Genomic DNA, 111707 nt, shown 5'->3' with positions numbered 1-111707 from the left:
CGACGATGTCGTCCGCGATGCGCAGGTGCATGGCGGGCGGGCAGGAGGTGAACCAGCGCGAGATGTGCAGCCGGTGCTCCTCGGCGAGGTCCATGGCGCGTTCCCCGTCGGCGCTCTCGCCGTCGTCGAAGGCGGCGAGCAGTTCGGCGCGCCACGCTGCGGCCTCGCGCATCAGCCGCCGCCAGTCCTCCTTGCTGTGCGCGGCGGCCCGAGCCATGGACTCCCGCTGTCCTTCCGAGCCGGCCCATTTGAGCTGGGCCTCGGTGGCGTAGCTGAGGTCGAAGGCGATCTCGCCGAAGACCTCGAAGCGTTCGGCGGGGGCGAGGGTCACTCCGGTCTGCTGGACCTCGATGGCCCGTTCGGCGACCTCGGCGAGCCGCTGGAGCCGGGTGATCTCCTCGCCGAGCCGCCGCTGCCGGGCCCGCAGGTGTGCGAGCGCGTTGGCCTGCGGGTCCTTGAGGATGTCGGCGATCTCGTCGAGGGAGAAGCCCAGTTCGCGGTAGAAGAGGATCTGCTGGAGGCGTGCCAGGTCGGCGTCGTCGTACAGCCGGTACCCGGCGTGGCTGCGGCCGCCCGGCGACAGCAGCCCCGCCCGGTCGTAGTGGTGCAGCGTGCGCACCGTCACTCCGGCGAACGCCGCCACCTGTCCCACGGAGTAGCTCATCCACCTGCCCTTTCGTCGGCTCCGTCGGCGTACAGCGTGCAGCCTGACGTAAGGGCAGGGTCAACGCCGGACGGGGCATTCCGGGGGTCAGCCGCCGACGCGGCGGGTGAGGTTCAGCAGGTACTCCTTGCGGTCGAGCGGGTTGTGGTCGGTGCGCGGGCGTTCGGGCACGGGCCCGGAGCGGACCGGCGCGTAGCGTTCGAAGGCGCTGTCGAGTTCGCCCTCGCCGCGGGTGAGGCCCGGCAGCCGCTGCTCCAGCGCGTGCACCCGGGCGGCGGGCACCTCGCCCTCCAGGACGCACACGGCGCCCCGGGTGCGGGTGGTGCGCGGGACGGCGTGCAGCGCGGCGAGCACGGGCAGCAGGGCGCCGAGGGTGTCGGCGGGAGCCTCGGCCGTGAAGCGGTGCAGGGGTTCGTGGACGAGGGTGCCCGCGCGGCGCAGTGCCGTCATGAGCACCAGCGGGGTCAGGCCGCGGAAGTCGGCCCCGGTGCTGGACATGCTCTTGTCGAAGCCCTGGTGGGCGTGGCTCTGCCGGGGCGCGTAGCCGCAGTGGGTCAGGGTGACCGTGCAGTCGGTGACCTGCCAGCCGTGGGGGCCCTGGCCGAGTGCTTCGCGCACGGCGTCCTCGATCGCCTTGAAGAAGGCGTACGGCATCGAGCCGAGCTCCACCTCGCGGCGGAGGACGATCCCGGTCCCCGCCGGGGCGGGGTCGACGCGCAGGCCGACGGTGGCGAGGAAGGGGTTGCCGTCCTTCTTGTTGTACTCGACCGCCGCTCCCGTGCCGGTGGGCCGTTCGACGCACAGCGGGGTGGTCTCGCGGAAGGCGACGTCGAGTCCGAACTCGTCGGCGAGGGTGGCCTGGACGACCTCCTTCTGGACCTCTCCGTACAGCGACACCGAGGTCTGTCCGCGCGCCTCGTCGTGGCGCAGGCCGATCAGCGGGTCCTGTTCGGCGAGCCGGGTGAGGGCGAGGTGGAGGGCGCCGCGGTCGGTGCCGGGGGCCGCGACGACGACGGACTCCAGGGTCGGGGGCGCGAAGACGTGCCCGGGGGCGGGGCGGGGCACGCCGAGCGTGTCGCCGATCCTGATACCGGCCAGGCCCCACAGGCGGGCGATGCGGCCGGCCGGTACGGCGTCGGCGCGGACGTCGGTGCCGTGGTCGAAGACGCCGAGGGCGGTGATCCGGCCCTCGGTGCGGGGCTCGCCGTAGGGGAGGCGGTCGCGGATGCGGAGGGTGCCGGAGAAGACCCGGGCGTACGCCACCTTCTCCCCCGCCTCGCCCCGGTCGACCTTGAAGACGGTGGCCGAGACGGGCGCGTCGGGGTCGCCGTCGGCGGCGGGCAGGAGGTCCCTGATGCCGCCGATGAGCGCGTCGACGCCGGCGCCGGTGATCGCGGAGCCGAAGTAGACGGGGTGGACGAGGGCCCGGCGGGTCTGGTCGGCGAGCGCGGCGCGCACCCGGGCGGGGTGCAGCCGGTCCTCGACGTAGGCGGTGAGCAGGTCGTCGTCGTGGTCGGCGAGGACCTCGGCGGCGGTCGGGGCGAGACCGGGCACGAAGCGGGCCCGGGGGGTGCCCAGGTGCCGGGTGCGGCCCATGGGGACGACGGCCGGGGTGAGGCGCCGCGCGACGGCCCGCAGGACGTCGTCCTCGCGGGCTCCCCGCCGGTCGATCTTGTTGACGAAGAGCAGGGTGGGGATGCGCAGCCGCCGCAGGGTGCGCAGCAGCACCCGGGACTGGGCCTGCACGCCTTCGACGGCGGAGACGACCAGGACGGCTCCGTCGAGCACGCCGAGGACGCGTTCCACCTCGGCGATGAAGTCGGGGTGGCCGGGTGTGTCGATGAGGTTGACGGTGACGTCGTCGACGGGGAAGGAGACGACGGCGGACTTGATGGTGATGCCGCGCTGCCGTTCCAGCGCGAGGGTGTCGGTCCGGGTGTCGCCGGAGTCGACGCTGCCGAGCCGGTCGGTCACTCCGACGGAGTGCAGCAGGCGTTCGGTCAGGCTGGTCTTGCCCGCGTCGACGTGCGCGAGGATGCCGAGGTTGAGCAGGTGCACGGGGCGTCATGTCCTTGTGAGAGGGTCGGCCGGATTCCGGGGACGGACAGGGACGCAGTGCGCATCGGTGCTCCTCGTGGGGTGACGTCGGGCCGGGAGCAGTGCAGCAGAGGCGGGCGCGGGCGGGCAACGGATTAACGCGTGCGGCGGATCCGCGCCGCACGGCTCGCCGCGCCACGGACCCGGCCATAGAGTGACGTACATCACGCTGGTCGCTGATATTCCTCGCGTACGCCCGTTCGGTCCCTGGAGGGCACATGACGCACATCTCGGTCACGGTGGACGGCACCGCGTACGAGGACGAGGTGGAGCCCCGTCTGCTGCTGGTCCACTATCTGCGCGACCGGCTCGGCCTGACCGGGACGCCGGTCGGCTGCGACACCTCCAGCTGCGGTGCCTGCACGGTCGAGCTGGACGGCACGAGCGTCAAGAGCTGCAACGTGCTCGCCGTCCAGGCGGACGGCGGTGCGGTCACCACGGTCCAGGGGCTGGCCCGCGACGGCGCGTGGACGCCGTTGCAGCGGGCCTTCCACGAGCGGCACGCCCTCCAGTGCGGCTACTGCACCCCGGGCATGCTCATGGCGGCGCGTGATCTGCTGCGGGAGAACCCGCGGCCGGACGCGGCCGAGGTGCGCCGGGCCTTGGAGGGCAACCTGTGCCGGTGCACCGGCTATCAGAACATCGTCGCCGCGGTGCTGGACGCCGCCGAGGCGGAGCGGGCCGCCGGAGCCCCGGCCGCCGCGCCCGCGCGGGAGGTGCCGGCATGACCGGGCAGACGGTGGCGGGCGCCGGGCAGACGGTGGCGGGCGCCGGGCGGACGGCGGCGGGCGAGGTCGGCCGGGCCCGGCTGCGCAAGGAGGACGCGCGGCTGCTCACCGGCCAGACCAACTGGACCGACAACATCGCCGTGACCGGACTGCTGCACCTGGCGTTCCTGCGCAGCCCCATGGCGCACGCCCGGATCACCCGCGTCGACGTCTCCGCCGCCCTGGAACGCCCCGGTGTCGTCGCCGCGTTCACCGGCCGCGACCTCGCCGACGGCCTGGGGTCGCTGCCGTGCGCCTGGCCGGTCACCGAGGACATGGTGCTGCCCGCCCATCCGCCGCTCGCGCTGGAGGAGGTGCGGCACGCCGGTGACCCGGTGGCGGTCGTGGTGGCCCGCGACCGGTACGCCGCCGCCGACGCGCTGGAGGCGGTCGAGGTCGACTACGAGCCGCTGCCGCCCGTCCTGGACCTGGAGGACGCGCTCGCCGAGGACGCCCCGCTGGTCCACTCCGACAAGGGCACCAACCGGGCCTACGACTGGCCGCTGCGCGCCGGTGAGGACTTCGCGGCGGTCAGGGAGCGCGCGGACGTGGTCCTCTCGCGCCGCTACCGGCAGCAGCGTCTCATCCCCAACGCCATGGAGCCGCGCGCGGTCGTGGTCACCCCGCTCGCGGCCACCGGCGAGTACACGGTGTACTCGGCGACCCAGATCCCGCACATCCTGCGGATCATGCTCTCCGTGGTCACCGGCGTGCCCGAGCACAAGCTGCGGGTGGTCGCCCCGGACGTGGGCGGCGGCTTCGGCTCGAAGCTCCAGGTGTACGGCGAGGAGGCGGTCGCGCTGGCCGTCGCCCGCAGGCTCGGCCGGCCGGTGAAGTGGACCGAGTCGCGCTCCGAGGGGTACCTCGCCACCCACCACGGCCGCGGCATGATCCAGGACGTCGAGATCGCCGCGACCCGCGAGGGGCGGCTGCTCGGCCTCCGGGTCCGGCTGCTCGCCGACATGGGCGCCTATCTGATGCTGGTCACACCGGGAATCCCGATCCTGGGCGCGTTCATGTACCCGGCGATCTACAAGATGGACTCCTACGCGTTCGACTGCACCGGGGTGTTCACCACCCGCACCCCGACCGACGCCTACCGGGGCGCGGGGCGCCCGGAGGCCACGTACGCCATCGAGCGGATCATGGACGAGCTGGCCGCCGCGACCGGTCTGGACCCGGTGGAGGTGCGGCGGCGCAACTGGATCCGGCACGAGGAGTTCCCGTACACCTCGATCGCGGGCCTGACCTACGACAGCGGCGACTACGAGGCGGCGACCGCGAAGGCGCTCGCCCTGTTCGGGTACGACGGGCTGCGCGCCGAGCAGCGCGAGCGCCGGGAGCGCGGGGACACCGTGCGCCTGGGGATCGGCGTGTCGACGTACACGGAGATGTGCGGGCTGGCGCCCAGCCGGGTGCTGCGCGACCTCAGGTACTCGGCGGGCGGCTGGGAGGCGGCGAGCATCCGCGTGCTGCCCACCGGCAAGGTCGAGGTGGTCACCGGGACCAGCCCGCACGGGCAGGGGCACGTGACCTGCTGGAGCCAGATCGCGGCGGACGTGCTGGGCGTGCCGTTCGAGGACGTCGAGGTGGTGCACGGCGACACGCTGGTCGCCCCGCAGGGCATGGACACCTACGGGTCGCGCTCGCTGGTGGTGGGCGGGTCGGCGGTGCACCGGGCCGCCGAGAAGGTGGTGGCCAGGGCCCGCAGGGTGGCCGCGCATCTGCTGGAGGCGAGCGAGGACGACCTGGAGTTCAGCGGCGGGGTGTTCGCGGTGAAGGGCTCACCGGAGGCCCGCAGGACCATCCAGGAGGTGGCCTTCGCGACGTTCACCTCGCACGACGTGCCCGAGGGCATGGAACCCACCCTCAACGCCGGACACGTGCTCGACCCGGAGAACTTCTCCTACCCGCACGGCACCCACCTGTGCGCCGTCGAGGTCGACACGGAGACCGGGCGGACCCGGATCCGGTCCTACGTCTGCGTCGACGACGTGGGCCGGGTGATCAACCCGATGATCGTCGAGGGGCAGGTGCACGGCGGCCTCGCCCAGGGCATCGCGCAGGCCCTGTACGAGGAGGCCGTCTACGACACCGAGGGCAACCTGCTCTCCGGCACCATGGCCGACTACCTGGTGCCGTCGGCGGCGGACCTGCCCGAATTCGTCACCGCCCGGACCGAGACCCCCGCCCCGTCCAACCCGCTCGGCGCCAAGGGCGTGGGCGAGGCCGGGACGATCGCGTCCACGCCCGCCGTGGTCAACGCGGTCGTGGACGCGCTGCGCCCGCTCGGCGTCCACGACGTGCCGATGCCCTGCACACCCGAGCGGGTCTGGGAGGCGGTCAGGGCGGCACGCGAGACCCGCACGGACGCCGAGGAGGCCCCGGCATGATTCCCCCCGCGTTCGACTACGTCAGGCCCGGCACGCTCGACGAGGCCCTGCGCGCGCTCGCCGGCGCGGGCGAGGACGCCAAGGTGCTGGCGGGCGGGCAGAGCCTGCTGCCGCTGCTCCGGCTGCGCCTCGCCTTCCCCGAACTGGTCGTCGACATCGGCCGGATCCCCGGGCTGCGCGGGGTCCGCGAGGACGGCGACACCCTCGTCATCGGCGCGCTCACCACCCACCACGACATCGTCCACGACCCGCTGGTGCGCCGGTACGCGGGGCTGCTGGCACAGGCCACCGCCGAGGTCGCCGACCCGGCCGTGCGCCACCGGGGCACCCTCGGCGGCTCGCTCGCCCATGCCGACCCGGCCGGCGACCTGCCCGCCGTCGCGCTGGCCCTGGACGCCGAACTCGTCGCCGCCGGTCCGGGCGGGCGGCGCACCGTGGCGGCCCGGGACTTCTTCGCCGACTATCTGCTGACCGCGCTGGAACCGGACGAACTGCTCGTGGAGGTGCGGGTGCCCAAACGGGCCGGCTGGGGATTCCGCTACGAGAAGTTCCAGCGGGTCGCCCAGTCCTGGGCCGTCGTCGGCGTCGCCGCCCTGGTGCGGCACGAGCGCGGACGCGTCGCCGAGGCCCGGATCGGCCTGACCAACATGGGCGCCACCCCGCTGCGGGCGACGGCCGCCGAGGAGGCCCTGGCGGGCGCGGCGGACGCCGCGGCGGTGGCACGGGCCGCGCAGGCGGCCGCCGAGGGCACCCGGCCCTCCCGTGACGCCTCCGCCTCCCCCGAGTACCGGGCGCACCTGGCCCGGGTGCTCACCCGGCGGGCCGTCCTGGCCGCCACCGGAACGGGGTGAGCGCCGATCACCGGCATCGACAGCCCCGAAGAGGCGCGCGCCCGCCTGGAGGAGACCGGCTACCTCGTCGACGACGGGCTCGCCGTCGCCTGCTTCCTGGCGCTGCGCCTGCACCGGCCCGTGTTCTGCGAGGGCGACGCGGGCGTCGGCAAGACCGCGCTGGCCGGCGCCCTCGCCGAGGTGCTCGGCGCGCCCCTCATCCGCTTGCAGTGCCACGAGGGCATCGACGCCTCCCAGGCCCTGTACGACTGGGACTTCCCCCGTCAGCTGCTGCATCTGCGGGCCGCCGAGGCGGCCGGGGTCACGGACGCGGACCGGCTGGAGCGCGAGCTGTACGACCGGCGGTTCCTGCTGGCCCGGCCGCTGCTGCGGGCGCTGCAGACCCAGCCGTCGGTGCTGCTGGTGGACGAGATCGACCGGGCCGACGACGAGTTCGAGGCGTTCCTGCTGGAGGTGCTCTCCGAGTTCCAGGTGACCGTTCCCGAGCTGGGCACGCTGCGCGCGGAGGTCCCGCCGGTGGTGGTGCTGACCTCCAACCGCACCCGCGAGGTGCACGACGCGCTCAAACGGCGCTGCCTGTACCACTGGTTCGACCATCCCGGCTTCGCCCGGGAACTGGCCATCGTGCGCCGTCGGCTGCCCGGGGTGTCGGCGCGGCTGGCGGAGCAGGTGACCGCGCTGGTGCAGGCGCTGCGCGCCGAGGACCTGCTCAAGCCGCCGGGGGTCGCGGAGACCCTGGACTGGGTGCGGGCCCTGGACGCGCTGGGCGCCGACGAGGCCGGCGCGGAGCTGGCCATGGCCACGCTGGGGTCGGTGCTGAAGTACCGGGAGGACACGGACCGGGCCCGCGGTCTGGACTTCGCGGCGATCCTGGCCGGCCGAGGGGCGGGAACCGGATGACGGGCGACGGGCCGCCGCTCGGCGGGGACGCGGTGCTGCTCGGCTTCGCGCGGGCGCTGCGCGCGGCCGGGCTCGCGGTGAGCGCGGAGCGGGTGCACGCGTTTCTGCGCGCGGCGGACGCGCTGCGCCCGGAGGTCCGCGCGGACCTGTACTGGGCGGGGCGGCTGACGCTGTGCGGTGACCGGGACGACCTGGAGCGCTACGAGCGGGTGTTCGGCGCCTGCTTCGGCCCGGGTCCGGGCGGGGAGCCGCCCCGGACGGCCCGGCCCGCTCCCCCGCCCCGGCCGCGGGTCGCCGTGCGCGAGGCGCCCGCCGGGGCGCGCGGCCGAGGCGGCGCGGACCGGCCGCCGGGTCCGCCCGTCGCCTCGCTCGCCAGCTCGGCGGAGGTGCTGCGCCATCGCGACGTGGCCGGGCTCGACCCCGCCGAGCGCGCCCAGGTGCGCAGGCTGCTGGCCGCGTTCGCGCCGCGCGGCCAGGCGCGGCGCAGCGCGCGGCGGCGCCCGGCCCGGCGCGGGGAGATCGACGCCCGCCGCACCGTACGGGAGCTGCTGCGGCGCGGCGGCGAACCCGCGCCGCCCCGGCTCCACGCGCGGACGGAGCGGCCCCGGCGGGTGGTGCTGCTCGTCGACGTCAGCGGCTCCATGGCGCCGTACGCGGACGCGCTGCTGCGGTTCGCGCACGCGGCGGTCCGCGGGCGGCGCACGGAGGTGTTCACCGTCGGCACCCGGCTGACCCGGGTGACCCGGGAGCTGTCCCACCGGGACGCCGACCTGGCGATGGCGGCGGTCTCCGAGGCGGTGCCCGACTGGCGCGGCGGCACCCGGCTCGGCGTCCTGCTGCGGGAGTTCCTGGACCGCTACGGGCAGCGCGGCACGGCCCGCGGCGCCGTGGTCGTCCTCCTGTCCGACGGGTGGGAGCGCGGCGACCCCCGCCTGCTGGCCGCCCAGATGCGCCGGCTGCACCGGCTGGCCCACCGGGTGGTCTGGGCCAACCCGCGCAAGGCGCGCCCGGGTTACGCGCCCCTGGCGGCCGGGATGGCCGCCGCCCTGCCGAGCGTGGACGCCTTCGTGGAGGGGCACAGCGTGGCCGCGCTGGAGCGGCTGGCCGCGGTGGTCCGGGGCGCGGACAGCGGCGCCGGGACGGGCACGGGTACTGGTGCCGATGCCGGTGCCGGTGCCGGTGCCGGTGGTGCGAAGGGACGAGAGCGTGCGTGACATCCTTCCGGTGCTCGGGCGCTGGTACGCGGCGGGGCAGCCGTTCGGTCTCGCCACGGTCGTGACGGTCAGCCGCAGCGCGCCGCGCGACCCCGGCGCGGCGATGGCGGTGGGGCCGGACGACGAGGTGGTGGGCAGTGTCTCCGGCGGCTGTGTGGAGGGCGCGGTCTTCGAGCTGGCCAAGGAGGTGGTGGCGGACGGCGAGGCCCGGCTCGCCGTCTTCGGGTACAGCGACGAGGACGCGTTCGCGGTCGGGCTCACCTGCGGGGGCGAGATCGGGGTGCTGGTCAGGCCCGTGGCCCCGGAGTCGGATCCGGCCTTCGGCGCGGTCGCGGCGTCGGTCGCCGCCGGTGCGCCGGTGACCCTGGCGACCGTGGCCGACGGTCCCGCGCCGCGCGGGGCGACGCTCGCCGTGTGGCCGGACTCGGTGGCGGGGACGCTGGGCACCCCCGGCCTGGACGCGGCGGTCACCGCGGACGCCCGCGGCGGACTCGCGCTCGGGGCGACGGGAACACGGCACTACGGGGCGCACGGCGAGCGGCGCGAGGACGCCGTCTCGCTGTTCCTGCACTCCTTCGCGCCGCCGCCGCGGATGCTGGTGTTCGGCGCCATCGACTACGCCGCCGCGGTGGCCCGGATCGGCGCCTTCCTCGGCTACCGGGTGACGGTGTGCGACGCGCGCCCGGTCTTCGCCACGCCCCGGCGCTTCCCGGACGCCGTGGAGGTGGTCGTGGACTGGCCGCACCGCTATCTGCGCACCACGGACACCGACGAGCGCACGGTGATCTGCGTCCTCACGCACGACCCGAAGTTCGATGTGCCGCTGCTGGAGGAGGCGCTGCGCAGGCCCGCCGCGTACATCGGCGCGATGGGCAGCCGCCGCACCCACCACGACCGGGTGGAGCGGCTGCTGGAGGCCGGTGTGACCCCGGCCGAGCTGTCCCGGCTGCGCTCCCCGGTCGGCCTGGACCTCGGTGCCCGTACGCCCGAGGAGGTGGCGGTGTCGGTCGCCGCCGAGATCGTCTCGCTGCGCTGGGGCGGCAGCGGGGCGCCCCTGACCGCGACCGCGGGCGCCATCCACGCGAACGGTCCCGCCCGCGCCCGGCCCTGAACAGGAGGACGAAGCCATGGAACTGCACCACGCGTTCACCGTGCCCGTACCCGCCGACGACGCCTGGCGGGCGCTGCTGGACATCGAGGGCGTCGCGCCGTGCCTGCCGGGCGCCGTCGTGGAGTCGTACGACGGCCGGACCGTCACCGGTTCGGTCACGGTGCGGCTGGGGCCGGTCACCGTGGCCTACAAGGGGACGGCGGTCTTCGAGGAGCAGGACGCGCGGGCCCGGCGGATGGTGCTGGTCGCGAGCGGCCGGGAGACGCGCGGGCAGGGCACGGCGCGGGCCACGGTCACCGCGGCGCTGCGGGAGCGGGAGGGGGCCACGGAGGTGGCCGTGGCCACGGATCTGACGGTGACCGGGCGGCCCGCGCAGTTCGGGCGCGGGGTGCTGGCCGAGGTGGGCGACCGGCTGGTGGGGCGGTTCGCGGACTGCCTGGCGCTCCGGCTGGCCGGGGCCGCGCCCGGAAAGGCCGCGCCCGCCGCGGCGGAGGGCACGGCGGGGAGTGCGGCGGAAAGCGTGGCGGGCGGCCGGGAGGCCGAGCCGCTGGATCTGCTGCGGGAGGCCGGTGTGCCCCTCGCCCGGCGGGCAGCGGCGGCGGCCGGGGCCGTGGTGGCGGCGGTGCTGCTCGTGGCGGGGGTACGGCGGCTGCGGTCCGCCGGGAGGCGGGCGGGCGCGTGCCAGCGTTGCCGGCGGGGCCAGCATTGCCGGTGGGGCCGGTGGGGCCGGTGGGGCCGGTGAGCGGGGAGTGAGCTTCTGGGTCCCGTCCGCTCCTTCGGCGACCGAAAAGAGCCGTAATTCCTGTGATGAGATGGTTCGGCTTCTCCGTAAGGGGTAGGCGGCAGACAGCGGATGAGGCATGCATCGCCTCCGCTGCACATGTGCGGCACACCTCTCCGGAAGGAGGTCCGTGACAGCGCATACTCACAGCCACCGGGCCGCTTCCGCGCACGGATCGGCCCGGATCTCGCCGAGAATTCGGAAACGAGAAAGGGAAGTGTGACCTCGGGGCGGCCCCTTGCCGGGCCGCCCTCTTCCGTGCGTCACTCCTTGCGTCGCGGCCCGGTGCGGCGCATGCCCCCGGGCGCCGTCAGCGGGCCGGGCGCTGCGGCAGCCGGTGGAGTTCGACCTCGGTGAGGGCGCCGCCGGTGACGGTGGCCGTCAGATAGGTGCAGTGGGGCTGGCGGCGGCGGTCGGTGGGGGAACCCGGGTTGAGCAGGCGCAGCCCGGAGGGGGCGGTGGTGTCCCAGGGGATGTGGCTGTGGCCGAAGACCAGCACGTCCAGGTCCGGGAAACGGGCGGCACAGCGGGCCTCGCGGCCCCGCGCGGCCCCGGTCTCGTGCACGACGCCGAAGCGCAGCCCGTCCAGTTCCGCGCGGGCCACCTCGGGGAGCCGGGCGCGCAGCTCGGGGCCGTCGTTGTTGCCGTACACCGCGAGGAGCCGGCGGCTGCGCGCCTGGAGCAGGTCGAGGGTCGCGGTGTCGACCCAGTCCCCCGCGTGGACGACGACGTCGGCGCGCGGCAGTTCGGCGAGCAGCGGGGCGGGCAGTTCCCGGGCGCGGCGCGGGAGGTGGGTGTCCGACATCAGGAGCAGACGCACCTCGTCAGCGTACTGCGGTCCGGGCCCGGAGACGGGCGGGCGGCAATCGACCGGCACATAGGCAGGTAAGGCTGAACAGTCTTGACTGGACAGTTCCGCCTGGCGGATCTACGGTGCTGCCATGGACCACAAGCCCACCGACGTGCCCGAGGGCGTCTCCGCCTCCGCCGCGCGGGCCGCGCGCGATCTGCGGGTGGTGTTCAGCCGGCTGCGGCGCCGGATACGGGAGGTCGCCCGGGACGAGGACCTCACCCCGTCCCAGGTGTCGGCGCTCACCCTGGTCGGCAAGCACGGCGCCGCCACCGCCAGTGCCCTCGCCTCCGCCGAGGGCGTGCGGCCGCAGTCGATGGCCGCCACACTCGCCGTCCTGGAGCAGCGCGGGCTCATCCGGCGCAGCCCCGACCCCGACGACGGCCGGCGCCAGCTGGTGACGCTGACGGACGGCGGGCACGAGCGCATCGAGGGCGACCGGCAGACCCGTGCGGAGTGGCTGACCCGGGCCCTGCACGAGCGGTACACCGAGGACGAGCGGCAGACCATCATCGAGGCGTTCACCCTGCTCGAACGACTGAGCCGGCCGTGAGGTCCCGGCTCGCCCGGCGGCCGGGCGGCGAGGGCGCCGCCGTGCGCCCGGCGCCGGACGCCTTCGACCGCAGGCTGATCGCGCCGATGGTCCTGGGCTCGGTGCTGAACCCGATCAACTCGTCGATGATCGCGGTGGCCCTGGTCCCGATCGGCGCCGCGTTCGGGGCTCCCCCGGCACAGACCGTCTGGCTGGTCTCGGCGCTGTATCTGGCGACCGCCGTCGGACAGCCCGTCATCGGCCGGCTGATGGACATGTCCGGTCCCCGGCGGCTCTATCTCACGGGGACGGCCCTGGTCGGGCTCGCGGGTCTGCTGGGGGCGCTCGCCCCCTCGCTGGGCGTGCTCATCGGGGCGCGGGTGCTGCTCGGGTTCGGGACCTCCGCCGCGTACCCGGCGGCCATGCAGCTCACCCGGCGCGAGGCCGAGCGGACGGGACGGGACAGTCCGGCGGGCGTCCTCACCGCGCTCGCCGTCGCCAACCAGACGGTGGCCGTGGTCGGTCCCGCGCTCGGCGGGCTGCTGATCGGGGTGGGCGGCTGGCGCGCCGTGTTCACGGTGAACGTGCCGCTCTCCGCCGCCTGCCTGGTCCTGGGCGCGCTGCGGCTGCCCCGGGAGCCGCGGCGGGACACCGGGCACGGGCTGCGCGACGTCGACGTGCCCGGGATGGTGCTGTTCGCCGGGACGCTGGTGTCGCTGATGCTGTTCCTGATGGCGCCGCGCGCCGACCGCTGGTACCTGCCGGTGCTCGCCGCCGCGGTGGGCGCCGCCTTCGCGATGCGCGAACTGCGGACCGCGCAGCCCTTCGTGGACCTGCGGGTGCTCGGCGGCAACGGGCCGCTCATCGGCACCTACGTGCGCCAGCTGCTCGGCGCCCTCACCTCCTACGCCTTCATGTACGGCTACACGCAGTGGCTGGAGGAGGGACGCGGGCTCAGCGCGTCCACGGCCGGGCTGACGCTGCTGCCCCTGTCGGGTGCCGCGCTCGTCGTCTCCACGCTGACCGGGCGCCGCGAGGCCGTGCGGGCGAAGCTGGTGGCGGGCGGCGTCTTCCAGGTCGCCGCCTGTGCCGTGCTGCTGCTGATCGGCTCCACGAGCCCGCTGCCGCTGCTGCTCGCCGCCGGACTCGTGATGGGCGTGCCCCAGGGGCTGATCACCCTCGCCAACCAGAACGCGCTGTACCGGCAGGCCGATCCCGCGCGGATCGCCTCGGCCGCCGGGCTGCTGCGCACCTTCATGTACCTCGGCGCGCTGGGTGCCTCGGCGGCCACCGCCGGGTACTTCCCGCACCGCGCCGATACGGGCGGCCTGCACGGCCTGGCCCTGTTCATGGCCGCCGGGTCGGTGCTGCTCCTGGTGAGCAGCCTGACCGACCGGTCACTCGTCCGTCTCACCCCCCGCAAGCCCGGAAAGGCCTGACCCCTCATGGCACTCACTGCCCTCGACCCCCGTACCGCCCTCGTGGTGATCGACCTCCAGGCGGGCATCGCCGCCGCGCCGGTCGTGCCCCACTCCGGTGCCGAGGTCGTCGCCCGCTCCGTGCGGCTCGCCGAGGCGTTCCGCGCCCGTGACCTGCCCGTCGTCCTGGTCCGGGTGTCCTTCGCCGACGACCACGGCGACGTGGTGCCCGGCCGTACCGAGGCGACGCGCGGGGGCGTCGGCGCCCGGCCCGACGGCTGGGACGTGATCGTGCCCGAACTGGCCGGGCACGCGGGCGACATCACCGTCACCAAGCACAACTGGGGCGCCTTCCACGGCACCGACCTCGATGTGCAGCTGCGCCGCCGCGGGGTGACGCAGATCGTGCTGACCGGCATCGCCACCAGCATCGGAGTGGAGTCCACCGCGCGCGCCGCCCACGAGCACGGCTACCACGTCACGCTGGCCACGGACGCGATGGCCGACATGGACGCCGAGGCCCACGAGGGCAGCGTGCGGCGGATCTTCCCGCGCCTCGGCGAGACGGGCACCACCGACGAGGTCCTCGAACTGCTGGCCAAGACCCACGGCTGAACGCGCCCGGAGGGTGGGCCCGGCGCGGTACACAGCGCCGGGCCCACCCTCACGGACCGTCTCGGACCCTCTCGGTCCTCCTGTCTCAGTCCTCGCCGCGGACGATGTTGCCCTCCGCGTCCCCGGCGCGCTCCCGCGCCCGGCCGCGGTCCTCGACGGCGACCGCCGGCAGGCAGGTGCGTACGGTGTCGCGCCTGAGCCGACGGGATCTGGCCCAGCCCGTCTCGGCGGGCTGGACGGCCGGTTTCTCGGTCATGTGCGCGGCCACGGTTTCTCGACTTCCTTCCGCATGAGCGTGAGGTGTGCGGCAACGGCGCCCCGGGCGGTTCCCGGGCCCGCTCGTCCCAGGCCGTCCGGGTCCCCGGACGCGCCGCGGGCAAACCCGCGGACCGGCAGGTCAGGTGCCGCCCGGACCGCCGCTGCCGAAGGAGCCGCCGGTTCCGCCGTTCCAGCGCGGGCGGGACTGGTCCTCGCTGCGGCGGCTGCCGGGCGAGCCGAGTTCGTGCGGGGTGAGCCGGCGGCCGGTCTCCTCGGCGCGCGGCACCTCGTCGGGTTCACGCCGCTGCCGGGTCTCGTGCACCGGCCCGGAGTCCGGCAGCGTGGGATGCTCGCCGCCCCTGGGCGTGCGCGGCTCGCGCTGCTTGACCTTGATGCCGAACCGGACGGCCCAGATGAGGGCGCCGACGATGACGAGGGCGCCGACGACGATCACGACGGTCCCGAAGACGGAACCGGCGCTCGCGGCTGCTTGCAGGCGGAAGGTGTCCATGGCGTGCGGGTACCCGCACGCGGCCTGCGGATTCGCGCCGTCGGCGCGGTTTCAGGCGCCGTCCGTCCCGGGTGCTCCGCCGTCGGCCGGGCCCGAGCGGGCCGCCCGCTCCACCTCGGTCTCGATCTCGGGGCGGGGTCTTCCCGCCTCGCTCGCGTACTCGCTCAGCGCGGTCTGGAGATCGCGGGCGAGGTCGCGCCAGGCGCGCAGGGCCGTCTCGTAGGTCCCGCTCTGCGTTCCGGTCCACCGCTCCTGCGCGGGCGGCCCGTAGGTCTCCCGGAGCTGTTCGACCCGGGTGTGCGCCTCGTCGGCGGCGCGCTGTTTCGCCACAAGCTCTTCGAAGGTGTGTGACACAGCCCAGGACCCTAAGCACGGCGGGCCGGTCCGCGGCTCAGACCTGCCGTACCGGGGGCGCGGCGCACCCATGTGGCGGGTCGGTGGCGCGGCAGGAGAACCGGGCGGGTCCGTCAGCGGGCCGGGGACAGTTCGCTCCGGACCTGTTCGCCGCCGCTGACCGGCAGCGCTCCCCAGGCCGTCGACACCGCCTCGAACAGCAGGATGCCGCGGCCGCCCGTGGCCTCCCAGCCGATGTCCGCCGGCTTGGCCGGGGTGCGCGGCGAACCGTCGGCGACGGCGATGCGCAGCCGGTCGTGGACCAGGGTGAGGTCCAGGCGGACCCGGCCCTCGGCGTGCACCAGCGCGTTGGTGACCAGTCCGGAGACGACGAGGAGGGCGGCGTCGGCCTCCTCGCCCGCACCCCAGGAGCGCAGCGTGCGCCGGGTGAGGCGGCGGGCGTGCCGGGCCGCCTCGGGCACCCGCCACACCGTCCGGCTCTCCCGCAGCGGGCGTACGGCCAGGCCGTCGTAGCGGATCACCAGCAGGGCGATGTCGTCGGCGCGGCGGGCGCCGGTGAGGAGCGTGTCGGCGACCGGGGTGCCCCGGGCCGACGGGACCTCGGGCCCGGCACCGTTCGAACTGTTCTTTACGAACGGGTCTTGACGCGTGCGTTCCGCACGGTGGTCTCGTGACAGACGTGACTGTCGGCGGGCCCCGCCCGGCTGGAAGGCTCGGTGCCGACCAGGGAGGGGACGGACATGGACCAGCGCTACGAGGTGTACGCGCTCGCCGATCCGCACTTCTACGACACGCCCGACCGGCTGTCCGAGGAGGGGCGGGTCGCCGCGCCGCTGTACGAGACGGCCCGGCGCGCGGTGCCGCAGGGGTGGGACGCGACCCGCGTCGGCGACTGGCTGACGCTGACCCCGCTCGGCGACGACGGCCGTGCCGCGCCCGGCCCGGCGCAGGGCTGGAAGATCCACGCCTCGGCCACCCGCGACAACGCCGAGCGGATCGCGGCGATCGTCTGGGACTACTGCGTGCCGCGCCGGATCCCCTTCAAGTTCGTGCCGGGCCCGCATCTGCTGCATCTGCGGAACACCAAGTACGCGGCCCGTGACACCAGCGGCAAGTTCGTCACCGTCTATCCGGACGGCGAGGAGCGGCTGCACCAGGTGCTCACCGAGCTGGGCGCCCTCCTGGAGGGCTTCGAGGGGCCGTACATCCTGACCGATCTGCGCTGGGGCGAGGGACCGCTGTACGTCCGCTACGGTGCCTTCGCGCGGGCCTTCGTCGTCGACGAGCGCGGCTCGCTGGTCCCGGCCGTGCGCGACGGCGAGGGGCGGCTGGTCCCGGACCGGCGCAGCCCGTCGTTCCAGGTGCCGGAGTGGGTGACGCTGCCGTCGTTCCTCCAGCCGCACCTGGCGGCGCGCAACACCACGACGGTCGGCGAACTGCCGTACCGCATCGAGAAGGCGCTGCACTTCTCCAACGGCGGCGGGGTCTACGCGGGCACCGACTCCCGCGACGGCCGGCGGGTGGTGCTGAAGGAGGGCCGGCCGCACGCCGGGCTCGCCGCCGACGGCGCCGACGCCGTGACCCGTCTTGAGCGGGAGAGAGCCGCCCTGGAACAGGTCGCCGGGACCGGGGTCGTGCCGGAGGTGCGGGACTGGTTCACGCTCGGCGACCACCGCTTCCTGGTCATGGACTTCGTCGAGGGCCGGACCCTCAACTCCTACTTCGGCGACCGGCATCCGCTGCTGACACCGGACCCCGACCCCGAGGCCGTCGCCGCGTACACGGCGTGGGCGCTGCGGGTGCACCGGGCGGTGGAGCGGGCCGTGGCGGCGGTGCACGGGCGCGGGATCGTCTTCAACGACCTGCATGTGTTCAACATCGTCGTGGGGCCCGACGACGAGTCGGTGTCCCTGCTGGACTTCGAGGCCGCCGCCCCGGCCGAGGAGAACGGCCGCCAGGTCGTGGCCCACCCGGGCTTCTTCGCCCCGCCGGACCGCACCGGACCCGAGGTGGACCGCTACGCGCTGGCGTGTCTGCGGCTCGCCCTGTTCCTGCCGGTGACCACGCTGTTCGTGATCGACCGGGGCAAGGCGGCGCACCTCGCCGAGGTGATCGCCGAACAGTTCCCGGACGTGCCGCGGGAGTTCCTCGACGAGGCCGTCGCGGAGATCACCCGGGACGTCCGTCCGGCGGAGGGTCCCGCGGGCACCGCCGCGCCGGTGTCCGGCGCCACCGCCTATCCCGACCCGGCCGACTGGCCGGCCGCCCGCGACTCGATGGCCAAGGCGCTGCTCGCCTCGGCGACCCCGGAGCGCGAGGACCGGCTCTACCCCGGCGACATCGCGCAGTTCTCCGACGGCGGCGGGCTCGGTCTGGCGCACGGCGCCGCCGGTGTCCTGTACGCGCTGGCCGAGTCGGGCGCCGGGCGCCACGAGGAGGGCGAGCGCTGGCTGCTGGAGCGGACCGCGTCCGCGCCGCCGGGCACCCCGTTCGGCCTGTACGACGGGCTCGCGGGCGTCGCCCATGTCCTGGACCGGCTCGGCCACCGGCAGCGCGCCCTCGACCTGGCCGAGAGGATCCTCGCCGAACGCTGGCAGAAGCTCTCCTCCGACCTGCGCGGCGGGCTCGCCGGGCTCGGCCTGGTCCTCGGCTCCCTGGCCCGCACCACGGGCGAGGCGGAGCTGGGCGAGCGGGCCGCCGAGGCGGCCCATCTGCTCGCCGCCCTGCTCGCCGAGCCGCTGCCCGGCACGCCCCGGCGCCGCGCCGGGCTGCTGCGGGGCGCCAGCGGGCCCGCGCTGTTCCTGCTGCGGCAGTACGAGTGGACCGGCGAGCGCGCCCTGCTGGACGCCGCCGCCACCGCGCTCCGCCGCGACCTGGAGCAGTGCGTCGTCCAGCCCAGCGGCGGCGGCCTGGAGGTCGACGAGGGCTGGCGCACCCTGCCGTACCTCGGCGACGGCAGCGCGGGCATCGGCATGGTCCTGGACGAGTATCTGGCGCACGCGCCCGACGAGGAGTTCTCCCGGGCCCGCGACGCCGTGCTCACCGCCGCCACCTCCCGCTTCTACGCCCAGCCCGGCCTGTTCCAGGGCCGCGCCGGGATGATCCTGCACCTCAGCCGCAGCACGGCGCCCGGGGCGACCCCGCAGCGGCTGGCCGAGCAGGTCGGCGCGCTCGGCTGGTACGCGATGGCCTACCAGGGCCAACTGGCCTTCCCCGGCCACCAGATGATGCGGCTGTCCATGGACCTCGCCACCGGCACGGCCGGGTGCCTGCTCGCGCTCGCGGCGGCCCTCGACGCCGGGACCGGGGCCGGACTGCCCTTCCTGCCGCCGCCCGCGCGGCCCTCACAGACGCGGCTCCGCGACTGACGGAGTCGTGATTCAACCCCCGTCCCCGATGGGGTATCGACCGGGACCCCGGCACCGCCGGGGCCGACGAAAGGACACGACATGGCCCTGCTCGACCTGCAGACGATGGAGTCCGACGAGAACCACGGCGGTGGCGGCGGCGCCAGCACCGCGAGCCTGCTCTCCTGTGTGAGCGCGGTCAGCGTCCTGCTCTGCCTCTGACGCACACCGTACGACCCATGGCTCCGGGCGGCCCGCTCCCCTCACGGGGGCGGGCCCTCCGGGGCCCGTCGCGCGCGAGGAGGCCAGGAGGATGCCGCGGATGCCAGGCAGCAGCCGTACGACGACGCCCGCCCCGGCGGCGGGCCCCGCTGACCGCGCCGCAGGCCCGTCGGCGGTGACCGCTCCCGCGGTGCTGCGCGGCGCCGTGCGGCACGGCGCGGTGCGCTGCGGCGCCCTGGTCCTGGTGAGCACGGCGGCGACCGGCGCCGGGCTGCTGCTGCCCGCGGTGCTGGGCCGCACCCTCGATCTGCTGCTGACCCGTGCCCCCGCCGGGCGCTGGGTCGGATACTCCATCGGCCTGCTGGCGCTGCTCACCGCCCTGGACATGGCCGAGACCGTGCTCGACGGCACCACCTCCGCCCGCGCCACCGCGTGGCTGCGGCTGCGGCTGACCCGGCACGTCCTGGCGCTCGGCCCCCGGGCCGGCGCCCGTTTCGGTTCCGGGGAACTCACCGCCCGGCTGGTGGGCAGCGCCGCCCAGGCCGGTACCGCGCCCGCCTCGCTGGCCGCGACGGTCGCGGCGGTGGCCGGACCGGTCGGCGCCGTCGTCGCCCTCGGTCTGCTCGACGTGTGGCTGGCGGTCGCGTTCCTGGCCGGGGCGCCGCTGCTCGCGCTGCTGCTGCGGGCCTTCGCCCGGGACGCGTCGGCGTGCGTGGCCCGCTACCAGGAGATCCAGGGGCGGCTGGCGGCGGCGCTGGCCGAGGCCGTCGGCGGCGCCCGCACCATCCGGGCGGCCGGCACCGCCGACCGGGAGACGGCACGGATCCTGCGCCCGCTGCCCGAGCTGTCCCGGGCCGGGCACGCCATGTGGCACGCGCAGGGCCGGGCCGCCGCGCGGGCGGTCGCCGTGGCCCCGCTGCTGCACCTGGCCGTGGTCGCCGTGGCCGGCTGGCTGCTCGCCCGGCACCGGCTGTCCGTGGGCGACGTGCTGGCCGCCTCGCGGTACGCGGTCCTGGCCGGCGGCATCGGGGTGCTGGTCGGACAGCTCTCGGCGCTGGTACGGGCGCGGGCGGCGGCCGGGCGCCTGGCCGAGGTGCTGGCCGAGCCCGCCCCGGCCCACGGACACCGCCCGCTGCCCGACGGGCCCGGACGCCTGGAGCTGCGCGGGGTCACCGCGCGGCGCGGCAACCGCGCCGTCCTGGACGGCGTGGACCTCACGGTGCCCGGCGGCACGACCCTCGCCGTGGTCGGCCGGTCCGGCTCCGGCAAGTCCCTGCTCGCCGCGGTCGCCGGACGCCTGTGTGACCCGGACGCCGGGGACGTGCTGCTGGACGGGGTGCCGCTGCGCGAACTGAGCCATGCGGAGCTGCGCGGCGCCATCGGGCACGCCTTCGAACGGCCGGTGCTGATCGGGACCACCGTCGAGGACGCGATCGGGCTCGGTCCCGTCGCGCCCGCCCCCGGCCTGATCCGGCGGGCGGCCCGCACCGCCTGCGCGGACGACTTCGTGCGCCGTCTGCCCGAGGGGTACGCGACGCGGCTCGCCGACGCGCCCCGTTCGGGCGGCGAGTCGCAGCGCCTCGGGCTCGCCCGCGCCTTCGCGCACGGGGGCCGGCTGCTCGTCCTCGACGACGCCCTGTCCAGCCTCGACACCGTCACCGAGCACCGCATCGCCCACGCCCTCACCCGGGGCGGCACCTCCACCACCCGCCTCGTCGTCGCCCACCGCGCCGCGACGGCGGCCCGCGCGGACGCCGTCGCCTGGCTGGACGACGGCCGCGTACGCGCCGTGGGCCCGCACGCGGAGCTGTGGCGGCACGCGGGCTACCGGCGGGTCTTCGGCGGGGACGGCGCCCCGGACGGGGTCCTCGGGGTGGCCGAAAAGGAACGGTCCGTAACGGAGGGCGGGAGTCCGGCCGGGGAACCGGGGAGTCCGGCCGACGGCGCCGTCGAAGCGGCCGGGGGGCACCGGTCGTGAGCGGCAAGCGCTTCCACGGGGCCGCGTTCCGGCGCGGCGCGCCGGACGGCGCGGACACCGGCACCGCCGACACGCCGTACGAGCGCCGGGGCGGCCCGGCGGACACGCCCGGCGTGCCGGTACGCGCCGACGCGCCCGCCGAGGCCGCAGGCCCGCCGTCGCACGCCCCCGGCGCGACGTCCGGCGGCGCGGCATCCGGCGGCGCGGCAACCGGCGGCGCGGCAACCGGCGGCGCGGCAACCGGCGGCGCGCGCGGCGGCCTCCGGGGACGGGTCCGGTGGGGGCTCGGGCTGCTGCGCGGGCGGTGGGGAACGCTGGCCCGGCTGGGCGCGTGGTCGGTGCTGGAGACGGGGCAGACGTTCCTGCTCGGTTTCGCGCTGGCGCGCGCCCTGGACTCGGGGTTCCTCGCCGGCCGGGCCGGGACCGGGCTCGGCTGGCTGGCGGTGGCCGGGGCCGGGGTCGTCCTCGGCGCGTACGGCACCGGGCGGGTCTACCGGTCGGTCGCCGCGCTGGTGGAGCCGCTGCGGGACCACCTGGTGGAGCGGGTCGTCGCCCGCGGGGTGCGCGAGGCGGACGACGGGGCGCTGTCCGGGCTGACCCAGCAGGTGGAGATCGCGCGGGACACCTTCGCCGGTCTTGTGCTGGTCTCCCGGTCGTTCGTGGTCGCCGCCGCCGGTGCGCTCATCGGCCTGTGCTCGCTGGCGCCGCTGCTCGCGCTGGTGGTCGCCCCGCCGCTGGTGGCCGCGATCGTCCTGTTCGCGGCGACCCTGCGCCCGCTCGCCCGGCGCCAGGAGGCGTACCTCAAGGCGGACGAGGCCCTGGCGGAGCGGCTGGGCGGGGTGTGCCCGGGGCTGCGCGACGTGACGGCCTTCGGCGCCGAGGCGCCGGTCGCGGCGGCGCTCGCGGAACGCGTCGACGCCGAGCGGCGGGCGGCGGGCGCGCTCGCCCGGTGGGGGGTCGTGCGGGTGGCGGCGCTCGCGGTGGGCGGCCATCTGCCGCTCGTGCTGCTCCTGGTCACCGCCCCCTGGCTGCTGTCCCACGACGTCTCGCCGGGCGCACTGGTGGGCGCCCTCGCCTATGTCACCCAGTCCTTGCTGCCCGCCCTCCAGAACCTCATCCACGGCCTGGGCGCGGGCGGCGCCCGGCTGACGGTGGTGCTGCGCCGCCTCGCTCCGGCCGACGGCAACCCGTACGGCCCGGACCGGGCGGAACACGCCCCGGCGCACGCCCCCGTCACCGTCCCTCCCGCCGGGGCGCGGCCCGCGCCCGCCCTCGCCCTGACCGGGGTGACCTTCGCCTACGGCCCGCACAGCGAGCCCGTGGTCCGCGACCTCGACCTCGTCGTCCCGCGGGGCGGTCATCTGGCGGTCGTCGGGCCCAGCGGTATCGGCAAGTCGACACTCACCTCGCTGGTGGCCGGACTGCTGGCACCGGCCGCCGGGGAGATCAGGGTGTGCGGGCGGCCGGTCGGGCGGCCCGGCGCGGCGGAGCACCGGGTGCTGATCCCGCAGGAGGCCTACGTGCACAGCGGCACCCTCGCGGAGAACCTCTGCCAGCTGCGCCCCGACCCGGTGCCGGAGGAGGAACTGCTGGCCGCGGCGGAAGCGGTGGGCCTCGCTCCGCTCCTGCGCCGCCTCGGCGGGCCCGGCGCCCGGGTCGACCCGGCGGCGCTGTCGGCCGGGGAGCGCCAGCTGATCGCGCTGACCCGGGCGTATCTGTCGGCCGCCCCGCTCGCCCTGCTCGACGAGGCGACCTGCCACCTGGACCCGGACGCCGAGGCCCGCGCGGAGCGGGCCTTCGCCGTCCGGGCGGGCGGCACTCTGGTGGTGGTGGCCCACCGACTCAGCTCGGCGCGCCGCGCGGACCGCGTCCTGGTGATGGACGGCCGGGACACGGCGTACGGGACGCACGAGGAGTTGCTGCGCGGCTCCCGGCTCTACCGCGAGCTCACCGGCGGCTGGGCCGTGTCCGGTTCACAGCCAGCCCTCCCCCTGGGAGATGCGGATGGCGTCGATCCGGTTGCGCGCCCCGGTCTTGCGGGTGATGGCCGCCATGTAGTTGCGCACGGTCCCGTGGGACAGGTGCAGGCTGCCGGCGATCTCGGCGACGGACGCGCCCTCGGCGGCCAGTGACAGCACGCTCAGCTCACGCTGGGTCAGCGGCATCTCGGCGGCCTTGAGGAAGCCCAGGCCCAGCGACTCGTCGACGAAACGTTCCCCCGCGGCGACCCGCCGGATGCCTCTCACCAGCCGTTCCGGGGAGCCCTTCTTGTCGACGTAGCCGAGCGCGCCCGCCTCGATGGCCTGGCGCAGCAGTCCGGGGCGGTCCGCCGTGGTCAGCACCAGTAAGCGGGGCGGGCGGTGGCCCGGCTCGCGCGGACAGAGCTCGCCCAGCGGCACGGGTTCGCGGGCCCTGGTGTGGTCGAGGTCGGCGGCGCACACGTCCGGCCGCACCGACCGCACCAGTCCTGGCGCGCCGCGCCACGGCGTGTCGTACACCCCCAGGCCGGGCTCCCGGCGCAGCCACTCCGCCATGACCGATCGCACCAGACACGCGTCGTGCACCAGAAGTATCCGTATCACTGCCGCCCCCTCGGTTCGCTTTGCGCGGGTTCTGTGATGGTGGTGTGCGCGTGCCCCATTGTTGGGCGGACGGACAGGGCGGAGGTACGGAGAATCGGCCAACGGGAGGCGCGGGGGCGCACGCACGGCGGTCGTCCGCCGCCACGCGCCCGAGCGGGGGTGCATGGACAGCTCCCCATTGGGTACGCACGCCCGCCCCATCGCCCGGCCGGGGCCCACGACGGGGCCCCGCCGACAGCCGCCCGCCCGCCCTCCCCGTACGGCGGCGCCCCCCGTCCCGCGCCCTGCCGACGGGGCCGCCCGCTCCCACCCGTCCGCGCCCCGCGCCGTGCCGCGCTGACGGCGCCGCCCCGTCCCCCGGCGACGAGCCCCGCCGGGTCCGCGGCCGTCCCGGTGCCGGCCCGGCCGGCCGTTCCGTTCCGCTCGCCGTGCGGGCCGGGCCGTCAGGAGAGAGTCTGGGGGCCGGGGCCATGGCGCGGCCCGCGAGGAGGTGGTCGCCGTGTCGGACGGGTGGACGTCCGGACAGCGCCCGGCCGCCACCGGGCCGCTCGGCCGTCCGCTGCTGTCCCTCGCGCTCGCCGCCCTGCTGGACGAGGTGCACGCGCACTCGGGTGCCGTGTATCTGCTGGCGCCCGACCAGCCGGTGCTGGAGATGGCCGTCATGGCGGGCATGCCCCGGGCCTTCGCCGCGCCCTGGGAGCGGGTCGGGCTGAGCGCGCCGATCCCGGTGGCCCAGGCGGTGCGCGAGCGGCGGCTGATCTGGGTGGGCGGCGAGGAGGAGATGGCCCGCCGCTATCCGCGGATCGCCGTGGTCCTGCCCTACCCCTTCGCGCTGGCCGCGATGCCGCTGGCCGCGGGCGCCACCGCGTACGGGGCCGTCTTCGTGACCTGGCCGGACGCGCATCCGCCGGTGCTGTCCGACTGGGAGCGCGACCATCTGACGGCGGCCTGCGACCGGCTGGCGCTGCGGCTGCAACGGGCGGCGGCGGAACACCGGCCGGTCCTGCCGGAACCCGATCTGCTGGCCGCGCCGCCGACCGGGGGCGTGGCCGGCACGATCGGTTCGGCGGAGGCGGTCCGCATGGCGGCCCGGCTGCCGTACGGGCTGGTCTCGCTCGATCTGCACGGCCGGCTCTCCTTCGCCAACACGGCCGCCGCCGACCTGCTCGGCCTGCCCGCGGGCGAACTGCTGGGCACCCGGCTGTGGGCGTCGGTGCCGTGGCTGAACGACCCCATGTACGAGGACCGCTACCGGGCCGCCCTGCTCAGTCAGCATGTGACGTCGTTCGTGGCGCTGCGCCCGCCGGGCGACTGGCTGTCGTTCCGGATGTATCCGAGCACCACCGGGCTGACCGTGCGGATCAGCCGGGCCCGGCCGGTCGCGGAACCGGGGCGCGGCACGCCCCGGCCCGGCGCGGACGTGCCCGCGGCCGGTCTGGTGACCATCTCGCGGGTGCTGGGCCTGGCCGGGGCGCTGACCGAGGCGGTCGGCGTGGCGGACGTGGTCCGGCTGGTCGCGGACGAGGTCGTGCCGGCCGTGGGCAGCCGGGCGCTGATGATCCTCGGCTCCCAGGCGGGGCGGCTGCATGTGCTCGGGCACCGCGGCTACGACAACCTCCGCGCCGTCGAGGACTTCCACGGCACCCCGCTCACCGCGCCGACCCCGAGCGCCCGGGTGCTGTCCACCGGCGCTCCGGCCTTCTTCGAGTCCCGGCAGCAGCTCGAACGGCTGTACCCGGTACGCCAGGCGGTCCGCGACGGCTTCGCCGCCTGGGCGTACCTGCCGCTGATCGCGTCCGGCCGCCCGGTGGGCACCTGTGTGCTCGCCTACGCCGAACCGCACCCCTTCCCCGCGGACGAGCGGGCCGTCCTGACGAGCCTGGGCAGCCTGATCGCGCAGGCGCTGGAACGGGCCCGGCTGTACGACGCCAAGCACCGGCTGGCGCACGGACTCCAGCAGGCGCTGCTGCCCCACACGCTGCCGCGCCTGCCCGGCTTCGACGCCGCCGCCCGCTATCTGCCGGCCACCCAGGGGATGGAGATCGGCGGCGACTTCTACGACCTGGTGCCCACCCGGCCGGGGGCCGCGGCCGTGATCGGGGACGTGCAGGGGCACAACGTGACCGCCGCCGGGCTGATGGGCCAGTTGCGCACGGCGGTGCGGGCGTACACGACGGTCGGCCAGGACCCGCGGGACGTCATGGCGAGCACCAACCGGCTGCTGATCGACCTCGGCGTCGAACTGTTCGCCAGCTGCCTGTATCTGCGGCTCGACCCGGAGGAAGGCTGTGCCGTGATGTCCCGGGCCGGGCATCCGCCACCGCTGCTGCGCAGGCCGGACGGGCGGGTGCGGGTGCTGGACCTGGCCGGGGGGCCGCTGCTGGGGATCGACCCGGCGGCGGCGTATCCGGCGACGCGGGTGGAGCTTCCGCCCGGTTCGGTGCTCGTCCTCTACACCGACGGCCTGGTCGAATCGCCCGGCACCGACATCGAGGACGCGCTCGCCGAGCTGGGCCGGCGGCTCGGCGAGGCGGGTGACGCGCCGCTGGGCGACCTGGCCGATCTGCTGCTGCGGCACAGCGCGGCGGCGCGGGAGCGGGTCGACGACGTGGCGGTGCTCCTGCTGCGGGCCCGCCCGGACGACTGAGCCACAGCGAAACGTTGCCGTTTCGCTCGCACTCGTCTAGGCTCGATGTGTACGAAACAGTTTCGTTTGCGTTTCCTTTGTCCGGTCGGCGCTGCGACGCCCCGCCCGACCTCACCGGAAATGGGTTCCCGACATGCCCGACAAGACCCTGACCGACGGCGCCCCGACGACCGCCGCCGACACCGCGCCCGGCGCCTCGCCCCGGCGGTGGTGGATCCTCGCGGTCGTCGCCGTCGCCCAGCTGATGGTGGTGCTGGACGCCACCGTCGTGAACATCGCCCTGCCCTCCGCCCAGCGTGACCTCGGCTTCTCCGACGGGAACCGGCAGTGGATCGTGACGGCGTACGCGCTCGCCTTCGCCTCGCTGCTGCTGCTCGGCGGGCGCATAGCCGACCTGTTCGGCCGCAGGACCGCCTTCCTCGTGGGCGTCGTCGGCTTCGCCGCGGCCTCCGCGCTGGGCGGCGCCGCGAGCGGCTTCGGCATGCTGGTCACCGCGCGCGCCCTCCAGGGCGCCTTCGGCGCGCTGCTCGCCCCCGCCGCCCTCTCCCTGCTCAACACCACCTTCACCGACCTGCGTGAACGCGCCCGCGCCTTCAGCGTCTACGGCGCCATCGCCGGGGCCGGCGGCGCGGTCGGCCTGCTCCTGGGCGGTCTGCTCACCGACGCCCTGGACTGGCGCTGGACGCTGTACGTCAACGTGGTGATCGCGGTCGTGGCCTTCGCGGGCGGCTGGATCCTGCTCGGCCACCACCGCGACGCCGCCGGCTCCAGGCTCGACGTACCGGGCACCGTCCTGGTCGCCTCCGGTCTGTTCAGCCTCGTCTACGGCTTCTCCAACGCCGAGACCCACGCCTGGGGCTCCCCGCTGACCTGGGGTTTCCTGCTGGCGGGCGGGGTGCTGCTGGCGGCGTTCGCCTGGTGGCAGACCCGGGCGGCGCATCCGCTGATGCCGCTGCGCATCCTGCTCGACCGCGACCGCGCCGCCTCGTTCCTCACCGTGCTGATCACCGGCGCCGGCATGTTCGGCGTGTTCCTCTTCCTCACCTACTACCTCCAGCTGAACCTGGGCTTCAGCCCCACCAGGACCGGTGCGGCGTTCCTGCCGATGGTCGGCGCGCTGATGGTGACCGCGCAGCTCGGCACCACCGTGCTGGTGCCCCGCCTCGGCCCGAAGACGGTGCTGCCGCTCGGCTTCGCCGTCGCCACCGCGGGCATGGCCTGGCTGACCGGCATCGGCACCGGTTCGCACTACGTGAGCGCGGTGCTGCCGCAGCTCGTGGTGATCGGTGTCGGCCTCGGGCTGCTGGTCATGCCGCCCGCCATGCAGCTCGCCACCGGCAACGTGGCCGCCGAGGACGCCGGTGTCGCCTCGGCGACGGTCAACGCCATGCAGCAGGTGGGCGGTTCGATCGGTACGGCGCTGCTGAACACGCTGGCCGCGAGTGCCGCCACCGACTATCTCTCCGGCCGCGACGCGACCAGCCCGGCCGTCCGGGCCCAGGCCACGATCGAGAGCTACACCACCGCCTTCTGGTGGTCGGCCGGCCTCTTCGCCGCCGGCGCGGTGATCGCTTTCCTGCTCTTCCGCCCCGGCGTGCCGCGCCGGGACTCGCACGCTGAACCGGTCGTGCACATGTGATCCGCCGCGGTCGCACCCGTACGCGACCGCGAACCGGGGCCGCCGTCCACGAGACGGCGGCCCTTGCGCTCCACCGGGAGGCAACCCGGACGAAACCGGCCGTTCTCCCTGTGTTCGTCCGCCGTTCACGCCGATGGCAGGCGTAGCCGATCAGCGCGCTGGGTAGCCACGGGCCCATGCGAATCAGCGTGATGGACGTGGGGTCGAACACTGTCCGGCTGGTGGTCGCGGACGCCGTGGGCGGAGCACCGTTGCCGGTGCACACCGCCAAGTGGCGGCTGCGGCTCTCCGAGCAGGTGCGGCCCGGGGAGGACATCCCGCAGGAGGCGGTGGAACGCCTGGTGAGGGCGGTCGCGGAGGCAGGGCGCACGGCGGCCCGGTGGGGCGCACCCGGCCCGCCCGCCTTCGCGACCGCCGTGGTGCGCGCCGCGCCCAACCGGCTCCAGGTGCTGCGCGCCGTCCGGTCCCGCACCGGCGTCGCGCTGTGCACCCTGCCCGGGGAGGTCGAGGCCGAGCTGACGTTTCTCGGCGCCCGACGCTGGATGGGCTGGCGGTGCGGGCCGCTGGCCCTGCTCGACATCGGCGGGGGCGGCTTCGAGGTGGCCTTCGGACGCGGCCGGCTGCCCGACTTCGCGGCCTCGCTGCCGCTGGGCGCGGGGCGGCTGACCCATGAGTTCCTGGCGGACGCGGACCCGCCGTCGCCGGAGCGGCTCAAGGAGCTGCGGCGCCATGTGCGGCACCAGCTGAGGGACGTGGCCGCCCGGATCCGCTGGGAGGGGCCGCGCACCGCCGTGGGGACCTCGCGCACCTTCCAGCAGCTGGGCCGGCTGTGCGGGGCCGCGCCCGGACGGCACGGTCCGTTCGTGGAACGGCGGCTGGAGCGGGCGGCGCTGAGCCGCGCGGTCGGCCGGCTGGCCGCCCTGCCCGCCGCCGAACGCTCCGCGCTGCCCGGCATCTCGGCGCCGCGCGCCGCGCAGAGCCTGGCCGGCGCCGTGGTGGGGCACACGGCGATGAAGCTGATGGGCCTGAAGTCGCTCACCCTCTGCCCCTGGGCCATCCGGGAGGGGGTGCTGCTGCGCCAGATCGAGGAGGGCGCGGCCGGGGCGTCCTGGTGGGAGCGGGTGTCCCGGCTCGGCGAGGAGCCCGCCGCGCCCCTGGACCCCGTACCTCTGCGGCTGACCGCGGCGGCCGTCTCCCGGACACCGGCGACCACCAGGGGCTGACGTCACCGGACGGCCCGTGGAGGGGTGCGAAGCCGAGGAGGACGAGGGGACGTGCCGGAAAGAGACGAGGGAGAGGCGGGAAGTCCGGGGAAGACGGAGCGGGACGGAAGAGAAACCGAAGAGAGCGAGAGCGGAAGGAGCGGCGGTCATGCCGGACAAGGACGGCGGACAGCGGCCGGAGACGGCGCTCGGCGAGGTGCTGCGCGAGTTCGAGAAGGCCGAGACGGATGTGGGTGAGCGCCGCGACCGGCGCCACCGGGGCGAGGCCGGGGAGGCGGTCACCCCCAGCACCCGGGCGCAGGAGGAGGCCGCGGACGACGACGGCGCCGGGGACGACGCCGGGACGGACTGAGCCGCGGCGGCCCGGGGACCGGCCGGGCCGGGGGTGGCGGGGCGGTTGCCGGGTACCCGTGCGCCATGGACGACGATCACCGAGGACCCGAGCTGCCGCCCGCCCGCGGACCGCTGAGCGCGGGCGTGCGGGAGTACCTGCGCGGCACCGGCCCGCTCTCCCCCGCGCCGAGGACGCCGCCACCACGGCGCCGTACGGCGACGATCTGCACCTGGCCCTCTACCTCTGCTACGAGCTGCACTACCGCTCGTTCGCCGGTGTCGCCGCCGAGCGTGAGTGGGACCCGGCCCTCCTCACCGTGCGGGCCGCGCTGGAACGGCGCTTCCTCACCGCGCTGCGCACCGACGCGACCTGCCACGCCGGTGTCGACGACGCGCTCGACGACCTCCTGGTCGAGCCGGTGCACGGCACCGGCGTCTCCCACTATCTGCGGGACAAGGGCGAGCTGTGGCAGTTGCGCGAGTACGCCGCCCTGCGCTCCCTGTACCACCTGAAGGAGGCCGACCCGCACGCCTGGGTGCTGCCCCGGCTGTGGGGCCGGGCCAAGGCGGCGATGGCGGCGGTGGAGTTCGACGAGTACGGGGGCGGCCGGGCCGAACGCGTGCACGCCCGGCTCTTCGCCGACCTGATGCGGGACCTGGACCTCGACACGTCGTACGGCAGCTATCTGGACGCGGGCACGGCGGAGGTGCTGGCCACCGTGAACCTGATGTCGCTGTTCGGGCTGCACCGCGCGCTGCGCGGTGCGCTGGTGGGGCATTTCGCCGCGGTCGAGATCACCTCCTCGCCCGGCTCCCGGCGGCTCGCCGAGGCGCTGCGGCGCACCGGCGCCGGACCCGCCGCCGTCTTCTTCTACGACGAGCACGTCGAGGCGGACGCGGTGCACGAGCAGGTGGTGCGCCACGAGGTGATCGCCGGGCTGCTGGCGGAGGAACCGCACCTGGCGGCCGATGTCGCCTTCGGCATCGACGCCACCGGCCATCTGGAGGACCGGCTCGGCGACCGGCTCCTCACCGACTGGCGCGCGGGCCGCTCGGCGCTGCGCGTCCCGATCGAGGCGGCCGCACCGGTCCTCGCGGGCGGACGGCACTGAACGCGGGAGACGGGGTACTCGCGGGGCGTGAACAGATTCGTGTTTCCGGGCGTGTACGCCCCGCAGGAGGACACCGCGCTGCTGGCCGAGGCCCTGTCCGACGAGGTACTCGAGCCGGGGGCGCGGGTCCTGGACGTGGGCACGGGCAGCGGTGAGCTGGCGCTGGCGGCCGCCCGGCGCGGCGCACGGGTGAGCGCGGTCGACGTGTCGCGCCGGGCGGTGTGGACCACCCGGCTCAACGCCCGGCTGAACGGGCTGCCGGTGCGCGCCCACCGCGGCAACCTGTTCGGGCCGGTGCGCGGGCGGTCCTTCGACCTCGTCCTCGCCAATCCGCCCTACGTCCCCGCTCCTCCAGCGCGGCACGCCCCGCGCGGCAGGTCACGCGCCTGGGACGGCGGACACGACGGGCGGCTCGTCCTGGACCGGATCTGCCGGGACGGCCCCGGGCTGCTGCGCCCCGCGGGCGTGCTGCTGCTGGTCCACTCGGCGCTGAGCGATCCGGACCGCACCCTGGACCTGCTGCGGGCGGGCGGCTGCAAGGCGGCCGTGGTGCGCAGGCGCTGGATCGGTTTCGGTCCGGTGCTGCGGACGCGGCAGGAGTGGCTGCGGGCCAGCGGGCTGCTGGACGCGGCCGAGGAACGGGAAGAGCTGGTGGTCATCCGTGCCGAACGACCCCTGTGACAGCGCCGGGCCCGCGCCGCGGCCCGAGGCTCCGCCGTGCCGGGTGACCGTGCGGCGGCAGGGCCCGGTCCTGCTGGACGGCCCCGTGGAGGTGGAACTGGAGGACGGGACCACGGTCTCCTCCGACCGGTTCCGGGTGGCGCTGTGCACCTGTCGGCGCAGCCGCCGCTATCCGTGGTGCGACACGAGTCACCGCAGGCGCGCCCCGGGCCCGTCCGGCGGGCCGGTCGGAGGCCGTGACCGTACCGTGCCGGACGTGCCCGGGTGACACGCCGCGATGCCAGGAGCCGGCGGGAGGCCCCACTCCGCCCGCCGGCCCCTGGGGCGGGATCGCCGCCGGTCCCCGCGCCAGGGCCCGCACTCCCCAGTCACGGGACCCTCACTGCTGCGCGGGGACCGCGCGATCCCGGTCTCAGAAGGCGAAGACGCTCGTCAGGGCGGCGTTCTTCGCGCACGCGTTGGCATAGGTGTGCCGGAAGGAGACCCGCAGGCCCTGCCAGACGCCGTCGGCGGTGACCGTCACGGGGGCGTACTCCCGGGTGCACAGCACATCGGCGTCCGCGCGGGCGGCCAGCACCGCCAGGTCGCCGCCGGTGGCGCGCAGTTCGGCGCACGCCTCGGCCGGTGCCGGGTGTGTGCCGGAGGCGGTGGGGGCGCAGCTAAGGGTGACGGCGCGTTCCGGGGCCGCGGTGGCGGCGCTGTCGCCGTGGCCCACGGTGAGCACCAGGGCCGAGGGGGCGTAGAGCGAGGCGGGGGCGCCGGACGGAGCGGCCAGGGCGGCTCCGCCGAGAGGTCCGCAGACGGCGGTGGCCGTCAGAGCGAGGGTGGCTGCCCAGCGCGCGGTGTTCCGCATTGTGTGCTTCCTTCCGCAAGGTGTCGTCGGGTGGCGGGTCCGGCACGGTCGGCACCGGCCCGGCGAGCGGGAGTCTGCCGAGTCCGCGGCGGAAACTCACATCGGACCCACTGCTTTCGGTAACCTTGCGTGTTGAATCAGTGGCGTGAAGTCACGGAATCTTCACGTGCCGGGCCCTCATCCATGGGCCCGACGATCACGGAATCCGGCCGGATGGCCTGAACTGCGCGCTCGGCAATCGGCCTGAAACATTCCGGTTGGTCCGGACCGGTTCCGCCTCCGGTTCACCTCCCGGCCATCCGCGCGCCCCGCCTCCGTACCCCGCCGTCCGGCGCGTGCGCCCCGGTGTGCGGCACCGGACCATGGACGCCCCCGCCCCTGCCCGCCAGTATGGGCGGCGGCCGGCAGGCGGCGGACGACGAGAGGCGGCATACGGATGGCGGGGCACCGGGCGGACTTCCAGTACGAGATCTATCTGCGCGGCATGACGGGCGAGGTGCCCCGGCTGCCCACCGACATGAGCCGCCTGGAGGAACTGACCGAGCGGCGGCTCGGCCCGGGTCCGGTCGCTTATGTGGCGGGCAGCGCGGGCAACGGCAGTACCGCGCGGGCCAACCGGGCGGCCCTGGACCGGCGGCGGATCGTACCGCGCATGCTGCGCGACGTGCACGAGCGTGACCTGTCGGCCGAGGTGCTGGGGCGCACCCTGTCCGCGCCGCTGGCCCTGGCACCGGTCGGGGTGCTGTCGATCATGCATCCGGAGGCGGAGACGGCGGCGGCGCTGGCCGCCGCCGCGCAGGGTGTGCCGTTCGTGCTGTCGTCGGCCTCCAGTACCCCCATGGAGCAGGTGGCGGAGGCGATGGGGGACGCCGAGCGCTGGTTCCAGCTGTACTGGGCCAAGGACCGCGAGGTGACCCGGAGCTTCCTGGAGCGGGCCCGCGCGTGCGGCTTCGGCGTCCTCGTCGTCACCCTGGACACCCCGCTGCTGGCCTGGCGCCCCCGCGACCTCGACCAGGCGTATCTGCCGTTCCTGCGCGGGGTGGGCACCGCGAACTACTTCACCGACCCGGCCTTCCTGTCCGGCCTCGCCAAGCCGGTGCACGAGGACCTGGACGCGGCGGTGCTGCGCTTCGTCGACCTGTTCGCGGACCCCGGCAAGACCTGGCCGGACCTGGCGTTCCTGCGGGAGCACTGGGACGGTCCGATCGTCCTGAAGGGCGTCCTGCACCCGGACGACGCCCGAGCGGCCGCCGACGCCGGGATGGACGGGGTGGTGGTGTCCAACCACGGCGGACGCCAGGTGGCCGGTGCGATCGCCGCCGCCGACGCGCTGCCCGGGGTGGCGGCGGCGGTCGGCGACCGGCTCTCCGTGCTGTTCGACAGCGGCGTACGCACCGGCGACGACGTCTTCAAGGCGCTCGCGCTCGGCGCGCGGGCGGTGCTGCTGGGCAGGCCCTACGTCTACGGGCTCGGTCTGGACGGCCGGGCGGGCGTGGAGCATGTGATCCGCTGCGTGCTGGCGGAGTTCGACCTCACCCTCGCCCTGTCGGGCCACGCCGTGCCGGCCACCGTGAGCGCCGCCGACCTGGTGGAGGACGCCCGGTGAGCGGCGGGCGGGCGCGGGGCGCCGCTCAGATCTCCCAGGAGCGCAGCCGGTCGGCGGCGCCGTAGACGTCGGTCTTGCCGGACATCAGGTCGCGGGCGAGGTCGACGAGGGCGCCGTAGGGCGGGTCGATGCCGACGCCGCTGACGTACATGTAGGCGACGGCGGTGGCGCAGGCGAAGCGGGCGTTGGCCGAGGGCAGGGGCTTGAGCAGGGCGAGGGTGTGCAGCAGGGCCGCGGCGCGCCAGGCCGGGTCGGAGTCGACGCCCAGGCGGGGCGGGTCCACGCGGTGCCGGGCGACGGCGGCCACCAGGGCGGAGAAGTCGTTGACCGTGGGCTGGTCCGGGAGTACTTCCTCGTGGCGCTGGAGCAGCCAGGGCACGTCGATGTGCAGGACGGGGGTCATCGCTCAGGCGGCCCGTCCCTCGTCCCTGCCGGTCGGCTCGTCCTCGGGGAAGGCGGCGGCGAACTCGTCGGCGTGCCCCGCGAAGAACCGGCGGAACGCCTCGGCGCCCTCCTGGAGGGCGCGGTGCCGGGCTATGTCGGCCGCCGCCGCCTCGCGCACGAGCGCCTTCATCGACGTACCGCGTTCCTTGGCGATCTGCCGCAGGTCCTCTAGCTCGCGGTCGCTGAACTCCACATTGAGCGCTGGCATGGGCCATACGGTACCGCTCGGGTACTGACGCGTAAATAGCCCCTGGTCAGAGAGGTCTGCGGCGGTACCGCGGGCCGGGCGGCGGCGGCCGGCGCCGGACCTGTGCGCCGCCCGCGCCGCTCCGGCGGGGGGCGGCCGACCGCGCCGGGCCGGTACGCACTACGCTGGAACGCGAGTGACACACCTGATGACTGTGAGTGTGCGCGATGGAGTGGCGAGGATGAGTCCGGTCTATCCGTTCGACGATGCCGCCACGGCGCGGGCCGTCGTCGACGAGCGCGGCATCCTCGTCGAATGGAACGAGGGCGCGCGCCGCCTGCTGGGCTGGGCGCCCGACGACGTACTGGCCGCGCCCGCCGCGGACCTGCTGGCCGGCGACGCTCCGGCCGCCCCGCCGGACGGCGGCCGCTGGTCGGGCGTACTCACTCTGCGTCACCGCGACGGGCACACCGTCTCCGTCTGGGTGCTGGCGCACCGGCGGCGCCCCCAGGAGGGCGGCGGCTGGCTCGCCGTCACCCCGCTGGAGGACGCGGCGCCCGGGGACCCGGACGACGATCCGCTGTCGGCGGCCGGGCTCGTCCAGTCGCCGTGCGCCGTCGCGCTCTACGACGACCGGCTGCGGCTGCGGGCCGTCAACGACGCCATGGCGGCGGTGCTCGGCGTCTCCGGGGACCGGCTGCGGGGCCTGCGCCACTCCGAGATCGGTGCCGGACCGCAGAGCGCCGACATCGAGCGGCGCATGCTCCAGGTGCTGGACACCGGCCGCCCCCACGACGTGCGCGCCTACGTGCCGGTCGGCGGCGACGGGCGGACGAGCGCGTGGATGGCCCGGCTGTCCCCGATCACCGACGCCACGGGCCGGGTGCGCGGGGTGTGCGTCGCCGCCCACGACTTCACCGAGCAGTACCGTGCCCGCGAACGGCTGCAACTGGTGAACGAGGCCAGCGTGCGCATCGGCACCACCCTCGACGTCACCCGCACCGCGCAGGAGCTGGCCGACGTCTGTGTGCCCGCCCTCGCCGACTTCGTCAGCGTCGACCTGGTGGATCCGCCCCAGCACGGCGGCGAGCTGCCCATCGGCACCCTGAGCGTGCCCGCCGAGCTGCGGCGCGTCGCCCACCGGTCGGTGACGCCCGGCGACCCCGAGGCGGTGACGCCGCCCGGCGGGACCGAGGTGTACCCGGCGGCGTCGCCGCAGGGCGCCTCCCTGCTGTCGGGCCACGCCATCGTGGTCTCCGAGAACTCGGGCGACCTGGCGAAGTGGCTGGCCTGGAACCCGGCGCGCAGCCTGCGGGTGGGGCGGCTCGGCGTCCACTCCACGATGTCGGTGCCGATCAAGGCGCGCGGGATGACGCTCGGGGTCGCCGTCTTCACCCGGTTCGCGCAGCCCGCCCGCTTCCTGCCCGACGACGTGCTGCTGGCCGAGGAGGTCACGGCCCGCGCCGCCGTCTGCATCGACAACGCCCGCCGCTACTCGCGCGAGCGCGAGACCGCCCTCGCGCTCCAGCGCAGCCTGCTGCCGCGCACCCTGGCGCGCACCGCCGCCGTCACGGCGGCCTCCCGCTACCTCCCGGCCGCCCGCGCGGGCGTGGGAGGCGACTGGTTCGACGTGATCCCGCTGTCCGGGATGCGGGTCGCCCTGGTCGTCGGGGACGTCATCGGGCACGGGGTGGGCGCCTCGGCCACCATGGGCCGGCTGCGCACGGCGGTGCGCACCCTCGCGGACATCGACCTCGCGCCCGACGAACTGCTCACCCACCTCGACGACGTGGTGGCACGGATGTCCGCCGAGGCCGGCGACGAGGCGGACGGCCGCCCCGGCGAGGTCGGCGCGACCTGCCTGTACGCGGTGTACGACCCGGTGTCGCGGCGCTGCACGCTGGCCCGTGCGGGACATCCCGCGCCGGTGCTGGTCCCGCCGGACGGCCCGCCCCGCCGGATCGACCTGCCGCCCGGCCCGCCGCTCGGCCTGGGCGGACTGCCGTTCGAGTCGGCCGAGCTGGACCTCGACGAGGGCAGTGTGCTGGCGTTCTACACCGACGGGCTGGTCGACAGCCGCGAGCGGAACGTGGAGGCGGGCCAGCTGTTGCTGCGCGAGACGCTGGCCGAAGGGGGCGAGTCCCTGGAGGAGTCCTGCGACCGCGTCCTGCACGCGCTGCTCCCTGCGGGCAGCCCGGCCGACGACGTGGCGCTGCTGCTGGCCCGCACCCGCGGTCTGCCGCCCTCCCAGGTGGCCACCTGGGACATCCCGGCGGACCCGTCGCTGGTCGCGCCGGTCCGCAAGCAGGTCGTCGACCAGCTCGGCACCTGGGGCCTCGACCTGGTGGCGTTCACCGCCGAACTGGTGGTGAGCGAGCTGGTCACCAACGCCATCCGGTACGGCACCCCGCCGATCAGGCTGCGTCTGATCCACGACGACACCCATCTGATCTGCGAGGTCTCCGACACCAGCAACACCGCCCCGCATCTGCGCCGGGCCAAGACCTGGGACGAGGGCGGCCGCGGGCTGCTGCTGGTCGCCCAGCTCACCCAGCGCTGGGGCAGCCGCCACACCACCGAGGGCAAGACCATCTGGGCGGAGCTGAGCCTGCTCGGCGAGGAGTGACGCCCCGGGCCCGCCCGGTGTCAGGACGCGTCGGTCAGCCAGGGTCTGACCTGGCGGCGTGCCTCGTGCAGCCGCGACTTCAGGGTGCCCAGCGGGATCCCCGCCCGCTCGGCGGCCTCCGCGTACTCCAGCTGGCAGATGTCCCGGTAGACCAGCGGCGCCACCAGGTGCGGATGCTCCCGCTCCAGCCGCTCCAGCGCCTCCAGGAGGTCCACCCGGGAGCCCGCGATGACGCTGGTGGTGCGCGGGTCGACGTGCTGGGCCGGTTCCAGGGCGGCGGGCTGCTCGGCGGCGCGCCGCTTGAGTTCGCGGTACTTCTGCCGGCAGCAGTTGGCGACCACCGTGTACAGCCAGGTGCCGAAGCGGCTGCGGCCCTCGAACGTGGTGATACGCCGGGCGACCTGGAGCAGGACGTCCTGCGCCGCCTCCTCCGCGTCCTCGCGGCAGGGCAGGAAGCGCGCGCAGCGCCGCAGCACCTCGGGGCGGATCTCCTGGAGCAGCTCCTCCAGCGCGGCCGGGTCGCCCGCGGCGGCGCGCCGGGCGTGTTCTTCGGTCGGCGCCGCATCCGGCACGACGGGCCTCCTCGGAGTCGATCTCGCAGCAGGCATGATAGTGCCATGCACTCCGTCGGACGGATCGGCCGCTACCGGCTCGAACGGCGCCTGGGAACCGGCGCCTTCGGCACGGTGTGGCTGGCCCACGACGACGAGCTGGACGCGCCGGTCGCCGTCAAGGTCCTCGCCGAGAACTGGGCGCACCGCCTGGATGTGCGCGAGCGGTTCCTGTCCGAGGCACGGCTGCTGCGCAAGGCGGGCTCGCCGCGGGTGGTGCAGGTCCACGACATCGGGGAGCTGCCCGACGGCAGGCCGTATTTCGTCATGGAGTACGCCGACGCCGGCACGCTCGACGACCTGCTCGGCGCGGGGCCGCTGCCCGTGCCCGAGGCGCTGCGGCTGACCGCGCTGGCGGCGCGGGGCGCGCACGCGCTGCACGAGGCGGGCATCGTGCACCGGGACGTCAAGCCGAGCAATGTGCTGCTGCGCACGGCCCGCGACGGCTCCCGGCGGGTGCTGATCGCCGATCTGGGGCTGGCCAAGACGCTGGCCGAGGCGTCGGGCCTGACCCTGGCCGCGGGCTCCGCCGGCTACCGGCCGCCCGAGCAGGCCGAGCCGGGCGCGGGCATCGACGCGCGGGCCGACGTCTACAGCCTGGGCGCGGTCGGCTACCGCCTGCTGACGGGCACCGTACCGGCCGCCCCGGGCCGCGTCGTGCCGCCCGAGCACCTGCGCCCCGGCCTGGATCCCGCCGTCTCCCGGACCCTCCTCCGCGCCCTCGCCCCGGACCGCGAGCAACGCTGGCCCACCGCCGAGGCACTGGCCCGGGAACTGGAGCGGACGGCGGAGGCGGACGACGCCGCCGAGGAGCCGCGACACGCCCGGCCGGGCACGGGCACGGGCGGGCCGACGGGTGCGGCGGAGCCACGGGCCGCGGCGGGCGCGGCGGGCCCGGCGGGACCGCCTGCCCCGGGCGGGCCGGGCCCCGCTGCGGCGGAGGACGCGCCGGGCACCGGCGACGCGGGAGAAGCGCCGGGCACCGCGACGGCGCCCAGGGCGTCGGGTCCGGCGGGTACGGGCGGTGCGCCGCGCACGGCCCGTACCAGTTCGACGCCCGGTACGGGCGACGCGGGCGCGGCGGCCCCGGCAGGAGCACCGGCCGTGGGCGCGGCGGGTCCGGCGCGCACGGAGAACGCGCCGGGCTCCCGGGGCGCGGCAGCGGCACCGGACGCGGCGCGGGCGCCGGGGATCGCGGGCGCGACGAGCGGTACGGCGAGCGCGGGCGACGCGGACGCCGTAAGTGACGCGGCCGGTGCCGACCGCGCTGGGGGTCCGGCCGGTACGGGCAGCGCGGGCGGCACGGGCGACGCGGGCCGCCCGGTCCGGCGGCGGCGCAGGGCGGTGGCGCTGACGGCGGCCATGGTGCTGGCGGCGGTCGCCGGGGCGGGCGTGGCGCTGGCGCTGACGTTGCGGGGCGACGGGCCCTCCGAGGTGCGGGTGGCGGACGCGACCGGGCGGGTGGAGGTGCGGGTGCCGACGAGCTGGGGGCGGCAGCTGCGGGACTCCGGCTGGGACCCGGCGTCGCTCGGGCTGCCCGCCGGGCACGAGCCGGGGCTCGCGGTCGCCGGTGACCTGGTGGACTGGCCGGACCTGGACACCGAGGTGAGCGGCGTGTTCGTCGGGCTGAGCGAGCGGGGCGACGTGAGTGCCCGGGTGGCGGCCGCGGACCATCCCGGCTGCCGCTACGAGGGCGGCCGGGCCTACTCCGACGGGCGGTGGCGGGGCCGGGTGCGCACCTGGGGCGGCTGCCCCGGCGCGGGCGCCCTCACCGAGGCCGCGCTGGTTCCGGCCGGTGGCGCCGGACGGCCGCAGGTGTATGTGCAGATCCGCGGGCGCGAGGGCGACGGCACGACGGACCGCATACTTCGCTCGCTGCGGGTCACCTGATCCCGTACGGGTGAACGCCGTGCGGGCCGGCGGCGGGAAGAACCCTCCGGGAGGAATCCGCGGGAACCGCGAACTTTCCGGCCGGTCCGCGCATCGGACCCTCATGTCGGCGCACGAGGCGCCGGACGCACGCCCCGAGCGCGTGCGACGAATTCCAGGAGTGTGGAACATGGCGCACACGACCCCTTCCCGTCGCCGGGCCCTGTTCGCGGGTTCGGTGGCCGTCCTCGGCCTGCTGACCGCCTGCGGCAACGCCGACGGCTCCTCGGCCGGACCGCAGAAGGTGCCGGGCCCCGCCGCACCCGCGACCGGCGGCACCACGACCGGCACCGCGCCCACCACGAGCGCCCCGCCGCCCGGTGACACCACTGCCGCGCCCGGCCAGGGCACCACGCGGCCCGCCGCCCCCGCGACCAGCGGCACCACCGCGGCCGGCCGCAGCAGCAGCGGCGGCGGCGGGACGGACACGGCGGCGCGCAGCACCCGCTGCCACACCTCCGAGCTGAGGGCGACGGTGGGCCGCAACGACCCGGGCGCCGGGCAGGAGAACTTCCCGGTGGTCCTCACCAACAGCTCCGGCCGCACCTGCACGGTGCACGGCTTCCCGGGCGCCGCCTTCGTGGACTCCTCCGGGCGGCAGCTCGGCCCGGACCCCAAGCGCAACGGCGGCTCCGCCACGACGGTGACGCTGCGGCCGGGCCAGAGCGCCTGGGCGGGCCTGACGTTCTCCAACCCGGAGGTGAGCGGCGCGAAGACCGCGACGCCCGCTTCGCTGATCGTCACCCCGCCCGACGAGCGCGACCACCTCACCGTGCGGTGGACGGCGGGCCGGGTCCCGGTGGGCGGCAACTCCTCCTCGGTGTTCCTGACCGTGCTCAGCCCCGGCACCGCGCCCTGACACGACCGGCGGCTCGCACGCCCGCGCGGCACGGCCACGGCTGTTTGCTTTGATGTGCGAGCACCGTTGATCGCGTCCGGAGGACCGAGTCCTGAACACCCCGCTGGCGGAGACCCTGTCCGTCGTCCTGCTCGTCGCCGTCCTGGCCTGCGCCGTCGTACGGCCCTTCGGCTGGCCCGAGGCGGCCGTGGCGGTCCCCGCCGCCGGGGTGGCCGTCGCCACCGGGGCGATCCCGCTCGACCACGCCCGCGCCGAGGTCGAGCGGCTGGGGCCGGTCGTCGGGTTCCTGGCCGCGGTGCTGGTCCTCGCCCACTTCTGCGACGTCGAGGGCCTGTTCCGGGCCTGCGGGGCGTGGATGGCCCGCCGGGCGGGCGGCCGCCCGGTGCGGCTGCTGACGGCGGTGTTCGCGCTGGCCTCGGCGATCACGGCCGTACTCAGCCTGGACGCCACGATCGTGCTGCTGACCCCGGTCGTCTTCGCCACCGCCGCGCGCACGGGGATGCGGCCCAAGCCGCATGTCTACGCCTGCACACACCTGTCCAACACGGCGTCGCTGCTGCTGCCGGTGTCCAATCTGACGAATCTGCTGGCGTTCGCGGCGAGCGGGCTGAGCTTCACCCGGTTCGCCGCGCTGATGGCGCTGCCCTGGCTGGCGGCCATCGGCGCCGAGTACGTCGTCTTCCGCCGGTTCTTCGCCCGTGACCTGGCGGCGTCGGCGCCCGCCCCGGACCCGGGCGACGCGCCCGCTTTCCCGGTGTTCGCGCTGGTCACGGTGGCCTGCACGCTGGCAGGTTTCGTGGTGACGTCCGCGTTCGGCGTCGCCCCGGCGTGGGCGGCGCTGGCGGGCGCGCTGGTGCTGGCCGGGCGCGCGCTGGCGCGGCGCGAGGCGACCGCGGTGAGCGTGGTGCGGGCCGCCGCCCCGGCGTTCCTGGCGTTCGTGCTGGCCCTCGGCGTCGTGGTCCGCGCGGTGGTCGACAACGGGCTCGCCGACGCGCTGGGGCACCTGCTGCCCGGCGGCACGGGGCTGCTCGCGCTGCTCGGCACCGCCGCGCTCGCCGCCGTCCTGGCGAACCTGATCAACAACCTCCCGGCGGTGCTGGTCCTGCTGCCGCTGACCGCCCCGGCCGGTCCCGGCGCCGTCCTCGCCGTGCTGCTCGGCGTCAACATCGGCCCCAACCTGACGTACGCCGGTTCGCTGGCGACCCTGCTGTGGCGGCGGATCGTGCACCAGCACGACCACGGGGTGGATCTGAAGGAGTTCACCCGGCTCGGGGCGCTGGCCGTGCCCGCGGCGCTGGTGCCCGCGGTGGTGGCACTGTGGGGAGCGCTGCTGGTGCTGTGAGACCGGGGAACGGCTGAGGGAGATCGGCGTATGCGAGTGGTCGCCTGGCTGGTGGAGGGCACCTGGCCCGCCTGTGTGGACGCCGTGCGGGCCCATGCGCCCGACACGGCGGAGGTGGTGCTGCTGCATGTCAGCGGGGCCGACGTGCCCGGTGTGGCGCACGGGGCGTTCGCCGGGCTGCTGGGCCGGGGCCACCGCGAGCGGGACCCGGGCGAACGGCTGACGCGGCTCGGCGACGCGTCGGCGGCGGGACTGCTCGACGCGGCGGCGGCCCGGCTGGGGCGGCCGTGCACCCGGACCGAGCGCGCCGGACGGGTGGAGCGCGAGGTGGTGGCCGCCGCCGAGGACGCCGATCTGCTGGTGCTGGCCCGCGACGGGGACCGCGCCCGGCTCGGCCCGCACAGCCTGGGTCCGGCGGTGCGGTTCGCCGTCGACCACGCCCCGTGCCCGGTGCTGCTGGTGTGGCCGGAGGCGGCCCCGGACCTCACGACGCTGCCGCCCCCGCCACCGCCGCACCACCCGGGGCCTCCCCCCGAGGCCCCTCCCCCGCCGGAGCCGCCGGATCCGCCGGATCCGCCGGATCCGCCACGGCCGTAGGAGCCGCCGTAGCCCGGGAGCCGTCGGGCGTCAGTGGCCGCTGACCTCGTGCGGGGTGTAGGGCCGCGTCAGCTCCTCGGTCTCCTTGTCGCTCAGTTCGAGGCCGACGGCGGCCACCGCGTCCTCCAGGTGCCCCGGCCGGGACGCGCCGACGATCGGCGCCGTCACCGTGTCCTGGTGCAGCAGCCAGGCGAGGGCCACCTGGGCGCGCGGCACCCCGCGCTCCTGCGCGATGCGGGTGACCGCCTCGACGACGGCCCGGTCGCCCTCCTGGTAGAGGCTGCTGCCGAAGGCGTCGGTGGCGCTGCGTCCGGTGCCGGTGCCCCAGTCCCGGGTGAGGCGGCCCCGGGCGAGCGGACTCCAGGGAAGGACGCCGACGCCCTGGTCGGCGCAGAGCGGCAGCATCTCGCGCTCCTCCTCCCGGTACAGGAGGTTGTAGTGGTTCTGCATGGAGACGAAGCGGGTCCAGCCGTGCGCCTGCGCGGTGTACTGGGCCTTGGAGAACTGCCAGGCGTACATCGAGCTCGCCCCGATGTAGCGCACCTTGCCCGCCTTGACCAGGTCGTGCAGCGCCTCCATCGTCTCCTCGACGGGCGTGTGCGGGTCCCAGCGGTGGATCTGGTAGAGGTCGACGTAGTCGGTGCCGAGGCGGCGCAGGCTGTGGTCGATCTCGGTCATGATCGCCTTGCGGGACAGTCCGGCGCCGTTGGGCCCCGGCCGCATCCTGCCGTGCACCTTGGTGGCGAGCACGATGTCCTCGCGGCGCGCGAAGTCCTTGAGCGCCCGGCCGACGATCTCCTCGCTGGTGCCGTCGGAGTAGACGTTGGCCGTGTCGAAGAAGGTGATCCCGGCCTCCAGCGCCTGCCGGATCAGCGGGCGCGACGCCTCCTCGCCGAGGGTCCACTCGTGAGTGCCGCGCTCGGGATCGCCGTAGGTCATGCAGCCCAGACAGATCCGCGACACGTCCAGACCCGTCGAACCGAGCTTCACGTACTGCATCGTTGCTGCTCCCGTCATCGGGGTGGTTGCCGGAGAGAGCGTAGGCCGTGAAGGATCTCCGCGGCCTCGGGGACCGGATGCCGGACCGGTGCCGGGGCGGACCACCGGCCGGACGCGCTCCGATGCGGTGGGTGCGGTCGTACGGGGCCGCGGGGGTCAGACGGCCGGTTCTCCGGCGGGTTCGAGCAGGTCGAGTACCCGCTCCCAGGCGAAGTCGGCACGGGTGCCGTCCGCGCCGGGCATGCCGCTGTACGGATCCCCGAAGCGGACGCCCATCGCGCGCAGGCGCGCCAGGCTCTCCCGGTAGGCGGGGTGGTCGGCCAGCGCGTCGGCCACGCAGGGCAGCACGGCGACCGGGACGCCCAGGCCGTACGCCTCGCACAGGGTGGCCACGGCGAGGGTGTCGGCGATCCCGGCGGCCCACTTGTTGACCGTGTTGAACGTGGCGGGCGCGACGGCCACGGCGTCCGGCGGCGGGAAGGGGCGCGGGTCGTCCGGGGTGCGCCAGCGGGAGCGGACCGGCCGGCCGGTGCGCTCCCGCACGTCGTCGGTGTCGAAGAAGCCGCTCATGGCGACCGGTGTCGCGATGACGCCGACCTCCCAGCCGCGGGTCCGCGCGGCGTCCACCAGGGCGCCCACACCCGAGGCGACACCGGCGGCGCAGACGACGACGTAGAGGAAGGGTCTCCCCGGTGCTGCTCCGGCCTGTTCGGTCACGGACGGCACCCTACCGCCGCGCCGCGGGCCGCAGCCCGGCCGTGCGTCCTCCCGCCAGCCGTCCCCGCCGCCGGTGCCCCCACCGCTCGTGTCACCCGGTGGCGCGCGCCGCCCCGTCCTTCTCGGTCACCGTGATCGCCGAGACGGGGCAGGCGCGGGCGGCCTCCTTGACCATGGGGTCGCCACCGCCGTCCTCCCGGCCGGGGAGCAGGGCGCTGAAGCCCTCGTCGTCCTGGGTGAACACTCCCGGGGCGGCCAGGGCGCACTGCCCGGCGCCGATGCAGCGGTCCTTGTCGATGTCGATGCGCATGAGAGCAGCCTCTTACCAGGTCACGGGGAGTTCCAGCATTCCTTGGATCGTGTCGCCGGGTTTGAAGGGGATCTCCTCGGGCGGCGCGGCCAGCCGGAGGCCGGGCAGCCGGGCCAGGAGCGAGCCGAGGGCGATCTCCAGTTCGGCGCGGGCGAGGTTCTGGCCGAGGCACTGGTGGATGCCGAAGCCGAACGCGACGTGATGGCGGGTGGTCCGGTGGAAGTCGAGGTCGTCGGGGCCCTCGAAGTGGGTGTCGTCGCGGTTGATGACGGAGGTGGAGAAGACCACGCCCTCACCGGCCCGGATGGTCTGCCCCGCGATCTCGATGTCCTCCTGGGCCTGGCGCAGCAGCCCGTCCGCGATGGACAGCATCCGCATCAGCTCCTCGACGGCGGCCGGCAGCAGCGCGGGGTCGGCGCGCAGTTCGGCGAGCCGCTCGGGGTGCTGGAGGAGCGTGAAGGTGCCCAGGGAGATCATGTTGGCGGTGGTCTCGTGGCCCGCGATGAGCAGGATGATGGCCAGCGAGACGAGGTCGGCGCGGTCCAGTTCGCCCTCGCCCAGCCGCTGCTGGACCAGTTCGTCCAGGACGCCGTCGCCCGGTTCCTTCTGCTTGCGGTCGACCAGGTCGCCGAGGTACGCCTCCAGCCGGTCGCGCGCCTCGATCACAGCGGCCATGTCCGGGCCGCGCAGCAGCCGTCGGGACTGCTCCTCGAAGAACTCGTGGTCGGCGTAGGGGACGCCGAGCAGTTCGCAGATCACCATGGAGGGCACCGGGAGGGCGAAGTCCCGCACCAGTTCGGCGGGCGGGCCCAGGGTGGTCATCCGGTCGAGCAGCCCGTCCACGATGCCCTGGATGCGGGGGCGCATCGCGGTGGCGCGCTTGAGGGTGAAGCTGGGGATCAGCATGCGCCGCTGGACGCGGTGCTCGGGGTCGTCGACGCCCAGCAGGGCGGTCTTGCGCTCGCGCGCCACCTGGAGCCGGGGAGCGGTGAGCGGGAATCCGTCACGGGCGCGGTCGCTGGACAGACGCGGGTCGGCCAGCAGTTCACGGGCGACGGCGTGCCCGGTGACGGCCCAGGCCGGGCTGCCGTCGTAGAGGGTGACGCGGGCGAGCGGCGCGGACTCGCGCAACGGCTCGTAGCCCGTGGGCGGGTGGTAAGGACAGGTGCGGTCCTGCGGGAACGCCACGGAGTGGGGGGTTTCGATGGTCGGGTCCGGCATGGAAGACCTCGCAGACGAAGGATGCGTCGTGCCGATCTTCATTAGATGCCTGAGGCATCTATGGTGCGACGCGAAGTTCGGCCACATCGGCGAAAGCCCGTATCTGGCCGGGAAGTACCTCTTCCGCCCGGTGCCGCGCTGACGTCCTTCCATTGTCCTCCTGCGGGCCGGGCGGGCACGATCCGGGCATGTCCGCGCTCGTCGTGCTCCCGCTGCCGCAGTCCGCCACCGCCCCCGCGGCGGGGCGCCGGACAGCAGCCCGGCAGTCCCCCGAGGCCCGGTCCGCCGCGGTCATGACCGCCGCGTTCGCGGCCGGGCCCGCCGCGGGCCCCGGCATCGTGGTGCCCGTCGGCGCCCGCGGGGGCGCACCTGGTCGCGCTCACCGCCCGTACGTCCCTGCGCACCGGCGTGTGCGCCGCGCTCGGCGTGGCCTGCGCCGACGGGCTGTACGCCCTGCCGGCGGCGGTCGGCGGCGCGGCCCTGGCCGGCGTGGTGCTTCCGGTGCCGGCGCCGCTGCGCCGGACGTCGGCCGCGGTCTCGCCACCCCGGCGGTACGGGGCGCGGTCACCGCGCTGCGCCGGTACCGCGGGTCCGGCGCGGCCGTCCGGGCGGTGCCACCCGCCCCCGGGCCCGCGCGGGCCTTCCTCGGCATGCTCGGCCCCACCCTGCTCGATCCGGCCACGGTCGTCCGCTTCGCCGCCCTGGTCCTCGGCGGCGCGGGCGCCGGGGACGGGGCACCGGCCGCACGGCAGGCGCTGTTCGTGACGGCGGCCTTCCTGGCGCCGCCCCCGGCCGGCAGGTGCTGCCCACCGGGGGCGGCGCGCCGCTCGGCAGGGCGCTGACGGGCCGGCGGGGGCGGCTGGTGACGGCGCTGGTGCCCGGCACGGTGATCACGGCGCCGGCGGTGCGCACGGCGTGGCCGCCCCGAGCGCGCCCCGGGCCGCCGGTGACCGGTCGGGGCCGTCCCGGGCCGCAGGCGGGCGCGGGGGCGGGTGTGCCCGTGCCCGTCGGGGCGCGGACCCGGGCCGTCCCGCGCCATGACCTGCGGCGCGGACCTGGCGTGATCCGGACGTCCGGCCGTCGCCGCCGTCCGCCGGATCACGCCGGGGGCCACGGCGCCCGCCCCCGTCTGCGAAGATCCGTCCGACCGGGGTGTCCGTGCCCCGGAACGCGGTAGGGATGATGCGCACGGCAGCCGTCGCGGCGGTGCCGTGCGGGCGAGAGAACCGACCGAGCGAGGAGAGGACCGACGCCATGCCTCTTGAGGGCGAGTACGAGCCCAGCCCGACCCAGTGGGTGCGGGAGCAGGTGGAGTTGTACGAGAGTTCCGGCGGCACCGAGGGGACCACGCTCCGGGACACGGGGCTGCCGGTCATTCTGCTGACCACGCGGGGCGCGCGCAGCGGGAAGCTCCGCAAGACACCGCTGATGCGGGTGGAGCACGACGGGCGCTACGCCGTGGTGGCCTCGCAGGGCGGCGCTCCCAAGCACCCGTTCTGGTACTTCAACCTGCTGGCCGATCCGCGGGTCGCGCTGCGGGACGGCCCGGTGGAGCGGGACATGACGGCCCGTGAGGTCACCGGCGCGGAGAAGGCCGAGTGGTGGGAGCGGGCCGTCGCCGCGTTCCCGCCCTACGCCGAGTACCAGGAGAAGACCTCGCGCGAGATCCCCGTCTTCGTGCTGGAGCCGGCCGACGGCCACTGAGCCGGACGGCCGGGCACACCCAGGGGCCCGGCCGCCCCTCGGTGCGTCCGTTCCGGGCGGATCCCGGCCCCGGAGGCATGGAGGGGGCACGCGGCGGGCACCCGTCTCTCAGGCCCCGCCGCGTTCCCCCGTCGCGGCGGGGCCCTGCTCTGCCGCGACGGCGGGACTCTGCTCCGCCTCGGCGGCGGGGCGGTCGGTCACGTCGAGGAAGATCTGGTCCGCCTCGGGCACGGTGTGCGCGATGGACCGCTTGATGCGCACCGCGACCTCCTCGACCCGCTCGCTGTCCATGCCGGGCGCCAGATCCACCCGGGCGGCCACCAGGACGGAGTCGAGACCCAGCTTCATGGTGAGCAGCGCCTCCACGCTGTCGATCTCCGGCTGCGCGCGCAGCAGGCTGCGGATGCGCCCGGCGAGTTCCGGGTCGGCGGCCTCGCCGATCAGCTGGTCGCGTGCGTCGCGGCCCAGGCGGTAGGCGACGTAGACGAGCAGCGCGCCGATCGCCAGCGAGGCGGACGCCTCCCAGACGACCTGGCCGGTGGCCATGTGCAGGGCCATGCCGGCGATGGCGAGCGTGACGCCCAGCACGGCGGTGCCGTCCTCGGCGACGACCGTGCGCAGCGCGGGGTCGCGCAGCCCCGCTGCGCCGCCCTGCCCGCGCACCTGGAGCAGCGCCCGCAGCAGGGAGGTGCCCTCGGCCAGGAGCGCGACGCCGAGCACGACCAGGCCGACCACATAGCCGGAGAACGTCTCGTGGGCGCCGTTGCGCAGGGCCTCGACGCCCTGGAAGAAGGAGAAGCAGCCGCCCATGACGAAGATGCCGACGGCCGCGAGCAGCGACCAGAAGAACCGCTCCTTGCCGTAGCCGAAGGGGTGGCGCCGGTCGGCGGGGCGGCGGCTGCGGCGCAGCGCGGCCAGCAGGAAGATCTCGTTGAGGCTGTCGGCGACGGAGTGCGCCGCCTCCGAGAGCAGGGCCGGTGAGTGCGCGATCAGGCCGCCGACGGCCTTGGCGACCGCGATGACCAGGTTCGCCGCGAGCGCCACCAGCACGGTGACGCGGGTCTTGCGGTCGGCGGCCGGTCCCGGCCCGCCCCCGGCCGCACGGCTCGCTTCCGCCTCCGCCTCGGCTCCCTTCATCTCCGTACCCGTCCCGGCCGCGTTCTCGGATGTCCCGCTCACGTTCGCCGAATGCCCCGGTCGGTGGGTGTCACACCGTGCCGTCGGCGGATTTCGGGGAACGTGTTCACCAGCACGCCTCGACGGCAGGGAGGACCGGGCATGAGCGACGGGGACGACGACGGCAACCGTTCCTACGGCCACAAGAAGTTCAAGCGTTCGAAGAGTCATTTCGCCGACCGGATCACCGCGGACGGCCGGGACGGCTGGCCGGTGGCCGCCGGGCGGTACCGGCTGGTGGTCAGCCGTGCGTGCCCCTGGGCGAGCCGGGCGCTGGTGTCGCGTCGGCTGCTCGGTCTGGAGGACGCCCTGTCCCTGGCCGTCGTCGACCCGATCCAGGACGACCGCAGCTGGCGTTTCACGCTCGACCCCGGCGGCCGGGACCCGGTCCTCGGCATCCGCTTCCTCAGCGAGGCGTACGACCGGCGCGAGGCCGGGTACCCCGGCGGGGTGAGTGTGCCCGCGGTGGTCGACGTGCCCAGCGGCGAGCTGGTCACCAACGACTATCAGCAGATCACCCTGGACCTGGCCACCGAGTGGACGGCCCTGCACCGGCCCGGGGCGCCCGACCTGTACCCGCGGGCCCTGCGCGACGAGATCGACACGGTGATGGGCGAGGTGTACGAGGACGTCAACAACGGCGTGTACCGCGCGGGTTTCGCCACCGGCCAGGAGGAGTACGAGAGGGCGTACGAGGGAGTGTTCCGGCGTCTTGAGCTGCTGGCGCGGCGGCTGGCCGGGCAGCGCTATCTCGTGGGCGACACGATCACCGAGGCGGACATCCGGCTGTTCACGACGCTGGTCCGCTTCGACGCCGTCTACCACGGGCACTTCAAGTGCAACCGCTGGAAGCTGGCGGAGAACCCGGTGCTGTGGGCGTACGCCCGCGATCTCTACCAGACGCCCGGTTTCGGGGACACGGTCGACTTCGACCACATCAAGCGGCACTACTACCAGGTGCACACGGGCATCAACCCGACCGGCATCGTGCCGCTCGGGCCCGACCTGTCCGGCTGGCTCACGCCGCACCGGCGTGAGGAGCTCGGCGGGCGGCCCTTCGGCGACGGTACCCCGCCGGGGCCGGTGCCGGAGGCGGAGCGGGTGCCGCCCCGCGACCGGCCCTGACCCGGAGAGACCAGAAGTCGTAGAACCCGTAGACCTCGTAGAACTCGTAGAAGTCCGAGAAGTCCGAGAAGGAGGACGAAGGTGGCCAAGAAGAAGAACAAGCTCCCGCTCGCCTACCAGCCCGTGGGGTTCGTGCTGGGCTGGGTCGGCGGCGCCGTGGCCGGGAAGGTGTTCCGCACGGCGTGGAAGGCGTTCCGACACGAGGACGACGCCCCCGACGCGCTCGACGAGAACCGGCACTGGGGCGAGATCCTGCTGGCCGCCGCGGTGCAGGGCGCCCTGTTCGCCGTGGTGCGCAGCACCGTGGACCGCGCGGGCGCCCAGGCCATCGCGCGCTCGACCGGGGTGTGGCCGGCCAAGGGCGGCGAGGGCCGGGAGTGAGCCGCGCCGGCCCGGGTGCGCCACCCGGCCCGGCGCCCCGCCCTCACTGCCGGCCGCGGGCCCACGACTCCCACAGCCGGGCGTAGGCGCCGCCCGCGGCCCGCAGTTCACCGGGCCGGCCCCGCTCGGTGACGCGGCCGTCCTCCATCACCAGCACGGTGTCGGCGGTGGCCGCCTGGGAGAGGCGGTGGGCGACGACGACCGCGGTGCGGCCCTCGGTGACCGCCAGGGCCGCGCGGTCCAGGGTGCGGGCGGTGTCGCTGCCCGCCTCGGCCGTCGCCTCGTCCAGCACCACCACCTCCGGGTCGAGCAGCAGGACCCGGGCGAGGGCGAGCTGCTGGGTCTGGCGGGCGGTGAGCCGGACGCCGCCGCGGCCCACGACGGTGCCGGTGCCCTCCGGCAGCGCGGCGGCCCAGTCCGCGGCGCCCACGGCGGTCAGCGCGGCGTCCAGCGCGCTGTCCGGGGCGTCGCGGGACGCGAGGCGGAGGTTGTCGGCGAGGGTGCCCGGGAAGAGGTGGTGCTCCTGGGTGACCAGGGCGATCCGCCGGTCGCCGTCCGCTCCGGGGCGGGCGAGGTCTCCGGTGGGTACGCCGTCCAGCGTGACGCTGCCCGCGGACGGCGGACGCGTCCCGGCGATCAGCGCCGCCAGCGTCGACTTGCCCGAGCCGGTCGCGCCGACCACGGCCAGCCGCCGGCCGGGGCGGAGATCGAGGTCGATGCCGTGCAGGACGTCGGGCCCGTCGCCGTAGCGGTGGCGGACCCCGCGCACCACGATCCCGGTGCCCGGCCGCGGCCCCGGCCGGGACGGGCGCGCGCCGTGGACGGGGTCCGGGGTGTGCAGGGTGACGCCGACGATCCGGGCCAGCGCGGCGGTCGCCCGCTGCACGCTGTCGAAGGTGCCGAGCAGGATGTTCACGGGGTCGAACAGCCCGGCGAAGAACAGGGCGGCGGTGGTCGCGGCGCCGATGTCGGCGTGGCCGGTGCGCACCAGCCACCAGGCCGCGAGCAGGACGGCGCTCAGTCCGAGGAACTCGGCGAGGTTGAGCCTGCCATAGAAGCGGGTCGCCGCCCGCGCCGCCCGGAACTCGTACGCCATCGCGTCCCGCGAGGCCGCCGCCACCCGGGCGTGCCGCCCCGGCCCCAGGCGCAGGGCGCGCAGGGTGGGCAGCGCGGTGAAGGCGCCGAGCAGGGCGGAGGCGCGGCCTCCCTCGGCGGTCCTCCCGGCGGCGTAGAGCGGCCGGGAGGTGCGCAGGTACCAGCGCAGCGTGTACGCCTGGAGGGGCACGGCGAGCAGTCCGGCGACGGCGAACCGCCAGTCCAGCGCGGCCAGTCCGGCGAGGGCGGCGAGGATGGTCAGCGCCGCCGCCGCGAAGTCGCCCAGGGCTCCGGAGGCGGCCTCGGAGACACGGTCCGTGTCGCCGGAGACCCGCGCCACGAGGTCGCCGGTGCCGCCCGCCTCCACGGTGTCCACGGGCAGGACCAGCGCGGCGGCGACCGCGTCCTCGCGCAGCCGTCCCGTCACCGTCAGCACGACCCGCGCCAGCAGGACGGTCGCGGCCCATCCGGTCAGCGCCCCCGCCACGGCGGCGCCCGCCAGCAGCCCGACCGGCCGCACCAGCGCACCGGGGCCCCGGTGGTCCGTCACGGCCTGGGTGATCCACCCGATCGCGACCGGCCCCGCCAGGCTCAGACAGCTGTCGAGCACCAGCGCGGCGAGCGCCGTCCACAGCGCCCCCCAGCGCCCCCGCAGAGCCCCCCGCAACCGCGCCCGAGTCTGCCGCCCGGTGGCCACCGGCAGGAGCGAGGGCACGCCGTCCGGGTCGGCGGGCGAGGGCTCGGGCGAGGCCTCGGGCGGAGGTACAGCCCGGGGTGCGGCCGGGGCGCCGCCGGGGGCAGCGGCGGGAGCCACGGCCCGGCCGCCGCGTGGTGTGTCGGCCGGGGTGCCGGGTGGAGCCTCGGTCGGGGTGCCGGGTGGAGCCTCGGTCGGGGTGCCGCAGGAGGCGTCGTCCGGGGTGCCGTCCGGGGCTTCACCGGACGGGGCCTGGCGAGGGGCGGCCGGGGTCTCGGCCCGGAGGCGGTCCGGGGCCCCGGCCGGGGCAGCGGCCAGGGCTTCGCCCGACGCGTCGGCCGGGGCACGGCCCGGGGCAGCGGCCGGTGTGGCGTCCGGGGTCGTCATGAGGTCGCCGTCCGCTCGGGTGTGGGGAGGTGGACGACCTGGTCGCAGCGGGCGAGCCAGGACGGGCTGTCGGTGATGACGAGGGTGGTGCGGCCGGTGCGTGCGCGGCGTACGCGGTCGGCGATGACGTCCTCCGTCGCCGCGTCCACGGCGGTGGTCGGGTCGTGCAGCACCAGCACCGGTGAGCGGGCGGCGAGCGCGCGGGCCAGGGCGACGCGCTGGCGCTGGCCGCCCGAGAGGGTCTCGCCGCGGTCGCCGACCCGGGTGCGGGCGCCGTGGGCCACGGCGCCGAGGACCTGGTCGGCGCGGGCGGCGCGGGCCGCCTCGGCGACGGCGGCGGTGTCCTCGGTGAGGGCGGCCAGGTTGTCGGCGACGGTGCCGGGCAGCAGCACCGGTTCGTGGTGGCAGACCAGGAGGGCGGTTCGGAGCGTGTCCAGGGCGAACCGGTCCAGTGCGGTGCCGTCGAGCAGGATCCGCCCCTCCCCGGGGTCCTCTTCGCGGGCGAGCAGCAGGGCGACGGCGTCCGCGTCGGCGGGGTCGGCGCAGACCAGGCCGGTCATCCGGCCCGCCTCGGCGGTCCACCGGGCGCGGCTCCCGCCCGGCAGCGGTACGCCGTGGAAGGCGACGGCGGGCGCTTCGCCCACAGCACCGGCCACAGTGCCGGGCGCAGTACCGGCCGCGGTCGGCTCCGTCACGGCCGGGGGCGCGGTGAGCACCTCGTGGACGCGGGCGGAGGAGGCGAGGGCGCGGACGTAGCGGGCGTGGGCGGTGGCGGCGACGCGCATCGGACCGCTGACGAACCGGGCGAGGCCGAGAGCGGCGATCAGCGGGCCGAGACCGATCCGGCCGTCCAGGGCGAGGGCGCCGCCGAGCGCGGCGACGGCCGCCAGATAGAGCCCGGTGAGCAGGACGCCCACCGACACGAGTGCGCCCTCGGCGGACACCGCACGCCGGGCCGCGCCCACGGCGTCCCGGCTGACCCGGGCGTAGTCGGCGGCGACGGCGCGCTCGGCGCCGATGCCCCGGAGCACCCGCAGCCCCCGCACCACGTCCTCGGCGAGCGCGGTGGCCCGCGCCTGGAGGGCCTGTTCGGTGCCGCTGGTGCGGTGCAGGGCGTGGGAGAGGCGGTTCTGCGCGAGCAGGACGGCCGCGGTGCCCGCCACGACGAGCGCGCCGAGCCCGGGGTGGATGCGCAGCAGCAGCACCGTGGAACCGAGCAGGACGACGACCGCGGCCACCGTGCCGGCGAGGGTGCCCGCGAAGGCGCCCACCCGTTCGGCGTCGCCGGAGGCCCGGCTGAGCAGGTCGCCCGGCACCAGCCGTACCCCGCCGGACGGGTGCAGCACCCGTTCCGTGAGGGTCATGCGCAGCCGGTGCTCGGTGTGCTGCCGCACCCGGACGGCCGCCCGCGCGCCGAAGCGGTAGGACAGGGACAGCATCAGGAAGTCCGCCGCCAGCAGAGCGAGCCAGCAGGCCGTCGAGGCGGGGGTGCCGGACCGTACGGCCCGGCCGACCGTGGCGCCGACGAGCACCGGCACCAGCGCCTCGCCCAGTTGGTGCGTGCTCAGCAGCACCGCCGCCAGTACCAGGTCGCCGCGGCGCTCGCCCACGGCCCACCGCAGCAGCGCCCGGGGTGAGGCGCAGGACGCGGGGGACGGTCCCGAGGGCTCCGAGCGGCGGTCGGGCGGACGGCGGGGCGGAGCGGGGGCGGCTGCGGTCACCCGGCTACGTTAGGGTCACCTTACTTTTGTCGTAAACGCAGCAGGGCGCCACCGTATGTCGCGCATCGGCCACGGCCGACGGCGGCGGGGCGCGCACCGGGCAGAGGCAGGGACACCGGCATGGCAGACGAGAAGACCATCGGTCTCGAACGGTTCGAGATGGCCAGGGGGCAGTCCTTCCGCCACCATGTGCACGGTGAGCACCAGCTCGCCTGGGCGAGCACGGGCGTGGTCACGGTCGACATCCAGGACCGCTGCTGGGTGCTGCCGCCGCATCTGGCGCTGTGGATCCCGGGAGGGGTCCGGCACGCCACCGCGGCCCTGCGGGAGTCGGTGCTCCAGGGCGTCTACCTCGATCCGGTCTCCTGTCCGCTGGCCTGGCCCCGGCCCACGGTGCTCGCCGTCTCCCCGCTGGCCCGGCATCTGATCGGCTATCTGGCCGGTGAGCTGCCGCCGGGGGTGCGCACGCACGCCGAGGCCGTCCTGCTGGAGGTGCTGCGCCCGGCGGACGGCGCGGTGTTCGAGCTGCCGCTGCCGGCCGATCCGCGGGCGCGGGAGGCCGCGGCGCTGCTGCTGGAGGACCCCGCGGACCAGCGGGGGCTGGCCGAACTGGCGTACGCGGTCGGCTCCAGCGCGCGCACCCTGCTGCGGCTGTTCCTCGCCGATACGGGCCTGACGTTCACCCAGTGGCGGACCCACGCCCGGCTCCAGGCGGCGCTCGCGCACCTCGCCGAGGGCGAGCCGGTGGGGCGGGTGGCCGAGCGGGTGGGCTATGCGACGCCCAGCGCCTTCGTCGCCGCGTTCCGCCGGGTGACGGGGTCCACGCCCGCCGCCTACTTCGCCCGTTCCCGGGAGCGGGCGGACCGGGCCGCCTGACGGGGTTGGACGGGGTTGGCGGATCGGCGACACGAGGTGGCGCCCGACCGCCTTGCCGCGCCCGCGACGGCGCCACTAGCGTGCTTAGGCAAGGCTAAGCTAAGTCCCTGCCGGCGCTCTGACCGGCGGGTACGTCGCCGAGGAGCACCATGGGCACCACCACTCTGAGCACCACCACCGTGGTGCCGGAAGCAGCGGCACAGGACACCGGCCGAAGACGGCGCCGGACCGCTGCCGCCGTCCGGCTGCTCGGTCTGCTCCTCGCCTGCGCGCTGCTGGCCCTGGCCGTCGTGGCGAGCGTCGCCGTCGGTGCCAAGGCCATTCCGCCCGGCGAAGTGCTGCACGCGCTGCTGCACGACCGCACCTCGGTGGACGGCTCGGTCGTCTGGGACCTGCGGCTGCCCCGGACGCTGCTCGGCGTCGCCGTCGGTGCCGCGCTCGGCCTCGCGGGCGTCGTGATGCAGGCGCTGACCCGCAATCCGCTCGCCGACCCCGGCATCCTCGGCGTCAACATGGGCGCCTCGGCGGCCGTGGTCGTGGCGATCGCCCTGTGGCGCAGCACCGATCCGTCGTTCTGCGTCTGGTTCGCGTTCGCCGGTGCCGGGCTGGCCGCCGTGGTGGTCCAGGTGCTCGGCTCGCGCGGCCGGTCGGGGCCCGCGCCGGTGCGGCTCGCGCTCGCGGGCACCGCCGTCAGCGCCGTGCTCGGCGCGCTGATCTCCGTTGTCACCCTGCTGCGGCCGGACGTGTTCGACCAGTTCCGGTTCTGGGGCGTGGGCTCGCTGGCCGGGCAGCCGATGTCGGTCGTCACGGAGGTGGCGCCGTTCCTCGGCGCGGGCGCCCTGCTCGCCCTCGGGCTGTCCGGCGCGCTGAACTCGCTGGCCCTGGGCGACGACACGGCCCGTGCGCTCGGCACCCGGGTGCGCCGCACCCGCGCCCTCGGGATGCTCGCCGTCACCCTGCTGTGCGGAGCGGCGACGGCCGCCGTCGGACCGATCGCCTTCGTCGGCCTGGCCGTCCCGCATCTGGCCAGGGCACTCACCGGGCCCGACCACCGCTGGCTGCTGCCGTACTCCATGGTGTTCGGGGCCGTGCTGCTCCTCGGTTCGGACCTGCTCGGCCGGGTGCTCGCCCGGCCCGGTGAGATCCAGGCCGGCATCGTGACGGCCTTCGCCGGGGCGCCCGTCTTCATCGCGCTCGTCCGCCGCCGCAGGATCGCCGAACTGTGACCACCGCCCCCGCCTCCCCGCCGCGCTCCCCGCGCGTGCCCGCCCGCGCCACCGTGCTGCCCGGCCGCGTCGTCCGCCTGTACGGCGGCCGGATGTCGCTGCGCTGGCGGCCCCGCACCGTCGCGGTCTGCGTCCTGCTGGCCGCCGCCTGCCTGGTGGTCGGCGCCCTCGGCCTCACCACCGGCACCTACCGCCTGCCGCTGTCGCGGGTCCTGGCCACGCTGCTGGGCCGGGGCACCGGGGCCGAGTCGTTCATCGTGCTCAGCTTGCGGCTGCCGCGGCTGCTGTGCGCGCTGCTGGCCGGCGGCGCGCTGGGCATGAGCGGCGCGGTGTTCCAGAGCATGTCCCGCAATCCGCTGGGCAGTCCGGACATCATCGGCTTCACCAGCGGCGCGGCGAGCGGTGCCGTGACGCAGATCGTGCTCTTCCACGGCGGCCCGTACGCCACCGCCGTGGCGGCGGTCGGCGGCGGGCTGGCCACGGCGCTGCTCGTGGGGCTGCTCGCGGCGGGGCGCGGCCCGGCCGTGGGCCACCGGGTCGTGCTGGTGGGGATCGGTGTCAGCGCGATGCTCACCTCGCTGACGGCCTATCTGCTGACCCGGGCCAGTCTCTACGAGGCGCAGGACGCGCAGATCTGGCTGATCGGCAGCCTCAACTCGGTGAACTGGTCGGTCGTCGCGCCGCTGGCCGCCGCCCTGGCCGTGCTGGTCCCGGTGACCGTGGCCGCTTCCCGGAACCTGGCCTGGCTGGAACTGGGCGAGGACACCGCCCGGGGGCTCGGGGTGCCGGTGGGGCGGGCCCGGATCCTGCCGGCCGTCGCCGCCACCGCGCTCGCCGCGGCGTCGACGGCCGCGGTCGGCCCCATCGCCTTCGTCGCCCTGGCCGCGCCGCACCTGTGCCGCCGGCTCGTCCGCTCCCCGGGCGCCCTGGTGGTGCCCGCCGGTTTCATGGGCGCGCTGCTGCTGGCGGCGAGCGACTACACGGCCCAGCGGGTGCTGCCCGGCACGGAACTGCCGGTCGGCGCGGTGACCGGGGTGCTCGGCGGCCTGTATCTGTGCCGGCTGCTGCTCGCCCGGCGCAGGGCGGGCCGCTCATGAACCTGAACCGGACCCGCCGCCCACGGCGGCAGCGGGCGGCCTCGCGGCCGACGCGCCAGCGCCCGCGGGTGCCCGTACGCGCGACGCGCGACCTGTTACCCGGCGCGGGCCGGTGAGCCGGGCCCCGGCCACCGCTCTCCCCCTTCCCCCCTCCACTTCTCTTCCGTCCCCTCCGCCTCAAGGACATCCCCATGCCCAGCGCCACCCTCCGGCGTCCCCGCGACATCCGGTCCTCGCTCCCGCTCCTGTCCGGTACGCGCCCCTCCCGGCGCGGGCTGCTCGCCGGCGGACTGGGGACGGCCGCCCTCCTCGGCCTGTCCGCGTGCGGCACCGGCGACTCCCCGGCGGCCGGTGCCTCCGGCGGCGCCGCGTGGTCCTTCACCGACGACCGGGGCCGCGCCGTACGGCTGTCGCGGCGGCCGAAGCGCATCGCGTTCCTCACCGACACCGTGGGCGCCGCGCTGTGGGCGGCCGGTCTGCACCCGGTGGCCGCCGCCGACTCCGGGCAGGGCATCGTCGGCGCGGTGCGCCCGGACTGGTCCGGCGTCAGCCGGATCTACTCCGCGGACAAGGGCGTACGGATCGAGGCGCTCGCCCAGGCCCGGCCCGACCTGCTGATCGACGCCGTGGAGCCCGACGGCACCCTCCAGGTGGCCTCCCAGCTTCCGGCGGTCGGCAAGCTCGCCCCGGTGGTCGGCCTGAGCACGTACCAGCCGATCGAGAAGATCGCGGGGACCGCCGACCGGCTGACCCGCGCGCTGGGCGCCGAGCCGGCCGACGCCGGGGCCAGGGCGCGCTACGAGGAGGCGAGCGCGCGGCTGCGCAGGGCACTCGCCTCCAACCGGGAGCTGCGGGTCGGCTTCGTCTTCGGTATCGACAAGAGCACCGTCGGCGTGATGAACCCGAGGACCTGGGCCGTGCTCAAGACGGTGAGTGCCCTCGGGATGCGTCTCCTGCCGGTGCCCGACGGCGCCGACAACACCTACAGCCAGGCCGTCAGCTGGGAGAACGTCCCCTCGCTCCCTGCCGATCTGCTGGTGTGGGCGGTGTCCGATCCGCTGCCCGGGAACCCGCTGTGGCAGCGCACGCCCGCCGTCCGCGCCGGACAGGTGTGGAAGCCGCCGCTGGCCTCCTGGTACGCGTACAGCTGGGCGAACTTCACCGTCCTGCTCGACGGCCTGGCCACCCGCGTCCAGTCCGCCCGCGCGGGCGTCGGACCGCACTCGGCGTCCTGACCCCGCTCCCCTTCTCCCCGATTTCTCCCTGATTTCTCCCCGATTCTCTCCTCGGTCCTCCCCTCGATGTCCTTCTCTCCGCGTCCCGGACCGTACGGTCCGGCCCTTCACCCCTGGATCACCGTGGCTGCCCTGCCCTCCCCCGCCGCGTCCCCCGTCCGGCGCCGTGGCCGCCTGCTGCGCCCGGCCCTCGCCTGCGCCGCCCTTGCGCTGGCCCTCACGGCCACCGCCTGCGACGCCTCCTCCTCCCCCGGCGGCGGCGCCGGGTCCGCCGCGACCCGGGCGGTCGACACGGCGCACGGCAAGGTGACCGTGCCCGCGCACCCGCTGCGGATCGTCTCCGTGCACTCCTGGTCCACCGAGTCGCTGTACGACCTGGGCCTTCGGCCGGTCGGCGTGGAGAACAGCGGAGCCAACTACGTCCCGCCGCGCTATCTGGCGCGCTGGAAGTCCGCGGCGAAGGTGACGACCGGCGCCGACCTCGACTACGAGAAGATCGCCTCGCTCAAGCCGGACCTGATCGTCGGCGTCGACGTGCCCTACCTCAGCAAGGCGTACAAGCGCCTGTCGGCCATCGCGCCGACCGCGTTCGCGTCCTTCAAGGAGACCGCCGCCTGGTCCGCCTACCCGGACGCCACGGCCCGCTTCGTGAACCGCGCGACGCAGCTCGACCGGCTCAAGCAGAAGTACGCCGACCGGATCGCCGCGGTGCGCAAGGCCGAGGGCGCGAAGCTGTCCGGGAACCGCTGGGCCGTGATCCAGGGCGGCTTCGACTCCGGCAACTACTGGATCTACAGCCCCGCCTCGCCGGTCGGGGACATCCTGGCCAAGCTGGGCGTGCGGTTCGCCCCGGCCACCGCCTCGGTCGCCGCGGGCTCGACCCGGTCGGTGTCGTACGAGCGGGCGGACCTGCTGAAGGACGCCGACTACGTCGTCTACTACACCAACAACGACGGCTCCCCCGCCAACGACATCCAGAAGCTGTTCGACCTGCGCTCGTTCAAGGAGCTGCCGGCGGCGAAGAACCACCGGGTGGTGGGCACCGCCGACTTCCTGCCCGGTTCCTACAGCGACGCCCTGGGCGTGGTCGACACCATCGCGGACGCGCTGGCGAAGCAGTCCGGCTGAGGGCCGAAGGCGGGCGCCGCTACTCGCCCCGGGGCGCGTCGAACAGCGCGCTGACGGACTCCCCGTTGTGGATGCGGCGCACCGCCTCGGCGAGCGCGGGCGCGATGGACAGGACGCGCAGCTTGTCCCCGTGGACCCGGTGCTCCTCGTGGTCGTCGACGGGCACCGGCACCGTGTTGGTGCACACGATCTCCAGTACGTCCTGCTGCGCGCTGAGCCGTTCGAGGGCGCCGGACGCGAACAGGCCGTGCGTACAGGCGATCCGGATCGAGCGAGGGCCCGACTCGCGCAGCCGGTCCAGGAGTTCCAGGACGGTGCTGCCCTTGGCGATCTCGTCGTCCAGCACGATCACGTCCCGCCCTGCCACGTCGCCGATGACCGAGCTGATGGTGACCCGGTCGTCGGCGTAGCGCTGCTTGGCGCCCGCGGCCACCTGGGCGCCGAGCATCCGGGCGAACGCGGCGGCCTCCTTGGCGTTGCCGAGGTCGGGCGAGACGACGGTGGTGCGGGTCAGGTCGTACTGCCCGAAGTGCGCGGCCAGTTCGCGCAGGGCGTGCAGGTGGTCGACGGGCACCGAGAAGAAGCCGTGCACCTGCGGCGCGTGCAGGGTCATCGCCAGGACCCGGCTCGCGCCCGCCGCGACCAGCAGATCGGCGACCAGGCGTCCGCCGAGGGAGATGCGCGGGGCGTCCTTCTTGTCGGAGCGGGCGTAGGAGTAGTGCGGCATGACGACGGTGATGCGCCCGGCGGAGGCGCCGCGGGCCGCGTCGCACATCAGCAGCAGCTCCACGAGGTGCTCCTGCACCGGCTTGACCAGCGGCTGGATCAGGAACACGTCCCGCTCGCGGCAGTTGGCCTGGAGCTGCACCTCCAGGCAGTCGTTGGCGAACCGGCTGACCCGGGTGGGGCTGAGCGGAACGCCCAGGTGTGCGCAGACCTCCGCCGCCAGTTCGGGATGGGCGCTGCCGCTGAACACCGCGATGTCTCGCACGATCCGCTCCTCGCATGATCATTCCGGACTGCCGCGGTCATCGTACTGACCGGGTGCGGGTCATCGGCCCAGCACGCCCGGCAGGGCCAGCGCTCCCAGCAGCGCGGCTCCCACCAGCAGCCAGGCCACGTAGTCGCCGACGTGCCCGGACTGCAGGCGGCGCAGCGGCAGCGCCCAGCCGGGTGCGGCCAGCAGCCCGGGGCGGGCGACGGCCACGCCCGCGACGGCGACCGCCAGCAGCGCCGAGAGCAGGTCCAGCAGGACCCCGGTCGCGGTCCAGTGCGCGGTGGAGAACACGCCCCAGGTCCCGGCCTCGTCGACGGCGTCGCCCACCGCGCCCGCGAAGCCGGGGACCGCGCCCGCGGCGAGCGCGGCCAGGAGCAGCACCACCGGGACGGTCCGCATGGTCAGGGGGACCTTGTCGAGCCGCCGCCCGGTCTCGGGTTCCTCGGCGGAGCCGGACGTCTTGTCCTCGTCGCGTTCCTCGCCCTCCCGTTCCCGGGGCCGGGGCCCGAGGCCGAGGAAGACCCGGGCGGCGACGCGCAGCACGGCGGCCCCGGTGAGGGCGGAGGCGGCGACGTAGACCACGGTGAGCGGGCCGCCGACGGCCTCCTCGCTCAGCGCCTTGCCCAGACCGGTGCCGAAGGGCGGCAGTCCGGCCAGGGCCAGCGCGCCGACGGCGAAGACGGCGCCGGTGCCGCGCAGCCGCCGGGCCCGGCCGTGCAGGGCGAACTCGTCGACGCTGCCGTAGCGGTCCAGGAGGATGCCGGCGCAGGCGAACAGGGCGGCCTTCACGCCCGCGTGGGCCAGGATGTACAGCGCGGTCCCCTCGTCCGCCGCCGCCTTCAGGGTGCCGATGCCGATCAGGAAGAGACCGGTGTGGGCGATGGTGGAGAAGGCGAGCAGGCGTTTGATGTGCCGCTGGTACCAGCACATCACCGAGCCGACGGCGGCGGTGAGCACACCGAGCACCACCAGAGCCCGGCTCGCGTCGGCGGCGGGGATGCCGCCCGGCCCGGAGAAGACGGTGCCGTACACGCGCCAGACGCCGTAGACCCCGAGTTCCACCATGACGCCCGACAGCAGCATGCACACGGGTGTGGGGGCGACGGCGTGCGCGTCCGGCAGCCAGAACTGGAAGGGCACGGCGGCGGCCTTCACCAGCAGCCCGGTCAGGACCAGCACGAATCCGGCGAGGACGAGCGCGTCGGGGCCGTGCCCGGCGGCGGCCGTGTCGAGTCCCTGGCCGATCTTCGCCATGGCGAGCTGTCCGGTGCGGGCGTAGAGCAGGGCGATGCCCATCAGCATGAAGTACGCGCCGAGCGAGTTGACCAGGGCGAAGCCCAGCGCGCCCTGTACGGCCTTGGCCTCGTCGATGCGGTATCCGGTCAGCGCGTAGGCGACCACGCTCATCAGTTCGAAGAACACGAACGCGTCGAAGAGGTCCCCGGCGACGGCGAAGCCGCACATGCCGCCCTGGAAGAGCAGGATCAGCGCGGGGAAGGAGCCCGCGTGGCCGCGCGGCGGTTCGTCGAAGTAGCGCCAGGAGTAGGCCAGCGCGGCGAGGGTGAGCAGGGAGACGAGCGCCGCCATGCCGAGGCCCGCCCCGTCCCCGGTCAGGACGATGCCGACGCTCTCGCCGCCGACCGGGAACCAGCCGCCGACCCACTCCGTCAGCGGTGGCGAGGAGCGCAGGAGCAGCACGACCGCCAGGACGGCGGTCGCGGCGGCGACCAGCGAGCCGAACGCCTCGGCGGCGAACCGCGGCAGACGGCGCCCGCCGGCCACGAGCAGGGCCGCGCCCAGCAGCGGGACGGCGGGCAGCAGCGGCAGCAGCTGGGAGGGCGTCAACCGCGCAGCTCCCTCAGTTCGTCGGGGTCGACGGTGCCGTGCCGCTTGGAGATCTGCACGGTCAGCGCGAGCAGCAGCGCGGTCACGGTGGCGCCGACGACGACATCGGTGAGGGTGAGCGCCTGCACGAGCGGGTCGACCACCGGCCGCGAGCCGGGCGCGATGTCGGAGAAGACGGGCGCGGTGGCGCCGTCGCGGTACCCGACGGCCAGCAGCAGGACGTACGTCGCCGACTGGCACACGGCGAGGCAGCCCACGGCGTGGATCAGATTGCGGCTGGTGGCCAGGCCATAGCAGCCGATCAGGAGCACATAGGCGGCCACCAGGTACGGCAGGACGTGCAGGACGTCGTTCACGGCGCTCTCACTTCCCGTTCTCCTCCTCGATCTCGACGGCCTGGTCCAGGAAGCGGGCGAGCAGGACGACGACCGCGCAGGCCACCTCCATGCCGATGGCCGCGTTCAGCAGCGGCACGGTGCCCCCGGAGGACAGGGTGTTGAACGTGCCGTACGGCAGCAGGGTGTTGGCGAGGAAGGAGGTGCCCGCGAGCAGTCCGGCCAGGCCAAGGACGAGATAGGCGGAGGCGGAGAGCGCGTCGCCGATCTCGTAGGCGTCGACGGGCCGGACACGTTCCAGGGCGGCGTAGTCGGCGCCCAGGTACAGCAGGTGCAGCGCGGTCGCGGCGACGACGCCGCCCTGGAAGCCGCCGCCGGGGCTGAGCTGGCCGTGGGCGATGACGTAGAGGCCGGTGACCAGGGCGACGGGCAGCACGACGAGGGCGTAGCGGCGCACCGGGGCGGCGACACGGGCGGGGCGCGGCGGGTCGCGGTGTTCGTCGCGGGCCTGCCGCAGCAGGACGGCGCAGCCGAGGACGGCCGCGAAGAGGATCGCCATCTCGCCCATCGTGTCGAAGGCGCGCTGGTCGAAGTTGACGGAGGCGATGGTGTTGGCGGTGTGCCGGGCGAGCGCGGCGCGCACCGCGCGGTGGCCGTAGGGGTGGCGGGCGCCGCCGAAGGCGGGCAGCCGCAGGCAGGCCGCGACGAGCAGCGCGGCGAGCGCGCCGCCGCCGAGGAGCACCAGCCACAGCCGGGCGCGCGGGGTCACCGGCGGCCGCCGTCCCCGCCGCCGCCCTCGCCGCCCCCGGCTCCGCCGTCGCCGCCCGTTCCGGCGCGGGCGGAGCGGCGCCGGACCTTGCGCACCGAGAGCATGATCAGCAGCGGGGTGAGCGCGGAGCCCACGGCGAGCTGGGACAGCCCGACGTCCGGAGCCTGCAACACGGTGAACAGCACGGCGAGCGTGGTCCCGAGGACGGACAGGACGAGCGCCTGGTGCGTCGGGTCGCGGTTGAGGACGGCGGCGGTCGCGCAGCCGGCGACCAGGAGCAGCGCCAGGACGACGACGGCGTCAGCCACGGTCCACCTCCGTGAAGCCGCTGGACAGCGCCCGCGAGGCCAGCAGGTTCCCGCCGACCAGCAGCACCCCGACGACCAGCAGCTTGACCATGGCCCGGCCTGGCCCGGCGACGGCGCACAGCACCAGGACGACGGCCGCGCCGAGCCCGGCGCAGGCCCAGGTCAGCCCGCGGGCCCGCGGCGGGTCGCCGGTGAGTTCGGCGGCGAGCAGCCGGGCGAAGACGAGGGTGCCGACCGGGCCCAGCAGGGCCAGCAGCAGCGCGAGGTCGACGTAGGAGGTGCGGCCGTAGCCCTGGGCGAGGAGCAGCAGAGCGGGGCAGACCACGGCGGTGGACAGGTTCTGCGCGACCACGCGGCGCGACAGCGGTCCGGTGGCCACGCCCCACAGGGCCGTGCCGAGTCCGGCCGCCAGAACGGCCGTCGCCGCCGCGATCCAGCCGTTCACCCGCGGCTCACCGCCCGCCGGCCGGCCCGCGCGACCAGGGCGCCCACGCCCGCGACGCCCGCGCCGACCGCCCATTCCAGGGGGTGGACGGTGCTGATGAGCATCAGCCACAGCACGACGAGCGCGGCCCACCAGGCCAGCACCTCGCCCACGGCGAGGAGGGTCGTCCGCGGCTTCACCCGGCACCTCCTCGGGTTCGGTCCCCTGCGCTGACGTGCGGCGGGGTCCGGTCCGCCGCTTCCCGGCATCCAAGCACCGCCGCCACCGGGGAGCGAGCGGCGGCGCGCGGATGTGCGACCCGGTTGCCCCGACAGCAGCAACGGAAACCGGGGACGCGGCCCGCGCGCCGGTGGCGGCGGCCGGAATCCAGGTGCGGTTCGGGGGTAACCGGCTTTCCAGCAGGGTGAGTTGGTGCCGGGATGCCCGGGAGGCAGGGATGGCCAGGATGACGCTCCGTCCGCTCACGGCGCTCCGGGCCCGCGTGCCGGGGCGGCGCGGGACCGGGCAGCGGACGGCCGCGCCCGGCGCGCCCGCGCCTCGCGCGGAACCCGCCGCGAGGCGCGTCACGAAGCGCGTCACGGAGCCCGGCCCAGAACGCGTCACGGAGCCCGCCGGAAAGCCCGCCGTCGAGGTGCGGCGGCCCGCGCCCTGGCCGCTGCGGCTGCTGGCGATGGCGTGCGCGTTCGTGTGCATGGTGGCCTTCGCCGTCGTACTGGCCCGGCTGACGCTCCAGCCGTCGCCCGCCTCGGTGCCGTTCGTGCACACGAACCTGCGCCCGGGGCGTTCGCTGCGGGAGTACGCGGACCAGCCGGGGCTGCGCGACGCCGTCCAGCAGATCGGCGGGAACCTGCTGCTCGGGGTGCCGTTCGGGATCCTGGTGCCCGTCCTCGCACCCCGCTCGCGCCGGCTGCCGCGCGTCCTGCTGCTCACCGCGCTCGTGATGCTGGCGGTGGAGTTCGCCCAGGGGGCGCTGATCACCGGGCGGGCGTTCGACATCGACGACGTCATCCTCAACACGGCCGGGGCGCTCGCCGGTCATCTGCTGCTGGGGCGGCGGATGGGCCGGGCCGTGCACGCGCGCCGACGCCGCCGCGCGTGAGGGGCGCACCGCATGGACCGGTCCGTACCGGCGTGGGGAATGGTCCGTACCGGAGTATTGACGCCTTCTTAATTCAGCCCTTGAATCAAGGGCCGAACCACTCTCTCGTTCCCCCACGACTGTCGGCGGGCCCGCCCACCGGGCCGCCGTACGGAAGGGAGTGCCGTGGCCTCTCGACGCCCGCTCCGCAGATGTCTGCTCGCCGCCCTGTCCGCCGTGCTCGCCGGAGCGGCGGCCGTCGGCCCCGCCCAGGCGAGCCCGTCCCCCGCCGCCGCCCCCACCGCGGCCGCCCCCGCCATGTTCTCCGGGTTCTCCGACACCTTCGACGGGCCCGCGGGCGCGGCCGTCGACTCCGCCAAGTGGCAGACGGAGACCGGCGACAACGTCAACAACCACGAACGGCAGTACTACACGGCGGGCACCCGCAACGCGGCCCTCGACGGCCAGGGCCACCTGGTCATCACCGCCCGGCGGGAGAACCCGGGCGGTTACCAGTGCTGGTACGGCACCTGCCAGTACACCTCGGCCCGGCTGAACACCTCGGGGAAGTTCGACGCGCAGTACGGCCATGTCGAGGCGCGGATGAAGATCCCGCGCGGACAGGGCATGTGGCCGGCGTTCTGGATGCTGGGCACCCCGGTGAACTGGCCGGACTCCGGCGAGATCGACATCATGGAGAACGTCGGTTTCGAGCCCTCGACCGTGCACGGCACCATCCACGGCCCCGGCTACTCCGGCTCGGGCGGCATCGGCGCCGCGTACTCCCTGCCGAACGGCCAGGCGTTCGCCGACGCCTTCCACACCTTCGCCGTGGACTGGGCGCCCGGCTCGATCACCTGGTCGGTCGACGGCAACGTCTACCAGCGCCGGACGCCCGCCGACCTCGGCGGCCGGACCTGGGTGTTCGACAAGCCGTTCTTCCTGATCCTCAATCTGGCGGTGGGCGGCTACTGGCCCGGCGACCCGGACGGCTCGACGTCCTTGCCGCAGCAACTGGTGGTGGACTCCGTCTCGGTCACCACGTCCGACAGCCCCGCCGGGGCGCTGCCCATCAGGGGACTGGCCGGCAAGTGCGTGGACGTGGCCGGGGCGAACCCCGCCAACGGCACCCCGGTCCAGCTCTACGACTGCAACGGCACCGCCGCCCAGCAGTGGACCGCCGGCTCCGACGGCACCCTGCGCGCCCTCGGCAAGTGCCTCGACGTCAAGGACAACGCCACCGCGGACGGTTCCCAGGTCCAATTGTGGGACTGCACCGGCGGCCCCAACCAGAAGTGGGCGCTCCCGGCCGCCCGCGACATCGTCAATCCACAGGCCGACAAGTGCCTGGACGCCACCGGCGGCAGCTCCGCCAACGGCACCCGGCTCCAGATCTGGACCTGCACGGGAGCCGCCAACCAGAAGTGGACGGTGGGCTGAGGTCCGCGCCGGGGGCTCCGCACCCGGCGCCCCCGGCCCTCGCTAGCGCCAGGTGAACTTGTCGCCGCCCACCCAGCGCACGGTGTCCGGGTCGTCCAGGTCATGGACCGTGATGCCGAACGCTGCGGCGGCCTGGAGCACATCGGTGACGGTCTTCGCCTCGCCGACCACCTCGCCGTCGATCTCCACGATGCGGAACGGCGGGTCGCCCGGCTGGACTCCGAGCACCATGATCCGCGGCTGGGAGATGTAGGGACTCGCGCTCTCCGTCATGCCGTCCAGCCTAGGACCTGTCCGGCCGATCACGCCGGAGGGAAGCAGCCGTGCCTCGTGGGTGGAGGTGCGGTCGCGGGGCGGCCGGGCAACCCTGGGGGTGGAGGTGGTGATGGACCCTGTCGAGGCGCTGGACCGGATCGCCTCCCTGCTGGAGCGGTCCGGGGCACCCACCTACCGCGTACGTGCCTTCCGCACCGCCTCCGGCGTGCTGTCCGCGCTCACCGCCGAGGAGGTGACCCGGCGGGCCGGTGACGGGACGCTGGAGTCGCTCAAGGGGATCGGGCCGAAGACCGCGCAGGTGGTCCGGGAGGCGCTGGCCGGACAGGTGCCCGGCTATCTGCGCGCGCTGGAGGAGGAGGCGCACGAGCCGCTTGCCCGGGGCGGCGAGCGGCTGCGGGCGCTGCTGCGCGGCGACTGCCATCTGCACTCCGACTGGTCCGACGGCGGCAGCCCGATCGAGGAGATGGGCCGGGCCGCGGCGGACCTCGGCCACGCGTGGGCGGTGCTCACCGACCACTCGCCGCGGCTGACGGTGGCGCGGGGCCTGTCGCCCGCGCGGCTGCGCGAGCAGCTGGAGGTGGTCGCGGAGCTGAACCGGGGCTGGGCGCCGTTCCGGCTGCTGACCGGCATCGAGTGCGACATCCTCGACGACGGCCGCCTGGACCAGGACCCTGAGCTGCTGGCGGCGCTCGACGTGGTGGTCGTGTCGGTGCACTCCAAGCTGCGGATGGACGCCCGTTCGATGACCCGCCGCATGGTGGCCGCCGTCCGCGATCCGCACTCCGACATCCTCGGGCACTGCACGGGACGGCTGCTGACCGGGCGGGGGCGGCCCGAGTCGGAGTTCGACGCGGACGCCGTGTTCGCCGCCTGCGCCGAGACCGGGACCGCCGTGGAGATCAACAGCCGTCCCGAACGGCTGGACCCGCCGCTGCGGCTGCTGCGCCGTGCCGTGGCGGCGGGCACCCTGTTCTCCGTCGACACCGACGCGCACGCGCCCGGACAGCTGGACTGGCAGATCCACGGCTGCGCGCGGGCCGAGGAGTGCGGGGTGGCGCCGGAACGCGTCGTGACCACCTGGTCGGCCGACGAGCTGCTGGAGTGGACCCGCGAGCGGCGCACGCCGTCCGGAGTGGCGGGCCCCTGACGTGGTACCCGGACGGACCCCGCGCGCCCGTGAGGAGAGCGCGCAGCGAAGAGAGGATCCCGGATGGACCGTGCCGCCCTGTTCGACGTCGACGGAACGCTCGTCGACACCAACCACCTCCATGTCGTCACCTGGTGGGAGGCGTTCCGGCAGGCGGGCCACCGGGTCCCCATGCACGCCGTCCACCGCTCGGTGGGCCTCGGCTCCGCCGATCTGATCGCCCATCTCCTCGGCGACGACCGCGACAAGGACGAGGACGACGCGCTCGCCGCCGCGCACAGCGCGCTCTACGGGCAGTACTTCGACCGGCTGCCCGCCTTCGCCGACGCCGGGCGGCTGCTGCGCCGGCTGCACGGGGACGGCTGGACGGTGGTCCTCGCCACCTCGGCGAGCGGCCCCGAGCTGGGCGCGCTGCGCCGGGCCATCGACGCGGACGACGCCATCGCCGGCATCGCGAGCGCCGACGACGTGTCGGCGGGCAAACCCGCTCCCGAGCCGGTCGAGCACGCCCTGGAGCTGGCCGGGGCGCCCGCCGGAGACGCGGTGTTCGTCGGCGACACCGTCTGGGACATGCGGGCGGGCCGCCGGGCCGGGGTGCGGTGCGTGGGCGTGCTGAGCGGGGGCATCCCGCGTGCCGACCTCCAGGAGGCCGGCGCGGACACGGTCTACGACGATCCCGCGCACCTGCTGGCGTCCCTGGCGGACAGCCCGCTGGCCTGAGATGCCCGCACAGCACGTCGGCGGACGGCGGACCGCGCCCGCCCGGAGCGCCCGCCCGGCGAGCGCAAACGTGACATGTTCCCTGCTCAAGACACCGGCCGGAGCGGATACCCGGGCACCATGACGGGCGCAGCGCAGACTCCAGATCCCACGTCCCCGCCGGACTCCCCCGCCCCGCGCGGCGGCGTCCTGTGCCGGGCGCTTGCCGTCGGCCGGCTGCTCGGCGGCCGGACCTGGCACGCCGCGCGGGAGGAGGCGTGCCGGGCGGGGCGCGCCCTGCGCGCGGTGGCGCGCGGCCCCGGACGGGAACGGGACCTGGTCGTGCAGTCCCTCAAGGCCGCCGGGGCGGCGCTGCTGGCCTGGGTGGTGGCGAAGATCTGGCTGGGCGACCCGATGGCGCTGATGGCGCCGTGGGTGGCGCTGGTCATGGTGCAGGCCACGGTGTTCAGCTCGCTGCTGCGGGCGGGGCAGCAGTGCACGGCGATCTTCGCGGGGACCCTGCTCGCCTCCGCCGCGCAGGCGCTCACCGGGGACACACTGACCGCGCTCGCGCTGTCGCTGCCGGTGCTGATGCTCCTGGCGAACTGGTCGCGCTTCGGCGACCAGGGGGTCTACGGCGCCACCACGGCCGTGTTCACGCTGGCCACGGGCAGTGTGTCGGCCGCCTCGGTCGGGCACCGGCTGGGGCAGACGGTGCTCGGCGCGGTGATCGGTCTCGCCGTCAACGCCTTCGTCCTCCCGCCGATCCATCTGCGTGACGTGCGGGAGAACCTCGCCGCGGTCGCCCGGGAGGCGGGCGACCTGCTGTGCGCGGTGGCCGGCGGGCTGCGCGACGGCGACTGGGACGAGGGCACCGCCGCCGAGTGGTCCCGGGGCTCCGCCCGGCTCGAACGCCAGCTGGAGACCCTGCACTCGGCCCGTCGCTGGAGCCGGGAGAGCCTGCGGCTGACCGCCGGTCCGCTGCGCGCGCTGCGCAGGCCGCCCGCGCCGGTGCCGCCCGAGACGGAGGACGACCGCTGGAGCAGGGTCACCGGGCACGTACGGGCGCTCACCCGGACGCTCGCGGTCGCGGCCGACGAGAACCGGGCGCCTGCGGCTCCGGAGCCCGGGGTGCTGCGGACGTACGCCGGTCTGCTGGAGCTGGTCGCCGGGGCGTGCCACGCGGAGGGTGCCCGGCTGCGCGGTGAGCGCCCCGCCGACCCGGGCGCGTACCCGGACGGCGGGCGGGCCGAGGAGGACCGGCGCGCGCTGCACCGGCGGTTGCAGGACGGGCTGCGCGAGCAGGCGGGGCGGGCGGCGGCCCCGGTCACGGTGCTGGGGTCGCTGCTGCTCCAGGCGGAGAGCCTGTGGGCGGAGACCGTGCCCGGCGCCGCCTCCGGCGCCCCGGTACCGGGTACAGCACCGCGTACCCCTGCGGAGTGACCCGGATCACCGCAAAACGAGGCAGAGACCGGAACACCGGACCCCCTTGGCCCGTTGAACCAGGCGTGGGTGCGGATGGGACAGTGTCCCCGGGCCTCACCTATTGCCCACAGGGACGATCGTTCGGCTGAAGCCCTGTGGAGCGTCTCGCCGAGAGGCGACCGCCATGCGTGCCCACACCAGGACCGCCCCGGCCGTGATTCCCCCGTCCGGCCGGGGCTTCCCTTTTTTCGCTCCTTCCCCAGCCCCCGGTGCCGGTGTGTCCGGCGTGCGCGCTTGACTTCGAGAGCGCTCCAATCCGTAGCGTTCCGGGCATGACCACCACGCCACAGCACAAGATCGGTTCGGGCTTCGGGGCGGCCGGCACCGCCGCCGACGTCCTCAGCGGCATCGACCTCACCGGAAAGCTGGCGATCGTCACCGGCGGATACTCCGGCATCGGTCTGGAGACCACCCGGGCACTGGCCGCGGCGGGCGCCCGCGTGGTCGTCCCCGCCCGCCGTCCCGCGACCGCCCGCGAGGCGCTGCACAACATCGAGGGCACCGAGACCGACACGCTCGACCTCGCCGACCTGGACAGCGTCCGGGACTTCGCCGGACGCTTCCTGGCCTCCGGCCGCACCGTCGACCTCGTCATCGACAGCGCCGGTGTCATGGCCTGCCCCGAGACCCGGGTCGGACCCGGCTGGGAGGCGCAGTTCGCCACCAACCACCTCGGCCACTTCGCCCTGGTCAACCGCCTCTGGCCGGCCATCGAGCCGGGCGGTGCCCGGGTCGTCTCGGTCTCCTCGCGCGGCCACCACTTCTCCCCGATCCGCTGGGACGACGTCCACTGGCGCGAGGGCTACGACAAGTGGGCGGCCTACGGCCAGGCCAAGACCGCCAACGTCCTGTTCGCCGTGCATCTGGACCGGCTGGCCCGGGACCGCGGGGTGCGCGCCTTCGCCCTCCACCCGGGCGCCATCATGACCCCGCTCCAGCGCCATCTGACCCGCGAGGAGATGATCGAGCGCGGCTGGGTCGACGAGAACGGCGTCCCGCTGAACCCCCGGGGATTCAAGACCCCGCAGCAGGGCGCGGCGACCCAGGTCTGGGCCGCGACCTCGCCCCGTCTTGACGGGCTCGGCGGTGTCTATCTGGAGGACTGCGACATCGCCGAGCCGGTGCCCGACGAGGGCATGCACAGCGGCGGGGTCAAGCCCTGGGCCACCGACCCGGGCCAGGCGGCCCGGCTGTGGGCGCTGTCGGCGGAGCTGACGGGGACGGACGCGTTCGCGGACCGCGCCTGAGGCCGTACGGCGGCGGGGCCGAGCGAAGGGCCCGGCCCCGCCGGCGCACCGCCCGGCCCGGCCCGCTCAGGACGTCGCGAGGAACGCCCGCAGGTCCGCGTTGAGCCGGTCCGCGTGGGTGACGTACAGCCCGTGGCCGCCGCCCTCGTACTCCTTGAGCACACTGCCCGGTACCAGGGCGGCGGTCCGGCGGCCGGTCCCCTCCAGCGGGGCGGACGTGTCGTGGGTGCCGTGCACGACGAGCAGCGGCAGGCCGAGCTTGGGCAGCTCCTGGGCGAGATCCACCGTGGCGACCAGCTCGTTGACGGCGTCCGCCGCGCGGGGGGTGCAGGCCAGGGCCTGGTCGACGACGTGCCGGACGTAGTGCGGCGACACCTCGTTGCCGGTCACGTCGAGCGCGAAGTACGGGCCGGCCCCGTCCTCGTAGAAGGCCGCCCGGTCCTTGCGGAACACCGCGCGGCCGGCGCGCATCACCTCCGGGTCCCAGCCCTCCGGGTGCTCGGCCGTGCGGACCACGCCCGGCGCGATGCCCGCGACGAAGGCGACCCGCGCGACGCGGTCCGTGCCGTGCCGGGTCAGGCAGCGCACGATCTCCGCACTGCCCAGCGAGTGCCCCACGAAGGTGACCTCGCGCAGGTCCAGGTGGTCGAGGAGGCCGTACAGGTCGTCGGCCAGGGTGTCCAGGTCGTAGCCGTCCCACACGTCGTCCGAACGGCCGTGGCCCCGCCGGTCCAGCCCGACGCAGCGCACCCCCTCACCCGCCAGCGGCAGCGTCTGGAACTCCCACATGCCGGTCCCGAAGTAGGCGCCGTTGACGAAGACCACCACGGGCCCGTCCACCGGACCGTGGTCGACGTAGTGCAGACGGGTGCCGTCGGCGGGGCTCGTGACGTACGGCATGGGGACCTCCCGGAGTGCGGTGCGGGCTGTGCGGTGACGTGATGTCGTCCGCTGCCCATGGTCGCGGCGTGGCGGGCGCGGGTCGATGACGTCGGAGGTCATGCCGGGCGGGACCGAGGCGGGAACGGGACGGGAACGGGAGGGAACGGGAGGGAACGGGACGGGAGAGGCTCCGCGGGGGCGTGCGCACGGGCGGGCGCGGGGCGCGCGGGTCGACGGCCGGGGACCGGGTACTCGTGCCCCGCACTCGACCGTCTTCCGGAAGGAGCCGAACGTGAGCAGCGTGTCGGGCAGCAGGGTCGTCGTCACGGGCGCCACCGGCAATGCCGGTACCAGCGTGGTCCGTCTGCTCTCCGAGGATCCGGAGGTCGCCTCCGTACGGGGCCTGGCCCGCAGGATCCCGCGGTGGTCGCCGCCGAGGACGGAGTGGGCGCGGGTGGACATCTCCTCCGAGCAGGCGCCGCTGGCCGAGCAGTTCGAGGGCGCCGACGCCGTGATCCACCTCGCCTGGGCGTTCCAGCCGACGCACGATCCGGCGACGACCTGGCGCACCAACGTCCTCGGCGGGATCCGGGTCCAGGAGGCGGTGGCCGCCGCCCGGGTGCCGGTGCTGGTGCACGCCTCCTCGGTCGGCGCGTACTCGCCGGGTCCCAAGGACCGCGCCGTGGACGAGTCCTGGCCGACCCACGGCTGGCCGGACGCCGCGTACACCCGGGAGAAGGCGTATCTGGAACGGTCCCTCGACACCTTCGAACGGGACCACCCCGATGTGCGGGTGGTGCGGATGCGTCCGGGGTTCCTGTTCAAGGCGGAGTCCGCGAGCGAGCAGCGGCGGATCTTCGGCGGGCGGTTCCTGCCGGGTCCCGTGGCGCGGCCCGAACTGCTGCCGTTCCTGCCCGACGTCCCCGGGCTGCGGGTGCAGGCCCTGCACACCGACGACGCGGCCCGCGCCTACCAGCTGGCGCTGCACCGCGAGGTGAGCGGCGCCTTCAACCTGGCCGCCGATCCGCCGCTGGACGCGAAGGTGCTCGCCGAGATGCTGGGCCTGCGGCCCGTGCGTCTGCCGCGCACCGCCGCCCGTTCGGCCATCGCGGCGGCCTGGGGGCTGCATCTGCTGCCCGCGTCCCCGCACCTGTTCGACGCGGTGCTGCGGCTGCCTCTGATGGACTGCACCCGGGCGCACACCGAACTGGACTGGCACCCCCGCTACACGGCGATCGACGTGATCCAGGAGTTCCTGCGCGGGTTGCGGCGCGGCGAGGGCGCGGACACCGAACCCCTGCGGGGGCGCAAGGTCGGATGAGCCCGGACGACCGGACTCGGCGGTCCGCCCCCGGCCGGCCGGTCCGCCCTCGGTCGGCCGGGGCCGGGGACACGGGCTCAGGACCGTGCCAACCGTGTGTCACCGTGTGTCAGGGGGCCGTGGGGCAGGGGTCAGGCGGGCGGCTCGTCCGGGCCGGGGTGTTCCTCGTCCGACGTGGGGATCTCGTCCGACGTGGGGACCTCGTCCGCGGGGGGCTCGCGCCGGGGCTGCCCTGGGCCCGCCGCGGTGTGCGCCGTCTCCCAGGGGTCCTCGTCCGCCTGGGCCTGCTGGTCCGGCATGTCCCGGGGGACGGGCGGGCGGTGTGCGGTCACGGTGTGCTCCCTTCTCCGGCTTCTCCGGCCTGCGCGTAACGGTCCGCGCGTCACCCGGCGGCCGCGGACCTCTTCGGTCTGTCGGTCTGTCGGCCTTCAAGGTCTCCGTCCGCCGCCGGGCCGAGGCGCGGGTACCTCCGTACGGGCCCGCGAAACCCCGCCGACCTGCGGAAGTCCCGTCGGCCAGGGCCGCTTGCCCGTGACCCGATCGGGCCGCCCTGTCCCCCGGTCGCGGCGCCGGGTCAGCCGCGCAGCCGCAGCGCCCGCATCTGCTCCTCCATCGGGCCGAGGCCGACGTCCTGGCGGCGCTCGTCGAGGGTCTCGGGCAGCCGGACCGGGTACGGACGCAGGGTCACCGGATTGATCCGCGTCCCGTAGAACTGCGGTTCGCCCAGTTCCACGGCGCAGTGGTCGGCGATGTAGGCGAGGTGGACGGCCGGGGTGCGGCCGTCGGCCGTGGCCTGCGCGATCAGGTCCCGGCAGCGCAGCCGCAGGTCCAGCCGGGGCGCGTGCAGCAGGATCATCAGCGCCGCGGTCGACGCCTCGGCGCCCACGGCGGCGGCGGCCGGCCAGCCGTGCCGGCCGACGATCCCCGCGAGGGCGTCCGCGTTGTCCCGGTGGCACTCGACGACGCCGCGCCTGCGCTGCGGTGTGGGCGCGGCGCCCGCCTCACGCGTCAGCCGCCGGTCGCGCTCGGCCCGGCACAGCAGGTCCTGGACCACCGCCGCGGTGAAGGGCGCGGTGGCGGTCTCGCCGGGCTCGTCCCGCTCCCCCGGCACGGCGTCCGGCACGGGCCGCCCGGACTCCCCGGCGCTCCCCCGGGCGGCTTCGGCGCCGAGGGCGTCGGCCGGAACGTCGGCCGACGCGGGGGCCGACGCGGGGTCCGCCGCGTACAGCGCCGACAGGGCGCGCCGCAGCCGCCCGTCCGGCAGCGCTGCGGTACGGCGGTCGCCGGGGCGGCCGTCGCCGGTGTCACCAGTGCCCGCGCCCGTGCCGGGGCGGGGGGCGCGGGCCGCCGCGGTGTCCGCCGCGTACATCGCCGTCAGCGCCTGCCACAGGCGCCCTTCCAGGGCCGCCTGCGCCGCCCCGGGCACCGTCTCCCCGGCCGTCGCGTCGGCCGCCGGCCCGTCCGGGGCGGCGGTGCCGGGCTCCGGTGCGCGGGGTGGCTGGGGTGCGTACGCCCGGTCGCCGCCCGGCGCCGGGACGGCGGCGCGGGCCACGGTGTCCGTGCCCGCGTGCGCCTGTGCCGGGTGGTCCGTCATGACGCGGCACCCCGCAGGGACAGCGTGAACCAGACCCGCTTGCCGCGGTTGCCGGGTTCCGGGGGCGCCAGGCCCCAGTCGTCGGCGAGGGCGGCCACGATGGCCAGCCCGCGCCCCGACTCGTCGGCGGCGTCGGCCGCGCGGCGCCGGGGCAGCACGGGCGACCGGTCGGCCACCGTCACCCGCAGGGTGCGGGCGGTGCGTTCGATGGTGAGGGTGACGGTGTCGCGCGGGCCGCTGCTCGCGTGGCTGACCGCGTTGGCGAACAGCTCGTCCGTGGCGAGGACCGCGCTGTCGCACTGGTCGGCGGTGAGCCGCAGCCGGGCGAGGTGCTGGGTGACCAGACGCCGTACCGCGGAGGCCCAGGAAGGGTCGGCGGGCACGGTGGAGCGCAGCCGGGGCGGTTCGGCCGCCCGGTCCGGGACGCGGGCGGCGGCCGGGGGCTCCTCCAGCGGCTGCGCCGGTGCGTGCGGGAGACCGCCGTGCGGTGCCCTGGATCCGGTCATCGGGCCTCCCGGCACCCCGTCGTGGCGCGGCCCGCGCCACCGGCCCCGGCCGGACTCTCCTCGCGGCTCGTGGGCTGTCCGTCGGTCACGGTGGTCATCCAGCTCTCGCCTCGCAGTCCCGTGCGGCCGAGGACCGCACCGCACCTGTTGGAACGTCAGTTCCCATACCAGCACCGCGAGTTGATCACCAGACGGCGACCCGGATGCCGGCTTCCCGGATCACTATGATGTGGCACACACTCGGCTCGCAACCTGCGTTCTGATAATTTCAGACAGCCCCGCATCACTCTGTTCGAGTCGTCCGGCGCGTGACACACTGCACGCTGTGACAGCCGCTCCGGGAGGTCAGAGGTGAGTGAGAACCGCTCCGGCGGCAGCGCACCCACCGTTCTGCGGATGGTTCTCGGCAAGCGCCTGCGGCAGCTGCGCGAACGCGCGGGTGTGTCCTTCGAGGAGGCGGCGCGCGCCATCGAGGTGACGCCGCTGACGGTGCGCCGCATAGAGAAGGCCGAGGTCGGCCTGCGTATCCCGTACGTGCGGGAGCTGCTGCGCGCCTACGGTGTCCCGGACGCCGAGATCGACGACTTCGCCGCCCTGGCGCGCGAGGCCAACAAGCCCGGCTGGTGGTACAAGTACCGCGATGTGCTGCCGGAGTGGTTCAAGGCGTATGTGAGCCTGGAGAGCGAGGCCAGCGTCATCCGCCTGTACGAACCGCACTACGTGCCGGGGCTGTTGCAGACGTTCGACTACGCCGTCGCGCTGATGCGCGTCGGTTTCCCCAACGAGTCGAAGGAGGAACTCGCCCGCCGGGTGGACCTGCGCCTCAAGCGGCAGGATCTGCTGGCCCGACCGGGCGCCCCCGCCGTCTGGGCCATCCTGGACGAAACGGTGCTGCGCCGTCCCGTGGGCGGCGCCGAGGTGATGCGCGCTCAGGTGGACCGGATCCTGGAGGCCCTGGAGACCCCGAAGGTACGGATCCAAATCATGCGTTACGCCGTGGGGGCCCACCCGGGCGCCTACGGACCCTTCCACCACTTCCGCTTCGGCTTCTCCGAACTGCCCGACGTGGTCTACACCGAGAACCTCGCGGGCTCGGTCTACTACGACCGGCCGGAGGACGTCGTCACCTATCTCGAGGTACTGGACCGGATGTCCGTGCAGGCCGAACCGGTCGCGCGGACCAAGCACATCCTGGCCGAACTGCGTAAGGAGTTGTGATCCCATGGCATCCACCGCACCCCGGACGCCCGCCCCTTCGGTCCGCAACGGCATGCCCGCCGGCGAACTGGGCACCGAGGGCTGGCACAAGCCCTGGAGCGGCACCAACGGCGGCTCCTGCGTCGAGGCCAAGCGCCTGCCGGACGGCAGGATCGCCGTACGCCAGTCCACGGACCCCACGGGACCCGCGCTGATCTACACCCGGGACGAGATGGTCACCTTCCTCGCGGGCGCCAAGGCGGGGCTCGCGGACTTCCTGGTCGACTGACCGGAGCGCGCGGCGGCCGCCGTGCCGGGGACCGCTCGCTTCCCCCCTCCCCCGCCACCCGGCGCCGCGCACTCCGCATCCCGCGATCCCGCAGGACCCGGGCCGCGGGCGTCCCCGGGCCGCGGCCGAACCCGGCCCGGCCCGCCCCGGCCCGCCTCGCGGGGCCACCCGCACGCCACCTCCCGCCGTGCGGGTGGCCCCGCTCCCGGCGGCGGACACCGCCCGGCGCGCGGCCCCGCGCCGGCCCGGCCCCGCCGAACCACTGGTGCGCCCCGGGCGCCACCCCCTCGGTGCCCCTCGCGCCCCCCCGTGCCCCGTCTCGCATCTCGCGCCTCACGAACCACCGTTCGGCGCAAGGTCGTTGACGGTACTTTGAACCCCCGCGTGACGTACGGCAGGAGACCCCCATGACCAACGGCCGCCCCACCCCCGACCAGGACGCGCTGTCCAAGATCGACACCTCGGTGCCCCACTCGGCCCGCATCTGGAACTACTGGATGGGCGGCAAGGACAACTACGAGGTGGACCGGATCGCGGGCGACGCCTACCGCGAACACGCCCCCACCATCGAGACGATGGCCCGCGCCTCGCGGGAGTACCTGATCCGCGCCGTGACCCATGTGGCCGGCGAACTCGGCGTGCGCCAGTTCCTCGACATCGGCACCGGCCTGCCCACGTACGACAACACCCACCAGGTCGCCCAGCGCATAGCCCCCGAGGCGCGCGTCGTCTACGTCGACAACGACCCGCTGGTGCTCCGCCACGCCCAGGCGCTGCTCACCAGCACGCCCGAGGGCGTCACCGAGTACATCGACGCCGATCTGCACGACCCCGCGACGATCATCGAACGCGCCGGGCGGATCCTGGACTTCGAGCAGCCGGTCGCCCTGATGCTCATGGGCATCCTCGGCCACATCCAGGACTACGAGGAGGCGAAGTCGATCGTCCGCCGCCTCCAGGCCGCCCTGCCCTCCGGCAGCTACTTCGTCCACTACGACAGCACGGACACCGACCGGGCGCTCAAGGAGGCCCAGCAGGGCTACGACGACACCGGCGCCGTCCCCTACGTGCTGCGCAGCCCGGAGCAGGTCGCCGCCTACTACGAGGGCCTGGAGCTGCTGGAGCCGGGCATCGTCTCCTGCCCGCTGTGGCGCCCGGCGCCCGGCACGGCGCCGAAGCCCACCGACATCCACGGCGGGGTGGCCCGCAAGCCGTGACGGCGGGGCCGGCTGCCGGGAGGGCGGGCTGCTACGGCCTGCGCTCCTCCAGGGCCGTCTGCCAGGCCGGCGGGCGGGCCTCGGGCACCGGTGCGGCGGGGCGCCCGCCGCGGGCGAAGAAGTCGGCCAGCGGCAGGATCGCCGCGCCCACGGTGACCGCGTCCGGGCCGAGCCGCCCCAGTTCGACGGTGACCCGCTCGGCGGGGTGGCGCAGGGCGTAGGCCGTGGCGTGGCGGCGTACCGCCGGCAGGAAGCGGGCGCCGAGCTGGAGGCCCGCCCAGCCGCCGATGAGGATGCGCTCGGGCTGGAAGAGGTTGATGAGGTCGGACAGGCCCGCGCCCAGGTACTCGGCGGTCTCCTCCAGCACGGCCAGCGCGACCGGGTCGGCCGCGGTGCCCTCGGGCGGGTAGGCGGCGGCCAGCATCGCGGTCAGCGCGGTCTCCTCGTCGGTGCCGCCCGGCGGCCGGCCGCCCTCCTCGCGCCAGCGGGCCAGCAGCGACTCGGCGCCCGCGTACGCCTCCAGGCAGCCGAGCGCGCCGCACCGGCAGCGGCGCCCGCGCACCCGTACCGTCAGATGCCCCCACTCCACGGCCCGGCCCCGCTCCACCTCGGGCGTGACCAGGCAGGCGCCGACGCCGGAGCCGAAGAGCACCACGACCGCGTTGCCCGCGCCGCGTCCGGCGCCGAACCACATCTCGGCCTGGCCGAGCGTCTTGGCGCCGTTGTCGATGAAGCAGGGCACGCCGTCCGGGAGGTGCGCCCCGGCGCGCAGCAGCGTCTCCAGGGGCACCGCGTCCCAGCCGATGGTCTGCCCGTGCACGACGGCGCCCCGGTCCTCGGTGCGCTCGACGATGCCGGGGACGCCGATCCCGACGCCCAGCAGGCGCTCGGGGGCGAGCCCGGCCGTGCGCAGGACCTCGGCGATGCCGTCCCCGATGTGGCCGGTGATCACGTCGACGTCGTAGCGCTGCCCGGTCAGCGGCCGTTCGGTGCGCGCCAGTTCGGTGAGGGTCAGGTCGAACAGCTCGACGCGCACCCGGGTCTCGCCGACATCGACGCCGATCATGTGGCCGCTGGCCGGGACCACGCGCAGCAGGGTGCGCGGGCGCCCGCCGTCGGAGTCGACGCTGCCGGCCTCCTCGACCAGTCCGTCGGCGACCAGGTCGGCGACGACATTGCTGATCGAACCCGAGCTGAGGCCGGTGGCGGGGCCCAGTTCGAAGCGGCTGAGGGGGCCGTCGAAGTACAGCCGTTGCAGGACGGCCGTGCGGTTGGCCCGTCTGAGATCGCGCACCGTGCGCCCGTTCCGCCCCGCCGCCATGTGGCTCCCTCGTCCTTGCACGCGTGCCCTGTCCCGCCCTGTCCGACCTGCAACATACCGCCGGGGGCCGGTCCGGCGCGACTTCCCGTCCCCCTTAGGTCAGGCAATAAATTAAGGCGTGGCCGGTTCCGTGGCGGGGTCCGGCCCGGCCGCGGCGCCCGCGCGGGGCAGGCAGGCGGTGCCCGCTCCCTCGGGCGCTCCGTGCCGGGCGAGCAGGTGCCACACCTTCTTCAGGTCCTGTGCCGCGTGGCGGCCGGTGCGGGCGGCCTCGCCGATGATCCACGGGTCGAGGTGCCCGTCCCGGGCGATCCGCGCCCCGAGCGCGGTGTACTCGGCGCCCCGGTAGTCGCCGTGGCGGCGCAGTTCCCGCACGGACAGCCGGTAGCCGGGGTGCCAGGCGAGCGGGCAGGGCAGGTCCCGCGCGTCGGCCTCGACGGGGGTGCCGCGGTAGCTCGCGTCCAGGACCAGGACCTCCACGTCCCGGGCGAGGTCGACGCCGCCGTGCACCTGGGCCTCGACGTAGTCGTCCAGGGCGTCCCGCTCGTCGGCCTCGGCCAGGGCGGTCAGGCCCAGGGCGGCGGCGGTGCCGAAGTCGGCGGGCTCGGCGGCGCTGTCGGGGTAGCAGAAGGTGGCGCGGGCCAGGGCCGCCGCCGTGAGCCGGAAGTGCGAGGACCCGAACCGGGGTGCGGCGCCGACCACTTGGCGGCGGAAGTCCAGCGCGCCGTAGACGGGCCGGGCGGCCGCGGGAGCGGTGTCGTAGGCGCCGCCGAAGATGCGGTGCTCCCAGCGCCAGCGGTCCCCGCCGGGGCGGGCGGTGAGTCCGCCGTTGCTGGTGCCGGTGACGAACTGCGAGTGGTACGCGCCGTCCCGGGCGAGCGCCCGCAGCAGGGGCAGGCCGCCCGAGAGCCGGTCGGGGTGGAAGTTGAGCGTGATACGCAGGTCAGGTGCGAGCGCCGGGCCCGCGGACCGTGCCGCCACATGCGTGATTGCCGCGCGGGCCGCCGGTGGCAGCGCCGGCCCGGCACCGCTGCGGATATTCATTGGATCCCCCTCCTGCAACCTGCTTATCCTAGCCCTGAACCTAAAAGCCTTAGGCATCGGAGCCGTGGTCCGTCCCGGTGCCCGATCCGCCCAGCCACCCGGAGCCTTTCATGAGACCTCTGTCCGAGCAGGACATCCGCGCCTGCTTCGTCAACTGCTCCAAGGGCGAGGCCAAGCGGCTGGCCGTCCCCCGCGACCTGGCGGAACGCCCCTGGGACGACCTCGACTTCCTGGGCTGGCGCGATCCGGGCGCGCCCGACCGCAGCTATCTGGTCACCGAGCGCGAGGGCCGCGCGGTGGGTGTGGCGCTGCGCTTCCCGGCCTCGCAGCGCGGCTTTCTGCACCGCAGCATGTGCTCGCTGTGCCTGACCACGCACCCGGGCGGCGGGGTCTCCCTGATGACCGCCCGCAAGGCGGGCACCGCGGGCCGCGAGGGCAACTCGGTCGGTCTGTACATGTGCACCGACCTGGCCTGCTCGCTGTATGTGCGGGGGAAGAAGGTCCCGCAGAACGGCACCCGGTTCGAGGAGAGCCTGACAGTGCAGGAGCAGATCGCCCGGACCAACGGCAATCTGGCCGCCTACCTCGACAAGCTGTACGCCTGACGGCCGCGCCCGGCCGCGCCCGGCCGCGCGCCGGGCCGCTCGCGCGGTCCGCCGCGCGGACGGCCGTACCCGGCGGACGTGACGTTCGACGCGTCCGCGAACGGGGAACAGCGCAAGGGATGCACGATGTGAGCGAGTCGATGTCGTCCCTCGTCCGGCTGGTGAAGCGGCACCGGGACCCGGTGGTCGTCCAGGCGCTGCGCTCGACGGTCGCGGCCACGATCGCGTACGTGATCGCGAAGTGGCTGAGCCCGGAGCCGGCGCCGCTGACCGCACCCCTGACGGCCCTGCTGGTGGTCCAGGTCACCCTGTTCGCGACGCTCCAGACCAGCGTCCGCCGGGTGAACGCGGTGGTGGCCGGTGTGGTCGTCGCCATCCTCTTCTCCCTGCTGGTGGGCCTGACCTGGTGGAGCCTCGCCCTGGTGATCCTGGCGGGTCTCGGGGTGGGCCATCTGGTGCGGGTGGACGAGTTCGTCGCCGAGGTGGCGATCAGCGCGATGCTGGTCCTCGGCGTCACCACCGTCGGCAGCACGGCCTGGGCGCGGATCGTGGAGACGCTGATCGGCGCGGTGGTCGGCATGGGCTGCAATCTGCTGCTGGCTCCCCCGGTGTGGACGGAGCACGCGGGCGAGTCGATCGACGGGCTGGCCCGCCGGATGCGGCGGCTGATGCTGCACATGGGCGAGGAGGTGGCGGGCGGCACCCCGGTGGAGCAGGCCGCCGCCCGGCTGCACGAGGCCCGTCGGCTCGACCACGACATCGCCGACGTGGACGCGGCGCTGCGGCAGGCCGAGGACAGCCTGCGGCTGAACCCGCGGGTCCGCGAGGGGCTGCTGCACCGGGTGGTGCTGCGCACCGGCCTGGACACGCTGGAGATCTGCACGGTGGTGCTGCGGGTCCTGGCGCGCACCTTCACCGACCTGGCCAAGGCGCGCGAGCCCAGGCCGCTGTTCTCGGCCCCGGCTGGCGCCCTGGTGCAGCAGTTGCTGTCCGAGATCTCCGACGCGGTGGTGAGCTACGCGGTGCTGGTGACCACCGATGTGAGTGTGAGCGCCGAGTCCGCCGAGTCCCGGCTCGCGGCCGAGCTGCGGCAGGCCGCGGCCACCCGCGACAAGCTGGCGGGGCAGTTGCTGGACGAGGTGCAGCACGACGCGAGCCAGTGGCAGTTGCAGGGCGCGGTGCTGACCGAGGTCAACCGCATCATCGACGAGATGGACACCGAGCACCGCACCCAGCGGCTGCTGGAGGAACTGGACCGGCACACCCGCGAGCAGCGCGAGCGCCGGTCGCGGCTGACCCGGATCGCGGACCGGCTGGGGGCGCCGGTGCGCAACCGCCGGAACCAGGAGGAGCCCGCCCGGCGTTCTGGCTGAAGGACGGCCGTTGCGGACGAGCGGCAGTCGACGGGACGGACGGGGAGGGCGCGGATGAGCGGCGCGGCGGTTCGGATCGACGAGGACACCTTGCATCTGCCCGGCGGTGTGGGCGTGCGGTTCGTGCGCACGCTGCGGCTGCCGGAGACGGGCACGCATCCGCTGCCGCCGGGGCTCGGCACCTTCCCGCTGCGGCGGGTCGCCGACCACGCCGACCGGGTGCCGGAGGAGATGCGGCGGCGCGGCGGTGTGCTGCTGCCGGTGTATCTGCGCGAGGCGATGTGGCTGCGGTTCCTGGGCACGCGGCCGGTCGCCGTGCAGGTCGGGGCGGGGAAGGTGTGCGCGGTCTCGGGCGAGCCCTGGAGCGGCCGGCTCGCCGGGGATCCGCAGAACTACGTGGTGGTGCCGCGCCAGCCCTGGCTGGACGGCGTCAACTCGGGGGCGGGCACGGTCCGGCAGTTCGTCGCGGTGCCGCTGGGCCTCGGGGCGACCGTGGAGGGCCAGGTCACCGGCGAGGAGGTCTGGGGCGGGGTGCAGTTGCAGTCGTTCCCGCTGGGCGCGGCGGCGCTGGAGCGGTGGCGCGAGGAGGAGCGGCGGGCTGTGCTGCGGCGGACGGCGGCGGGACCGCTCGCGGCTCCGGGGGCGCTCGCCGCGGGCGCGCCGCCGCCGGCGCCCTCGGCACCGGCTCCGCGGGGCGCCGCGATGGGTCTGGGCGCGGGCGGTTCGATGCGCCAGGAGGTGTACCGGGACCCGCGTCCGCTGAGCGACTGGGCGCCGCAGCCGGCCGGGCGGGTGTTCGTGCATCTGGTGACGCCGCCGCAGTGGCGGCACATCACCGGCGAGGCTCCCCCGCCCTCGCCGGTGGACCGTGCCGCGTACACCGCGGCCGGTCTGCCCTGGTACGACTACTTCGACGAGGACGCCGACGATCTCTCCCCCACCGACGCGCTGGCGGCGGTGCGGCCGGTCGGCGACTGGCTGGGCGAGGACCACGAGCCCTGGCAGCAGCCCGCGCCGGGGCAGGTCACCCCGCTCAAGAACGCCCCGGGCGATGCGGTGCAGGACGGCGACTGGTGACCCGCCCGTGCGTTGCATCGGATGCAACGCACGTTGCCACTCTTGCCCACCCGGGGTGGTCCGGTCCAAGGTGGCGGTGACGACCTCCTACGAGACCTGGGGTGCGGCATGGGCACTGGTGCGGGAGCGCCGGGCGGCCGGTGGAGCAGGCGGCGGCTGATGAGCGCCGTGTCGGGCGCCGCCGCGATGGCGGTGGTCCCCGCTCCGGCGCGCACGCCGGAACCGCCGGGGTCCGCGGCGCCGGCGGCGGCCGGGGAGGGCGCCCGCACGGCGAGGCGGCCGTCGGGGACCCGGCCGCTGTACCTCGGCACCTACACCTCGGGCGCGAACGGCGGCACGGGCATCGGCCTGGCGGCGTACGAGCCGGTCTCGGGTGCCGTGACCGGGCAGGGCGTGCTGACCGGCGTGCCCGACCCGTCGTATCTGGCCGTGCACCCGGACGGCCGCACCCTGTACGCGGTCGACGAGCGCGCCGACGGGGGTGTGACGGCGGTCCGGCTCGCCGACCGCGCGGTGCTGGGCACCCGGAGCACCGGCGGGGCCGGGCCCTGCCATGTGTCCGTGCATCCGGGCGGGCGCTGGCTGCTGAGCGCCAACTACACGTCCGGCAGTGTGGCCGTGCATCCGATCGACGGCTCCGGGGCGCTGGGCGAGCGCACCGCGCTGGTGACGCACTCCAGCCCGCCGCCCGGACCCGGCCAGCAGGGCCCGCACGCGCACCAGTTCACCACCTCACCGGACGGCGGCCATGTCCTCGCCGTCGACCTCGGCACGGACACGGTGTACTCCTATCGCCTGGACGAGCGCACGGGCCGGCTCGACGAGGTCTCCCGGGCCGGGACGCGGCCCGGGGCCGGACCGCGCCATCTGACCTTCCACCCGGGCGGCCGGTACGCGTACCTGGCCCACGAGGTGGACGACACGGTCGCGGTCTGCGCCTACGATCCGCCGAGCGGGCGGCTGACCGTCGGCGCGCCGCAGTCCTCGGGCTCCGGGGCGGGCACCAACTATCCGGCGCAGTTCCTCGTCACGGCGGACGGCCGGTTCGCCTATCTCGCCAACCGGGGCGACAACACGCTGGCGCGCTACGCCGTGGAGGCGGGCGGCGCCCGGCTGCGCCTGCTGGACACGGTGCCGGTGGCGGGTGACTTCCCCCGGCAGATCGCGTTCTCCCCGGACGGCGCGCTGCTGTTCGCGGCGAACCAGAGGTCGGGCACCGTCAGTGTCTTCCGCGTCGGGCGCCGGGACGGCTCGCTGCGTCTGGCGGGCGAGCCGTTCGCCTCACCCGTCGCCGTCTGCGCGCTGCCGCTGTAGCGGGCGCGGGCAGGCGGCGGCGCTGGCCTGGGCGAGCAGGACGTGCATCCGCTCGGCGAGCTGGGTGACGTCGTCGGCCGGGGTGTGGAAGGCCAGCCGTACGTCGCCCTGGCCGCGCACCCGTTCGATGCGCAGGGTGAGGCCGTGCCGGTCCACGGCGAGCGGGCGGACCCGTACGGCGCCCTGGAGGCTGTCGGCGGCGACGAGCCGGGTGAGGTGGTCCACCGCGTCGGAGTGCGCGTCGGCGAGGTGGGTGAGCAGCTGGGCCTCGGCGACGGCCAGCGGGTCGGGGGCCGCGGCGGCGAACTCGCCCGGGTCCACGGCGACGGCGTCGCCGGGGCGGCGCAGCAGCACGCGCCGGGGCCCGAAGTCCAGGTGGCCCTCGGCCCGGGTGAACCGGCCGGCCAGCCACAGCCGGGCGCGGATCCGGTCGCGCACCGGGACGGGTGCCACGTCGGCGAACTCCAGGACGCCGGGCAGTTCACCGCGCGGCGCGCAGAACGCCGCCGCGGCCAGGGGGCTGTCCTCGGGCAGCCGCAGCAGGACCCGGCCGTCCTCGGTGACGGTGTGCGCGCCGGTGAACTCCTCCCGGCCGCCCTCCGCGGTCACCGCGCAGGACCAGGCGGCGGCGAGCACCGAGCGCGCCCGCTGTGCCGCTCCGGGCACCGCCGTCCATGTGTGGCTGTCGCCCATCCGGAACCTCCTCGCTAGCCATCCATAAGGTAAGGCTTGCCTAACTTATCGAAGATCGGGGCGCACGCCAACCATGTCGGCCCGATACGGGCGCCAGGGAGGGGGCGCACGGAGGCGCGCGACGACCGGGACGGGGGACGGCGCCCGAGCGTGTCACGGGGGCGGCGGGACGGCGGCCCGGTCCGCCGGTCAGGGTGCCAGGACGCCCAGCAGCGCCCGTGCGCACAGGTCCCTGACCTGCGCCCGGGTCAGCTCGGAGCCGCGCAGCCACTCCAGGCAGACGGCGGTGGTGAAGGCCAGCCAGCCGCGGACGGCGAGCCGCAGATCGGGGCGGCGGGCGGCCGACGGGCCGAACTCGGGGTCGGCGTCCAGCGCGGCCAGGATCTGCCGCTCCTGCGCGGCCAGGGCGCGCCGGTAGACCCGGCGCACGGCCTGGTCGCCCGCCGCGTCCGCCCGGTGGAAGGCGCGGTAGCCGTGCGCGTGGGCGCTGACGTACTCCAGATAGGCGTCCAGACCCGCCGTCAGCTGCTCGCGCACGGGCACCCCGGGGACGGCCGCGGTCATCCGCAGCATCCGCCCGCTCTCCCGCTCCACGACCGCCGCGAAGAAGTCGCGCTTGGTCGGGAAGTAGTGGTACAGCAGGCCGCGCGAGACCCCGGCGATCTCGGCGACCTGCTCGATCCACACGTCGTCGTAGGGGCTCTCGGAGAACAGCCGCGCCCCGACGGACAGCAGTTGCTCCCTGCGCTCCCCCGTGCTCAGCCGGCGGCGCGTGCGCTGCTCCCCCTGGTTCGCGGCCATCCCCGCACTCTACTTGACGCGAGTTCAACAACGGGACCAGACTGGGAGCCGCTATTGAACCGACATCCAACACGCGCCGAGGGACCGGCACGGCGCCCGGCCGGGACCCCGGCGGGCCTGGGGAGAACGGGGAGCGCACGGCATGGCGGAGACCACGACCGGGACCGGACTGCCGAAAGGATTCCGCGACGCGGGGACGGGCTGGCCGCAGCTCGAACGGCTGCCGCACCCGGCGCACCGGATCCCCTTCCTCGGCGATGTGCTGGGGGTCGACCGCAGCACGCCCGTACAGGACTCGATGCGCCACGCCCGCGCGCTCGGCCCGATCTTCCGCCGCAAGGTGTTCGGCAAGGAGTTCGTCTTCGTCTGGGGTGCGAAGCTGGCGGCCGACCTCGCCGACGAGAGCCGGTTCGCCAAGCACGTGGGCCTGGGCGTCGCCAATCTGCGGCCGGTCGCCGGGGACGGTCTGTTCACCGCGTACAACCACGAGCCCAACTGGCAGCTCGCGCACGACGTGCTCGCGCCCGGCTTCAGCCGCGAGGCGATGGCCGGCTACCACCGGATGATGCTGGACGTGGCCGCCCGGCTCACCGGCCACTGGGACCGCGCCGAGGCCACGGGGAGCGCCGTGGACGTGCCCGGGGACATGACCAAGCTGACCCTGGAGACGATCGCGCGCACCGGTTTCGGCCATGACTTCGGCTCCTTCGAACGCGCCCGCCCGCACCCCTTCGTCACCGCGATGGTCGGCACCCTCAGCTATGCGCAGCGCCTCAACTCCGTGCCCGCGCCGCTCGCCCCGCTGCTGCTGCGCGGCGCGAGCCGCCGCAACGCCGACGACATCGCGTACCTCAACCGCACCGTGGACGACCTCGTGCGCGCCCGCCGCACGGGCAGCGGGAGCGGCGGCGGCAGCGGGGACCTGCTGGACCGGATGCTGGAGACGGCGCACCCGGAGACCGGGGAGCGGCTGTCCGACGAGAACGTGCGCCGCCAGGTGATCACCTTCCTGGTCGCCGGGCACGAGACGACCTCCGGCGCGCTGTCCTTCGCGCTGTACTACCTCTCCCGGCACCCGGAGATCGCCGCCCGCGCCCGCGCCGAGGTGGACCGGACATGGGGCGACACGGCAGCGCCCGGCTACGAGCAGGTCGCCAAGCTGCGCTATCTGCGCCGGGTGCTGGACGAGTCGCTGCGGCTGTGGCCGACCGCGCCCGCCTTCGCCCGCGAGGCCCGCCAGGACACGGTGCTCGCCGACGAGCACCCGATGCGGCGGGGCGCGTGGACACTGGTGCTGACCCCGATGCTGCACCGCGACCCCGACGCCTGGGGCGCGGACGCGGAGCGCTTCGACCCGGACCGCTTCGACGCGGCGGCGGTGCGCGGCCGTCCGCCGCACGTCTTCAAGCCGTTCGGGACCGGCGCGCGGGCGTGCATCGGCCGCCAGTTCGCGCTGCACGAGGCCACGCTGGTGCTCGGTCTGCTGCTGCGCCGCTACGACCTGCGGGCCGACCCCGCCTACCGGCTCAAGGTGACCGAACGGCTCACCCTGATGCCGGAGGGGCTGCGGCTGCGCCTGGAGCGGCGCACGGCGCCCGCCGGACGGGAGCCGGAGGCGCCGGTGGCGGTGGCGGAGGGCGGCGGGTCAGGGCCGCGCTGCCCAGTGCGCGGGGCGGGTGACTGACCCCGGCAGCCGGGTGCCCGCGGTGCCGCGGGCCGCGTTCAGCTGCGGCTGGGTCAGGAAGAACGCGCCGGTCAGGTCGGCGTCCGTGAGGTTGGTGTCGCGCAGATCGGCACCGATCAGGTCGGCGCCGCGCAGATCGGCGCCGGTGAGGTCGGCGGCGATCAGACAGGCGCCGCGCAGGCTGGCCCCGCGCAGATCGGCGCCCCTCAGCCGGGCCCCCACCAGGTCGGCGCCCCGCCGGTCCTTCTTCCGCCCGCGCACCCCGGCCCGCATCAGCTCGCTGGTGCGCAGCAGCAGTGCGTTCACGTCCTGCCGGTGGGCGTCCACGTCGAGTGCGGCCAGTTCGGCCGGCGGCAGCAGGGTCAGCTCCTCGGTGCGCTCCAGCAGGTCGCGCAGCCCGGCGTGGACCGGCCGGGCGGGGGCCAGGGTGAGCGCCTCGGTCAGATACCACAGCAGTTCGTGCAGATGCCGTACGACCGGGAAGGCCGCGGCCATCTCGCCGAGCGTGCCCGCGGGCTCCGTACGCCAGTCCCGGCCGCCGAAGGTGACCTGAGAGACCTTCTGGCCCGCACCGAAGCAGTCGTACACGGTGCAGCCCGGGTAGCCCTCCTGGCGGAGCCGGGTGTGGATGCCGCAGCGGTGGTCGCCCAGGAGGTTCGGGCAGGGCCTCCCCGCGGGCTTGTCGCGAGCGAAGTCCGCCGAGGCGGCGAAGGGCAGCGCGACACAGCACAGCCCGAAGCAGTTCGCGCAGTCGCCGCGCAGCCCGGACCGCGCACCGGCGTCGCGCCGCTCCCCTGTCTGATCTGCCATGTCCCCCAGCCTACTGATCCGCGCCGCGCCCCCGGACCACCGCCCGGCCGAGGAAGGGGGCGACGGCGGCGCGGAAGCGGGCCGGGTCGTCGAGCCACGGGAAGTGCCGGGCGCCGGGCAGGCCCCGCAGCCCGGCGCGCGGGAACAGCCCGGCGTACTCCGCCATGGCGGGCGGCGGGGAGTTCAGGCCGACCTCGCCGGCGAGCACCAGCACGGGCAGCGCGCCGAGCGCCGTCCGGGTGGCCTCCGGGTCGTACGCGCCGACGGAGCCGTAGACCGCGGCGGCCTCCGCGTTCTTCTCCTCGGCCCCGGCGGCGTCCAGCGCCCGCACCGCCTCGTCCCAGCGGCCGTGCAGGAGCGGGGCGATCGCCTCCCACCGCACCCGTGCCGTCCGGCCCGCCACGACCTCCTCCAGCGCCGCGTACGCCGCCGGGAACCACGGCTCGCGCGCCCGCAGCCGCGCGGTGGCGAGCCGTGCGTCGGCGCCGACCTCGATGCCGACCGCCACCGGGCTCGGGGTGACCAGCACCAGCCGTCCCACCCGGTGCGGATGGCGGGCCGCCCACAGCACCGCCAGGTCGGCGCCCGCGCAGTGCGCCGGCACGTCCGTCCGGTCCGGCCCCAGGTGCTCGCGCAGCGCCTCGACGTCGGCGACGAGCCGGTCGCAGCGGTACGTGACGGGGTCGCGGGGCGTCTGCGAGGCACCGGTGCCGCGCGGGTCCGCGAGGATCAGCCGCCGGTGCGCGGACAGCCCGCCGAGGTCACCGAGCTAGGCGGCGGCGCGCATCGGGCCGCCGGGGAGACAGACCGGCGGCGGCCCGTCGCCAACGGCGCGGTGAGCGAGGAGGGTTCCGTCCCGGGCGGGGTGGGTCGGCACGGCGACGACCCCGGCAGTGGCCGCCCGGGGGCACAACGGCTCTGTCCGCGGCGGCGGTTCAGCCGGTCATGGCGGCGGGCAGGTCCAGGGGGGCCAGCCGGTCGGGGTCGGACAGGATGTAGAGGTGGGTGATCCGGCCGTCGGCGACGGTGACGGCCATGACCGAGTGCGGGCCCGCCTGCGGGGTGTTGGCCACGCCGACCGCGCCGTTGACCAGGACCAGCCGGGCCGTCGGGGCGTAGCGGGAGAAGGTGAGCGCCTGCGACGCCACGGTCCGCGCCCCGCGCACCACCTTGGAGGCGGCGGCGCCGCGGGCCAGGGCGCCGGCGTCGACCCGCAGCACCACGCCGGGGTGCAGGACCGCGACCAGGGCCTCGAAGTCGCCGCCGCGGGAGGCCGCGAGGAATGCCTCCAGCACCTCCTTCTGCCGGGCGAGGCCGGTCTCCGCTGACGGGGTCGCGCCCTGCACGCGGCGGCGGGCGCGGCTGGCCAGTTGCCGGGTCGCGGCCGCGGTGCGTTCGACGACCGGCGCGATGTCGTCGAACGGCACGGCGAACAGGTCGTGCAGCACGAACGCCAGCCGCTCGTCCGGTTCCAGGGTCTCCAGCACGACGAGCAGGGCGAGCCCCACCGAGTCGCCGCGCAGCGCCTCCTGCTCCGGGTCCGCCGAGGCCAGCGGCCGGACGACGGGGTCGGGCACGAAGGTCTCGTCGAGGGGATCCTCGCGGCGGGCGGTGCGGCTGCGCAGCAGGTCGAGGCAGACCCGGCCGGTCACCGTCGTCAGCCATCCGGCCAGGTTGCCGATGGCGTCGCTGTCGGCGCGGGTGAGTTTCAGCCAGGTCTCCTGGACGGCGTCCTCGGCCTCCGTCAGCGAGCCGAGCATCCGGTAGGCCACCGCCCGCAACTGCCCGCGGTGCTCCTCGAACCGCCGCGCCAGCCGCTCCTCGTCCGCCGTCCCGGCCGTGCCCGCCGTGCCGCCGCCCGTGCCGTCCGCCATGTGCCGCCCCCGTCGCCGTCGTGCCCCCGGGCGCGCCCGCGCCCGTGGATCATCCTAGGCACGGGCACGGGCACGGGCACGGGCACGGGCACGGGCGCTGCGCCGGGGTGCCCGGGACCGCGCAGGTGTCAGGCGTCGTCGCGGGCGAGGGCGAGCAGCCGGTCCAGGACGCGGGGGCCGCCGGCCCGCACCCCGTCGTGCTCGAACTCGTCGGTGACATAGGTGCGCAGGCCGCGGACGGTGCGGGCGGTGGCGAGGGCGTGCGCGGTGTCGACGTACATGTCGTCGTGGTAGACGGCCGCGGCGACCGGGACCTCGTTGGCGGCGAGTCGGGCCGGGTCGTAGAGGGGCTGCCAGTCGGTGCGGGCGGCGAGCAGATCGGCGCACTCGCGCAGCGGGCGCAGCGCGGGGTCGCAGTCGAACATCCAGGGGTGCACGGACTCGCCGGTGAACAGCAGCGGGCCGTCGTCCGCGAGCGTCTTGGCCGCGTCGAACTGCGGGAACTCGGCGCGCACCCGCTCGGCCGACCAGGCGGTGGGGCGGGCGTCCTGGCCGTAGATCGGCTCGTGCAGCAGGGCGTAGAGCGGGTGGGCCGCGTAGGACAGCAGGCCCTGGACCTCCTCCTGGAAGGCGTCGGAGAGGGCCGGGCCCGCGGGCGTGCGGACGAAGGCGCCTTCGAGGAGGAAGTGCAGCCGGTGGCTGCCGTCCGTGCCGCCGAGCAGGATGCCGAGGGACTGGAAGGCCTCCGCGGTCAGCCGGTAGCCGCCGGGCAGGACCACGTCGTGGGTGAGCAGGTGCTCGGCGATCTCGCGGGCGCGGGCGACGTCCTGGGGGTAGCGGGCGTAGTGGGCGGCGACCTTGCGTTCGATGCGCGGGTAGGCGGCCCGGTAGACGTCGTCGGCGTGCGCGTCCAGCGAGGGCAGGCCGCCGGTGATCAGGACGGTGGACAGGCCCTCGGGGCGGGTGGAGAGGTAGTGGACGGTGCAGAAGCCGCCGAAGCTCTGGCCGAGGACGGTCCAGGGCGCGCCGCCGGTGACCTCGGCGCGGATCGTCTCGCAGTCGCGGACGATGGAGTCGGCGCGGAAGTGCGCGAGGTAGTCGGCCTGGGCCCCCGGGCCGCCGCGCAGCGGGAGGGTCTGGCGGTTGGCGGGCGTGGAGTGGCCGGTGCCGCGCTGGTCGAGCAGGAGCACCCGGTACTCCTCCAGGGCCCGGCCGAGCCACGCCTGCTTCCCGATGAAACGGTTCGCTCCGAAGCCGGGGCCGCCCTGGAGGTACAGCAGCCACGGCAGGTCCCGGTCCGCCTTGTCCCGGGCGACCGCGGCGCGGGCGTAGAGCTCGATCGTCTCCCCCGCCGGGTCGTCGTGGTCGAGCGGCACGGTGAAGGAGCGGTCGGTGAGGACGACGCCGGGCTGGCGGTAGCTGAGGGTCAACGGTTCTCCCGGGACGGAGTTTCACGGCCGCGTCCCAGTTGAGCACACCGCGCTCCGTCGTCCGAGACCCGGGATCATGAAAAGGTACTGAACCGCCGGTCAGCGGGCGACCGGCCGCTGCCGGTGTGCGCCGGCGCACCGCCACGCCGTGGACGAGCCGGGGGCTGCCGCAGCGCACCCGGCCTGACTAGGCTTCACCCGTCCGATGACCGACGACGAGGAGCCGCGATGCGTGTGGCCCTGTTCCTGACCTGCGTCAATGACACGCTCTATCCGGACACCGGTCGCGCCGTGGTGAAACTGCTGACCAGGCTGGGCGTCGAGGTGGACTTCCCGCCGGAGCAGACGTGTTGCGGACAGGCGCACTACAACACCGGGTACCGGCATGAGGCCGAGCCGCTGGCCCGGAAGTTCTCCGATGTCTTCCGGGACTACGAGGCGATCGTCACACCGTCGGGTTCCTGCGGCGCGATGGTGCGGGAGCTGTATCCGCGCATGGGTGAGCGGGCGCGGGCCGAGGGCCGGGGCGACACGCTGGCCCGCACCCTGGCGCCGGTGGTGCCGCGGACGTACGAGCTGACCGAGTTCCTGGTGGACGTGCTGGGGGTGACGGACGTGGGGGCGTACTACCCGCACGAGGTCACCTACCACCCGACGTGCCACGGGCTGCGCTCGCTGGGGCTCGGGGACCGTCCGCTGCGGCTGCTGCGGGCGGTGAAGGGGCTGGAGCTGGTGGCGCTGCCGGGAGCCGAGGAGTGCTGCGGTTTCGGCGGGACCTTCGCGGTGAAGAACGCGGACGTGTCGGCCGCGATGGGCACCGACAAGGTGCGCAACGCCGAGTCGACCGGCGCCGAGGTGCTGTGCGCGGGCGACAACTCCTGCCTGATGCACCTCGGCGGCACGATGTCCCGGCTGCGCTCCCGGATGCGGCCGGTGCACATCGCGGAGATCCTGGCGAGCACGGAGGAGGAGCCCGCGGCATGAGCGGCAGCAGTACGTTCGTCGGGATGCCGGCGTTCCCCGTGGCCGCGCACGAGGCGGTGCGCGACCGGACGCTGCGCGGCAATCTGCGGCACGCCACGCACACCATCCGCGACAAGCGCGCCCGCGCGGTCGCGGAACTGCCGGACTGGGCCGCGCTGCGCGAGGCGGGCCGGCAGATCAAGGACCACACGCTGCGCCACCTGGACCGCTATCTGGTGCGGTTGGAGGAGGCGGTCACGGCGGCCGGGGGCACCGTCCACTGGGCGGCCGACGCGGCCGAGGCCAACGCGATCGTCGCCCGGCTGGTCGAGGAGACCGGCGAGAGCGAGGTCGTCAAGGTCAAGTCGATGGCCACCCAGGAGATCGGTCTGAACGAGGCGCTGGAGGCCGAGGGCATCCGTGCCTACGAGACCGATCTCGCCGAGCTGATCGTGCAGTTGGGCCGGGACCGGCCGTCCCACATCCTCGTCCCCGCCATCCACCGCAACCGCGGCGAGATCCGGGACATCTTCCGCTCCGAGATGGCCTCCTGGGGCCGCCCGGCGCCCGAGGGCCTGACCGACACACCGGCCGAGCTCGCCGAGGCGGCCCGGCTGCACCTGCGGGAGAAGTTCCTGCGCGCCAGAGTCGGTGTCTCCGGTGCCAACTTCATGGTCGCCGAGACCGGCACCCTGGTGGTCGTGGAGTCCGAGGGCAACGGCCGGATGTGCCTGACCCTGCCCGAGACGCTGATCTCGGTCGTCGGCATCGAGAAGCTGGTGCCCACCTGGCAGGACCTGGAGGTCTTTCTCCAGACCCTGCCCCGCTCCTCCACCGCCGAGCGGATGAACCCGTACACCTCCACCTGGACGGGGACCACCGACGGCGACGGGCCGCGGACCTTCCATCTGGTGCTGCTCGACAACGGCCGCACCGACACCCTCGCCGACGAGGTCGGCCGCCAGGCGCTGCGCTGCATCCGCTGCTCGGCCTGCCTGAACGTGTGCCCGGTCTACGAGCGGGCCGGCGGCCACGCGTACGGCTCCGTCTACCCCGGGCCCATCGGGGCGATCCTCAGCCCCCAGCTGCGCGGTACCGGCAGCGCGATCGACGCCTCGCTGCCGTACGCGTCCTCGCTGTGCGGCGCCTGCTACGAGGTGTGCCCGGTCGCCATCGACATCCCCGAGGTGCTGGTGCACCTGCGCGAACGGGTCGTCCAGGGCGGCGAGGCGGTGCGCGGGGGCAACAAGGTGGTGCTGAAACCCGCGAAGGGGCACGGCGCCGAGCGGGCGGCGATGCGCGCGGCCCGCCTCGCCTTCTCGCACCCCGCCCTGCTGCGCGGCGGGCAGCGGCTCGCCTCGCGCACCCGGCGCCTGCACCCGCGCACCCTGCCCGGACCCGGCCGGGCCTGGACGGGCACCCGGGACCTGCCCGCGCTGCCCGCGGAGCCGTTCCGGGACTGGTGGCAGCGCACGCGCGGCGGCACGGAGGAGGCGAAGTGAGCAGCAGGGAACGGATCCTGGGCCGGGTGCGGCGCGCGCTCGCGGACGTACCGGCCGACGACACCCCCTACGAGCGGGCGGTGGCGCGCGGCTGTCTGCGCCGCCACGGGGGCCCGGACACCGCCGCGACGGTCGCGCTGCTCGCCGAGAACCTCGCCGACTACCGGGCGCTGGTGCACCGCTGCGACCGGGCCGGGCTGGCCGCCCTGATCGCCCGGCTGCTGGACGCCCGGGGCGCGGCGAGCGTCCTGGTCCCGCCGGGCCTGGACGAGGGGTGGCTGGCGGAGTCCGGGGCGCGGCGGGTCGCGGACCGGGCGGACAGCACGCCCGGCGCACTGGACCGCGTCGACAGCGTGGTCACCGGCTGCGCCGTCGCCGTCGCCGAGACCGGCACGCTCGTCCTGGACGGCTCGCCCGACCAGGGCCGCCGCCGGATCACGCTCGTGCCCGACCACCACATCTGCGTGGTGCGCGTCCCGGACCAGGTGGTCTCCTCGGTGCCCGAGGCGCTGCCCCGGCTCGATCCGCGCCGCCCGCTGACCTGGATCTCCGGCCCGTCCGCGACCAGCGACATCGAACTGGACCGGGTGGAGGGCGTGCACGGGCCGCGCACCCTGGAGGTGGTGCTGATGAGCGAGGAGCCCGCGACGCCGCTAGCGTGAGGGAATGATCCGGTTCGAACAGGTCACCAAGCGGTACCCGGACGGGACCACGGCCGTGGACGGCCTCAGCTTCGAGGTGTCCGAGGGCGAACTCGTCACCCTCGTGGGCCCGTCCGGCTGCGGCAAGACCACCACCATGATGATGGTCAACCGGCTGATCGAACCGACCTCGGGCCGCATCCTCGTCGGCGGCGAGGACATCGCCGCCCTCGACCCGGTGCGGCTGCGCCGCCGCATCGGCTACGTGATCCAGCAGGTCGGCCTGTTCCCGCACCGCACCGTCCTGGACAACACGGCGACCGTGCCCGCGCTGCTCGGCTGGAAGCGGGCCAGGGCGCGGGCGCGCGCGGCCGAAATGCTCGACCTGGTCGGTCTCGACCCCAAGACGTACGGGCCGCGCTATCCGGAGCAGTTGTCGGGCGGACAGCGGCAGCGGGTCGGGGTGGCGCGGGCGCTGGCCGCCGATCCGCCGGTGCTGCTGATGGACGAGCCGTTCGGGGCCGTGGACCCGGTGGTGCGCGAGCAGTTGCAGGACGAGTTCCTGCGGATGCAGGCCGCCGTGCGCAAGACGGTGCTGCTGGTCACCCATGACATCGAGGAGGCGGTACGGCTCGGGGACCGGATGGCCGTGTACGGGCAGGGGCGCATCGAGCAGTTCGACACGCCCGGCGCGGTGCTGGGCGGCCCGGCGACCGAGTACGTCGCCGCGTTCGTGGGCGCCGACCGCGGTCTGAAGAGGCTGTCGGTGACGGCGGTGGAACCGGGCGACCTGGAGCAGCCGCCCGTGGCCCGGCCCGACGAGTCCGCCGAGCGGGCCGCCGAGCGGCTGCGCGCCGGGGGCGCCCGCTGGGCGGTGGTGCTGGACGCCTCGGGCGATCTGCGCGGCTGGGTGGGTCTCGACGCGCTGGGCGCGGGCGGCCGGGTCGGTGACCTGGCGCACCGGATGAGCGCGTGGGTGCCGGTGGGCGCCCCGCTCAAGCAGGCGTTCGGGGTGATGCTCCAGCACGACGCGGGCTGGGTCGCGGTGCTGGACGGGGCGCGGTTCCTCGGGGTGCTGACCCCGGCGAAGCTGCACGAGGCGCTGCGCCGCTCGGTGGACGCGGACGCGCGCGGGGTGCCGCGCGGACAGGTCGGGTTCGACTCGGTGGCCGACGCCTGACACCGGGGGTCGCGCCCCTGCCGCCACGCATCACTTGAGCAGGCCCTTCTCCTCCAGATAGGCGCGGGCCACGTCCGAGGGCAGTCGGCGCCAGCTGTCGACGCGCTGGTTCAGGGCGGCCAGGTCGGCGGTGGTGAGGACGGCGTTGAGCCGGTCCAGCACACCGGTCACCCGCGCGCTCCCGGCGCGGGCGCGGTTGACGACGGGGACGATGTAGTCGGCGTTCTGGAGGTGCTTGTCGTCGGCGAGCAGGACCAGGCCGAAGGAGTCGAGGGTGGCGTCCGTGGTGGTGGTCAGCACCATCTGGTCGCGGCCGTCGCGCACGGCCTGCTTCGCCTGCGTGGTGCCCACGCCCTTGGGGTCGATCCCGGTGACGTCGATGCCGTACACCTTGCGCAGGCCCGGTGCGCAGTACGGCCGCGACACGCACTCGTCCCCGGCGGCCAGGCGCACCCTCAGGCCCGAGGCGCCGAGGTCGCCGAGGGTCTTCAGCCGGTGCTCGCGGGCGTAGGCGCGGGTGACGGCGAAGGCGTTCTGGTCGACGGCCCGGCCGGGGTCGAGGACGGTCAGGCCGCGCGGGGCGGCGAGCGCGCGCAGGGCGCGCAGGGTGGCGGCGAGGTCGGGCGAGCCGGCCGGGGGCGCGCCGGTGCCGTGCGTCTTGGCGGCCAGCCAGTCGGCGAAGGTGGCCGCGTACTCGGGGAGGGCGTCGATCTGGCCGGACTCCAGGGCGGGTTCGTACAGTTCGCGGTTGGCGACGGTGATCAGGGACGTCCGGTACCCGGCCTGCTCCAGCAGCAGCGCGTACATCTGTGCGAGCAGGTCGCTCTCGGTGAATCCGGCGGAGCCGATCGTCAGATGGCGGCTGTCGCCGGGCGGGGCGGTGACCTCGCCGCGCTGCTCCAGGGAGGGGCCGGCGGCGCAGGCGGTGAGCGGGCCGAGCACCAGCAGCAGGCGCAGCAGGAACAGAGCCGGCGCCCTCATCGGCGGCCGCCCCTGCCCCGGCCGGGGGCCAGCCGCTCCACCGTCTCGAAGACGGCCTCGACGACCAGCGCGAACGCGGCGACGAGGACGGCGCCCGCCACCACCTGCGGGGTGCTGGCCAGGTTGAACCCGGCCGTGATGATCCGGCCGAGTCCGCCGCCGCCCGCCAGCGCGGCGATGGTGGCGGTGGCGACGAGCTGGACGGCGGCGACGCGCACGCCGTTCAGCACCATCGGCGAGGCGAGGGGCAGTTCGACGCGGAACAGGGTCTGCGCGCCGGTCATCCCCATGCCGCGCGCGGCCCGTACGACGTCGCGGTCGACCTCGCGCATCCCGACGTAGGCGTTGGTGAGCAGCGGCGGCACCGCGAACAGGACGAGCGCCACGACGGTGGGGCCCTCGCCCCACCGGCCGACCGGGGTTGAGCAGCAGCAGGACGAGGACGGCGAAGGTGGGCACGGCGCGGCCGATGTTGGCGAGGTTGACGGCGAGGGCGCCGCCCCGGCCGAGGTGGCCGAGGACGAGGGCGACGGGCAGCGCGATCAGGCAACTGGCGACCAGGCAGACCACGGTGAGCAGCAGGTGCTGGAGCAGACGGTGCGCGATGCCGTCGTCGCCCGGCCAGTGCGCGGGATCGGTGAGCCAGCCCCCAGGCGTCGGCGAGGGTGCTCATGGGCGCCGGGTCCCGTCCGCCGCGGCGCTCACGCGCGGGCCGCCCGGGTCCAGGGGGTGAGCAGCCGCTGCACTCCCAGCAGGAGCAGGTCGGCGGCGACGGCGATCACCACGCACAGCACGGACGCGGTGAGCACCTGCGCCTTGAAGTAGGTGTTCATGCCCGCGTAGATGAGGTTGCCCAGACCCCCGAAGCCGACGATCGCGCCCACCGTCACCAGGGACACCGCCGAGACCGTCGCGATGCGCAGTCCGGCCATCGCGGCGGGCAGCGCGAGCGGCAGTTCGACGGCCAGCAGCAGCCGTACGGGGCCGTAGCCCATGCCGCGTGCCGCCTGCCGGGTCTCCTCGGGGACCGCGCGCAGGCCCGCGAGGATGTTGCGGACCAGCAGGGTCAGCGAGTACAGCACGAGACCGGCGACGACGAGGGTGGCCGACAGCCCGTACAGCGGCAGGAGCAGGGAGAACATGGCCAGGGACGGGATGGTGTAGAGGACGGTCGTGAGGGCCAGGACGGGTCCCGCGGCCCAGCGCAGGCGGCGGGCGAGCACGGCCAGTGGGACGGCGACGGCCAGGGCGATCAGCACGGCCAGGGCGGTCAGGCGCAGATGCTGGAGCACCGCGTCGAGCAGGACGCCGCGACGGGTGCTCAGATAGGCGCCGCAGATCCACTCGTTGCGCGCGAGGCAGTCGTCCGGGGGCGCGGTCACCTGTCCATTGCAGCGGTGGCGGGCGGGGTCGGCGCGTTGGGGTGGCCCGTTGGAGGTGTCGCCGGGTACACCGGCCGATACGGGTGCTACGCCCCGTGTCGCGGACGCGTACGCTCCGTAGTTTTTCTTTCCGGGGCACAGGGCGTGCCGGACGGAGGGTGATGACGATGACGGGCGTGGGCGCACGGCGTGCGCAGGGGGCGGGGCCGGCCGCCCAGGCACTGCGGCTGGTCAAGGTGACCAAGACGCACGGCAGCGACGGCGGTGCCGTACGGGCGCTGGACGGGGTGACGCTGGGCCTGGAGCGCGGCACGTTCACCGCGGTGATGGGGCCCTCGGGTTCGGGCAAGTCGACGCTGCTGCGGTGCGCGGCCGGTCTGGAGCGCCCGGACGGCGGGATCGTGATGGTGGACGGGGAGGAGCTGACCGGCGGTGACGAGACGGCGCTGACCAGATTCCGGCGCGAGCGGATCGGGTTCGTCTTCCAGCAGTACAACCTGCTGGAGACGCTGACCGTCGCGCAGAACACGGTGCTGCCGCTGCGGCTGGCCGGCCGGCGCGTGGACCGGCGCCGGGTGCGGGAGGTGCTGGACTCGGTGGGTCTCGGCGACCGGCTCGGCCACCGCCCGGACCAGTTGTCGGGCGGGCAGCGCCAGCGGGTCGCGATCGCGCGGGCGCTGGTCACCGAACCGCGGGTGATTTTCGCCGACGAGCCGACCGGGGCGCTGGACACGCGCAGCGCGCGGGACGTGCTGCGGCTGCTGGGGGACGCGGTGCGGGTGCACGGGCGGACCGTGGTGATGGTGACGCACGATCCGGTGGCCGCCTCCTGGGCCGACTCGGTGCTGTTCCTGGCGGACGGCCGGCTGGCCGGGCAGTTGCACGCGCCCACGGCCGACGCGGTCGCCGAACGCCTCGCCCATCTGGGCGACGATGTGACGGCGGGGGTGTGAGCGATGCTGTTCCTCGCACTGCGTTCGGTCCGGCACCGGCCGGGCCGCTTCGCCGCGACGCTGCTGTCCGCGTTCCTCGGCGCGGCGATCGTGATGGCCTTCGCCTCGCTGCGCGACACGGCCGGCGGGCCAGGCGTCGACGACGTCAGCGCCGAGACCCTGACCACCTCGGCGAGTGTGGTGGGCGGCTACGGCGCGCTGCTGGTGTTCTTCTCGATCGCCTCCGCGCTGACGGTGAGCGTCCGGCAGCGCTCGGGCGAGCTGGAGCTGCTGCGCTGCTCGGGGGCGACCCCGGCGCAGTTGCGGCGGATGGTGGTGGGCGAGTCGGTGGCGGTGGCCGTGCTCGCGGTGGTGCTGGCCGTCGGCCCGGCGGTGCTGGGCGGGCGGGCGCTGCTCGGCGTGTTCCAGGACAGCGGTCAGGTGGCCCCTTCGGTCGGCTACTCCTTCGGTCCGCTCGCCCTGGCCTCGGGCGCCGGGATCACGCTGGCCGCGGCGGCCGGAGCGGCCTTCCTCGCGGTGCGGCGGGCGACCCGGCCGCGGGAGCGGCGGGGCCGGGGCCGTACGGTCCTCGCCTGCGGCGCGCTCGGGCTCGGCGCGGTGTCGGTGCTGTCGACGTTCGCGTTCTCGGCCACCGACCCGGCGCTGATGGCGGCGCCCGCCTACGGCGCGATCCTGCTGTCGGTGGGCTGCGCCCTGCTGGCGCCGCGGCTGCTGACGGCGCTGCTGGGGCGGCTGCCGGCGGGCGGGGCGAGCGGCTGGCTCGCGGTGCGCAATCTGCGGCAGCGGGTGGACGAGCTGGCCGGGACGCTGATGTCGCTGACCCTGTTCACGGGCATGGCCACGGCGACGCTGTCGATGCAGGCCGTGGAGAGCGCTGAGATCAGGGCCTCCGGTCTGGTCAGGTCGGTCGACGCGAAGAACCTCCAGACGCTGAACCTGACGGTGGTGGGGATCGTCGTGGTCTTCGTCTGCGTGATGCTCGTCAACTCCCTGTACGCGGCGACCGCGTACCGCCGCCGGGAGTTCGGGCAGCAGCGGCTGGCGGGGGCGACGCCGGGCCAGGTGCTGCGGACGGTGTTCGTGGAGGGTCTGGTCGTCACGGTGGCCGGGGTGCTGTGCGGCACGGTGACCGCGCTGGCCGGGGCGGTCCCCTTCACCCTGGTCCGCGCGGACGTCCTCTGGCCGCACCAGGCGCTCGGCATCTGGCAGGCGGTGGCCGCGGTCGCGGCGGCGGTGGTGCTCGGCACCTGCCTGCTGACCGCCCGCCGGATGCTGCGCACCCCTGCGGTGGACGCGGTCGCGACGGCGGTGTGAGTGCTTCTGCGGCTCCTCCTCCGGCGGCACCTCCGACGTCATGTACCGGCCGGGCGAGACACGGTGGTGCGGCTGCCCCCGCACCACCGGTCCGGCGCCGGACGTGGCCGAGGAGCACCGGTGGCCGCCACGGCCCGCGCCCACCTCGCCCCCCGCGGCCCCGGTGGCCCTGGGCCGGCGGCACCGGCCTGCGGCTTCCCCCGGCCGTGGTCCGGGAGGCGTCCCCGCGGGCCGCCGGACCGGACGGGACACCGGAGTGGGGCCACGGCGGCCTTTGGCCCGGCGACGTGCTGCCGGACCGGGGCGGGGTCGGTGCCGTGATCGGCTTCGGCCGGCTGGGCGCGCCGCGCGGGGCCGCGGCCGGGCGGTGGCGGTGGCGGCGCGGGAACCGGGCCGCTGCCGCGGCGCCTGACCGGCCATGGCCGGCGTCGCACGCCGTGTCCTCAGGGGGCACGGCCGGGGGTCATGCCTCGGGCCACCCGGCCCGGGTGGCCGGGTCGACCGGGTCGACCGGGTTGTCGGTGATGCCGCGGTCCGCTCGCGCGGTGCCGTGCGGGTGGACGGCCGTCTCGGCGGCCGCGTCGGTGAGGGCGTTCAGGGCGGGCAGCAGGGCGGCCCGCTGCGGGGCGGGCAGGCGCTGGACCACCCTGCGGATCTCGGCGTGGCGCCGGGTGAGCACGCGGGAGACCAGTTCGTGGCCGCCGGTGGTCAGGCTGAGCACGACCTCGCGCCGGTTGGCGGGGTTGGTCCTGCGGTCGACGAGGCCGAGCGCCTCCAGCCGTTCCACCATGCGCAGCGCGGTGGACGGGTTGACGCCGAGGGTCGCGGCGAGCACGACGAGTTTGACCGGCCCGCAGGTGTCCAGCACCACCAGGGCCCGCAGTTGCGGCAGCGTCAGCGAGTCGGCGGTGGAGGCCAGCGCGCGGGCGGAGATCGCCACGAAGAGCCGGGAGGCGGCCATCAAGGCGATGCTCAGCTCCTCGGCCTCCCGGTCGAGCGCGGCCTGCCCGTGCCGGGCGGCCGAGCGGCCCCGGCCCCGGTCGGTCTCGCGCTGTGCCATGTGTCCCCCTTCCGCCGCTCCGCCCGGACGGGCGGAGACGATCAGGCGCGGAGCATCATCGCAGAGGACGGCGGCGCCCGGCGCGGACCGCGCGGACAGGAGGGCGCCGCCGCACGCCGTCCCGCGCCGCCCGCGCACCGCGGTCCGGCGCTGGGGGAAGCCGCCCGCGGCCGTGTCACCCGGCCGGTTCCGCGGCCGGGGCGCCCTGTCCGGCGTCGAGCCGGCGTCCGAGTTCGCGGCGCAGTTCGGCCGGCAGCCGCCCCGACACCGCCCATTCGACGACGAGTTCGGCGACGTGCTGCTCCTTGATGCGGGTGTGCGCGGCCATCTCGCCCAGTACCGCGCGGGCCCGTTCCCGGGTCACCCCGCCGACGATGGCCACGATGCCGGTCGCCTCGTCGAGGCGGGCCCGCGCACGGTCGGTCACGGTCATCACGGTTCTCCTCACGCGGCGTCCGGGCGGCCGCGCCGGTGCAGCGCGGCCCGAGCGGTGACGGCCCCCGCGGCGCCCAGGGCGAACACGGAGGCGACGAGGGCGGGGTGGCGGGCGAGCGCGGCCTCGGCGGAGCGGCCGTGCGCCCTGTCGTCGAAGACGCCGTGCGCGCCGCGGTCGCCCTGGTCGCCGCCCTCGGTCCGGTCCAGGGGCTCGAACAGGTTGCTCACACCGGTCGGGGGCCGCCGGCCGGTCTGCTGGGAGTCGAAGCCGGTGCGGGCCAGATAGCGGTCGAGGAGCGCGGGGGCGAGCCGGTTGGCCCACACGGTGGCCAGGGTGCTGGCGCCGATGTAGCGCTGTTTGCGCCCGGGGTGGTCGGCGGCGTGCGCGACGCCCCGGGCGGCGACCTCGGGCTGGTAGATCGGCGGCACCGGCTGGGGGTGCCGGGACAGCCGGGAGAGCACCCAGGAGAACTGCGGGGTGTTGACCGCCGGCATCTGCGCCACGGTCACCCGCACCTTGCTGCCGCGGTGCAGGAGTTCGGTGCGCAGCGAGGAGGTGAAGCCGTTGATGGCGTGCTTGGCGCCGCAGTACGCCGACTGGAGCGGGATGGCCCGCTCCCCCAGTGCCGAGCCGACCTGCACGATCGTGCCGTGGTCGCGCGGCAGCATCCGGGTCAGCGCGGCGCGGGTGCCGTTGACGAAGCCCAGGTAGGTGACCTGGGTGGCCCGTTCGTACTCCTCGGGGGTGATCTGCTCGAAGGGCGCGAAGACGCTGCTGAAGGCGCAGTTGATCCAGACGTCCAGCGGGCCGAAGGCCTGTTCGGCGGCGTCGGCCGCCGCTTCGACCTGGCGGGTGTCGGCGGTGTCGGCGACCTGGACGAGGGCCCGGCCGCCGAGCGCCTCGACCTCCTGGGCGGCGGCGTCCAGACCGGCCCGGCCGCGGGCGATCAGGACGACGTCGGCGCCGCGCGCGCCGTACAGGCGGGCGGTGGCGCGGCCGATGCCGGCGCTGGCGCCGGTGATGACGACGGTCTGGGGCATGGGTCGGCTCCTCACCCGGCGGTGTGCGCCGGTGAACGGGGGTCCTGGGCGAGGCGTGCGGCGGCCTCCAGGAGCAGGGCGTGGACGAAGGCCTGCGGGAGGTTGCCCCGCAGCTGGCGCTGGGCGACGTCGAACTCCTCGGCGTACAGTCCCGACGATCCGCAGGCGCCGCGGTTGCGTTCGAACCAGCGGTACGCCTCGGTCTCGTCGCCCTGCTGGTGCTCGGCGAGCGCCATGGCGAACCCGCACAGCAGGAACGCTCCCTCGGCCTCCTCCAGGGGCCGCTCGTCGTGCCGGAAGCGGTAGACGAAGTGGTCCTGGGCGAGCTGGTCGCGGCAGACGGCGAGGGTGGCGCGGGTGCGCGGGTCGGCGGCGGGCAGGGCGCCGCGCAGCGGGGGCAGCAGCAGCGCGGCGTCGGCGCGGGGGTCGTCGGGGGTGCGGCGCCAGTGACCGTCGCCGTCCAGGCTGGTGGCCGTGGTCTCGGCGAGCAGGGTGTCGGCGAGGCGGGTGGGAGTGTCGTCGGCCGGCCGGGCCGGTGCCGCGGCGGCGAGGGCGCGCAGACCGGCGACGCAGGTGAGCCTGCTGTGGGTCCATCGCGCGGGCCGCAGTTCCCAGATGCCGGCGTCCGGTTCCCGCCACCGCTCGGCGATGGCGCGGACCGCGAGGTCGGCGGCCCGCCGTCCGTCGTCGTCGAGCCGGCCGGCGCGTGCGGCGGCGGCGAACAGCAGCAGCGCCTCGCCGAAGGAGTCCAGTTGGAACTGCTTCTCCACATGGTTGCCGATCCGGCTGGAGCCGCCCGGGTAGCCGGGCAGGTCCAGTTCGCGCTGGTCGGGGACCGGACAGCCGTGCACGGTGTAGGCGGGGGCGAGGCGGGGTCCGTCGGCCAGCAGCCGTTGGCCGACGAAGCGGACGGCGGCGTCCAGGAGGCCGGGCGCGCCGGCCGCCGCGGCGGCCTGGCCCGCCAGGCTCTGGTCGCGGATCCACACGTACCGGTAGTCGTAGTTGCGGCCCGCCTCGGCGCGTTCGGGCAGGCTGGTGGTGGCCGCGGCGACCATGCCGCCGCCGTGCGTGGTCAGCCCGCGCAGCACGGCGCACGCGCGGCGGGCGTCCTCGGGGGCGACGGTGCGGTCCATCGCGGGCACCTCCCGCCGCCAGGCCCGCTCGGTGGCCTCCCACACCTCGGCGGCCCGGGGCGGGGTGCGCGGCAGCGGCGCGGCGGAGCACTCCAGGACCAGGTCGTGGCGCTCGCCGGGCGCCAGCACCAGGTCGGCGGTCAGGCCCCGCTCGTCCCAGGTCGCCGCGGGCGCGCCCTGCCAGCGCAGCCGGTGGCGGCCGGAACTCAGGTGCCAGACGCCGTCGTCGTCGCGGCGCGGGGTGGCGCAGGGGGCGCGTCCGTAGTCGGCGTGCGCGTCGAGGACGACGCGCACGTGGGCGGTGCCGTCGACGGCCATCAGCTGCCGCAGCAGGACCAGCCGGTCGGCCTCGCCGGGAAAGGCGAGGCTCTCACGGCACTCGATCACCCCGTCGGTGGTGATCCAGCGGCTGCGCCGGATCAGGGTGCCCTCCTCGTAGTAGCCGCCGGGGACGTACCGGCCGCGCGGGGTGACGGCGTAGACGCCCCGGCCGCCGATCAGGGAGGAGAAGACGGCGTCGTCGTGCCAGGCGGGCGCGCACAGCCAGTCGATGGCGCCGTCCGGGCCGATGAGGGCGCCGCGTTCGCCGTCGGCCAGCAGCGCGTAGTCGTGCAGCGCGTGCGGCGGGAAGTGCGGGCCGGTCATGGCCGCGTCGCCTCGCCGTCGCGGCCGGGGGCGGGCACACCGGTGCCCGTCCCCGGTGCGGGCGCGGGGTCGGTCACCGGCCCTCCTCGGCGCCCGGCCGGTCCGTGCGGTGCCGGCCGCCGGGCAGGAACTCCTGCACCTTGGCCTTGAAGCCCTGGCGGACCATGCCGGCGCGGTCGCTGTCGCCCTTGAGGACGGAGGTCGCGGCGGCCTCGATCTGGTCGAGGCTGGCGTGCGGCGGGATGGGCGGTACGGCGGGGTCGGTGACGAAGTCGAGCACGCAGGGCCGGTCGCAGGCGAGCGCGGCCTCCCAGGCGCCGCGGACGCCGTCCGGTTCCTCGACGCGGATGCCGTGCAGGCCCAGGGAGCGGGCGAAGTCGGCGTAGGCGACGTCGGGGATCGACTGGGAGGGCAGGAACTGCGGGGCGCCGGCCATGGCGCGCATCTCCCAGGTGACCTGGTTGAGGTCCTGGTTGTTGAGGACGGCGACGATCAGGCGCGGATCCTGCCACTCCTGCCAGTACTTGGCGATCGTGATCAGTTCGGCCATGCCGTTCATCTGCATGGCGCCGTCGCCGACCAGGGCGATGGCCGGGCGGTCGCCGTGGGCGAACTTGGCGCCGATGACGTACGGCACGCCGGGTCCCATGGTGGCGAGGGTGCCGGAGAGGGAGCCGCGCATGGCGCCGCGCAGCCTGAGGTGGCGGGCGTACCAGTTGGCGGCGGAGCCGGAGTCGGCGGCCAGGATCACGTCCTCGGGCAGCAGGTCGCTGAGCGAGTGGGCGACGTACTCGGGGTTGATCGGGTCGGCGTCGACGGCGGCGCGCCGCTGCATCACCTCCCACCAGCGGGAGACGTCCTTCTCGATGCCCTTGCGCCAGCTCTTGTTCTTGTGCGCCTTGAGCAGGGGCAGCAGCCGGTTCAGCGTCTCACGGGCGTCGCCGACGAGGTTGACCTCGAACGGGTAGCGCAGGCCCACCATGTGCGGGTCGATGTCGATCTGCACGGCGCGGGCCTGCCCGAACTCGGGCATGAACTGGGTGTAGGGGAAGGACGATCCGATGACGAGGAGGGTGTCGCAGCTCTCCATCATCTCGTACGAGGGCCGGGTGCCGAGCAGTCCGATGGAGCCGGTGACGTAGGGGAGGTCGTCGTCGAGGGCGTCCTTGCCGAGGAGTGCCTTGGCGACGCCCGCCCCGAGCCGGTCGGCGACCGCCATGACCTCCTGGCGGGCGCCGCGCGCGCCCTGTCCGATGAGGATCGCCGGCTTCTCGCCCGCGTTGAGGACCTCGGCGGCGCGGGCGAGGTCGTCGTCGGTGGGGACGGGCGCGTAGTGCGGCATGCCCAGGCTGGAGGGGACCATCTTGAAGGCGTGCTCGGGCGGCGAGTAGTCGAGTTCCTGCACGTCGGCGGGGATGATCACGGCGCACACCGAGCGGCGGCCCATGGCGGTGCGCATCGCCCGGTCGAGGACGTTGGGCAGCTGTTCGGGGACGGTGACCATCTCGCAGAAGTCGGAGGCGACGTCCTTGTAGAGGCTCAGCAGGTCTACCTCCTGCTGGTAGGAGCCGCCCATGGCGCTGCGGTTGGTCTGCCCGACGATCGCGACGACCGGCACATGGTCGAGCTTGGCGTCGTACAGGCCGTTGAGGAGGTGGATGGCGCCGGGTCCGGAGGTGGCGGCGCACACCCCGACCCGCCCGGAGAACTTGGCGTAGCCGACGGCCTCGAAGGCGGCCATCTCCTCGTGCCGGGCCTGGATGAAGCGCGGGTCGTCGTCGGCGCGGCCCCAGGCGGCGAGCAGGCCGTTGATGCCGTCGCCGGGGTAGGCGAAGACGTACTCCACACCCCAGTCGCGCAGCCTTTCGAGGACGTGGTCGGAGACCTTCTTCGACATGTTCCAGAACCTTTCGGAGGGTGGGTTCGCTGGGCTCGTCGGCGCGCTCCCCGGTCAGGGGCGGCGCAGGTGCCGGGCGGCCGCCCGGCCGGCCGCGGTGACGGCCGTGGCGGTGAGGGCCGCGGCGCTCGCGGCGGCGGCCCACCGGGCGGTCCGGGAAGGGCCGCCGGGCCGGACGGCCAGGCGTTCGGGCCGCTCGGAGGGCAGGTTCCCGTCCAGGCCGAGGGCAAGCACCTCGGCCAGGTGCAGGGCGCGGCGGCCGGTACCGCCCTGTTCGATCTGGGTGCGGCAGCTGAAGCCGTCGGCGAGGACCAGGCTGTCGGGGGCGGCGGCGCGTACGGCGGGCAGCACGCCCTGTTCGGCGACGGCCATGGAGACGTCGTGGTGGCCGCGTTCGAAGCCGAAGTTGCCGGCCAGGCCGCAGCAGCCCTCGTCGAGGACGTCCGCGTCGAGGTGGGCGCGGCGCATCAGTTCCCGGTCGGCGTCGAACTTCATGACGGCGTGCTGGTGGCAGTGGGTCTGCACGGTGGCCTGCCGGGTGAGCGCGGGCGGCCGCCAGCCGTCGGGCGCGTGGTGCACCAACTGCTCGGCGAAGGTGCGGACCTGACCGGCCAGTCGCTTGACGTCCTGGTCGTCGGGGAGCAGTTCGAGCGCGTCGGAGCGGAACACGGCGGTGCAGGAGGGTTCCAGGCCGATGACCGGGGTGCCCGCCTCCAGGTAGGGGCGCAGCACGTCCAGGGTGCGGCGCAGGGTCCGCTTCGCGGTGTCGAGCTGGCCGGTGGAGATCCAGGTGAGTCCGCAGCACACCGCTTCGGTGGGGACGGCGACCTGAAAGCCCGCGTCGCGCAGGACCCGTACGGCCGAGACGGCGATGGACGGGTGGAAGTAGGTGCTGAAGGTGTCCGGCCACAGCAGCACGGTCCGCGGGTCGGCGGGGTCCGGCGGAGCGGTGTCCCGCGCGCGCCACCACTGCACGAAGGACTGCCGGGCGAAGAGGGGCGCCTGCCGCTCCCCCGCCACTCCAGCCAGCGCCTTGCCCGCGCGGGACAGTCCGGGCGCCCGGAGCACGGTGTTGACCAGGGAGGGGGCGAGGCGGGAGAGGCGGGCCCACAGGGGCAGCCAGCCCAGGGAGTAGTGGGCGGCCGGGCGGGGGCGGCCGGCGTAGTGGTGGGCGAGGAACTCGGCCTTGTAGGTGGCCATGTCGACGCCCACCGGGCAGTCCGACTTGCAGCCCTTGCAGGCCAGGCAGAGATCGAGGGCGTCCTTGACCTCGGTGGAGCGCCAGCCGTCGGTGACGGTGGAGTCGGCGTGGCCGCCGAGCATCTCGAACAGCAGCCGGGCCCGGCCGCGGGTGGAGTGCTCCTCCTCGCGGGTGGCCCGGTAGGACGGGCACATCACGCCGCCCTCCTGGCTGCGGCAGTTGCCGATGCCGACGCAGCGCAGCACCGCGCGGGTGAAGGAGCGGTCGTCCTCGGGGTAGCCGAAGTGCGTCTCGGGAGCGGCGGGCCGCCAGTCGGCGCCGAGGCGCAGCTGCCCGTCGACCGGGTTCGGGGCGACGATCTTGCCCGGGTTCATCCGGTCGCCGGGGTCGAACAGCGTCTTCAGCTCGCCGAAGGCGGCCACCAGGCGCGGTCCGAACATGCGGACGAGCAGTTCGCCGCGGGCCTGGCCGTCGCCGTGCTCGCCCGACAGGGAGCCGCCGTAGGAGGAGACGAGGTCGGCGGCGCGTTCCAGGAACCGGCGGAAGTCCGCGACGCCGTCGGCCGTCTTCAGGCCGAACGGGATCCGGGTGTGCACACAGCCCTGCCCGAAGTGCCCGTACAGCGAGGGGTGGTCGTAGTCGAACTCCTCGAACAGCTTCTTCAGGTCGCGCAGATAGTCGCCCAGGCGTTCGGGCGGTACGGCGCTGTCCTCCCAGCCCTCCCAGGTCTCCCGGTCGTCCGGGGGCCGCGCGGTCACGCCGAGTCCGGCCTCACGGGCCTTGAGCATCCGCTGCTCGCGCTCGGGGTCGTCGGAGAAGGCGACGTCGGCGTCCTGCTCGCCGCGTCCGAGGGCGCGCAGCAGCGCGTGCGCCTGCCCGTCGACGTCCTCCTGGCTGTCGCCGCTGTACTGCACGAGCAGCCAGCTGTCCCCCTCGGGCAGGACGGCGAGCGATTCCAGGTAGGCGCCCTCCTCGCGCATCAGCTGCGCCATCCGCCCGTCCAGCGCCTCCAGTTGGCTGGGCTCGCAGTGCTCCAGCAGGCGGGGCACGTCGTCGGCGGCGGCGCAGATGTCGGCGTAGCCGAGCACCAGGATCGACTGGTACGGCGGCACCGGGACCAGGTCGAGTTCGGCGCGCAGCACGGTGACGAGGGTGCCCTCGCTGCCGACCAGGGCGCGGGCGACGTCGAAGCCGTTCTCGGGCAGCAGCGAGTCGAGGTTGTAGCCGGAGACACGGCGCGGGATCTTCGGGTAGCCGTGGCGGATGTCGGCGAGGTAGGTGCGGGCGATGCGGTCGAGTCCGGCGTAGATCTCGGCCTTGCGGCCGCCCTCGGCGGCGATCCGCGCCCGTTCGGCCTCGGAGGCGGGTCCGACCCAGGTGCGCAGGCCGTCGTAGGTGAGGATCTCCAGGCGGCGGACGTTGTCGACGGTCTTGCCGTACGCCTGCGCGGACGCGCCGCAGGAGTTGTTGCCGATCATGCCGCCGAGCGCGCAGTGGCTGTGGGTGGAGGGCTTCGGGCCGAACTGGAGGCGGTGGCCGGCGAGGCGGCGGTTCAGCTCGTCCAGGACGATGCCGGGTTCGACCACGCAGGTGCGGGCGTCCGGGTCCACGGAGATCAGGGCGTGGCAGTACTTGGTCCAGTCGATGACGACGGCCCGGTTCGTGGACTGCCCGGCCAGGCTGGTGCCGCCGCCGCGGGAGAGGACGGGGGCGCCGAAGCGGGCGCACACCCGGACCGCCTCGGCGCCCGCCTCCACGTCGCGCGGGACGACCACGCCGAGGGGCACCTGACGGTAGTTGGAGCCGTCCGTGACGTACGCGCCCCTGCTCCCGGCGTCGAAGCGGACCTCGGCGTCCACGGACGCGCGCAGCGCCGCCGCGAGGGCGGCCACGTCCACCTCGGGGGTGTCCGGGACGCGTGTTCGGCTGCGACTCATCAGGTGGACCGCCTTCCTGGACCGTTCGGGGCTCGGCGTCCGGGCGGTGCGCGCCGGGCCGCCCAGGGGGCCGGCGCCGGTCTGCGCCCGGATGGCGGCAGCGTGCCGCCGCCGCTCCCCCGGGTACCCGCCCTTGCAGTGTGCAAGGGCGCCGTTTCCGCCGCCCGCGGCGCGCCCCCGGTCGCGGACCGCCACCCGGCCCGCGACCGGGTGGCGGGCGGCCCCGCGGACGCGCCGGTGCCGGTCGCGGGCGGGCGGGGCGTGCGGACCCCGGGGGCGGCCCGGGGGCGCGGCGCGCCCGGGGGCTGTTGCGCCGATCGGGTGAGCGGCAGCGGGCGCCGGGGCACGTACGGGGTGGTCAGGCGGGGCCGGTCGGGTGGAGGGCGGCCATGTCGACGGTGTGGTCGGCGGCTGTCCGGACGACGGGGTCGTGGGTGGCGACCACGGTGACGCAGCCGTACCGGGCCGTCGCTTGGGCGATCAGCGCGGCGAGGGCGGCGGCGCGCTCCCGGTCGACGGCGGCGGTGGGCTCGTCGACCAGGAGCAGTTCGGGTTCGAGCAGCAGGGCGCGGGCGAGCGCGATGCGCTGTCTCTCGCCGCCGGAGAGCTGGTCGGCGCGGTGGCGCAGGCGGTGGGCGAGGCCGACCTCGCCGAGCAGTTCCGTGGCGCGGGCCCGTACGGCGCCCGGGGCGCGGCCGGTGACGGAGGCGGCGGCGAGGAGCTGTTCGAGGGCGGTGAGGCCACTGAGCAGGTTGCCGCTCTGGAAGACGTAGCCGACGCGCTCGCGGCGAAGGCGCGCCTGTCCGGCCGGGGTCAGCCGGGCGAGGTCGGTGCCGCCCAGCAGGACCTGGCCGGAGTCGGGCCGCAGCAGCGCGCCCGCGACGGCGAGCAGGGTGGACTTGCCGGAGCCGGACGGTCCGACGAGGGCGGTCAGCGCGGCGGGCGCGAAGGCGGCGCTGAGGTCGCGCAGCGCGGTGGTACGGGAGTCGCCGCGGCCCAGGGTCACGGTGACGTTCCTCAGTTCCAGGCTCATCGGCCGGCTCCCAGCAGGGTCATCGGGTCCACGGTGGTCACTTTGCGCAGGGTGACGGCAACGCCGGCGAGTCCGACCAGCAC

At 75.4% G+C, this 111707-nt stretch carries 100 protein-coding genes and 7 pseudogenes (2 of these 107 cut by a window edge); 57 read left to right on the top strand and 50 right to left on the bottom strand.

Annotation, left to right across the window (positions count from 1 at the left end; genetic code table 11):
* Positions 1-664, bottom strand: the 5' portion of a protein-coding gene (locus R4Z62_RS31475) for a MerR family transcriptional regulator (protein WP_389594802.1). 125 nt of this gene lie to the left of the window's left edge; the window shows 664 of its 789 coding nt (coding positions 1-664); the start codon lies at positions 662-664; the stop codon falls past the left edge of the window.
* A gap of 87 nt (positions 665-751) precedes the next feature.
* Entirely contained in the window at positions 752-2722 is a 1971-nt protein-coding gene (locus R4Z62_RS31470) for a GTP-binding protein (protein WP_491521578.1), read from the bottom strand.
* A 257-nt stretch (positions 2723-2979) separates the two neighbouring features.
* On the opposite strand from R4Z62_RS31470, the gene R4Z62_RS31465 reads away from it, so the two are divergent.
* From R4Z62_RS31465 to R4Z62_RS31435, 7 genes are read left to right on the top strand one after another with little or no spacing between them, the layout of a single operon-like run.
* The gene (locus R4Z62_RS31465; RefSeq protein WP_064536789.1) at positions 2980-3489 is read left to right on the top strand and encodes a (2Fe-2S)-binding protein; all 510 of its coding nucleotides are present in this window, start codon (positions 2980-2982) and stop codon (positions 3487-3489) included.
* Positions 3486-5921 (top strand): xanthine dehydrogenase family protein molybdopterin-binding subunit, encoded by a 2436-nt coding sequence (locus tag R4Z62_RS31460; RefSeq protein ID WP_491521577.1) that lies wholly within the window; start codon positions 3486-3488, stop codon positions 5919-5921. Before R4Z62_RS31465 ends, R4Z62_RS31460 begins: the two co-directional genes overlap by 4 nt.
* A complete protein-coding gene (locus R4Z62_RS31455; protein WP_491521576.1) occupies positions 5918-6772 on the top strand; it encodes an FAD binding domain-containing protein in 855 nt (284 codons plus the stop codon). Before R4Z62_RS31460 ends, R4Z62_RS31455 begins: the two co-directional genes overlap by 4 nt.
* Before the next feature lie 6 nt (positions 6773-6778).
* Positions 6779-7672, top strand: coding sequence for an AAA family ATPase (locus R4Z62_RS31450; RefSeq protein WP_079159184.1), 894 nt, complete (start codon positions 6779-6781; stop codon positions 7670-7672).
* On the top strand, positions 7669-8886 hold the full coding sequence (locus tag R4Z62_RS31445; RefSeq protein WP_491521575.1) for a vWA domain-containing protein: 1218 nt from the start codon (positions 7669-7671) through the stop codon (positions 8884-8886). The genes R4Z62_RS31450 and R4Z62_RS31445 overlap by 4 nt, the downstream gene beginning before the upstream one ends.
* A complete protein-coding gene (locus R4Z62_RS31440; protein WP_491521574.1) occupies positions 8879-9997 on the top strand; it encodes an XdhC family protein in 1119 nt (372 codons plus the stop codon). Before R4Z62_RS31445 ends, R4Z62_RS31440 begins: the two co-directional genes overlap by 8 nt.
* 16 nt (positions 9998-10013) lie before the next feature.
* Positions 10014-10739, top strand: coding sequence for an SRPBCC family protein (locus tag R4Z62_RS31435; RefSeq protein ID WP_491521573.1), 726 nt, complete (start codon positions 10014-10016; stop codon positions 10737-10739).
* A 349-nt stretch (positions 10740-11088) separates the two neighbouring features.
* Here the strand turns inward: R4Z62_RS31435 and R4Z62_RS31430 are convergent, their stop codons facing one another.
* The gene (locus R4Z62_RS31430; protein ID WP_491521572.1) at positions 11089-11598 is read right to left on the bottom strand and encodes a metallophosphoesterase family protein; all 510 of its coding nucleotides are present in this window, start codon (positions 11596-11598) and stop codon (positions 11089-11091) included.
* 121 nt (positions 11599-11719) lie between these two features.
* Here R4Z62_RS31430 and R4Z62_RS31425 point away from each other — a divergent pair, with 121 nt between their 5' ends.
* The 3 genes from R4Z62_RS31425 to R4Z62_RS31415 are packed head-to-tail and all read left to right on the top strand — an operon-like array spanning position 11720 to position 14193.
* Complete coding sequence (locus R4Z62_RS31425; protein WP_355478997.1) at positions 11720-12181, top strand: MarR family winged helix-turn-helix transcriptional regulator; 462 nt, start codon at positions 11720-11722, stop codon at positions 12179-12181.
* Positions 12178-13599, top strand: coding sequence for an MFS transporter (locus tag R4Z62_RS31420; protein WP_385501303.1), 1422 nt, complete (start codon positions 12178-12180; stop codon positions 13597-13599). Before R4Z62_RS31425 ends, R4Z62_RS31420 begins: the two co-directional genes overlap by 4 nt.
* A gap of 6 nt (positions 13600-13605) precedes the next feature.
* The gene (locus tag R4Z62_RS31415) at positions 13606-14193 is read left to right on the top strand and encodes a hydrolase (protein ID WP_491521571.1); all 588 of its coding nucleotides are present in this window, start codon (positions 13606-13608) and stop codon (positions 14191-14193) included.
* An 85-nt stretch (positions 14194-14278) separates the two neighbouring features.
* On the opposite strand, the gene R4Z62_RS31410 is transcribed toward R4Z62_RS31415, so the two are convergent.
* The 4 genes and pseudogenes from R4Z62_RS31410 to R4Z62_RS31395 all read right to left on the bottom strand — a co-directional run.
* Positions 14279-14461, bottom strand: a complete 183-nt coding sequence (locus tag R4Z62_RS31410) for a hypothetical protein (RefSeq protein WP_398336329.1) — start codon at positions 14459-14461, stop codon at positions 14279-14281.
* A gap of 129 nt (positions 14462-14590) precedes the next feature.
* Complete coding sequence (locus tag R4Z62_RS31405) at positions 14591-14962, bottom strand: DUF6479 family protein (protein WP_064536782.1); 372 nt, start codon at positions 14960-14962, stop codon at positions 14591-14593.
* 51 nt (positions 14963-15013) lie between these two features.
* Positions 15014-15316, bottom strand: coding sequence for a hypothetical protein (locus tag R4Z62_RS31400; RefSeq protein ID WP_064536781.1), 303 nt, complete (start codon positions 15314-15316; stop codon positions 15014-15016).
* A gap of 113 nt (positions 15317-15429) precedes the next feature.
* Positions 15430-15891, bottom strand: a pseudogene (locus R4Z62_RS31395) (ATP-binding protein); the annotation flags it as partial.
* Positions 15892-16056: 165 nt separating this feature from the next.
* On the opposite strand from R4Z62_RS31395, the gene lanKC reads away from it, so the two are divergent.
* From lanKC to R4Z62_RS31375, 4 genes are all read left to right on the top strand, one after another.
* A complete protein-coding gene (lanKC, locus tag R4Z62_RS31390) occupies positions 16057-18684 on the top strand; it encodes a class III lanthionine synthetase LanKC (RefSeq protein WP_491521570.1) in 2628 nt (875 codons plus the stop codon).
* An 81-nt stretch (positions 18685-18765) separates the two neighbouring features.
* On the top strand, positions 18766-18885 hold the full coding sequence (locus R4Z62_RS31385) for a SapB/AmfS family lanthipeptide (RefSeq protein ID WP_018569989.1): 120 nt from the start codon (positions 18766-18768) through the stop codon (positions 18883-18885).
* Between the two features lie 100 nt (positions 18886-18985).
* Positions 18986-20863 carry an ABC transporter ATP-binding protein gene (locus R4Z62_RS31380; RefSeq protein ID WP_491521569.1) on the top strand — a complete coding sequence of 626 codons (1878 nt, stop codon included), beginning with the start codon at positions 18986-18988 and terminating at the stop codon, positions 20861-20863.
* Positions 20860-22995 (top strand): ATP-binding cassette domain-containing protein, encoded by a 2136-nt coding sequence (locus R4Z62_RS31375; protein ID WP_491521568.1) that lies wholly within the window; start codon positions 20860-20862, stop codon positions 22993-22995. The genes R4Z62_RS31380 and R4Z62_RS31375 overlap by 4 nt, the downstream gene beginning before the upstream one ends.
* Here the strand turns inward: R4Z62_RS31375 and R4Z62_RS31370 are convergent.
* Positions 22921-23397 (bottom strand): annotated as a pseudogene (locus R4Z62_RS31370) (LuxR C-terminal-related transcriptional regulator); the annotation flags it as partial. The gene R4Z62_RS31375 and the pseudogene R4Z62_RS31370 overlap by 75 nt on opposite strands.
* 538 nt (positions 23398-23935) lie before the next feature.
* On the opposite strand from R4Z62_RS31370, the gene R4Z62_RS31365 reads away from it, so the two are divergent.
* The 7 genes and pseudogenes from R4Z62_RS31365 to R4Z62_RS31335 all read left to right on the top strand — a co-directional run bounded on the left by R4Z62_RS31365 (position 23936) and on the right by R4Z62_RS31335 (position 31348).
* Positions 23936-26092 (top strand): SpoIIE family protein phosphatase, encoded by a 2157-nt coding sequence (locus tag R4Z62_RS31365; protein WP_382849447.1) that lies wholly within the window; start codon positions 23936-23938, stop codon positions 26090-26092.
* Between the two features lie 133 nt (positions 26093-26225).
* Positions 26226-27731 carry an MFS transporter gene (locus R4Z62_RS31360; RefSeq protein WP_491521567.1) on the top strand — a complete coding sequence of 502 codons (1506 nt, stop codon included), beginning with the start codon at positions 26226-26228 and terminating at the stop codon, positions 27729-27731.
* 176 nt (positions 27732-27907) lie between these two features.
* Positions 27908-28954, top strand: coding sequence for a Ppx/GppA family phosphatase (locus R4Z62_RS31355; RefSeq protein ID WP_355479012.1), 1047 nt, complete (start codon positions 27908-27910; stop codon positions 28952-28954).
* Positions 28955-29102: 148 nt separating this feature from the next.
* Positions 29103-29306: a hypothetical protein gene (locus tag R4Z62_RS31350; protein WP_382849453.1), complete on the top strand. Its 204-nt coding sequence runs from the start codon at positions 29103-29105 to the stop codon at positions 29304-29306.
* Positions 29307-29371: 65 nt separating this feature from the next.
* A pseudogene (locus R4Z62_RS31345) lies at positions 29372-30399 on the top strand (iron-containing redox enzyme family protein).
* 51 nt (positions 30400-30450) lie between these two features.
* Positions 30451-31080: a HemK2/MTQ2 family protein methyltransferase gene (locus R4Z62_RS31340; RefSeq protein WP_355479135.1), complete on the top strand. Its 630-nt coding sequence runs from the start codon at positions 30451-30453 to the stop codon at positions 31078-31080.
* Positions 31061-31348, top strand: a complete 288-nt coding sequence (locus R4Z62_RS31335; RefSeq protein ID WP_064536772.1) for a CDGSH iron-sulfur domain-containing protein — start codon at positions 31061-31063, stop codon at positions 31346-31348. The genes R4Z62_RS31340 and R4Z62_RS31335 overlap by 20 nt, the downstream gene beginning before the upstream one ends.
* Positions 31349-31492: 144 nt before the next feature.
* On the opposite strand, the gene R4Z62_RS31330 is transcribed toward R4Z62_RS31335, so the two are convergent.
* Entirely contained in the window at positions 31493-31933 is a 441-nt protein-coding gene (locus R4Z62_RS31330; RefSeq protein WP_491521566.1) for a subtilase-type protease inhibitor, read from the bottom strand.
* 436 nt (positions 31934-32369) lie between these two features.
* Between R4Z62_RS31330 and R4Z62_RS31325 the strand changes: the two genes are divergently transcribed.
* Positions 32370-33539 (top strand): lactate 2-monooxygenase, encoded by a 1170-nt coding sequence (locus R4Z62_RS31325; protein ID WP_491521565.1) that lies wholly within the window; start codon positions 32370-32372, stop codon positions 33537-33539.
* Positions 33540-33564: 25 nt separating this feature from the next.
* Here R4Z62_RS31325 and R4Z62_RS31320 read toward each other — a convergent pair whose 3' ends face one another.
* Positions 33565-33942 carry a hypothetical protein gene (locus tag R4Z62_RS31320; RefSeq protein WP_018570001.1) on the bottom strand — a complete coding sequence of 126 codons (378 nt, stop codon included), beginning with the start codon at positions 33940-33942 and terminating at the stop codon, positions 33565-33567.
* Between the two features lie 3 nt (positions 33943-33945).
* Complete coding sequence (locus R4Z62_RS31315) at positions 33946-34191, bottom strand: hypothetical protein (protein ID WP_064536769.1); 246 nt, start codon at positions 34189-34191, stop codon at positions 33946-33948.
* Positions 34192-34411: 220 nt separating this feature from the next.
* Between R4Z62_RS31315 and R4Z62_RS31310 the strand changes: the two genes are divergently transcribed.
* A complete protein-coding gene (locus tag R4Z62_RS31310) occupies positions 34412-36796 on the top strand; it encodes a SpoIIE family protein phosphatase (protein ID WP_491521564.1) in 2385 nt (794 codons plus the stop codon).
* Between the two features lie 20 nt (positions 36797-36816).
* Here the strand turns inward: R4Z62_RS31310 and R4Z62_RS31305 are convergent, their stop codons facing one another.
* Entirely contained in the window at positions 36817-37368 is a 552-nt protein-coding gene (locus tag R4Z62_RS31305) for an RNA polymerase sigma factor (RefSeq protein WP_064536767.1), read from the bottom strand.
* A 45-nt stretch (positions 37369-37413) separates the two neighbouring features.
* Between R4Z62_RS31305 and R4Z62_RS31300 the strand changes: the two are divergent.
* The 4 genes and pseudogenes from R4Z62_RS31300 to R4Z62_RS31285 form a co-directional block, all read left to right on the top strand.
* A pseudogene (locus R4Z62_RS31300) lies at positions 37414-38238 on the top strand (serine/threonine-protein kinase); the annotation flags it as partial.
* Positions 38239-39466: 1228 nt separating this feature from the next.
* Complete coding sequence (locus R4Z62_RS31295) at positions 39467-40195, top strand: DUF4232 domain-containing protein (protein ID WP_491521563.1); 729 nt, start codon at positions 39467-39469, stop codon at positions 40193-40195.
* 91 nt (positions 40196-40286) lie between these two features.
* Positions 40287-41537, top strand: coding sequence for an SLC13 family permease (locus tag R4Z62_RS31290; protein ID WP_355479137.1), 1251 nt, complete (start codon positions 40287-40289; stop codon positions 41535-41537).
* A gap of 30 nt (positions 41538-41567) precedes the next feature.
* A complete protein-coding gene (locus R4Z62_RS31285) occupies positions 41568-42134 on the top strand; it encodes a universal stress protein (protein WP_491521562.1) in 567 nt (188 codons plus the stop codon).
* 30 nt (positions 42135-42164) lie between these two features.
* On the opposite strand, the gene R4Z62_RS31280 is transcribed toward R4Z62_RS31285, so the two are convergent.
* The 4 genes from R4Z62_RS31280 to R4Z62_RS31265 all read right to left on the bottom strand — a co-directional run bounded on the left by R4Z62_RS31280 (position 42165) and on the right by R4Z62_RS31265 (position 45381).
* Positions 42165-43133, bottom strand: coding sequence for an aldo/keto reductase (locus tag R4Z62_RS31280; RefSeq protein ID WP_491521561.1), 969 nt, complete (start codon positions 43131-43133; stop codon positions 42165-42167).
* Positions 43134-43289: 156 nt separating this feature from the next.
* Positions 43290-43850 (bottom strand): flavoprotein, encoded by a 561-nt coding sequence (locus tag R4Z62_RS31275; RefSeq protein WP_382849471.1) that lies wholly within the window; start codon positions 43848-43850, stop codon positions 43290-43292.
* Between the two features lie 91 nt (positions 43851-43941).
* A complete protein-coding gene (locus tag R4Z62_RS31270) occupies positions 43942-44160 on the bottom strand; it encodes a ferredoxin (RefSeq protein WP_037890264.1) in 219 nt (72 codons plus the stop codon).
* Between the two features lie 12 nt (positions 44161-44172).
* Positions 44173-45381, bottom strand: a complete 1209-nt coding sequence (locus tag R4Z62_RS31265; protein WP_064536762.1) for a cytochrome P450 — start codon at positions 45379-45381, stop codon at positions 44173-44175.
* Between the two features lie 293 nt (positions 45382-45674).
* On the opposite strand from R4Z62_RS31265, the pseudogene R4Z62_RS31260 reads away from it, so the two are divergent.
* Positions 45675-46306 (top strand): annotated as a pseudogene (locus tag R4Z62_RS31260) (lysine transporter LysE); the annotation flags it as partial.
* 329 nt (positions 46307-46635) lie between these two features.
* Positions 46636-47085 carry a nitroreductase family deazaflavin-dependent oxidoreductase gene (locus tag R4Z62_RS31255; RefSeq protein WP_064536761.1) on the top strand — a complete coding sequence of 150 codons (450 nt, stop codon included), beginning with the start codon at positions 46636-46638 and terminating at the stop codon, positions 47083-47085.
* 108 nt (positions 47086-47193) lie between these two features.
* Here the strand turns inward: R4Z62_RS31255 and R4Z62_RS31250 are convergent, their stop codons facing one another.
* Complete coding sequence (locus R4Z62_RS31250; RefSeq protein WP_491521950.1) at positions 47194-48222, bottom strand: cation diffusion facilitator family transporter; 1029 nt, start codon at positions 48220-48222, stop codon at positions 47194-47196.
* 141 nt (positions 48223-48363) lie between these two features.
* Here R4Z62_RS31250 and R4Z62_RS31245 point away from each other — a divergent pair, with 141 nt between their 5' ends.
* Both R4Z62_RS31245 and R4Z62_RS31240 read left to right on the top strand, forming a co-directional pair.
* A complete protein-coding gene (locus R4Z62_RS31245; protein ID WP_385501282.1) occupies positions 48364-49386 on the top strand; it encodes a glutathione S-transferase family protein in 1023 nt (340 codons plus the stop codon).
* An 81-nt stretch (positions 49387-49467) separates the two neighbouring features.
* Complete coding sequence (locus R4Z62_RS31240) at positions 49468-49767, top strand: DUF4235 domain-containing protein (protein WP_018570017.1); 300 nt, start codon at positions 49468-49470, stop codon at positions 49765-49767.
* A 43-nt stretch (positions 49768-49810) separates the two neighbouring features.
* Here R4Z62_RS31240 and R4Z62_RS31235 read toward each other — a convergent pair whose 3' ends face one another.
* Together R4Z62_RS31235 and R4Z62_RS31230 are read right to left on the bottom strand one after the other, a co-directional pair.
* Positions 49811-51943, bottom strand: a complete 2133-nt coding sequence (locus R4Z62_RS31235) for an ABC transporter ATP-binding protein (protein WP_491521560.1) — start codon at positions 51941-51943, stop codon at positions 49811-49813.
* Positions 51940-53664 carry an ATP-binding cassette domain-containing protein gene (locus tag R4Z62_RS31230; protein WP_491521559.1) on the bottom strand — a complete coding sequence of 575 codons (1725 nt, stop codon included), beginning with the start codon at positions 53662-53664 and terminating at the stop codon, positions 51940-51942. Before R4Z62_RS31230 ends, R4Z62_RS31235 begins: the two co-directional genes overlap by 4 nt.
* Before the next feature lie 120 nt (positions 53665-53784).
* Here R4Z62_RS31230 and R4Z62_RS31225 point away from each other — a divergent pair, with 120 nt between their 5' ends.
* The 5 genes from R4Z62_RS31225 to R4Z62_RS31205 all read left to right on the top strand — a co-directional run bounded on the left by R4Z62_RS31225 (position 53785) and on the right by R4Z62_RS31205 (position 59226).
* Complete coding sequence (locus tag R4Z62_RS31225; RefSeq protein WP_355479041.1) at positions 53785-54540, top strand: helix-turn-helix domain-containing protein; 756 nt, start codon at positions 53785-53787, stop codon at positions 54538-54540.
* Positions 54541-54689: 149 nt separating this feature from the next.
* A complete protein-coding gene (locus R4Z62_RS31220; protein ID WP_491521558.1) occupies positions 54690-55766 on the top strand; it encodes a FecCD family ABC transporter permease in 1077 nt (358 codons plus the stop codon).
* Complete coding sequence (locus R4Z62_RS31215; protein WP_491521557.1) at positions 55763-56863, top strand: FecCD family ABC transporter permease; 1101 nt, start codon at positions 55763-55765, stop codon at positions 56861-56863. Before R4Z62_RS31220 ends, R4Z62_RS31215 begins: the two co-directional genes overlap by 4 nt.
* Positions 56864-57054: 191 nt before the next feature.
* Complete coding sequence (locus R4Z62_RS31210) at positions 57055-58098, top strand: ABC transporter substrate-binding protein (RefSeq protein WP_491521556.1); 1044 nt, start codon at positions 57055-57057, stop codon at positions 58096-58098.
* A gap of 123 nt (positions 58099-58221) precedes the next feature.
* The gene (locus tag R4Z62_RS31205; RefSeq protein ID WP_491521555.1) at positions 58222-59226 is read left to right on the top strand and encodes an ABC transporter substrate-binding protein; all 1005 of its coding nucleotides are present in this window, start codon (positions 58222-58224) and stop codon (positions 59224-59226) included.
* A 19-nt stretch (positions 59227-59245) separates the two neighbouring features.
* Here R4Z62_RS31205 and R4Z62_RS31200 read toward each other — a convergent pair whose 3' ends face one another.
* Genes R4Z62_RS31200 through R4Z62_RS31170 form a run of 7 tightly spaced genes read right to left on the bottom strand, consistent with a single transcriptional unit; the run spans position 59246 to position 64104 of the window.
* Entirely contained in the window at positions 59246-60217 is a 972-nt protein-coding gene (locus R4Z62_RS31200) for a ribose-phosphate diphosphokinase (RefSeq protein WP_491521554.1), read from the bottom strand.
* A gap of 60 nt (positions 60218-60277) precedes the next feature.
* Positions 60278-62068 carry a complex I subunit 5 family protein gene (locus tag R4Z62_RS31195; protein WP_382850478.1) on the bottom strand — a complete coding sequence of 597 codons (1791 nt, stop codon included), beginning with the start codon at positions 62066-62068 and terminating at the stop codon, positions 60278-60280.
* Positions 62065-62412: a sodium:proton antiporter gene (locus R4Z62_RS31190; RefSeq protein ID WP_064537787.1), complete on the bottom strand. Its 348-nt coding sequence runs from the start codon at positions 62410-62412 to the stop codon at positions 62065-62067. The genes R4Z62_RS31195 and R4Z62_RS31190 overlap by 4 nt, the downstream gene beginning before the upstream one ends.
* 19 nt (positions 62413-62431) lie before the next feature.
* Complete coding sequence (locus R4Z62_RS31185) at positions 62432-63172, bottom strand: MnhB domain-containing protein (protein ID WP_491521553.1); 741 nt, start codon at positions 63170-63172, stop codon at positions 62432-62434.
* Complete coding sequence (locus R4Z62_RS31180) at positions 63169-63480, bottom strand: Na(+)/H(+) antiporter subunit B (RefSeq protein ID WP_355479053.1); 312 nt, start codon at positions 63478-63480, stop codon at positions 63169-63171. The genes R4Z62_RS31185 and R4Z62_RS31180 overlap by 4 nt, the downstream gene beginning before the upstream one ends.
* A complete protein-coding gene (locus R4Z62_RS31175; RefSeq protein WP_064536750.1) occupies positions 63473-63925 on the bottom strand; it encodes an MrpF/PhaF family protein in 453 nt (150 codons plus the stop codon). Before R4Z62_RS31175 ends, R4Z62_RS31180 begins: the two co-directional genes overlap by 8 nt.
* On the bottom strand, positions 63922-64104 hold the full coding sequence (locus R4Z62_RS31170; RefSeq protein WP_064536749.1) for a hypothetical protein: 183 nt from the start codon (positions 64102-64104) through the stop codon (positions 63922-63924). Before R4Z62_RS31170 ends, R4Z62_RS31175 begins: the two co-directional genes overlap by 4 nt.
* A 266-nt stretch (positions 64105-64370) precedes the next feature.
* On the opposite strand from R4Z62_RS31170, the gene R4Z62_RS31165 reads away from it, so the two are divergent.
* Both R4Z62_RS31165 and R4Z62_RS31160 read left to right on the top strand, forming a co-directional pair.
* Positions 64371-65024 carry a VanZ family protein gene (locus tag R4Z62_RS31165; protein ID WP_491521552.1) on the top strand — a complete coding sequence of 218 codons (654 nt, stop codon included), beginning with the start codon at positions 64371-64373 and terminating at the stop codon, positions 65022-65024.
* Between the two features lie 165 nt (positions 65025-65189).
* On the top strand, positions 65190-66443 hold the full coding sequence (locus R4Z62_RS31160; protein ID WP_064536748.1) for a ricin-type beta-trefoil lectin domain protein: 1254 nt from the start codon (positions 65190-65192) through the stop codon (positions 66441-66443).
* 42 nt (positions 66444-66485) lie between these two features.
* Here R4Z62_RS31160 and R4Z62_RS31155 read toward each other — a convergent pair whose 3' ends face one another.
* On the bottom strand, positions 66486-66716 hold the full coding sequence (locus R4Z62_RS31155; protein WP_064536747.1) for a hypothetical protein: 231 nt from the start codon (positions 66714-66716) through the stop codon (positions 66486-66488).
* Between the two features lie 112 nt (positions 66717-66828).
* Between R4Z62_RS31155 and R4Z62_RS31150 the strand changes: the two genes are divergently transcribed.
* The 4 genes from R4Z62_RS31150 (at position 66829) to R4Z62_RS31135 (ending at position 71297) form a co-directional block, all read left to right on the top strand.
* Complete coding sequence (locus R4Z62_RS31150; protein ID WP_491521551.1) at positions 66829-67866, top strand: PHP domain-containing protein; 1038 nt, start codon at positions 66829-66831, stop codon at positions 67864-67866.
* Between the two features lie 63 nt (positions 67867-67929).
* A complete protein-coding gene (locus R4Z62_RS31145) occupies positions 67930-68586 on the top strand; it encodes an HAD family hydrolase (RefSeq protein ID WP_064536746.1) in 657 nt (218 codons plus the stop codon).
* A gap of 120 nt (positions 68587-68706) precedes the next feature.
* Positions 68707-70008, top strand: a complete 1302-nt coding sequence (locus R4Z62_RS31140; protein ID WP_491521550.1) for an aromatic acid exporter family protein — start codon at positions 68707-68709, stop codon at positions 70006-70008.
* Positions 70009-70322: 314 nt separating this feature from the next.
* Positions 70323-71297, top strand: coding sequence for an SDR family NAD(P)-dependent oxidoreductase (locus R4Z62_RS31135; protein ID WP_382850458.1), 975 nt, complete (start codon positions 70323-70325; stop codon positions 71295-71297).
* A gap of 66 nt (positions 71298-71363) precedes the next feature.
* Here the strand turns inward: R4Z62_RS31135 and R4Z62_RS31130 are convergent, their stop codons facing one another.
* On the bottom strand, positions 71364-72197 hold the full coding sequence (locus R4Z62_RS31130) for an alpha/beta fold hydrolase (protein ID WP_389595019.1): 834 nt from the start codon (positions 72195-72197) through the stop codon (positions 71364-71366).
* A gap of 274 nt (positions 72198-72471) precedes the next feature.
* Between R4Z62_RS31130 and R4Z62_RS31125 the strand changes: the two genes are divergently transcribed.
* Complete coding sequence (locus R4Z62_RS31125) at positions 72472-73500, top strand: SDR family oxidoreductase (RefSeq protein ID WP_491521549.1); 1029 nt, start codon at positions 72472-72474, stop codon at positions 73498-73500.
* Positions 73501-73631: 131 nt separating this feature from the next.
* Here R4Z62_RS31125 and R4Z62_RS31120 read toward each other — a convergent pair whose 3' ends face one another.
* The 3 genes from R4Z62_RS31120 to R4Z62_RS31110 form a co-directional block, all read right to left on the bottom strand.
* Complete coding sequence (locus R4Z62_RS31120) at positions 73632-73832, bottom strand: hypothetical protein (RefSeq protein WP_491521548.1); 201 nt, start codon at positions 73830-73832, stop codon at positions 73632-73634.
* Between the two features lie 242 nt (positions 73833-74074).
* A complete protein-coding gene (locus R4Z62_RS31115; protein ID WP_491521547.1) occupies positions 74075-75094 on the bottom strand; it encodes a DUF6624 domain-containing protein in 1020 nt (339 codons plus the stop codon).
* A complete protein-coding gene (locus R4Z62_RS31110) occupies positions 75091-75600 on the bottom strand; it encodes an ATP-binding protein (RefSeq protein WP_382852565.1) in 510 nt (169 codons plus the stop codon). The genes R4Z62_RS31115 and R4Z62_RS31110 overlap by 4 nt, the downstream gene beginning before the upstream one ends.
* A 351-nt stretch (positions 75601-75951) precedes the next feature.
* On the opposite strand from R4Z62_RS31110, the gene R4Z62_RS31105 reads away from it, so the two are divergent.
* The 3 genes from R4Z62_RS31105 to R4Z62_RS31095 all read left to right on the top strand — a co-directional run bounded on the left by R4Z62_RS31105 (position 75952) and on the right by R4Z62_RS31095 (position 78303).
* A complete protein-coding gene (locus R4Z62_RS31105; RefSeq protein WP_355479067.1) occupies positions 75952-76818 on the top strand; it encodes a Sco1979 family transcriptional regulator in 867 nt (288 codons plus the stop codon).
* Between the two features lie 4 nt (positions 76819-76822).
* Positions 76823-77086 carry a DUF397 domain-containing protein gene (locus tag R4Z62_RS31100; protein WP_018568512.1) on the top strand — a complete coding sequence of 88 codons (264 nt, stop codon included), beginning with the start codon at positions 76823-76825 and terminating at the stop codon, positions 77084-77086.
* 407 nt (positions 77087-77493) lie between these two features.
* Positions 77494-78303 (top strand): SAM-dependent methyltransferase, encoded by an 810-nt coding sequence (locus R4Z62_RS31095; protein ID WP_382847365.1) that lies wholly within the window; start codon positions 77494-77496, stop codon positions 78301-78303.
* A 31-nt stretch (positions 78304-78334) separates the two neighbouring features.
* Here the strand turns inward: R4Z62_RS31095 and R4Z62_RS31090 are convergent, their stop codons facing one another.
* Positions 78335-79624, bottom strand: coding sequence for an ROK family transcriptional regulator (locus R4Z62_RS31090; protein WP_064536739.1), 1290 nt, complete (start codon positions 79622-79624; stop codon positions 78335-78337).
* A 111-nt stretch (positions 79625-79735) separates the two neighbouring features.
* Complete coding sequence (locus R4Z62_RS31085; RefSeq protein WP_491521546.1) at positions 79736-80665, bottom strand: DUF3626 domain-containing protein; 930 nt, start codon at positions 80663-80665, stop codon at positions 79736-79738.
* Between the two features lie 110 nt (positions 80666-80775).
* On the opposite strand from R4Z62_RS31085, the gene R4Z62_RS31080 reads away from it, so the two are divergent.
* The 4 genes from R4Z62_RS31080 (at position 80776) to R4Z62_RS31065 (ending at position 85034) form a co-directional block, all read left to right on the top strand.
* Complete coding sequence (locus R4Z62_RS31080) at positions 80776-81270, top strand: FBP domain-containing protein (protein WP_355479070.1); 495 nt, start codon at positions 80776-80778, stop codon at positions 81268-81270.
* 119 nt (positions 81271-81389) lie between these two features.
* Complete coding sequence (locus tag R4Z62_RS31075) at positions 81390-82643, top strand: FUSC family protein (protein WP_491521545.1); 1254 nt, start codon at positions 81390-81392, stop codon at positions 82641-82643.
* 54 nt (positions 82644-82697) lie between these two features.
* Complete coding sequence (locus R4Z62_RS31070; RefSeq protein ID WP_491521544.1) at positions 82698-83720, top strand: hypothetical protein; 1023 nt, start codon at positions 82698-82700, stop codon at positions 83718-83720.
* Between the two features lie 159 nt (positions 83721-83879).
* Positions 83880-85034, top strand: coding sequence for a lactonase family protein (locus tag R4Z62_RS31065; protein WP_491521543.1), 1155 nt, complete (start codon positions 83880-83882; stop codon positions 85032-85034).
* Here R4Z62_RS31065 and R4Z62_RS31060 read toward each other — a convergent pair.
* Positions 85002-85727 carry a DUF2470 domain-containing protein gene (locus tag R4Z62_RS31060; RefSeq protein ID WP_491521542.1) on the bottom strand — a complete coding sequence of 242 codons (726 nt, stop codon included), beginning with the start codon at positions 85725-85727 and terminating at the stop codon, positions 85002-85004. The two genes, R4Z62_RS31065 and R4Z62_RS31060, sit on opposite strands and share 33 nt — an antisense overlap.
* A 189-nt stretch (positions 85728-85916) precedes the next feature.
* Positions 85917-86528, bottom strand: coding sequence for a TetR/AcrR family transcriptional regulator (locus R4Z62_RS31055; RefSeq protein WP_064536734.1), 612 nt, complete (start codon positions 86526-86528; stop codon positions 85917-85919).
* Between the two features lie 142 nt (positions 86529-86670).
* Here R4Z62_RS31055 and R4Z62_RS31050 point away from each other — a divergent pair, with 142 nt between their 5' ends.
* Entirely contained in the window at positions 86671-88212 is a 1542-nt protein-coding gene (locus R4Z62_RS31050; RefSeq protein WP_064536733.1) for a cytochrome P450, read from the top strand.
* Here R4Z62_RS31050 and R4Z62_RS31045 read toward each other — a convergent pair.
* From R4Z62_RS31045 to R4Z62_RS31030, 4 genes and pseudogenes are all read right to left on the bottom strand, one after another.
* Positions 88174-89022, bottom strand: coding sequence for a pentapeptide repeat-containing protein (locus R4Z62_RS31045; protein ID WP_491521541.1), 849 nt, complete (start codon positions 89020-89022; stop codon positions 88174-88176). The genes R4Z62_RS31050 and R4Z62_RS31045 overlap by 39 nt on opposite strands.
* A 10-nt stretch (positions 89023-89032) precedes the next feature.
* A pseudogene (locus R4Z62_RS31040) lies at positions 89033-89899 on the bottom strand (alpha/beta fold hydrolase).
* 58 nt (positions 89900-89957) lie between these two features.
* Positions 89958-90896, bottom strand: a complete 939-nt coding sequence (locus tag R4Z62_RS31035) for a sigma-70 family RNA polymerase sigma factor (RefSeq protein ID WP_491521540.1) — start codon at positions 90894-90896, stop codon at positions 89958-89960.
* 128 nt (positions 90897-91024) lie between these two features.
* On the bottom strand, positions 91025-92326 hold the full coding sequence (locus R4Z62_RS31030; protein WP_491521539.1) for an alpha/beta fold hydrolase: 1302 nt from the start codon (positions 92324-92326) through the stop codon (positions 91025-91027).
* Between the two features lie 228 nt (positions 92327-92554).
* Between R4Z62_RS31030 and R4Z62_RS31025 the strand changes: the two genes are divergently transcribed.
* The 4 genes from R4Z62_RS31025 to R4Z62_RS31010 are packed head-to-tail and all read left to right on the top strand — an operon-like array spanning position 92555 to position 96612.
* Positions 92555-93310, top strand: a complete 756-nt coding sequence (locus R4Z62_RS31025) for a (Fe-S)-binding protein (RefSeq protein WP_064536729.1) — start codon at positions 92555-92557, stop codon at positions 93308-93310.
* Positions 93307-94791: a lactate utilization protein B gene (locus tag R4Z62_RS31020; protein ID WP_491521538.1), complete on the top strand. Its 1485-nt coding sequence runs from the start codon at positions 93307-93309 to the stop codon at positions 94789-94791. Before R4Z62_RS31025 ends, R4Z62_RS31020 begins: the two co-directional genes overlap by 4 nt.
* On the top strand, positions 94788-95453 hold the full coding sequence (locus tag R4Z62_RS31015; RefSeq protein WP_491521537.1) for a LutC/YkgG family protein: 666 nt from the start codon (positions 94788-94790) through the stop codon (positions 95451-95453). Before R4Z62_RS31020 ends, R4Z62_RS31015 begins: the two co-directional genes overlap by 4 nt.
* 4 nt (positions 95454-95457) lie before the next feature.
* Complete coding sequence (locus R4Z62_RS31010) at positions 95458-96612, top strand: ATP-binding cassette domain-containing protein (RefSeq protein ID WP_491521536.1); 1155 nt, start codon at positions 95458-95460, stop codon at positions 96610-96612.
* Positions 96613-96642: 30 nt separating this feature from the next.
* On the opposite strand, the gene R4Z62_RS31005 is transcribed toward R4Z62_RS31010, so the two are convergent.
* The 3 genes and pseudogenes from R4Z62_RS31005 to R4Z62_RS30995 all read right to left on the bottom strand — a co-directional run bounded on the left by R4Z62_RS31005 (position 96643) and on the right by R4Z62_RS30995 (position 98975).
* Complete coding sequence (locus tag R4Z62_RS31005; protein ID WP_491521535.1) at positions 96643-97593, bottom strand: ABC transporter substrate-binding protein; 951 nt, start codon at positions 97591-97593, stop codon at positions 96643-96645.
* A pseudogene (locus tag R4Z62_RS31000) lies at positions 97590-98266 on the bottom strand (ABC transporter permease). The gene R4Z62_RS31005 and the pseudogene R4Z62_RS31000 overlap by 4 nt, the downstream one beginning before the upstream one ends.
* A gap of 28 nt (positions 98267-98294) precedes the next feature.
* Complete coding sequence (locus tag R4Z62_RS30995; protein WP_064536723.1) at positions 98295-98975, bottom strand: ABC transporter permease; 681 nt, start codon at positions 98973-98975, stop codon at positions 98295-98297.
* Positions 98976-99136: 161 nt separating this feature from the next.
* Here R4Z62_RS30995 and R4Z62_RS30990 point away from each other — a divergent pair, with 161 nt between their 5' ends.
* Both R4Z62_RS30990 and R4Z62_RS30985 read left to right on the top strand, forming a co-directional pair.
* On the top strand, positions 99137-99928 hold the full coding sequence (locus R4Z62_RS30990) for an ABC transporter ATP-binding protein (protein ID WP_107440728.1): 792 nt from the start codon (positions 99137-99139) through the stop codon (positions 99926-99928).
* A gap of 3 nt (positions 99929-99931) precedes the next feature.
* Positions 99932-101242, top strand: a complete 1311-nt coding sequence (locus R4Z62_RS30985) for an FtsX-like permease family protein (RefSeq protein WP_355479096.1) — start codon at positions 99932-99934, stop codon at positions 101240-101242.
* Positions 101243-101705: 463 nt separating this feature from the next.
* Here R4Z62_RS30985 and R4Z62_RS30980 read toward each other — a convergent pair whose 3' ends face one another.
* The 8 genes from R4Z62_RS30980 to R4Z62_RS30945 all read right to left on the bottom strand — a co-directional run.
* Entirely contained in the window at positions 101706-102302 is a 597-nt protein-coding gene (locus R4Z62_RS30980; protein WP_491521534.1) for a MarR family winged helix-turn-helix transcriptional regulator, read from the bottom strand.
* 175 nt (positions 102303-102477) lie between these two features.
* Positions 102478-102735, bottom strand: a complete 258-nt coding sequence (locus tag R4Z62_RS30975; RefSeq protein ID WP_064536720.1) for a hypothetical protein — start codon at positions 102733-102735, stop codon at positions 102478-102480.
* 11 nt (positions 102736-102746) lie between these two features.
* Entirely contained in the window at positions 102747-103778 is a 1032-nt protein-coding gene (locus R4Z62_RS30970; protein WP_064536719.1) for an SDR family oxidoreductase, read from the bottom strand.
* Between the two features lie 11 nt (positions 103779-103789).
* Complete coding sequence (locus R4Z62_RS30965) at positions 103790-105556, bottom strand: glycoside hydrolase family 15 protein (protein WP_491521533.1); 1767 nt, start codon at positions 105554-105556, stop codon at positions 103790-103792.
* Between the two features lie 73 nt (positions 105557-105629).
* The gene (locus R4Z62_RS30960; protein ID WP_064536717.1) at positions 105630-107453 is read right to left on the bottom strand and encodes a thiamine pyrophosphate-requiring protein; all 1824 of its coding nucleotides are present in this window, start codon (positions 107451-107453) and stop codon (positions 105630-105632) included.
* Between the two features lie 54 nt (positions 107454-107507).
* Entirely contained in the window at positions 107508-110591 is a 3084-nt protein-coding gene (locus R4Z62_RS30955) for an FAD-binding and (Fe-S)-binding domain-containing protein (RefSeq protein WP_491521532.1), read from the bottom strand.
* Between the two features lie 358 nt (positions 110592-110949).
* Positions 110950-111624 carry an ABC transporter ATP-binding protein gene (locus R4Z62_RS30950; RefSeq protein ID WP_491521531.1) on the bottom strand — a complete coding sequence of 225 codons (675 nt, stop codon included), beginning with the start codon at positions 111622-111624 and terminating at the stop codon, positions 110950-110952.
* On the bottom strand, positions 111621-111707 hold the final stretch of the coding sequence (locus R4Z62_RS30945) for an FtsX-like permease family protein (RefSeq protein WP_491521530.1). It continues 720 nt past the right edge of the window; the window shows 87 of its 807 coding nt (coding positions 721-807); the start codon falls outside the window, past its right edge — the gene reads right to left on this strand; its stop codon occupies positions 111621-111623. Before R4Z62_RS30945 ends, R4Z62_RS30950 begins: the two co-directional genes overlap by 4 nt.

It is taken from the genome of Streptomyces sp. PL-25, assembly GCF_058344915.1.
This window is presented reverse-complemented; position numbering and strand designations above follow the sequence as displayed.

Coding starts and splice junctions, on each gene's coding strand:
- R4Z62_RS31465 (WP_064536789.1), top strand. CDS start 2,980: ATGACGCACATCTCGGTCACGGTGGACGGCACCGCGTACGAGGACGAG.
- R4Z62_RS31460 (WP_491521577.1), top strand. CDS start 3,486: ATGACCGGGCAGACGGTGGCGGGCGCCGGGCAGACGGTGGCGGGCGCC.
- R4Z62_RS31455 (WP_491521576.1), top strand. CDS start 5,918: ATGATTCCCCCCGCGTTCGACTACGTCAGGCCCGGCACGCTCGACGAG.
- R4Z62_RS31445 (WP_491521575.1), top strand. CDS start 7,669: ATGACGGGCGACGGGCCGCCGCTCGGCGGGGACGCGGTGCTGCTCGGC.
- R4Z62_RS31435 (WP_491521573.1), top strand. CDS start 10,014: ATGGAACTGCACCACGCGTTCACCGTGCCCGTACCCGCCGACGACGCC.
- R4Z62_RS31425 (WP_355478997.1), top strand. CDS start 11,720: ATGGACCACAAGCCCACCGACGTGCCCGAGGGCGTCTCCGCCTCCGCC.
- R4Z62_RS31415 (WP_491521571.1), top strand. CDS start 13,606: ATGGCACTCACTGCCCTCGACCCCCGTACCGCCCTCGTGGTGATCGAC.
- R4Z62_RS31405 (WP_064536782.1), bottom strand. CDS start 14,962: ATGGACACCTTCCGCCTGCAAGCAGCCGCGAGCGCCGGTTCCGTCTTC.
- lanKC (WP_491521570.1), top strand. CDS start 16,057: ATGGACCAGCGCTACGAGGTGTACGCGCTCGCCGATCCGCACTTCTAC.
- R4Z62_RS31385 (WP_018569989.1), top strand. CDS start 18,766: ATGGCCCTGCTCGACCTGCAGACGATGGAGTCCGACGAGAACCACGGC.
- R4Z62_RS31380 (WP_491521569.1), top strand. CDS start 18,986: ATGCCAGGCAGCAGCCGTACGACGACGCCCGCCCCGGCGGCGGGCCCC.
- R4Z62_RS31360 (WP_491521567.1), top strand. CDS start 26,226: ATGCCCGACAAGACCCTGACCGACGGCGCCCCGACGACCGCCGCCGAC.
- R4Z62_RS31355 (WP_355479012.1), top strand. CDS start 27,908: ATGCGAATCAGCGTGATGGACGTGGGGTCGAACACTGTCCGGCTGGTG.
- R4Z62_RS31350 (WP_382849453.1), top strand. CDS start 29,103: ATGCCGGACAAGGACGGCGGACAGCGGCCGGAGACGGCGCTCGGCGAG.
- R4Z62_RS31330 (WP_491521566.1), bottom strand. CDS start 31,933: ATGCGGAACACCGCGCGCTGGGCAGCCACCCTCGCTCTGACGGCCACC.
- R4Z62_RS31325 (WP_491521565.1), top strand. CDS start 32,370: ATGGCGGGGCACCGGGCGGACTTCCAGTACGAGATCTATCTGCGCGGC.
- R4Z62_RS31320 (WP_018570001.1), bottom strand. CDS start 33,942: ATGACCCCCGTCCTGCACATCGACGTGCCCTGGCTGCTCCAGCGCCAC.
- R4Z62_RS31315 (WP_064536769.1), bottom strand. CDS start 34,191: ATGCCAGCGCTCAATGTGGAGTTCAGCGACCGCGAGCTAGAGGACCTG.
- R4Z62_RS31310 (WP_491521564.1), top strand. CDS start 34,412: ATGAGTCCGGTCTATCCGTTCGACGATGCCGCCACGGCGCGGGCCGTC.
- R4Z62_RS31295 (WP_491521563.1), top strand. CDS start 39,467: ATGGCGCACACGACCCCTTCCCGTCGCCGGGCCCTGTTCGCGGGTTCG.
- R4Z62_RS31285 (WP_491521562.1), top strand. CDS start 41,568: ATGCGAGTGGTCGCCTGGCTGGTGGAGGGCACCTGGCCCGCCTGTGTG.
- R4Z62_RS31280 (WP_491521561.1), bottom strand. CDS start 43,133: ATGCAGTACGTGAAGCTCGGTTCGACGGGTCTGGACGTGTCGCGGATC.
- R4Z62_RS31270 (WP_037890264.1), bottom strand. CDS start 44,160: ATGCGCATCGACATCGACAAGGACCGCTGCATCGGCGCCGGGCAGTGC.
- R4Z62_RS31265 (WP_064536762.1), bottom strand. CDS start 45,381: ATGCCGGACCCGACCATCGAAACCCCCCACTCCGTGGCGTTCCCGCAG.
- R4Z62_RS31255 (WP_064536761.1), top strand. CDS start 46,636: ATGCCTCTTGAGGGCGAGTACGAGCCCAGCCCGACCCAGTGGGTGCGG.
- R4Z62_RS31250 (WP_491521950.1), bottom strand. CDS start 48,222: ATGAAGGGAGCCGAGGCGGAGGCGGAAGCGAGCCGTGCGGCCGGGGGC.
- R4Z62_RS31245 (WP_385501282.1), top strand. CDS start 48,364: ATGAGCGACGGGGACGACGACGGCAACCGTTCCTACGGCCACAAGAAG.
- R4Z62_RS31235 (WP_491521560.1), bottom strand. CDS start 51,943: ATGACGACCCCGGACGCCACACCGGCCGCTGCCCCGGGCCGTGCCCCG.
- R4Z62_RS31225 (WP_355479041.1), top strand. CDS start 53,785: ATGGCAGACGAGAAGACCATCGGTCTCGAACGGTTCGAGATGGCCAGG.
- R4Z62_RS31220 (WP_491521558.1), top strand. CDS start 54,690: ATGGGCACCACCACTCTGAGCACCACCACCGTGGTGCCGGAAGCAGCG.
- R4Z62_RS31210 (WP_491521556.1), top strand. CDS start 57,055: ATGCCCAGCGCCACCCTCCGGCGTCCCCGCGACATCCGGTCCTCGCTC.
- R4Z62_RS31165 (WP_491521552.1), top strand. CDS start 64,371: ATGACGCTCCGTCCGCTCACGGCGCTCCGGGCCCGCGTGCCGGGGCGG.
- R4Z62_RS31155 (WP_064536747.1), bottom strand. CDS start 66,716: ATGACGGAGAGCGCGAGTCCCTACATCTCCCAGCCGCGGATCATGGTG.
- R4Z62_RS31150 (WP_491521551.1), top strand. CDS start 66,829: ATGGACCCTGTCGAGGCGCTGGACCGGATCGCCTCCCTGCTGGAGCGG.
- R4Z62_RS31145 (WP_064536746.1), top strand. CDS start 67,930: ATGGACCGTGCCGCCCTGTTCGACGTCGACGGAACGCTCGTCGACACC.
- R4Z62_RS31140 (WP_491521550.1), top strand. CDS start 68,707: ATGACGGGCGCAGCGCAGACTCCAGATCCCACGTCCCCGCCGGACTCC.
- R4Z62_RS31135 (WP_382850458.1), top strand. CDS start 70,323: ATGACCACCACGCCACAGCACAAGATCGGTTCGGGCTTCGGGGCGGCC.
- R4Z62_RS31130 (WP_389595019.1), bottom strand. CDS start 72,197: ATGCCGTACGTCACGAGCCCCGCCGACGGCACCCGTCTGCACTACGTC.
- R4Z62_RS31115 (WP_491521547.1), bottom strand. CDS start 75,094: ATGACGGACCACCCGGCACAGGCGCACGCGGGCACGGACACCGTGGCC.
- R4Z62_RS31110 (WP_382852565.1), bottom strand. CDS start 75,600: ATGACCGGATCCAGGGCACCGCACGGCGGTCTCCCGCACGCACCGGCG.
- R4Z62_RS31100 (WP_018568512.1), top strand. CDS start 76,823: ATGGCATCCACCGCACCCCGGACGCCCGCCCCTTCGGTCCGCAACGGC.
- R4Z62_RS31095 (WP_382847365.1), top strand. CDS start 77,494: ATGACCAACGGCCGCCCCACCCCCGACCAGGACGCGCTGTCCAAGATC.
- R4Z62_RS31090 (WP_064536739.1), bottom strand. CDS start 79,624: ATGGCGGCGGGGCGGAACGGGCGCACGGTGCGCGATCTCAGACGGGCC.
- R4Z62_RS31085 (WP_491521546.1), bottom strand. CDS start 80,665: ATGAATATCCGCAGCGGTGCCGGGCCGGCGCTGCCACCGGCGGCCCGC.
- R4Z62_RS31080 (WP_355479070.1), top strand. CDS start 80,776: ATGAGACCTCTGTCCGAGCAGGACATCCGCGCCTGCTTCGTCAACTGC.
- R4Z62_RS31075 (WP_491521545.1), top strand. CDS start 81,390: ATGCACGATGTGAGCGAGTCGATGTCGTCCCTCGTCCGGCTGGTGAAG.
- R4Z62_RS31070 (WP_491521544.1), top strand. CDS start 82,698: ATGAGCGGCGCGGCGGTTCGGATCGACGAGGACACCTTGCATCTGCCC.
- R4Z62_RS31065 (WP_491521543.1), top strand. CDS start 83,880: ATGAGCGCCGTGTCGGGCGCCGCCGCGATGGCGGTGGTCCCCGCTCCG.
- R4Z62_RS31060 (WP_491521542.1), bottom strand. CDS start 85,727: ATGGGCGACAGCCACACATGGACGGCGGTGCCCGGAGCGGCACAGCGG.
- R4Z62_RS31055 (WP_064536734.1), bottom strand. CDS start 86,528: ATGGCCGCGAACCAGGGGGAGCAGCGCACGCGCCGCCGGCTGAGCACG.
- R4Z62_RS31050 (WP_064536733.1), top strand. CDS start 86,671: ATGGCGGAGACCACGACCGGGACCGGACTGCCGAAAGGATTCCGCGAC.
- R4Z62_RS31045 (WP_491521541.1), bottom strand. CDS start 89,022: ATGGCAGATCAGACAGGGGAGCGGCGCGACGCCGGTGCGCGGTCCGGG.
- R4Z62_RS31035 (WP_491521540.1), bottom strand. CDS start 90,896: ATGGCGGACGGCACGGGCGGCGGCACGGCGGGCACGGCCGGGACGGCG.
- R4Z62_RS31025 (WP_064536729.1), top strand. CDS start 92,555: ATGCGTGTGGCCCTGTTCCTGACCTGCGTCAATGACACGCTCTATCCG.
- R4Z62_RS31020 (WP_491521538.1), top strand. CDS start 93,307: ATGAGCGGCAGCAGTACGTTCGTCGGGATGCCGGCGTTCCCCGTGGCC.
- R4Z62_RS31010 (WP_491521536.1), top strand. CDS start 95,458: ATGATCCGGTTCGAACAGGTCACCAAGCGGTACCCGGACGGGACCACG.
- R4Z62_RS31005 (WP_491521535.1), bottom strand. CDS start 97,593: ATGAGGGCGCCGGCTCTGTTCCTGCTGCGCCTGCTGCTGGTGCTCGGC.
- R4Z62_RS30990 (WP_107440728.1), top strand. CDS start 99,137: ATGACGATGACGGGCGTGGGCGCACGGCGTGCGCAGGGGGCGGGGCCG.
- R4Z62_RS30985 (WP_355479096.1), top strand. CDS start 99,932: ATGCTGTTCCTCGCACTGCGTTCGGTCCGGCACCGGCCGGGCCGCTTC.
- R4Z62_RS30980 (WP_491521534.1), bottom strand. CDS start 102,302: ATGGCACAGCGCGAGACCGACCGGGGCCGGGGCCGCTCGGCCGCCCGG.
- R4Z62_RS30975 (WP_064536720.1), bottom strand. CDS start 102,735: ATGACCGTGACCGACCGTGCGCGGGCCCGCCTCGACGAGGCGACCGGC.
- R4Z62_RS30970 (WP_064536719.1), bottom strand. CDS start 103,778: ATGCCCCAGACCGTCGTCATCACCGGCGCCAGCGCCGGCATCGGCCGC.
- R4Z62_RS30965 (WP_491521533.1), bottom strand. CDS start 105,556: ATGACCGGCCCGCACTTCCCGCCGCACGCGCTGCACGACTACGCGCTG.
- R4Z62_RS30960 (WP_064536717.1), bottom strand. CDS start 107,453: ATGTCGAAGAAGGTCTCCGACCACGTCCTCGAAAGGCTGCGCGACTGG.
- R4Z62_RS30955 (WP_491521532.1), bottom strand. CDS start 110,591: ATGAGTCGCAGCCGAACACGCGTCCCGGACACCCCCGAGGTGGACGTG.
- R4Z62_RS30950 (WP_491521531.1), bottom strand. CDS start 111,624: ATGAGCCTGGAACTGAGGAACGTCACCGTGACCCTGGGCCGCGGCGAC.